The organism is Priestia sp. USM5, assembly GCF_058323215.1.
Map to the genome: position 1 here is coordinate 1,934,527 of NZ_JBSGKN010000001.1, position 115,343 is coordinate 2,049,869.

Below are 115,343 nucleotides of genomic sequence, written 5' to 3' on the forward strand. Positions count from 1 at the left end.
TCGATTGTTAAGATGAAAGAGGTACATTCAAATGAAAAGATTTTACTTACATCATAATGAGCTAGTTTTAGCCGCTTAGCTTTATATAAAGTTTGGTACGAATTGTTTTACGGTGGAGGATTAATAACGTTAAAGGGGAATGTATAATAAGTATTTTGCTAATCGAACACATATCCCTATAAGGCCCTCTTGATTAAAAAAGAGAGAAAAGGTAGGAACTTGAATTTAGTTAAAAAAATAAAAGGTATATTATTAATTGATGATACGGTAAAGAAGGACGAAAATGGTTACTTTATTGGAGGAGAAGACTATTGAAAGATTGGGAGTATAATGAAATATTTGATGCAATTCAGGAAACATATAAAGAATTGTTAGACGAAGGTAGAGGGTATAGATATGCTATAGCAAAACTAACGGATGAATTTGATAATTTAGGCAAGGTAGAAGATTTTATTGTGGATACTGCTATTGGAGAAATTGCAATTACCCATGAGCAAGTCTTCGTTGGGCATATTAGAGGTATAACAGGGAGGTTAGGAAAATTTAACCCAAAGGAAGCGGAAGACGAGCTAACATTAGACGAAATAAAAGATTTATTGGCACGAATGAATAAAGTAATAGTAGGACTACAAAATGTAGAGGTAGATTATAATTCTTCAGCTGGTGGATGATGAACATGAGTAGCATCAAAGATATATTAAAGCAACGAACTCGTCAGTTGTAATGTAGAGGGTGTTAAGGCATATAAAGGTGTCATGCAATTAAAGACAACAAGCACTTTTTGTTAGGGAGTTTATTGTAGGGGGGAGCGTTAAGATGAAGCAAACAAAAATTAGACAACAAGTTGAAGAAATAATAAAGCAAAGAAATCTTTTAGAGCCTTCTGATAAACTAATTGTAGAACTTCAGTCACTCGTAACTTTTTCTGATGTGGCTGGTTTATTTTATTCTGAACAGAATTACGACTACATTAGTAATAGAATAATCGACTATGAGAACAGGAAAAAAGACAACTTTTCTAAAAAAGAGTTGATTAATATGGTCACCAAGATACTGAATGTTTCTGAAAAGGAATATGAAATTGATGATCTGTTATTAATAGTAGAAAATGCCGTGAAGAAAGACATCTCAGAATACATTTACTATTCAAATGAAGATTTCAGGGCTGAACAGATTATAGAAAAAGCACTTTGTGGTGAATAAAACAGTGGTCTATAAGAAACTTAAGAACTGAATAACTAGTGAATAATTATAGAATTAATAGAGAGTACAGCCTAGCAAATTAATGATTTTGAATCAAAATACATGTGTATAAAACCTATTTATGATTTTGAAAGAGCTTAGCATGGCGTGAGAGCTAATGAACACTTGGAGTAGGTGAAATGCTTGTAGCAGCGTTTATGCTAGGAGGGTCTCTTAATAAACAACAAAGGAGAGAGAGAATGAAACTAAATGATGCGGTCTTTGGTGAACTTGAGTTTAATACTTATGATTGGATATAAAAACATGGAGTTTTTTGAGAACGAAGTTAAGGTGGCGTTAATAGTCAGGGGGGAATCTGATGGGGAATTTGAGGAAGAACAATACAGGGCATATAATTTTTTACTATAAAGGTGGCAACAACTCCAACAAAGTATGTTGGAGTCTATATTAGATTATTATAAACAAAAAAGATATGAACTTGGTTACGATGTTGAATTTAACGAAAAGTATCCTTTAATAGAAACAGCTACTAAAATTCTCGAAAAAATAACTTTAGCTGGAATTTTTGTTCCAGATCATGACCTTAACGACTTTCTTGATATCGGGCTTACGTTTGACTGTACGTGGGATGTGGAAAATGGATTAGGGACTTTGTCTTGTGAAAGGTCAAGTAACCGAGATAGGTTATCAAGACGTTGTACTTTAAATTGGGAGGCTCTTTTTACACGACCACCTAGGCATATCATAATAAAAAACAACTATAATGCTAAATTTTGTTACAAGAAACAATACTGTTAAAACAAAATAGAGTCATGGTGATGAAAACGGTAATTTGGTCTACAGCTTTTATGGGTTATTGATTGGGTTAATAAAGGTATGAATAATCGTACAAACATTGAGGTGGATGGAAAGGTAGCGATGATTAAATATAACTATAGATTTAAGTATATAGAAGAATTTAATATGGTTGTAATGGATTTTGATGAAGAAAAATCTTTAGAATTTGCCAGTATGATAAATAATCCTTTAGGGTCTGATATACCTTGGAGGTTAAGTGAGTTAAAAAATGATATTGAAAATTTTATTGATTTATTGAAGGGAAACATATCTCAATATAGACATGGAGGAAATGCTTCCAGCATAATAGCCTATAAAGATTTCACTATCATTGAAGATCCATTTTACGACGAAGAGGAAGATGAGGTTGAACCAGTATGTAAATTAGAAACAGTTGAGTTTGTTAAAATCATATTGGTTTGGGCTTATGAAACATATAAGTATAAAAGCCAAAAAAGAGTCATTTCTCAAGAAGATGCAGAAATAGCTATGAATTGGATTGAGGAAAAAATGGAATCCATCACTTAGCCATAAGAAGTGTGAAGTGTACTAAAGCCTGAAACCACAATGGGTGAATGCTACTCAAACTCAGCAAATCAAGCTATTGTTGAAAAACTGTTAGTGCTGGTTTTAAGGCTCCGGTTTTTCTAAATTACTAGTTTAATAAAATAAATCAGTAATCAAAGGACAAGGTTAAAAACGTTGTCCTTTAAACGTTCAGTTACCTATTAGTAAATGTTATTTTAAACTATCTATATAGTAGAAATAGCAATGAAATGGTGAAGAAGCTAATCAATAAGGAGTGAGTTTTAGTGAAAATGGAAAGAATGCATGAAAGTTTATCCATTGAAGATTTAGAACGATTTGAGCATAGTCATTCTATTACAATTCCAAGAGAGTATAGAGATTTTTTACTGGAATATAACGGTGGTTATCCAAATCCAAGTGTTTATAAGATATCTGAAAAGCTGGGTGAAAGTATAGTAAACATTTTTTATGGAATTGGAACCATGTATGACAATTTAGAGAAAAAGTTTGATTTTTTCGACGAGATTGTAGAAGCGGGGTTTATGCCAATAGCAGATGACCCAAGCGGGAATCAAATATGTATTGGGATCAGCAACCAGTATTTCGGACAAGTCTATCATTGGGCTCACGGTGAGGAAACTGAAGAAATGGAAAATATATATTTTTTGTCAAATAGCTTCAACGATTTTCTTAATTGTTTATATGAGGACTGATCATTTTACATATAAAAAAAGAACGGTTGTAACAGGTTACACGAAAGGAGAAGTAACATGAAAAAAGAAAAAAACATAGAGGTTACAAACGAATATAATGATTCTGTCTTTTTGGCTGATGGAGTCAGTATTGATGAAATAAAAAAGAGAGAAGATACGATCAACGTAAACTTGCCAGATAGTTATCAAATGAATGTAAATGCTTTTGGTCAAGCAACGGAAGAATCAATTGGCAAATTAGAAGAACTTTTGGGGTTTTTACTTCCCGAAGATTATAAAAAATTTTTAGGTGAATATAACGGAGGAACTTCGAAAGTAAGATATAGTAAATTTTTTGTTGAAGAATTAAAGCAAGAAATTCCTTTAGATGTTTTGTATGGGATAGGTGTAACAAGAACGTTTGATTTAATTGAATGCTATGAAGAGTTTGAAGAAGATATGCTGCCGTGTAGTTTGGTAATAGGAGATGATCCTGGTTCGGGACTTATTGTACTTATTACTGATACGGAAAGGCACGGTGTGTATTACTGGGACCACTCTCTTTCTTTCCCCCAATCTCGTGAAGAAGAAAATACATATAAAGTAGCCCATAGTTTTAAGGATTTTTTAAACGAATTAATTCATCCGAGATAACAGGGCGTGAAGAAACAGAACTAACATATGCTGAACGATTAGAAAAAGTCTTAAGTGAAGGTGATGTTATTGGCAATGAAAGATGCTATGAGCAACTATTTTAAGGTAAGAAGAGAATATTTTGAAAAAGGTTTGGATTTCCTATTTAAAACATCCTACAATGAAAATGTTCAATCAATGATTTATCAAGGGGAAGTGGATGAAGACGAAGAAATTTTATGGAACCCTGTTCAAAAAAATAACCATAGCGATATAAAACCACTTGAAGAAAGGTTTCATATTAAATTTCATTCTTCAATTGACTGCTATTTTAATTCCTACTGGTTTGCGGAGTTAGATGGTTTTCTGGATAGCCATTACATCACGTTAGAAGCTGTATTACCAAATGTGGAATTGGATACGTTTGAAAGGAACTTAAAGGGATATAAAAGAAATCGCGATAAGCTTGATAAGGTTCCTATAGGTATAGAAGGCAATGGTTTGGTAGTTGTGATCGATAATCTCAGCGGCAGAGTAGAATTAGAAAATTTTGAACGAGGTTGTTTTAAAAAAATTGCAAACTCCTTAGAAGATTTAATTTCTAGCCTGCGCTTACAAAGATAACAAGAGTATGTACAAAAAAGAATTAAATCATCATCTACAGAAAGGGAAGGAATGGAATGAAGATCGAATTATTAAAAGCAGTGGACCAAGAGTTGGAAATGTACCCTGAAGCTTTTGGCGGTGCTGTTACTAGTGAGGAAGTGACACAAGCTGAAGCTAAGCTAAAAGTGAAACTTCCAGAGGACTTTAAAAAATTTCTTTTGAGGTATGGTTCGGGGGCAATTGGTGAAGCGGTTGTTTTAGGGTTAAGAGAGGCAGAGTTTGTGTCTACACCGTCATTTGTAGATAAATCTATACAGTTCAGAAATATTCTTTGTCAAGGATACGAGCATTTTGTTGTGATTGGAGTAGACAGTGCGGGAAATCCAGTAGGCTTTCAATATCCTAATAAAGAAATCATCATAGTTGATTTTGACTTTGGCGGAAAAAAAGTTCTAGCCGGAAGCTTTGAAGACTATCTAGAAAAATCGATTCGTGAAGAATTAAATATCCATTTCTGATTGGAGTTATGGAATAATCCGTATTTATAAGGAGGAATTAGATGAGAAAAGATTTAGAGTGGGAATATGCTGATTGAGAAGTATCAGAAAATGAGGTTGAAGAAAGTGGAAGGTAATTAGGATTCCACTTACCTAAAGATTATATTGATTGTGTAAAAATAAATGGAGGTGCTAGCGTATTACCAGAAGAATTTAATGTAGGCAACGTAGAGCGTTGTTTTGGTAGTTTATTTAGCTTTGATAAGAAAAGCAGTAAGTACATTGTTCAAAAATATGAACTATATAAACCTATGCTTTCGAAAAAGGTTTTTCCTATTGCGAATGATCCCGCTGGAAATTTATTTTGTTTAGATTGTAAAAATAATATAGACAATCCGATTGTGGTATTTTGGGAACATGAAAATGCTGCTGAAAAAGAAGTGTTAATGCAAGAGAAAGGTTTAACTGAAGAACAAGTGGAAGAACGTGCAAGGAGCAATGTATTTTACATCGCAGATACGTTTACGGATTTTTTAAGTAAATTACATGATTGAAAAGCTTTTTGTAAGTGCACGTTGATTTGCTAAAGTCTCTAAGGGGTATTTTTGTGGAAATGCTTCATCAAAAAAATGCTCGAGCGTATAACAATATGTCACTCGTCAAAATTTGGAGGGTTTTCTTTTAAATATTCAAATATAGTCTATGTAAAAGTCAACATACGTGTTAGGTTTTATAACATAAATTTCTGAATAATCATTTACTTATTCACTTATTTCATGGTATGTTATATGACATAGATATTGTAACTTGCAATATGGGCTGGAAATTAGTCATTGCAATATATACTTATTTTTCTAAAAATGCACCTGGATAAGCTGGTGCTCTATACATATATGAATACACCTACGTATAGCTAGTCAAAAAGAATGAAGGCTTTTCTATTTATAGTGCTGATTGTTCTTTGGGCTGAGTATAGTTATAGTAGGTGAAATTTTCAAGACAGTTATTTTGGTTTTTAAGCTGAATTTTTGGAATAGTTTGTTATTTTATTGATCGATGCTTTGCCACTTAGAAGTAGGTATAAAAGTTTACTAATAAAAGAAAATGCAGACGGAATTTAATAAGTTTTTTGGAATTTGTGGGCGATTTTCTCACTTTTTTATCATTTTTGAATAGTTTATAATCATCAGACAATTATACTGTGATATAGTTATAAGTGAGACAGAAAAAGGTGTGTTCTTAGGTCGCACCTGAATTTTTTTACTACGTAAGCAGGAGCGCCTACATCTTTTTACAAATATAGGGGATGAGGAAGGTTATAATGAGCAACGTACAGAAAAAAACAGACGTTATCTTAATTGGTGCCGGAGTCATGAGCGCAACTTTGGGATCATTACTCAAAGAGTTAGCACCTGAATGGGACATTAAAGTATTTGAAAAACTCGCAGACGCAGGGGAAGAAAGCTCGAACGAATGGAATAATGCAGGGACGGGCCATTCTGCGCTGTGCGAACTAAACTATACATCAGAAAAAGCTGATGGATCTATAGATATAACGAAAGCGATCCGAATTAACGAGCAGTTTCAGCTGTCAAGACAGTTTTGGTCTTATCTGGTAAGCAGCAAGTTGATTCGCAATCCGCAAGATTTTATCATGCCAATTCCGCATATGAGTTTGGTACAAGGGGAAAAAAATGTATCGTTTCTGAAAAAGCGTTTTGAAGCGCTGTCAAACAATCCGTTGTTTCAAGGAATGGAGTATTCCGACAGTCCTGACAAACTAAAAGAATGGATTCCGTTAATCATGAAGGGGCGCACGTCAAATGAACCAATTGCCGCAACTAAAATTGATTCGGGAACAGACGTAAACTTCGGTGCTTTAACACGCATGTTGTTTGACCATCTGAAGAATAAAGGGGTTCACGTTCATTACAAACGAAGTGTAAAAGATATTAAACGTAAAAGTGACGGTATGTGGGAAGTGAAAGTCGCAGATGTAGACAGCGGCAAAGTTGAGTACCACACGGCAAAGTTCATCTTTATCGGAGGTGGAGGCGGAAGCTTGCCTTTACTTCAAAAAACAGGTATTCCTGAATCCAAGCATATTGGAGGATTCCCAGTAAGCGGATTATTTATGGTATGCAATAACCCTGAAGTGATTGCGCAGCATCACGGGAAAGTATATGGAAAAGCCAAAGTCGGAGCTCCGCCAATGTCGGTTCCGCACCTTGATACACGCTATATTGACAACAAAAAGACGCTGTTGTTTGGTCCATTTGCCGGCTTCTCGCCGAAATTCTTAAAAACTGGTTCAAACTTGGATTTAATCAGTTCTGTAAAGCCGAATAATATTTTAACCATGCTAGCAGCAGGCGTCAAAGAAATGGCGTTAACAAAATATTTAATTCAGCAAGTGCTGTTATCAAATGAAAAACGTGTAGAAGAACTGCGTGAGTTTATCCCGAACGCGAAAAGCGAAGACTGGGATATCGTTGTAGCAGGCCAGCGTGTGCAGGTAATCAAAGACACGGAAGCCGGAGGAAAAGGAACGCTTCAGTTTGGTACAGAAGTTGTAAGTGCCGCTGATGGTTCGGTTGCTGCACTTCTTGGCGCTTCGCCTGGTGCATCGACGGCGGTTCACGTTATGCTTGAAGTATTGGAAAAATGCTTCCCAGAAAACATGAACAAGTGGGAGCCAAAGATAAAAGAAATGATTCCTTCCTATGGCATGTCGTTAGTTGATCATCCAGACTTCTTTAACGAAATTCATGCGTCTACTTCACAGACGCTTGGTTTAATTAAAAAAGAGTCCGTTTATAGCTAAAGATTTTACGCTGCAACAAACAGCACATGCGTATGTGAAGAAATCTACAGGCGTGCACAAACACCACCTTTTCTTGAGGTGGTGTTTTAATGGTCTTTATATGTAGAGTTTGATTTAAGAGCGGTATTGATTGCTTCCAGGCTGAACTTTTAAATGCTTCCACGCCGCAATTGCATCATCGCGGCTTTTTCCATTGTTTTTCGGATCCTTAAAAAAATCGCGAATAAAGCGGTTGTATTCAAACTCAGGCGCAATTTCTTTTTGATAAGAAGGCTGCTTTTTTCGTTTTTCTTCTTCATGCCACGCTTTTACCACATCTCGATAGGTTTTCCCTACATTTTCTTTAAAGTAGTTTTGAATATATGTGGAAAAATGAAACGTAGGATGAATGGCGTCTTTAAAAAAAGTCCGTACTTTTTGACTGCAGCGGTGATTTTCCCCAATGAAGGTATCTAATGTTAGCGGCGCTTGTGTTTTAGAGGACGAGCGTCTTTTAGGTCGCGTTGTTATTTGTTGAGTGTCACCGGTCGTTAATAACACTTCAATTCTTTTTGAAAGTTCCATTTTAGATCCAGACGGGCTCATGTTGTTTTCTCGGCAAAATTGCTGCAGCTCGGTTTTGAGCCAGTAAAAATCGGTAAAGTCTTTGATAAGTAAATCTTTTGTAAGTTCAGGTCGCATCGTTTTCACCTCCATATATTTACTATAGAACGTTTGTTCTTGTTGGTCAATTGTTTTTAGAGAAGTACGAAGGAATGTCTTTATATTTCTTCCTATTTTATAAAGAAGAAAAAGCATCTAGGCAAGAGATCTCTTGCAAATTCCAAAATCAAACAATTACAATAATAGAAAGGAGTTGATTGCATGACGCTACATAAAAAAGTCCTTTCTATAATTCTAGGAGGAGCTGTCGGAGACGCTTTAGGCGTTCCAGTTGAGTTTAAAAAACGCGATTCATTTCGGATCACAACTATGACCGGCTACGGTACGTATAACCAGCCTGAAGGAACGTGGTCAGATGATACATCTCTGACGATGTGCTTGATTGATAATCTACTAGAAAAACAAGATGAATATGATTTGATGCAAAAGTTTGCGAACTATTGGTCGGATGGCTACTGGACGCCGTACGGAGAAATGTTTGATATTGGCATCGCAACAAGCGAAGCGATTCGCCGCTATAAAAGCGGGCTTCCTAAAGAAGAGTGGGGAGGAAGCGCTGAATACGACAACGGAAACGGAGCGCTTATGCGTATTGCCCCGCTTGCGTTTACACTATGTGATGAACCTAGCTTTACAAAAAGAAAAGAAGAAATAGAAAGAATTGCTCACGTCACGCACCGCCACTTGCGCTCTACGCTTGGCTGCATTATATACGTGGAGCTGCTTATTTGTCTTCTTGACGGCAACGAGCCTTTTGAAGCATATGAAAAAGCTGTGAATATCTGTGAAAAGCATTTAACAGGTACGGAGTATGAAGCAGAATTCACTGCGTATGAACGAGTGTTAAACCTAAGCTTGCCGCACGCAGCGAGAAATGAAATCGGGTCAACTGGATACATTGTCAGCTCGCTAGAAGCATCTCTTTGGTCTTTTCTGCAAAGTGATGACTACAAAGAAGCTGTACTTACCGCTGTGAATTTAGGAGAAGACACAGACACAATAGGCTTTATTACCGGTACTATGGCAGGAGCATATTATCAGCTGGATGGCCTTCCTGAAGAGTGGATTTGTCAGCTTGCTAAAAAAGAAGAGTTGATAGGATCTTGTAAGAAATTTGCAGATGCGTGTGTATGAAAAAGACAATGAAAAGAAGCTGTATTTCACGAAATAGAACAAATCCTTATCAACGGAAACAAAACGCCCGAATATGCAAAAATACAAGTAAGCAATGATAAAAAAGGGTTCCTTCTTGGAGACTTTACTAGCGAAGAAACAAAAGGCTATACGTTTAAGAGCTTGCAAAGTGTGAAGCTACAGCCGCATACAGGCCCTGACGAACAGCTAGAAAGATCGTACAAAGGAAAAGAAAGTGATCAGATATATGCGCTTTCTCTTGCAGATAATATAAGTATACAAGAAGTAACCATCTTAGGAATCTCACATCAGGAGACAATTTCTACTGGGTTATAATAAGGGTCGATAAGCAGCTTACCTAGATGGGTGAGCTGCTTATCTTTTTTAAGAATCTACCACAATTCAATTTGATTTACAATCCCTTTCTCTCTTAATTTAAAGAATATTCAAACAATATTTTTCCTTTGGTAACGGAAAAATATTGCGTTTAATTGAAAGCGTTTTCAATATATAGTGAAGGTAACAAGAAAACATCTTAGCAAGATACTTATCTCACTTATGGATGTTAATCAATCACTGATCAAGGGGGAATTGGAAATGAATATTTTACTATGCTGCGCAGCAGGGATGTCTACAAGTTTGTTAGTGACTAAAATGGAAAAAAGCGCAAAAGAAAAAGAGACGACGTGCAAAATCTGGGCAGTGCCAGGAGACGCGGTTAGAAATCATATCGATAATGCAGATATTTTACTTTTAGGTCCACAAGTGCGCTACTTGCTTCCTCAAATGAAAAAGTTAGGAGAGGAAAAAGGAATTCCAGTAGAGGTTATTAATCCGGTTCATTACGGAATGTGTAACGGAGAAGAAGTGCTAAAATCTGCTGAGCAGTTAGTTTCGAAATAGGAGGGAATCAATTGAGCAAAATGAATCGTGTACTTGAAACATATATTATGCCGCTTGCTGGCAAAGCTGCTCAGCAGCGTCATCTTCAAGCATTAAGAGACGGTATGGTCCTGACGATGCCGCTTATTATTATCGGTTCACTTTTCTTAATTTTAGCCAATTTACCTTTTCAAGCCTACACAGATTTTTTAACAGAACATCCTAAGCTAAAAGCAAGCATTTTATATCCGTACAGAGGAACGTTTGAAATTATGGCTTTAGTAGCTACGTTCGGGATTGCCTATCGCTTAGCAGAATCGTATAAAGTGGATGCACTTGCTTCAGGTGCAGTGTCTTTAGCTGCTTTCTTTGTCGGTACACCTTTTGTTTCGTATACGATTGGAGAAAACGCAGATGGAACGGCTATGGTCGAAACAGCTTACCAAACGGCTATGTTTACAAGTAAAGGTCTTTTTGTGGGGATGGTTATAGCTATTATTGCAACAGAAGTTTACCGGAAGATTATTCAAAAAAATATTGTGATTAAGCTTCCAGAAACCGTTCCGCCAGCTGTCGCTCGTTCATTTTCAGCTTTAATACCGGGATTTGGCGCTGTAATGGTTATATGGGGGCTGCGTTTGCTTGTAGAAAACGTCGGAGACTTCGGGAATTTACATAATGTCGTGACGGTTTTACTGCAGCAGCCTTTAACTCATATTGGTACAAGCTTAGTCGGTACGATTCTGATTTTTATCTTAATTACTCTTATGTGGAGTACAGGGCTACACGGTGCTACGATTGTTGGTTCTGTCATGACGCCTGTATGGCTTACGCTAACAACGGAAAACGCAACCGCTCTTGCTTCTGGTGAGCCAGTAAAGCATATTGTAACGAATGAATTTAACGATATTGTGTTTGTGGGAGGGTCCGGCACTACGCTTTCTCTTGTGCTGGCGATGGTGCTGTTTGCAAAAAGCCAGCAAATGAAGCAGCTAGGAAGATTAAGCATCGGACCAGGCTTCTTTAATATTAACGAACCTGTTATTTTTGGAATGCCTATCGTATTAAATCCGATTATGATTATTCCGTTTATTTTAGCACCACTTCTATCGGTCATTATTACGTATGTATCGATGGATATCGGCCTCGTTGCAAAGCCAATAGGAATTGTCACGCCGTTTACAATGCCGCCGGTGATTAGCGGCTACTTAATTACAGGAAGCATATCAGGGGCTGTTCTGCAGCTTGTGCTAATGGTGGTATCGTTTGGTGTCTATTTTCCATTCTTTAAAATGTGGGACAAACAAAAGCTTATAGAAGAAATCGGAGCTTCTATAGATCGTGATCGTTCACCGGTAAAAGAAGAACAGCAAAGTATTGTATAACGTATTTTTTAAATCATTCATTATAGCGGAGGGATTCAAATGACAAAAGGAATTAAAATTGTAACCATTGGCGGAGGTTCAAGCTACACGCCGGAGCTTGTCGAAGGATTTATTAAGCGCTATGACGAGCTGCCTGTACGAGAGCTTTGGCTAGTAGATGTAGAAGAAGGAAAAGAAAAGCTAGAGATTGTTGGAAACCTGGCAAAACGAATGGTCGAAAAAGCAGGAGTCCCAATTGATATTCATCTTACCTTGGATCGAAGAAAAGCGTTAAAAGATGCCGACTTTGTCACTACACAATTTCGTGTAGGATTGTTAGACGCCAGAATGAAAGATGAACGAATTCCGTTAAAATACGGCGTGATTGGGCAAGAAACAAATGGACCGGGCGGCTTATTTAAAGGGCTGCGCACAATTCCTGTGATTTTAAGTATTGTGAAAGATATAGAAGAACTATGTCCAAATGCGTGGCTTGTAAACTTTACGAATCCAGCTGGTATGGTGACAGAAGCCATTTTACGCTATAGCAATCATAAAAAAGTAGTGGGCTTATGCAACGTGCCAATCGGTATTCGTATAGGGATTGCTAAAGCGCTAGAAGTAGACGAAAGCCGGGTACAAGTTAGCTTTGCCGGATTAAATCATATGGTCTTTGGATTAGATGTCTTTTTAGACGGAGTGAGCGTAAAAGATCAAGTGATTGACGCTATGGCAGACCCGACGAATGCGATGTCTATGCGAAATATCAAAGGAGTTTCATGGGATCCTGACTTTATTAAAGGCCTAGGAGTTATTCCATGTGGCTATCACCGCTATTATTATAAAACAAACGAAATGCTGCAAGAAGAACAAAATGCAGCTGAGCTCGAAGGCACACGAGCTGAAGTAGTGCGCGCGTTAGAAAAAGACTTATTTGAGCTCTATAAAGATCCTAATCTTGCAATTAAACCGCCTCAGCTTCAAAAGCGAGGAGGCGCGTACTACAGCGATGCAGCCTGCAGCTTAATTTCATCTATCTATAATGATAAAGGCGATATTCAGCCTGTAAATACCATTAACAATGGGGCAATTGCCAGCATTCCAAATGATTCTGCTGTTGAAGTGAGCTGCGTGATTACAAAAGAAGGGCCAAAGCCAATTGTAGTTGGTGATTTACCTGTAGCTGTTCGAGGACTTGTTCAGCAAATCAAATCTTTTGAACGCGTTGCAGCCGAAGCAGCGGTTACGGGAGATTACAATACCGCGCTTGTTGCAATGACAATCAATCCGTTAGTCCCGTCTGATACTATTGCCAAGCAGCTCCTGGACGAAATGTTAGACGCGCATAAATCTCATTTACCGCAGTTTTTTAACTCGGTGAATGTCTAATACGTATAGTGAAAAAACCTTTGACAACGAGTCAGAGGTTTTTTCACTTTTGTAGTATACTTTACATACAAACTAAACGTTAAAGAAAGGTGATCACAGTGCCAAATGCATGGGATGCAGAACAAATCGTATCAGCACCGCTTGCCAAAACGCTAATCGAGACGCAGTTTCCAGAACTTGCGCCCGCTGTAATTTCGCTGCTTGGCTACGGCTTTGACAATACGGTTTATCAAGTAAACGACCGCTTTGTTTTCAGGTTTCCAAGAAGAGAACTCGCAGTAGGACTATTAAAAACAGAAAATCAGCTTTTACCAAGCCTTGCTTCTCAGCTGCCGCTATCCATTGCAGAGCCCATTTTTTTCGGTAAGCCGAATGCAGGCTATCCTTGGCCGTTTACGGGCTATCACTACGTTCAAGGAACTCCACCTGCAAGATTAACAGAAGAAGAGCGCATACAATCTGCTTCTGTACTAGCAAGGTTTCTTCGTACGCTACATCACTATCCTCATTTAAAAGCGCAAGAGCTCGGCGTGCCGTCTGATGAGCTAAATCGGCTTGATATGATGAAGCGAAAGCCTGCGCTAGAGAAGTATATCAAGCAAATGAAGGAGCGTAATCTTTATTCAAAACAAGAGATTCTTGAAGACTATGTAAATGACATACAAGAAATTAAGTATCAAGAAAAACATGTACTAGTTCACGGAGATCTTCATATTAAAAACATGATTGTTGATCAAACCAATATGGTTTCGGGCATCATTGACTGGGGAGATGTTCATATAGGTCACCCAGCAGTCGACCTAGCGATTGCCTATAGCTTTTTGCCTTCTAAAGGAAGAGCGCGTTTTTTTAAAGAATACGGAAAAGTAGACGAGGAAACGCACAGACTGGCAAAATGGAAAGCCGTATTTACAACCGTAGTGCTTGTGGCACACAGCTACGATCAAGGAGATAAACAAACGTTAGAAGCGGCTATAGAAAGCTTAAACCTGATTTTTCAAGAGTAATAAAACTGTAATAGAATTTCTGTTCAATTCCTGTATAGTTAAGAAAGGATAAAAATAAAAACAACAGGTGAAGCAAACGATGAATACAAGCCACTGGAATGAATCAGCAGCACATTTACTAGAAAGGTGGATACAGCTATATAAAGAAAAAACATTTCTTATTGAAGAAACGGAATCTTTAAACATGCTAAAAGAAGAAGTAGACGGTATGGATAAAGAAAAATTTCTCTCTATAGTAGAACGTCATCTGCAGAAAGTGTATGACGAACTAGAAAAAGAACGGACAGAGTACAACATGAACAACAGTGAATATACAATGGTGACGTTTCTTTCGAGCGACTATCCGGAGTACATAAAAAAGCGTCAAAGCAATATGAGACAGATTGAACAGTTAACAAACATACATAGGAATGTGACAGAGTTTTTCGGAAAAGAACTTTTTTCTGAAGCGGATATGGTAGCGTTTAGAAACGACTTTTTTCAACTAACAGAAAGACATGCTAACACGTCATTGCTAAAAGAAATCAAGGAAAGCTGGAATGCTTATTTGCCCGCGTTCGTTGACTTTCAAAAAAAGCATGAACATGTAAAACAAGCGATAGCCACAGTACTCGAAGAAGACAAGAGCTTAAAGCAAGAATGGCATCAGCTAAGCAAAACCAAATTAGTGACCAAACCAAAAGCGACCGCCTTTCGCACAAAGCAGCATAAGCTAAATGAAAGCATTCGAAAAGCCACGACTGCACAAAAACAATTACTCGAACTTCACTGGCCTGATGTTCGCAGTCAGTTTGATGCGCTACAAGAAAAAATGAGTAAGAGTCTTTCTACTGTGCTGGGAGAAACGCAACGCAGTATGGAAGTCATTAGCCAAAACGATGCAAATGAACACGCCAAGTTAAAGAGATCACTTAACGACCTACATGCAGTCCACAAAGTCGACGTTCATCAAACGTGGTTAGCGGCTTTTATTAAAAAATCACGACCATTTTTTAACGAACTGAGTGAAGATATAAAGGATACTCGGTGTCGAGAACTGTGGAATCGAATTTACGATATGTATAAAGGAATAGCAGTAAATGAATTTATGGTTACATATGAAGAATTTTTAGCACTTCAGCCGCTTGAGAGTGTAAAAAGCATGGAAATACCAAAGCCATTAGCTCGGTTAAAGGTAGATATAGAACCTGTTACGCTGCCAGCCTACGCAGACTTTCCCGTGCTCAAAAAGCAGCAAGCATCACGGCGCACTTTTCCTATTTTAATAGGATCCGCTATCGTCCTTGTCTTATTAATGACGATTGTATATATGAATTATGACAATCAAACGGCAGAAACAAGCTCAGATATAAAAGAAACGCCCAGCACGAAGCCGTTAAAAAATGAAGAGGTCAAACCAGATTCTGTAAGCAAAACGGATCTTGAAAACTTTTTTATCTCCTATAAAGCTGCTTACTTTTCAAGTTTAAACAGTGGAGACTTTAGTGGGATGGCACCCTATATCGACTCGAATCAGCCAGTGTATAAACAGCTGAAAAGCTACATCACATCACTCGCCGGCAAAAACGTATCGTTTGCTAACGATCAATTTTTAGTGACAAAAACAGAGTCACATGATGACGGAACCTACAGCATTTATACAAACGAAGTGTACACGTTCACTGATTCATATGACGCGAGCACGCAGTTCAAAAAAGAACGAATTTACCATGTGAAAACTGCTGGTAAAGACAAACTTCAAATTACTAAAATTGATACATTAACAGATGAGCAGAAGTCGGTGGAAGAGTGAACGGTTTCTGAGAGGTTATGAATAACCGCTAGTTCCTTTGGAGCTAGCGGTTGTTGTGGTTGGGAGAGAGAAGAGGTTTGGTTGAATTGCTTGAGCGTAGGATGACCTCTACGCTGCCAGCGTGGAAAATGAAATTTCCTGTAGTTTTCTACTATGTTCAGAAATACCTCTATATCAGGGATTCAAGGGGGTTTTAAAAATTTAAATGAACTATAGTTTCCCTTGATTTTCTATAGTGTATGACCAAAATATGACCAGAGTGTAACCAACATTTTTTGGGTGAATGTAGCTTTTCTTTTGTAGAATGATAGGACTTTGAGATGTGATAGTGTGCCGTAAGTTACCTTTCCACTTAGGTGGAATTACAAGAAAGCAATTAGGAATAATGTAGTCTGATCATGAAGCATAGTGTTTTTATACGTGATATAAACTAGAAATAAATATTTGTGCCTATGACTATTCCCTTTTATTTTGAATTTATATCCTTTTTAATGAATCAACTAGCTTGTAAAAGGGATTATTATCCTATTTAGATAGTGTATTAGCAGTTTTATAATGGATAATAGAGGAAAAACTCAAACCAAAGATATATTAATCATAAAATAAAAGAGGGTATGTAATGGGAAAAGTATATGAAGCCAGTACGCTTTTAGCTTATGCAAAAGACAGGGTGCAGGCGTACAAAGCATTTGATGAACAGCTAGATGCATTAAAAAAAGCCCTTCATGCCGTGGCTACACTGGATCATGAATTTCAAGGGAAAGGTGCCGACAGCATAAAAGGCTTTTATACATCACAAGTAGATATGGTCAAGCATTGGAGAAGCCTTGTATCTTCACATCAATCCTATTTTAATAGTATTGCAGATTATGCAGAACAAGCTAAATTAAAAGGTGATACGGTTGTAGACGTATCGTTTTTAGAGCAAGAGCTGGCTGTTGCTAATGATCGCTCTAAGCAAATGGTCGAACAGCAGCACACTGAACTTGAAGCGATTTTAAGTAGTATTGAAGATATTATACATATTACACCATTTTCCACAGAGCCCTTTGAAGATGAGTTAAGCGCTGCTGAGAAAAAAAGAACAGAAACTATTACCGCAGTAGAAGAACTAGATAATCAACTTTCAAGTGAATATGACATGTTAAATTCTTTTTATGAATCCGTTCAATTTAGCGTAAATGGTTTGGAACAGCTATCTTCTCAAGGTGGCAGCGTTTATCAGCTCACTTTTGATGCCAAAGCTTACAAAAATAGCGAAGTATACAAAATACAGCAGCAAATTGATAAAGTCGCTTCAGGTTATGTAGAAAGAAAAGCTGAACAAAAACAAGAAATTAAAGAAAGAAAAGCAGCCATTGAAGCTGAGAGACAAAGACAAATCCAAGCCAATAAGCCGTGGTATGAAAAAGGCCTGGATATTGCAGGAGAACTTACTGGATACTATGATTTTAAACGAGCCGCAGAAGGATTCGATCCGGTTACGCATAAGAAACTGTCTGCTACCCAGCGAGTCACGGCTGGAGCAATGGCAGCAGCTGGGTTCATCCCGTTCGTAGGCTGGGCAGGACGAGCGGTAAAAGGCGGAAGCGTTGTCTACAAAACGGCAAAAGGCATGAGTGCTGCGCATCATGCAATGGCTCTTTACCAAACACCTAAAGCGTTTAAAGTGCTTGAACAAACAGAAAAAGGATTGTATGGACTTGTCTTAACAAATGGCATGTATGAGTATACAATGGGGAAGGACTTACTAGGAAATAAGCTTACTAAAGAAGAGCAGCAGGCTAGTTTGTTTCAATCCTTTGGGATTGCGGCAGGCGGTTTACTTGCTTCAAAAGCATCCACTCAGCTTGTCGAAAAAGGTGCACAGGCAGTCACGAAAAAGTTCAATGATATGCGCAACGTAGTTCGTACAAGTAAAGTGACCCAATATGGAAAAGACATTCAGCAGGCGATGCGAAAAATGCCAGCAGCTGGTATTGATAAAGCCAAAAAGATGTATGATGCGGTATTAGATGCGAAAGTACCGAGGTTTTTACCGCAGGAAGCACCAGTGGGTGTGAGTGTAGACTTTGCGCAGCAAACTGTACGGGATGTGTTGAAGAGTACGGCTAAAGATACAATGCATTTTATGGGGAAAGACTACTTTGACGGAAAACGTTGGCGTGATGCTAGGGGAAGGTTTATAAAGAAGAAGGATCCAACCCATGTTAGTAAGATGGAAAATAGCCAGCTTGAACCTTTAAAAGAAGATTTAAAAATTGATAAAACAACACATTCGATTTCGGTAGTAGAAAATAATGCTAACAGATATAGCGGTACTGGAGTCAAAATTAATTCTGACTTAATAAAGAAATATATTAAAGATGTTGAAATGAGAACATCGAGAAAACTGTCAAAAAATCAAATAGAGAAGCTTAAAGAGGCGTTAAGAAATAAGGAATATCAAAAACTTTCTCCTATAGAAACGCGGAAGCATCGACGGGCCTTTAATAAAATTAAAGATAAACTTATTGAGGAATGGGAGATAAAAACGGGGCAAAAATGGCCCACTTACAGTGAAGATATTATTTCAGAAAATACAGGTGAACCAGCTAGAAGAAAAGGCGATAAATATGATGCACATCATATAATTGAAAATAGCTTTCGTGGAGAACATGAATGGTGGAATATACACCCTGCAAAATTTCCAAATGAACATCAGTCTGGTATTCATGGTACGGGATCACCGGCTAATGAATTATTTAAAGGAGATAATTAAATTATGAGATACGATTTTGTTAGGAATCAAAATGATAATCAATTTTATCCTGTAAGTAAAAATGATATTGAAGAGGTAGAAGGAACATTAGGATTAAAGTTCCCTTTTGAATTAAAGAAGTTTCTTTTAGAGGTTGGTTATGGCTTCCTTCAAAGATCGGAATATAATATCAATCGTATTATGGGGCCTTTCTCTATTAGAGATGCTAGATTAAAAGTTAATGATTTTGAATTTTATCCTGATATAGAAGTTTACGAAGATCTGGAGGAGGATAAATTAATATTTTTTGAAGCTAATGAAAGTGCGTTGCTACTAATAGAAATAAGTGAAGAACAAAATAATGCTATTTATTATGATGATATAAAAATCGCAGATTCCTTAGAAGAATTTTTTGAAAAAATCATGGAAGATGATAAGTATTATATTGATTTAGAATAATACAATACTTAAATAATAGATAAAATAAAGAGCTTAACAAAAAGACCATTGGCTAAGCCTTAGCCAATGGTCTTTTTAGATAGATATTGTTAAGAATGTTTACCCTGGAAATTTATATAATTAAAATTTTTAAGAAGTAAATGTTATCCGCTCTTATTTATTAGCATTTTTTATCATATTTCTTAATCTAAAAGACTTGTCCTTTTAGTTTTTTTGTGTTGTAAGACAGAATATAGGATGATGTATAAAGTGTGTGAGGATAAAAAGCATGAGGGAAAGCTATATTAATAGACCTTATTGGCTCGACTGTATCCTTAAATGTTAATTAAAATTTAAACATAAGAAGCTAAAGGCTCTTTACAGTACATGTAGAGAGCTTTTCTTTGAGAAAAATAGGAGTGGCAAAGTGGAAAGAGAGAATAATATGGAATGGTGACAAAGAAGTTGCCTGTAAGTTTATATTCAAGGGAATCTGATAAGTTGCTGCTAGTTTGGGAAATTTTATTATAAATTTCAGCTAACAATTTTTCATCCCATTTCTTTTACTGCTAGTTTATAATAAATATAAAGGAAAATATATCCTTAAATAAGATGCACCTTAAGGATCATTGTCCTAAATTAAGGGATGTTTCAATTATAAGATGTAACTTTCATATAAAGCTTATAATTAGGGGGAGCATAATGGATTTTATTGAATTTCTAAAAAATAGACATTTAATAATTCAAAATGTTAGAGAAATAAAAGATAATTCTGCCGGCCAGTACAATAGTCGGCTTACTAATATGATTAAGAAAAAGATTTACAATGGAGAAAGTAGGTTAAATGACAAAATAATAGAGAAAATTAACTTAACATATGCAAATAAAGCTAACGAATATGAACGAACATTGAAGTATTATATTGAATATAAAAAGCATCTGACGCAGAAATAAAATTAATTTAATTAATGGGGGAAATTGAAGAAATATTTAGGATATAACCAATATTAAATTCTTCATAGTATTTGTAGATATTGATTCGTAGGATCATTACATAACTATAATTTTGTTTTTTTTCTTTTAGAAATTCTAGATTATAGCAAGGTGGTTGTATTTATGGCAATTTGGGAAGTTGAGTTGTTTGTTTACGGATCACTCAAAGTTAAAAATAATATTCAATTCCAAACACAAAAAGGTATACAAAAAATGGATCCTTTTTTCAGCGATATAAGAATACGAAATTTTAATGAAGGTTTAATAATAAATATAACAGCCAATGCACCTACAAGTAAACTTGCTAATAATGCTGCATTAGTATTTGTAGGACAAATGTTAGATTGTTTAATAATAGCGATTGGTGAAGGCTTGCCTATATTTTTAAGCTTTGATGGAAAGTCAATAACAAGAACGGCAAGAGAAAGGCATATTAAAAGAATTGTAACAGAAGAAGAGCTAAAGTGGGCTTTTAAAGAATCTCGGACCCTATCAACAAATGAGCCAGTTTTTTTGAAAGCATACAGTTGGTATAGAAAAGGTTTATATACAGAAGATCCTTTCGACAAATTCTTGGCTTTTTATAATACGATAGAACTTATTTCTTCAAAGTATCATCCGAAAAATGAAGCTTCAACAAAAGGGAGTAAAAGTCAAATGTGGGAGTGTTTCAAAGAGATTTGGGGTGAGTATACGGAGTGGCCGGTTTACATTCAAGGTAATAAAAGTTGGATAGATTATAATTATGAAACTAGAAAGGACATTGCACACGGTTTAGCAATTGTTAATGTCGAAGAAATTGATAGAGTAACTTCAATGATTGATACTATCCAAAACGTTGCATTCATCTTTTTAAGGGATTGGAAAAGAATAAAACTAAATTAATAGAATGAAATTGTATGAGCTTACTTTAGATTCCAACTCTTAAGTTGTGTGTAGGGAATTTTACCATCCAAGTATCTAGAGAAATGCTAATAAATTATATAGGTTTTTAATAGTTTATATTAGACCTATTATGAGAGGACTGTGGAAATTGAAAGGATGTTTGCATTTAAATTATAAAGATGAGAGATCTAAAGAGCAATATTATGCTTACACAGAGTTAATCGAAAACAAATCACAGGAAGAACGCAATCGCTTATTTAAAACTTGGCACCCACTTTTAAAACGAAAAGAAATTTCGCTTACCTGCACTTGTAATTTTATTAAGAAAATAGATATGACTATTTCATACTCTGAAGATACAGGTAACTATCATCTACGTACCTTCTCTAATCAAAAGGAGTGGCATGTGGAGGGGTGTAACTACTTTGGTGGAAGTTACACTTCAGGCAATGGTTATTCATCCAACTGGAGAGAAGATGAACATAAAAATATACACATAAATTTAAATCCCAGTCATTACAAGAACAAGAAAATTAGACAAAATGTTAGCTCCTCCAACTCTTGTGATTCCGGTTCAAGTGGTGGAACTCCAGGGGTTACACAAAACAAACTGTCAATCTATGAATTAATTAGAAAGATACTAACTAAATCTTGGGATGATTATATTTTCTTTAATGTTTTTAAGGGAACAGATCCTTATCCTGACTTAAAAATTATCTATAAACAAGTTATTGAAAAAACTACTAAAAAGCTTTTTATTTCTAATAGTTTGACTTTAAATGACATTATGTATAAAAAAGGAAAGCCTGGTTCTATCTATTTTGTGGAGCGAGCGAATCAGTTCAAGTATCACGTATTTTATCTACTGGAATATATAAGGCATGAACAAAAGGTTAATGGGATTTCAATGGTTTATGCACGTAATCCACTGGATAATACAGAGATTGAATTTACAGTAGAGAGTGAAGCAATTAACAAAGCATTCGATTCAATTAGGGTGAACCAAGGTCCATATATAATTGGGGGCTTCATAAAAAGTATTGGAAGTGGAAAACCTCCTCAAATTATTAGTACAGCTATAGTTCCTATTAATTCTAAAGGAGTGGTTATTGAAAGTTCTTATGAGAGATATCTGTATGATCAAATTTGCCGGGAAAGAAGACTGGTACAAAGAATATATGATACTAAATATCATCCAAAATGGAATGGAATTAAACCAGATGGTTTATTTATAGATACGCAACCGCCTACTGTCATAGAGGTGTTTGGCATGAGTGAAAGCCAAGTCGGTTACCATGAAGATAGAAGAATAAAGATAGAGCATTTCTCAAACTTAAAAGCTGCTTATGACTTTTGGTATTGGGATGCTTTTAAAACTAATATTATCCCAGAATTTCCTGTCCACCAAAATAGAAAATAAAAAAGATAGAGAAACAGCATTTTAAATAACAATATTGCTAAGGGATTTACAAAAATGGCTAAAAAATAAAGGTCGTTTCTGTGAATTTCTAGCAGTTGATGCTGAGAATAAAACTTGATAAACAGGGTTTCTTCCGCTTATTTATCATTAGAAGAGAGGAGGGCAAAACCCTTGGCCTTAACGCTGCCAACGCGGCAGCGTTTTTATAAAAAGTCCAAAGGCTTACAATAAAAACAAACAGATTATTGGGTAGGGTAATTACATCAATTCCAGTTTTTCTCGATAAAATGAAACGCAGGCCGTAAATTCGTTTTATTAGCAATCAAAATAAGAGCGGGAACAACCGAAGGGTCCGTTTTAGAGAAATTAGGAATCCGCGGATTCAACCGGAAAAACTGATCGCCTAAAAGCTCAGAGCTGACCATTGACTCGTAGTAGCTTGATCCACCAGAGATAATCTGAAGAAACGGCAGCAATGGCTCATTTGGAGACCGGTCTAAAAGTACTCCCCAATTTGGCGGAAGGTCTTCCATATCTTCGGGACGTATGTTATCGGCACTCACCATTCCCCATCCCTTTGTATCTCTCCTTAATTGAGTTGGTTGCTCCCCTGTTCCGATGGATAATACGGCAATTTGATCTAACGTCTGCTTTGCTTTTCCCACTGCAAACGCGATACTAGCTGTACTGGTGTTAGTTGCTACTGTATAACCATCTACGTAGTTTTGATAAGCTCTTTGCGTCGCGGGAGCACCGCTGCTCCTAAGTATTACGTCACTCGCTTTTTCATTAAGATAAGGAGAACCTGGGAAGTTATGAAATAACACAGGATTCCAACGATTCAGCTCTGGTGAAAATAAGTGAAAGGATGGCACAACAATTCGTTTCTTTAAGTCTCTAAGACGAAGGTCTCGGGGGAAAAACGTTCGTATGGCTTTAATAAAACCAGAATAGGGTAATTGTTGATTAAAAACAGGTCCGCCCGGTCGGGAAACGCTGAACGCTGGTAAGATTTGATCTTTGAAAAACTGAAACGTCTCTTCTGGTGATCTTCCGCTTGCAAGTGCAAGAGCAGTGAATGAACCAATCGAATTTCCTGAAAAAACATTGGTTTCACTAATTAACTTTGGATTTTGATGAGCCAATCTATTCAGAAGCTGTAAACTTAAAGCACCTAAAGTACCGCCTCCATCAAAGGTCATGATACGATATTTTGTCAAAGGTGATTTCTCCTTTCAAATCCCATCAGATGTATCATTCTGTATATGTTTATTTGATGTGTTGCAGAGGTATGAGTATCTCTTTTACCGCTCCTTTAGAAGCCAGGTTATGTAGATGAACATTCTTAGAAATAAATAAAGACTCTAACGAACCAAACCATCGGCTAAATCTTAGCCGATGGTTTTATTTGAGTAGATGTTGTTAATAAGGAACATTTCCTTGCTTAATTACAAAAATAAGAACAAGAAAGAGTATGAAAATGGAGATGAAGCTGAAAATATTATACTCATAACATTTCGTTCCTTCTTTTAATCTTTTCATTCCCTTTATAAGTGCAGGTCAAATCTAAAATAGCCCTTTTAAAGAAATTAAAGGAAATATAATACCCGTTTATACAACATTTTATTGTAAGATAGATTAGTTGCATATGAATCGAATATTAGTAGGTCCACACTAACTTATCTATTTTTAGTGTAAGGAATCAAGAAAGAGTGAGGGAAAGGTCAAAATGTCTAAGACAAGGTATAAGAACCAAAAAGAATCCAATGAAGCAATTGCAAAAGCTTATATAGAGAACAATTATACAAATAGTCAAAATAAGCTGTTGCTAGTATCAAAAGCTAATTACGGGAAAAGAAGTTCAAATGTATGTTACTCGGCAGTAGACGATAAAGGTATGAATTTTTATGAATTTAACAACAACGCTGAACAGAATTTAATGTTAATTGAGCGGTATGAATGGGCTGATTTCTCTAGCGTTACAATTGACCATAGCATTGCAAAATCAGTATTTACATTTGTAGGTCATGGTGAAAATAGAGATATTACAATAGAGGTAAAAGGAAAGGAAGTAGAGCAAGTTATTCGTAACCACTCTTCTATGGAAGTTAACGTAGTAAAAAGACCTGTCTGGACTAAGGTATTAGGATATCGTTCACAGACAACTTGGAAAATGTTTATGGCTTCTACTGTTTACACCTTAATTCTTTTATTCATATTACATCCCTTATTACCAGCAGCTACTCATAATTTTATTATGGGACTAGCTTTACTAATTCTGTTTTTAAGCATCACAGGCTTATTTGTTGGATTAATAAAGCCAAAGTGGGTATTGCCTAAATTTAAAATCAAAACAAGAAAACGTGTATTATTTTCTTATCTATATTTAATTATTAGTTGTTTTTTTATTGCTGTAGCTTTTACAGATGGAGAATCAACTTCTACCCCTGCTTCAACTCAAGTAAGTTCTTCGCAAAACAGCGTCACTGTTTCATCTAAAAAAGATGGTGCTGATAGCAGCAAGCAAAAAGTTGAAAAGAATGATAGTGATAAAACAGCAAAAGAAGAGAAAAGACAAAAAGCTGAGGAGCAAGCAGTAAAAGAAGAAGCAAAACAAAAAGCTGAGGAGCAAGCGGCAAAAGAAGAAGCAAAACGAAAAGCTGAAGAACAAGCAGCAAAAGAAGAAGCAAAACAAAAAGCTGAAGAACAAGCAGCAAAAGAAAAGGCAGAACAAAAAGCTGAGGAGCAAGCGACAAAAGAAGAGGCAGAACGAAAAGCTCAAGAGCAAGCGGCGAAAGAAGAAGCGGAACGAAAAGCTGAGGAGCAAGCTGCAAAACAAGAAGCAGAGCGAAAAGCTCAACAACAAGCAGCTAGTCAACAGTCTACACCTAGCAGCTAGTCAACAGTCTACACCTAGCAGTTCTACTAGCAACAGTGGAAATTATAAGCCATTTGAAAATGATCCGAGTGATGATCAACAGTCTAATATGTCTTGTTCGGGACAAATCAAAGGTAACAAAAACTCGAAAATTTACCACGTACCTGGCGGAGCTTATTATGACAGAACTCAAGATAACATTGTTTGGTTCTGTTCAGAAGCGGATGCACAGGCAGCTGGATATAGAGAATCCCAACGATAAAAAAATATATGCAACCTTTAAAAGCTCTCCTATATGTTTCTTGGAGAGCTTTTTTCTTTATGAGAGGATTAATATAACGTATGTATCAAAGACACAGAACGAGTAAGTTTTAAAAGCAGAGAAGATATGAAAAAAGAATTCTTTGAATAAAACAACTTGGATAAGAAAGCTTAAAGTAGCGTTTTGTAAACGCGTCTGCAAATAAAGTTCCCTTGCTCATCTGATGCTGTCATATAATAGAATTAGCTATTATACTTACATTTATTAATACTTTTTCAAAAACGGTCTTAGCTCTAAAGTTTTAAATAGTTTTATAGATGGGAGTTAAAGCAAGCTTATGAACAGAGAAGAAGTACTACAAAAAATAAAGAACTTAAACATCTGGAAAAAAAGGGATCAAAGAGCTCCGCACAAACCATTGTTGATACTGTATGCCCTAGGTCAGCTGCAGTCTAAACAGCAAATTCACTTGCCGTATAGCGAGGTGAAAATCCCTTTAAAAGAGCTGCTTATGGAATTTGGACCTTCTCGGAGTTCCTATCATCCGGAGCATCCTTTTGTTCGTTTGACAGGAGATGGAATATGGGAGCTAAGTGAAGAAGTTGATAAGCGTAGCTTTACAGATAAATATTTGCTGAGTACAAATATAGTAGGCGGTTTTAGACAGGATGTTTACAACCTTTTTGCAAATGATCCTACGCTGCTTCAAGATGCAGCGCAATTTTTATTAAATGAGCATTTTCCGGATACGATCCATGAAGATATATTAAGAGCCGTAGGCTTGGATTTTGAAACACAGTTAAAGAGAAGAAGAGATCCAAAGTTTAGAGAGAAAATTCTTCAAGCTTACGGATATAGCTGCGCTGTTTGTGGTTTTAACGTTCGTCTTGGTCATAATTTAGTTGGTGTAGAGGCCGCTCATATTAAGTGGCATCAAGCGGGAGGGCCAGATATTGAAAGTAACGGAATCGCGTTATGTTCGATGCATCATAAATTATTTGATCGAGGAGTTTTTACTTTTTCAGATCATAATGAGCTGTTAGTGGCAACTCAAGCGCACGGAACAAATGGCTTTGAAGAGTGGCTTATGAAGTATCATGGACAAAAGCTTAGAGATCCGATTCATCCGGCATACCAGCCGAGTGACGCTTTTCTTGGGTGGCATGTTAGAGAAGTGTTTAGAGGACCCGCTAGATATCAAGTAAATGATATAAATTGATTTTTGCACATGATAGATTGCTATGTTTATACTTAGGAAGTAAATTACACATAGTGGCGTCATTTAAAATACGTTAAAAATAAATTAGCACACTTATCCTGAACCTCTCCAGTAAGTTTTCTATTCTCTTTTTCCTCCCTTTAAACTGTGTGTCTTTTTTGAAGAAAATTCATAGGATATAGCATCTTATCTGTATTAAGAAAGGGGTTATATCGTGGAGGAAACAAAGCTTACTGGACGAATCGTTACACCTGATGATGCGGAATATGAACAGGCTAGAACAAATAATAATTTAGGTGTGCCTAAATTTCCGAGAATAATTGTATTTTGTCAGAATACAAACGATGTAGTAAATGCATTGAAGTGGGTAAAGGAAAATCATGTCCCATTTCGAATAAGAAGCGGTAGGCATAGCTATGAAAATTTTTCATTAGTAAACGGTGGATTAGTGATTGATGTCAGTGAAATGGATAGAATCAAGTTCGACAGTAAAAGCATGACAGCGAAAATAGAGGCAGGAGCTAATCTAGGGAAAGTATATAATGAATTATGGAAAAAAGGAACGACTATCCCTGCAGGTACGGAAAGCAGTGTTGGTCTTGTAGGCCTTGTGCTTGGCGGAGGAATTGGGATGTTATCAAGGCTGTTTGGGCTTACCTGTGATAATTTGCTTGAAGTTGAAATGGCCATAGTAAATGAACAGAGAGAAGTTGAACTCATTAAGGCAAATAAAAATTACAACAGTGATCTCTTTTGGGCTTGTTGTGGAGGCGGGGGCGGAAACTTTGGTATTGTTACGTCTCTTACCTTTAAGGTGCAGCCTATTTCAAAGGTGTCAATCTTTTCAATTACATGGGAATGGGAAGATTTCGAAGCTGCTTTTGATGCATGGCAGCACTGGGCCACAAATACCGATAAGCGCTTAACTTCGGAGATTGAGTTAAAATCCAAGGAAGCAAATCAGATTATCGCTCAAGGTGAATTCGTTGGTTCATCATTCAAGTTGAAGGAACTTCTGCAGCCTTTAATAGATGTTGGGTGTCCTAAAAAAGTAGTAATAAAGGAAGTTTCATATATAGAAGCTGTACAATTTTTTGACGATCCGAGCGGAAACCAACCCGCCCCTCGAAAAAGGTCAGGTTCTTTTCTTAATAAACCTTTTCCAAAAGACGCTATTTTAACAATGAAGCATTTTTTAGAAAATGCTCCGAATGAAAAATCTAGTATTTGGCACCAGTCTCTCGGGGGAGCAGTGGAGGAAGTTGGCTCTAATGAAACGGCCTTCTATTATAGAGATGCTATTATCGCACAGGAGTACCTTGCTACATGGAGCCATCCTTCAGAAGAGCGAGTAAACATTCGATGGATTGAAGACTTAAGGAATGCTTTATCGAGATATACAACTGGAGATTATGTGAACTGGCCGGACCGGCTCATCAGAGATTGGCCAACGGCGTATTATGGAGAGAATTTTAAAAAGCTTCGAGAAGTGAAACGAGCATATGATCCGTGCAATCTATTTCATTTCCCTCAGAGCATTCCGCCGTTTATTAACTGGTTTTAAAAAGCGTCTTTCAAGTCGGAGAGCCAAATAATACCCACCTTAAATGAGGTGGTTTTTTGTGTATATTTCCTTTTCCTGAGAGCGTGAAAAAGGCAGCAAACAGTGGTAAGCAGTTATTTTATCAATAGATGGCTACGTTATACGGAGAAACATACATAAATATCATAAACATTGACATTCCCTTCCAAACCGCATACAATAGCTACTAATAAAAGCACACAAATTCGTTGAAGAGAATCAGTACGCTGCAAGTTTGTTCCACAGAGAGCTGGTGATAGCTGAAAGCCGGTGTTCAAGCCGCAGGGGAATATCCTCTCTGAGAAGTCAAACTGAACTATAAGTAAGTTTGAACGGTAGTCTACCGTTAAAAAGAACGCGTATGATTGTACGTTGCTGAGTGCTATTGATGAACGGATCAATAGAAGCCAGGGTGGTACCGCGGTTAAAACCCGTCCCTAGTCATAGGGACGGGTTTCTTTGTGTGCTTTTAACTTTAAAAGGAGTGGTATCACATGAAAGAAGTGAATGTAAGGGAGTCTTCGCAAGAGCGCGAACAGCGTATCCAGCAGCAGTGGCAAAAAGGAGATGTGTTTCACCAGTCGGTTCAAAACAGGGAAGGGCATCCGTCGTTTGTATTTTATGAAGGGCCTCCAACAGCAAACGGTTTGCCTCACGTGGGGCATGCGCTAGGCCGGACGATTAAAGACGTGGTGGCTCGTTATAAAACGATGACAGGGCATCAAGTGATTCGAAAAGCAGGCTGGGATACGCACGGACTGCCGGTAGAGCTCGGTGTCGAAAAGCAGCTCGGGATATCGGGGAAGCATGACATTGAAAAATACGGCGTAGAAGCTTTTATCAACAAGTGTAAGGAAAGTGTGTTTGTGTATGAAAAACAATGGCGCACGTTCACGGAGCAGCTTGGCTATTGGGTTGATATGGAAGACCCTTACATCACCTTAGAGAATTCATACATTGAAAGCGTATGGAACGTGCTTGGCACGATTCATGACAAAGGACTTCTTTATAAAGGCCACCGCGTATCACCTTACTGCCCGAGCTGTCAAACGTCGCTGAGTTCGCATGAAGTAGCGCAAGGGTATAAAGATGTAAAAGATTTAACGGTAACGGTGAAATTTAAAGTGAAAAACCGCGATAATGAGTATTTTTTAGGGTGGACGACAACGCCTTGGACGCTTCCGTCAAACGTGGCGCTTGCGGTGCATGAAGAGATGAACTACGTTCGCGCTGAGCAAGGCGACAGCGTGTATATAGTGGCAGAAGCACTTGCAGACAAAGTGTTAAAAGGAGAGTATACGGTTTTATCTCATCATAAAGGAAATGAGTTAAAAGGGATGTCATATGAGCCACCGTTTGATTTTGTGAACGTTGAAAAAGGTCATGAAGTCGTAACGGCTGATTATGTAACGGACCAAAGCGGAACGGGTGTTGTTCATTTAGCACCTGCATATGGTGAAGATGATTACAGAGTCGTAAAAGAAAACGGCTTTTCGTTTGTGAACGTAGTGGATGAAAAAGGACAGTACACGTCTGAAGTGCCGCCTTTTCAAGGACGTTTCGTGAAAGACTGCGACGTTGATATCGTTCGTCATTTAGCAAATGAAGGCGTGCTGTATCATAAAGAAAAGCATGAGCACAGCTATCCGTTTTGCTGGCGATGCGACTCGCCGCTTCTTTATTACGCAAATGAAAGCTGGTTTATCCAAACGACGGCGTTGAAGGAACAGTTTTTGAAAAACAATGAAAGCGTGACGTGGTACCCGGATCATATCAAGCACGGCCGCTTTGGCAACTTTTTAGAAAATATGGTGGACTGGAACATCAGCAGAAAGCGCTACTGGGGAACGCCGCTGAACGTATGGGAATGCGGGGAATGTGCGCATCAAGTAGCTCCGAAAAGTATCAAAGAGCTTCAAAATCATGCGTCTCATTCCGTTGATGACAGTATTGAACTTCATAAGCCTTATGTAGATGACGTGCAGCTGACGTGTCCGGTCTGCAGCGGAGAAATGAAGCGAACGCCAGAAGTGATTGACGTTTGGTTTGACAGCGGCTCGATGCCGTTTGCGCAGTATCACTATCCGTTTGAAAACAGCGAGCTGTTTCAAAAGCAGTTTCCAGCAGACATTATCGCAGAAGGAATTGATCAAACGCGCGGCTGGTTTTACAGCTTGATGGCAGTTTCAACGCTGTTTACTGGAAAAGCGCCTTATAAGCGCGTTTTGTCTCTTGGCCACGTGTTAGATGAAAACGGTCAAAAGATGTCTAAAAGTAAAGGAAATGCGCTAGACCCTGTTGATCTTATTCATACATTTGGTGCGGATGCGCTTAGATGGGCGCTTTTAGCAGACAGTGCGCCTTGGAATCCGAAGAAATTTTCAGAGCGCGTCGTGCAAGAAGCGAAGTCAAAAGTGATTGATACACTCGTGAACGTGTACGGCTTTTACGTGTTGTACGCTAAGCTTGACGGCTATGACCCGAAGCAAACGTATGAATTGAAAAAAACAAAATTGGATAAGTGGATTCTTTCACGTTTGCATAGTACGGTTAAGCGAGCAACAGCACATCTTGAAGATTACGGATTTACAAATGCCGCTCGTGAAATCGCAGCATTCATTGAAGAGCTAAGCAACTGGTATGTACGACGTTCTCGCGATCGTTTTTGGTCAGAAGGGATGGACGGCGAAAAAGCAGCGGCTTACGATACGCTTCATGAAGTGTTAGTCACGCTTAGTCAGCTGTTAGCACCGTTTACGCCGTTTGTTGCGGATGATATTCATGAAAATCTGACAGGGAAAAGCGTTCATTTAGCAGACTATCCTGTGTGTGATCAAACCAAAGTGAATGAAAAGCTGGAAAAAGAAATGGCAGCGGTACTGCAAGTAGTTGAGCTAGGCCGAAGCATCCGAAATACGCATTCGTTAAAAGTAAAGCAGCCTCTGCAAAGTCTTTCACTTGTGGTAACGGAAGAAGATGGAGAGTGGGAAGCATACCATGATGTCATCAAAGATGAGCTTAATGTAAAGAACTTTAACGTGGAGCAAGACGACGACAAGCTTGTATCATACGTATTAAAACTTGATTTTAAACAGGCTGGGCCAAAGTTCGGGAAACAAGTGAATGAGGTCAACCAAGCGCTGAAAAACCTTTCAGAAGAGAAAGGGAAAGAGTTTGTTGAACAAGGCAAGCTGAGTGTTACGCTTGCTTCAGGAGAAAACCTAACGCTTGAAACGGCGGACGTACTCGTTGAAAAAGTGCCAAAAGAAGGTTTTGCAGTTGCATCCAACGGCACGTACACTGCGGTGTTGGATACGGCTTTAACCGAAGAACTCGTGCAGGAAGGAGTCGCTCGTGAAGTAATTCGAGCGGTTCAAGATTATCGCAAAAAGCTGGATTTACCCGTGAACTTACGTATTGATTTGGAACTTAGCGGAGACGAAGAAGTGAAGGAAGCCGTTGCGAAGTTTGAAACGCTGCTTCAAGAAAATCTTCTGCTGCACAGTCTCAGTGTGAAAGAAGCCATCAAAAACGGAGAGACGGTAAAAGTCGGAACAAAGCAAGTTACGCTTCGCGTTTTAAATCAGAGCTGATAAAAAGCACTTACCTCATAGCAGGTAAGTGCTTTTTTACCTTTAATCAAACTGTCCGAGAACATTTTTAAGACTCGGCCAAACGATTTCAAAAGGAGCCGCTAGTACATACTCTTTTCCGTTTTCATCTTTAAAGTGTTGAACAAAACGATATTTTCCTACTTTGTAGTTAGGAGTTGCGATATCTAATTTGAGTGATTTCCCTGGCTTCAGCGTGACAGTTTTATCAGGAAACTCCAATCCGTTTAGCACAACTTCGTACCACTTTCCGTCTTTTAAGTGATCCGCCGTATTTTCATAAGGAATCGTTAAGGTATGCGTCGAATTGTTTTGAATAACAAAAAAGCCAAACTGCGTTTTATCGTATTTTTTACTGATAGCAGATAGCGTAATAGTTCCCCCGCCAGTGTTAATGGAAGAAGGAATGTTTTTTTCTTGTTTGGCTCCAAGTTCCATTTTTTGACCGTTATAATCGATATAGCCAAAGATACAAAACAAGATAATAAAAATGCCTAGTATTAGTAAAAGTGTCCGTACTATTTTCAAGAGCTTTGCACCACCTTTTTATCACTCTTCCATTATACGGAAAACTTCTTGTTTGAAATAGTATGAATTTACATTTTCTATATCACTTTTTTGAAAGGAATGATTGAAATGAGACAAATTATAGCCATGGGCGGCGGAGGTTTTTCGATGGAGCCGGATAACTTGCTTCTGGATTAATACATACTTTCACAAGCTCATATAGATGTGCCGAAAATCTGTTTTATCCCTACAGCCAGCGGAGATGCCGATAATTATATAGAAAGGTTTTATGAAGCGTTTGAGAAGTTGGTATGTACACCGTCTCATTTATCGCTGTTTTCACCAAACTTTATGAATTTAAAAGCATATGTGCTGCAGCACGATATTTTGTATGTAGGCGGCGGTAATACAAGGAATATGCTTTCTTTATGGAAAGAATGGGAACTGGATACGATTTTAAAAGAGGCTTATGAAAAAGGAGTGATCTTAGTGGGAATAAGCGCAGGTTCGATTTGCTGGTTTGAAGAAGGCGTCACCGATTCAATGAACAATAAACTGGCTAAAATCGACTGTTTAGGATTTTTAACGGGCAGCAACTGTCCTCACTACGACGGAGAAAGCAATCGAAGACCTTCGTATCATGAGTTAATGGCAAGCGGGGAAATGAAAGAAGGCTACGCTGTAGATGACGGAGTCGCGCTGCATTTTAAAGATGAGAAGCTATCCACGTCAGTTAGCTCAAGGGCAACAGCAAAAGCGTACGCTGTTGATCGAAAAGCGAGTAAAATCATTGAACGTGAACTCCTGATGACGTATTTAGGTGATCACAAGCAATAAATGGCCGCTTTCCATGTTTCTCTGTATAAAATGGAGCTTATTCGTACATACATAAGCAGAGACTCTATATGGGAGGTTACTTCAGTGAGTTATGAACGATACTGGGGACACATACATGAACAAAGCGATAAGCTGCAGGAGTTATTATCGTCGTATTGGCATCAGTATTCAGATTTTGGAAACTGGCAGTTTTGGGTGGTGCTTGCTTCGCTCGTTCTTCCTCTTGTGTTGTTGTATTTTACCGTAGATCGGACGAGGATCTTTGAGGTGTTTTTCTTCGGTTACACAGTGCACATGCTCTGGGCATATATTGATATTGCACTTGGGAGAAGCGGTCATTTAACGCACACGTTTTTTTTAACGCCGCTGCTTCCGAACGCAACGAATATTACCGCTTCTATTTTGCCGGTAGGCTTTCTGCTGCTTTATCAATATTGTACGAATCACCAAAAGAATTTTTATCTGTATACGATTCTGCTGAGCGCTGTTTTTTCATTTGGACTGGCGCCCCTTGAACACCATTTTAAATTTATTGATTCAGGAAAAGGAATGAGCTTGTTCTATATTTTTCTGATTGATATAGGGATAACGTTAGTAGCGTATTGGTTTACAAGGCTGCTTGTAAAAGCAAAAGCCGCAGCCTATCGTAAAGCGGAAAAAGAACGCTGAAAAAATGTTTTAAAATGAGTAGTTAAGGGTATACATACATTTAAGATAAATTGAGGTGAAGAAATTGTATTACTACCGCATTTCAGAAGGGCAAGGCGAAACGTACTCTGAAACAATTGTTATTCATGAAGAACAATTTGATCAAGGTACATTTGAAAAAATGGTGAAAGAAGCGATGGTCGATAAGCCTGGCAAAATCGATCAAGTGGATATTGTGAAATATTTAATTGGACATTATCATTTCCAAGTTGCATATATTGAAGCCGCTTTTCACAGTACATATACAGATTAATAACGTTATGTATTCGTCAAAAAACCCCGTTGCACTGGCAGCGGGGTTTTTTTGTCTCTACCAGTATCGATAGTGATAAGGATTTTGAGGTTGATAATAAGAATTCTGAGGCGGAGGATACGTATAAGTAGGCTTCTGGTGGTGAACAGGGCCTCCTTGTTTTTTCTTTTTATAGTGTTCTTTTTCTCCGCATTCGTCCGTTGGTCCAATTACGATGGTTTGATTTTTTAGCGGAGCCAGCGTTTCCTTTAGCTGCTCCGGATCTAAGCAGTACGTGTGAGCAAGCACTTCAATAGGCGTCTTATTTAAAATATCAGACCCAAAAATGTATTCCGGATATGGAGCGTCAAAAATAGCGAGTAAATGCGTACTGTCTTCAGACGCAATTTCCCAGTGCCACCAGCCTTGAGGGATATTGGCTACTTGACCGGGAGTAATCGGAATATTTGTGACTTCGTTGTTAAACGGATTGATTAATGAAACGACGGCTGAGCCTGAAATGCAGTAGACAAGCTCAGCGGCATTTTGGTGATAGTGCGGTTCGACTACGCGGCTTTTGCTTAAGTAAATATCAAGTAATGATACATTTCCTAATGTGTTGAGCACATCCCGGCCCAATCGGTTAATGTAATTTTGATCGTTTCGCGTATTAAGTCTGTTTTTGTTCACATCAGAAAAGTATTGTACGTTTGGATTATTGTAATCCATATAGGGCGTTGACAAGGGTCTCCAGCTCCTATCCTTGAATTTTTTATGATGCTGTATCGTATGTAGAGAGTTTTATTTCGTGACAGAAGCCTAGGAGGATATGTAGGTAGGGCCTATTTTTGATAACGTGTACAAACATTTGTCCACTGATTTTCATACACTGTAACAGGTTCTTTTTTTACAGAGCCATGATCAATGTCAGACGCATAAGACGGATCATTTTAAGGAAAGTGAGTTGCAGAGCTGTTGCTTGATCAATATGAAAAGATAAATAGTACGTATGAAAAGCTGGATGAACTTCAGCTGCCGTTTGATAAGCCCATTTTAGTAGGAGTCGAGTGGAACGGAGTGCTGTTTGAGTTTTTGGTGAGATTAAAAAAAGAGTCTTCTCATTTGCTTGTGTTTGGTTCAGGAGGAGGAGCAAGTCAAGAAATGCCGGCAGGTCCTCCATATTTTCAGCGCCATTCGTGGATGAATGAATTCCAAGATTCAATTATTTATTATAACGATCCTACGCTTTATTTAGGAAAGGTATCGCTTGCGTGGGGGCAAGGGACAAGCGACCGTTTTTATTTAAAAGACATTGCGGTTTTAATTGAAAAGTTCATGAAAAAAGTACAGGTGAGTCCGTCTAATGTGCTATTTTACGGATCTTCGGGCGGCGGCTTTATGTCAATGTTTTTAGCGGGGTACGTAAAAGGAGCAAAAGCGCTTGTCAATAATCCGCAGACTTGCTTGACCAAGTGGCTGAAAACGCCGGTTCGGCAAGTGTTTAATTTATCTTATCCGAACTTGACAGAAGATGAAGTGATCGCCTCATACGGTGAGCGAATTAACGTAGTGAAGTTTTTTCGCCATATTAACTATGTGCCAAAGGTGTATTACTTGCAAAATGGGGCGTTTGAATACGATATGAACAATCACTTGTTGCCGTTTCTAACGGATTTGCAGGATATGCCAGACGACTGTGAAATTAATAATATAAAAGTGGAGCTCTATTATAACCCGAAGCTGAAGCACGCAGCTGTTAGTAAGCAAGAAACGATTGATTATGTGAATATGGCGAAGAAGATATAAGAAAAAAGGCAAGAGTTTATCCTTTAAGGAGCTCTTGCTTTTTTATGTCGAATTTTCTACCTCAATAGATACAAGTAGGAAGTTATGTTGCTTTTTCTTTTGAATATGATAGTGAAGATGAGGTGTAAGGAGGGGAAGTATGGCCGATCAAGATGAGAGAAAAAGATACTTGATGGAAGTTCAGACCTGGCTTGAACAAGTATGTGATCCTGTATTTGAAGAAGCCTTTACAGAAGTAGATATAACGTCATATATCACGCGCACGCAAGAAGATGTTCTTGAATATTTAAGTGAAGAAGATGTGAACGAATATACGTTAGAAGAAATCAATAATGCGGTACGGCACATTGATAAAATCTTAAAAGAGCGGCTTGGAGACGACGGCAGGGAGAGGGAATCGATAGCTCCGGGGCAGCATGAGCTGCCGCCGCTTGGCTATAGCTATTCAGCTCTTGAACCGTATATTAACCGGGAAATTATGCGTCTTCATCACAGCAAGCATCACCAAAGCTATGTCGATGGATTAAATAAAGCAGAGCTCATGCTGCAGCAAGCCCGTAACACAAACAATTTTGACCTCATAAAACATTGGGAACGGGAAGCTTCTTTTCATGGCTCCGGTCATTACTTACACACAATCTTTTGGGAGATTATGAGTCCAGAAGGAGGAGGACGACCGAGGCGCCAGCTGCTGCAGCAGCTTCAAAAAGACTTTGGCAGCTATGAGAAGTTTATGATGCACTTTTCTCAAGCCGCTAAAAAAGTAGAAGGTGTTGGCTGGGCAATCTTAGTATGGTCGCCGCGTTCGCGAAAGCTTGAAGTTCTGCAAGCTGAGCGCCATCAGCTTCTCACGCAGTGGGATACGATTCCGCTGCTTGTATTAGACGTATGGGAACACGCATATTATTTACAGTATAAAAATGAACGTGATCCCTACGTTGATAATTGGTGGAAAATCGTTTATTGGCCGAATGTAGAAAAAAGGTTTGAGGCAGCCAGAATGCTTCAGTGGCAGCCGTATTAACAAGTATTGCAGGTATTTTAATTTCAAATAAAAAGGCTATGATAAAAGCATTTTAGTTGAAGGGAAATCCGAACGATGAATTGAGATTCTTGATGGAGAATCCAACGCGTTCGGATTTTTTATTGTTATCGCGGTGATATATGTATACGCTTCTAGCAGTTGATTGGAGGGCAAGACGAAGACTCCTGTAGAAATAGTGGAATAGATGAGACCCCGCAGGAGCGCAAGCGAAGAGGAGGCTCATCGGCCACCCGCGGAAAGCGAAGTCTTGCACGGAAATCAACTGCGGTGTAAAAAGTGATTTATATTAAGATCCTTTAACGCATTTATTAATTTTAAATAAACTATGTTCTAAATAACCAATTTAAAATAAAGTCTAAGCCTCTAGAACCAGTGAAATGTTACAAATGAAATAATCCATTATAAATGTGTGTAAATGCACCGTCATATACCTAAATATGTATGTTTTCGAAGAGTATAGGTGATTAATTTACTAGTTTAAAAGGAAGAATATTTATTTTTACTGTAACTAAACTATCAAACTATTGACATGTTACTGAAATATAACTGTAATATTCATGTGTTATTTTTTATGTATTGGTAGATAAAGGGGAAATCAATTACATGAAAAAGACAATGATTACGTTCAGTTTAGTTCTAATGTCACTGTTCGGAGTGGCAAGTGGTGCATCAGCTGCAACAAATACATATACAGTAAAAAGCGGAGATTCGCTATACAAAATTGCAAAGACATATAAAGTATCGGTTAGTCAGCTGAAACAGTGGAATAACTTAAAGTCAGACAGCATTCATCCGAAACAAGTATTAAAAGTATCTCAAGTAAAATCAAGCACGCCTGCTAAAGCAGCGCCTGCGAAGTCTTCAAACGTTGTGAAAGAATTTAAAGTAACAGCAACAGCGTACACAGCGAACTGCAAAGGCTGTAGCGGAAAAACGGCGATTGGAATCGATTTAAAAAAGAATCCAAATCAAAAAGTGATTTCTGTCGATCCAAAAGTGATTAAGCTTGGTTCAAAAGTATACGTAGAAGGTTATGGCACGGCAATCGCAGCTGATACAGGCGGTGCGATTAAAGGAAATAAAATTGATGTTCTTCTTCCTTCTCAAAAAGAAGCGTTAAAATGGGGAAGAAAAACGGTAAAAGTTCAAATCTTAAAATAAGTATTCCTTAAAGAAATGAGAGCCTTCGTTGAAAGGCTCTCATTTTTTTCTTCATTAAAGGGCAAGCTACTTTATATATACTGATGGAAAAGTTTTACGAAAATGATCATATTTGTTGACAAATATTTCGGAAACGGATATATTTATCCGGTATATAATTAAGTTCATTAAATATTCGTGACATAAATTAATAGAATGAACATATAAACTATATTCTTAACCTGTTTGTCATCTGAAGATTTACATACAGATAATTTTAAAAGGGAAAGGTCTTGTTAAAATGAATACACAAACACAACAGTCCGATCAAGCCCGAACTCGGTCTATTTTTGGCGTAATGATAATGGGAGCGCTCGTCGCTTTTTTAAATCAAACGCTAATTAACATTGCGCTTCCGCAAATGATGGATCATTTCCATGTAACGGCGGCTACGGGGAACTGGTTAACAACCATCTTTATGTTAGTAAACGGAATTGTTATTCCAATTACAGCATTTTTAATGAATCGATTTACGACAAGGCAGCTGTATATTACAGCAATGGGTCTGTTTACAGTAGGAACACTCCTTTGCGGTATCGCACCGACATTTTCTGTTATTTTAGTGGGACGCGTCGTGCAAGCTGCAGGAGCGGGAATTTTATTTCCGTTAATTACAAACGTTATTTTCACGTTATTCCCGCCTGACCGACGCGGTTTTGCGATGGGGATTTTTGGAGTAGCCATGAACTTCGCACCGGCAGTAGGGCCGACACTTTCTGGTTTAATCGTTGAGCACTACTCATGGCGTGTTTTATTTTTTATGATGTTTCCAATTGCACTTATCAACGTAATTGCGGCTATTATTTTGGTGAAAAACGTAACGGAAACAAGCCGACCTAAGCTAGACGTGCTTGGCGTTATTTTATCAACAATTGGATTTGGCGGCTTGCTGTATGCGTTCGCTACGGGCGGTACAAAGGGGTGGACCAGCACCGAAGTGTTAGCCATGTTTATTGTAGGCGGTATTTCGATTCTGTTCTTTATTTTCCGTCAGTTAAAAATTGATCAGCCGCTTCTTGAATTCCGTATTTTCCGTTACCGCATGTTCACGCTGACAACAATTATTAACGTAATTGTGACGATGGCAATGTTTTCAGGGATGATTTTAATGCCGATTTATATGCAAAACGTACGCGGCTTTTCACCGTTTCTTTCAGGCTTGCTGCTACTTCCTGGGGGAATTGTAATGGGGATTATGTCTCCGATTACAGGAAGGCTGTTTGATAAGTTCGGCGCAAGATGGCTTGCTGTTATTGGTTTAGCAATTACCGTTGTGACAACATATGAATTAACAAAGCTTGAAACAACCACAACATTTATGTATGTCATGATTGTCTATACTGTTCGTATGTTTGGGATGTCACTGCTTATGATGCCGATCTTTACAGCTGGATTAAATGAGCTTGCGCTTAGCTTAAATAAATACGGTACCGCGATGGTTAATACGCTTCGAATGGTTGCCGGAGCTGTAGGAATGGCGTTCTTTGTATCCATTATGATGAATCAAGGTGAAAAACACGTGAAAAACATCGTAACGAATCAGCAAATTTTGCCGACAGATAAAGGCAGTATGGCTGAAGCTGTGAATCAAGGTACAGCAATGGGTATTAACGATGCGTTTATGATCGCAACGATTTTAAGTGTGATCGCGTTTGTTTTAGCCTTCTTTATTCGCAAAACATCACCAAAAGAAGATACCATTACAAATCGTGTAAAAAAAGCAAGCTAATAAAAAATCCGTGCCTTATATGGTACGGATTTTTTTTATGAGTTAAATTTATCTTTTTTATAGTCAATATAAAGCGATCCGTCCGACTGAACCTCAGCATAAAAGACGTCATCAATTGATTTGACTCCGGCTTTTTCGAGCTGCTTATGCAGCCAGTTATGATCTACGTGCAGGTCCTTCAACGCATCTTCATTCGCTTTTCCGTCGTAAATAACGCCAGTTGAAGTGGGAAATAAAAGCGTTTTTGACCACGCGTTTGGCTTTTTATCTTGTTTTTGCATAACGGAAAGATTTCCATTGATTTCTAATATGGCGTATTCGACATCTTTTATGGAAAATACGTTTTGCTGCCTCAGCATGCCTAAAAGAGATTCAATATCTAGCCGCACTTGTTTTAACGCCTTTTCCATCACTTTTCCTTGCTTAATCACAATTTTAGGCTCACCGGTAATAAGATGCCGTGCTTTTTTCGATTTCATTCCAATATAGCCCATAGCGATTGTTAAAAATGTCCATCCTAGCAGTGAATAAACTCCTTTATCAATCTCTACTCGCTTATCAGTGGAAAGGGAAGAAGCAATATTACCAATCGTAATCGCCGTAATAAATGTAAATACATTTAACTGGCTGATTTCTGTTTTTCCCATGAGCCGCGTTAAAAGAAGCAACACAAAAAATGAACAGGCGATTCGAAACGTCGATTCAGCATAGCCCATACATTTCACCCTTCCTTCATTTCATTGTTTTATGTTGTGAAAAAATAGAAATTTTATGCAGTTAAAAGGATAAATTCCATGCTTGTCTCCCAATCGCTTTTGCTTTTGCGCTACAATAAAGAAGCAACGTGTTTAACTAGACAAAAGAAGGTGAAACCATGAAACCATTTAAAGCCTCAGCCCTACTAGATGTTATCAGTGAATTGTTCTCCGATGAAGCGTCGATTGCCGTTTCAGATCTAGAAACGTACGTGTATTACCGAGCAAGCAAACGAATTAATTTGAAAATCAGCCCTGGAGATCAAATAAAAAAAGGAACGATTACATATAAAGCATTAGAACGAAAGCAAAAAGTATCGGAATTTATTCACCGAGACGTGTTCGGCACACCTTACTACGGCATGGCCGTGCCTTTTTTAGATGAAGGAGATGTTCAAGGATGCGTAACGGCGATTTTTCCTGCGTTAACGAGCGGAAAGTCAGTTGTGACGTTAAAGGTGAACGAAGGATGGATACCGGTTCCTTTCTCAAAAATCATCTACGTAGAAGCGCGTGACCGAAAAACCTATGTGTACGCACAGAAGTATACGGGTACGCATAAATACACGTTAAATGAATTTGATTATGTGCTTCCAAAAGAAGAGTTTGTGCGCTGTCATCGTTCCTTTATCGTCAATGTGACACAAATTCAAGAAATTTACCCTGATACACATTCGACTTTTTTATTAGTGATGAACAATGGAGAAAAAATTCCGGTCAGTCAGTCGTACGCCAGTTATTTTCGAAAGCTGCTTGGGTTTTAACCGTCATTTAGCTTCATTATCATCAAATATGCTGTTTTGTCGCTATTTTTGTCCATTTCATTCCAAAAACTCTTGTGGACGCTTTCTTTACAGTAAAATGGTAAAAAGAGCAAAAACAAGGAGTGAAGAGAATGGAAAACGTACGTAATCGAATTAAGCATGAAGCATTACAGAATCGCGTTGTCTCTGCTGAAGAAGCAGCGTCTTGGATTCAAGATGGAATGACGCTTGGTCTAAGCGGTTTTACACGCGCGGGCGATGTCAAAGCTGTGCCGTTTGCGCTAGCGAAACGAGCGGAAACTGAGGCAATAAAAGTCAGCGTGTATACCGGTGCTTCACTTGGGTCAGATGTGGATAAGCTATTTGCAGAAAAAGGCATGTTAAACAAACGCCTGCCGTTTCAAGCGGATCCGACGATGCGTAAAAAAATTAATGAAGGTGAATTTCAGTTTATTGACCAGCATTTATCGCATACTTCTGAATGGGTGCGTTCAGGCGTGTTAGATTCAATAGATTTCGCTATTTTGGAAGCGGTTTCTATCACAGATGACGGAATGATGATTCCAACAACGTCAATCGGCAATTCAATGGTGTTTGCCGAGCATGCAAAATCAATTATTATTGAAATAAACACAGCGCAGCCAGAGCTGTTAGAAGGTATTCACGATCTGTATGATCCGGGCGCTCAAGGAAAGCGAGATGCAATTCCTTTGAAAAAATCCGATGATCGTATTGGTTCGTTAGGCATACCAATTGATTTAGATAAAGTAAAGGGTATTGTGTTTACAAATCAGCTAGATTCACCGTCTACAATTGTAGCACCTGACGAAGAAACGGTTGTGATGGCTCAAAATTTGATTTCATTTTTACGCCAAGAAATTAAAGAAGGGCGATTAACTGAATCGCTTGCTCCTTTACAATCTGGAATTGGATCCGTGGCAAATGCCGTTTTCCACGGTTTGTTAGATTCTGAGTTTCATGATTTAGAAGTATATTCCGAAGTATTGCAGGACGCCGTGTTTGATTTATTTGACGCAGGAAAAGTTACGTTTGCTTCCTGCTGCTCAATTACGCTTTCAGCAGATAAAATGAAACAAGTTTTCTCGAATTTTGAAGCCTATCGAGGTAAACTTATTCTTCGTCCGCAGGAAATTTCCAACCATCCCGAGATCATTCGTCGTTTAGGGCTGATTTCAATTAATACCGCGCTAGAACTAGATATTTACGGAAACGTCAATTCCACACATGTGATGGGAACAAAAATGATGAACGGAATCGGAGGCTCAGGAGATTTTGCCCGAAATGCGCGCCTTGGTATTTTTGTAACAAAATCCATTGCTAAAAACGGTGATATTTCAAGCATAGTGCCGTTTGTTTCGCACGTTGATCATACGGAACACGATGTGGATGTCATTGTAACAGAGCAAGGATACGCAGACTTACGCGGACTCGCTCCAAGAGAACGAGCAAAACGCATTATTGAAAATTGTGCCCACCCAATGTATCGCGATCAGCTTATGGCGTATTACGAAGAAGCGCTCACGCGAGGCGGCCAAACACCGCACGTTCTTGAAAAAGCCTTTTCTTTTCATGCGTCTTATCAAAAAAATGGAACAATGCGAGAAGTTGTAGCGCAAACAAAGTAAAAGAACGCTTTGTCTCATGAGGAGACAAAGCGTTTTTTGCTGAGTAAGAAACTTGTGTTTGTTATCTCGTTGAATTACGATGAAAGGGAATACATAAAGAAAACGAGGTAACTTATATATGAAAGCATTAGTATTTGAAAGATTTGGAGGACCTGACGTTCTTCACTATCAAGATATACCGAATCCCTCTATTGGACCAACAGATGTACTAGTAAGAACAAAAGCAATTGGACTTAATTTTGCGGATGTTTACCGAAGAAAAGGGAACTATCACTTAACGGGTACACCTCCATATATTTTAGGATATGAAGGAGCAGGTGTGGTAGAAGAAGTAGGAGCAGAAGTAAGTCACGTTAACGTAGGAGACCGCATTGCGTTTGCTGACGTTCCTTTTGCAAATGCAGAGCTTGTTGCCGTGCCACAGGATAAAATAATTGCTGTACCTGACGATATTTCGTTTGATGCAGCTGCTTCTGTGCTTTTGCAAGGGTTAACGGCTCACTATTTAACACAAGACAGCTACAGCATTCAGCCGGGTGATTATGTACTTGTTCACGCAGCTGCTGGAGGTGTAGGGCAGCTTTTAGTTCAAATTTCTAAGCTATTAGGCGGGCAGGTTATTGGCTTAACGTCATCTTCTGAAAAAGCAAAAGCAGCGGCTCAAGCAGGGGCTGACTATGTCTTTTTATACGAAGATAACTGGGTGGAACAAGTGAAAGAAGTAACGAAGCGAGGCGCAGATGTTGCCTACGAATCTGTAGGGGTTACGCTAGAAAAAAGCTTTGAAGCCGTAAAAACAGGAGGAACCGTAGTGTTTTACGGAATGGCAGGAGGCGATCCGGCTCCAGTGGATCCGCGTATGCTAATGGATACCTCTAAAACGCTTACAGGAGGAGATCTGTGGAACGTGCTTGTATCTTATGAAGAACGCAAAGTACGCTCACAGCAGCTGTTTGAGTGGATCAGCAAAGGTCAGCTTGTGCTAACTGATCCTGTGGTATTTGACTTAAAAGACGGGGCGAAAGCACATGAGCTTCTTGAAAGCCGAAAAAGTACAGGTAAAATTTTGTTAAGACCGTAAAAGAAAAGCCCTTTCGTCAAGGGCTTTTTTCCGTTAGTAAAGGAGAAATCAAGGAGCTGTCTAATATATATAGTAGAGAAGTAGAGTAAAAGAGGTGAAGGTCGATGAAACATGCATTAATTACGGCAGGTCATAAAGGTATTGGCAAAAAAGTAACAGAACAGTTTCTGAAAAAGCAGTATTCCGTTACCGTCCATTTTCGCAGTGATAAAAATAAAGTGCGAGAACTGCAAGAAGAATGGCATCAATATAGTGATAACGTACAGTTTGTAGAAGGAGACATAACAAATAAAGAAGATATTGAATATGTCGTTGCGCAGGCTATGGAGCGGTTTGGACGTATTGATGTTTTAATTAATAATGCAGGTCCGTATGTATTTGAAAGAAAGAAATTAATAGAGTACACAGACAGTGAATGGTATGAAATGGTGGAAGGGAATTTAAGCTCTGTTTTTCACTTTGTTAAAGCTGTTGTTCCTATTATGAAAAAGCAGCAGTTTGGAAGGATTATTACATACGGTTTTCAAGATGTAGAGCATACCCCTGGATGGATGGACCGCGCGGCTTTTAGTGCCGCTAAGTCAGGGCTGGCTTCTCTGACCAAATCGCTTGCTCTAGAAGTAGCCGAATACGGGATTACGGCCAATATGGTCTGTCCCGGAGATATTGTAGGAGACATGAAAGAAAGTGATATCATAAAAGCAAGATTACTAGAAGACAAGGAAACGCCTGTGGGCCGATCAGGTACGGGAGAAGACATTGCGCGTATTATTGAGTTTCTTTGTGATGAAAACTCAGATATGATTACAGGCAGCATTATATCTGCTTCGGGTGGAGTAGACGTTGTTCATAAAAGCAAAAAACAAGCCCCTGGCAGATAATGCAGGGGCTTGTACGTTACAGCAGCGATTCTCCGCCGTCAATAAACATTTCACTTCCGGTAATATGTTTGGACGCGTCAGAAGCTAAAAAGGAAATTAAATCTGCTACTTCTTCAGGCTTAGCCGAGCGTTTAGCAAGCGGCTGATTGCCGTTTGGATATTCAATTGGAATCGCGACTTCTTTTAATTTGTCTTCTTGACGGAATGTATTGCTTTCAATATTTGTATCAACTGCTCCTGGACAAATAACGTTAACGCGTATTCCGTATGTAGAAAGTTCAAGAGCTGCCATTTTGCCGAAGGCCATTTGGCCAGCCTTTGAGGAACTGTATGCGCTCATGCCGATGTTTGAAAATGTACGGTTGCCGTTAATCGAGCTAGTAATAATAACGCTTCCTCCCTGAGCTTTTAAATAAGGAATAGAATGCTTCACGGTTAAAAAAGTACTCGTTAAATTTGTATCAATTGTTTTTGTCCAATCTTCTGGTGATAGTTCTTCAATAGAAGAAAACGTACCGTTGATGCCTGCGTTAATAGAAACAATATGTAATTGACTCCATAAGCTGCTAATCGTTTCGATACTTTCTTTTATACTTTCAGAGTCAGATACGTCTGTTTTAACGGCTATACACTCTCCGCCGCTCGCCATGATGGTCTCTTTTACTTCGTGTAATTTTTCTTCCTCTAAGTCTAAAAGAGCAACGCGCGCTCCTTGTTCAGCTAATGTGATGGCTGAAGCGCGTCCAATTCCAGATGCCGCTCCCGTCACAAGCGCAACTTTTCCAGTTAATGCAATCATTTGTAACCCCTCCATATAAAAATGTTGTTTCCTTTCTTTAACCTATAAGAAGGAAATGAAAACCTCTTTTAAACTATTTGTGTTTAAATTTGCTAAAAGATGCCAAAAGGAAAAGAGAAAACAGCGGCGAATTATTAATATGACGCCAGAACACGAAAAAGGCTAAGGTCAAATGAGCTTGCTTGAGTAGCTAAAGATATACTCTGTCTTTTCAGAAGAATGTTTATATAAAATTTTACATCAGAGGGACTTGCAAATCGTTCCTTGAAAGCTTACACTAGTAAAGCACAGAAAAAGGACGGTGTTTTATGAAGAAGAAAGATAATGTAATTCCATTCCCGCAAAGAAGGGAAGCAGCTGCTTATGTTCCTGCTGCTATTAGCTTAGATAAGGATATTGTGGAGTTTTTAGAAATTATGAATTTTGAAGATCGAAATGATTTTTTAAATGAAATGATTGATTCATTTTTTAAATATGTAAAAGGTGAAGAAGACGAAGTAAGATAAAAAGTAACGTAAAGACATCCAAAGAGATGTTTTTTATTTTGTGACCAATTGCTTAAAATGCATGCTTAAGCCTCGTATAGTTATTTATGGTATAGTATACATTAGATACTATCTAGCAGGTGCAAATGCGAGGAGTGATAAGATGAGTGGATTTAAAAAAGACATTCGTGCCGGATTTGAAGAACCACACTCACTAGAACAATTAAAGCATGAAATGGAGCAAAGCCTGTGGAATTTAAGAAAAGATTTGCGAAATGAAAATCGTTCGGAAACGGAAATGGAAATGATTAAAATTTCGCTGCTGTCACTATTTGAGGAGCAGGCCAATAATTTGAGCAAAACGGAGCTCTCTGATTACCTTGCGGACTATCACAAAAGAGTCGAGCAATTATTCGACAGGTATAGCTATAAATAAGACAAGCATCCTTGTGGGGATGCTTGTTTTTATTTGAGCAAAATTCGCTTGTATTCGTTGCGTTTCAGAGGTTTGGATACATATCCGTCAGCTTCTAGCTGATAAATAATGGTGGCAGCTGCATATACGCTAAAGGCATGATCAAGACCAAAGTAGTCTTGCAAGGCGGCGACGCTCACTTCCTCTTGAAAGATTTTACTGCGGTTCGATAAGACAATAGGGTAGACGTTTTTAACGATTTGCTTTGAAATTTCGAGTGTTAACATATTGAATCCCTCCTGTGTGAGTGTACATAACTAAAGGTATTCAGCGCATTGTACATTCATGAAAAAGGGAGCGATTACATTTTTAAAAGATAAAGAAAAGAGGAGTAAATGCCCATAAAATCAGATATTTTATCACTTTGTGGAACTTGTTTGAGAAGCTCAGTATTTTAGTGTATGACAAACATTTTCAAAAGTTCTATGGAATTATTAGGAGCAATTTAACTAAATCCACATATCTTAAAGTATAGCAAATGGAGGTGAAACACATGGGATACTACGGAGGTTACGGATACGGTTGTGGTTATGGCGGCGGTGGCTGCGGCGGCGGTTTCGCTTTAATCATTGTACTTTTCATCTTATTAATCATCATCGGCGCTTCTTGCTTCGGCGGCGGCTGGTGCTAATTATTAAAAAATGAGGACGATGCAACATCCACACTTTATTTCTTTAACTATTTCTTCCACAAAAGGTCTCTTCGGAATGAAGAGACTCTTTTAGTTTACTATTTATAATAACGTGTATAAACTACATGTTAAAAAAATTTATGCGTAGCTCTACATAAAAAAAAGACTCTGACTGAAATCAGAGTCTTTTTACTACTTATGCTTTTTGAACGTTAGCAGCTTGAGGTCCGCGTTGACCTTCTTCAACGTCGAATGTTACAGCTTGACCTTCGTCTAAAGATTTGAATCCTTCGCTTTGGATTGCTGAGAAATGTACGAATACATCGTCGCCGTTTTCGCGCTCGATAAATCCGAAACCTTTTTCTGCGTTAAACCATTTTACTGTACCTTTTTCCATGAATGTTGCCTCCTCGTGTGCTATGCACACATTGTATTACTATCCTTGCTCATGATCAAAATCTTTAAGACGAAAGTATTCACCTATCGATTGTTGCCGAACAAAAATAATTCTTCTTATAGAATAGCAAAAGATAATGATAATTGCAAGGAATGAAGAAAATTTAACGAAGATGTTGCCTTCTTTTAACGAAAGAAAACGAAAATTATACGGCTGAAAATAAGTAAGAAAGAGCGTATCAGGTCACACTATCTCTATATATAAGAAGAAAGGGGTAGTCATATGTTTAAACAAAAAGCTGGAGAAAAACTGATTGAACTGCTAATTGAATGGGGCGTTGATCATATTTACGGCATGCCAGGAGACTCCATTAATTCAATTATTGAACCGCTTCGCAAAGCCCAGGATAAAATTAAATTTATTCAAGTAAGGCATGAAGAAGCGGGAGCTCTCGCAGCAGCTGCATATGCGAAGCTAACGGGTAAAATCGGTGTATGCACGGCTATTGCCGGACCGGGAGCAATTCATTTACTAAATGGCTTATATGATGCCAAATTAGACAAAGCGCCCGTTTTAGCACTTACGGGGCAAGTAGAATCAGATCTCATCGGCAGCGATGCGTTTCAAGAAATTAATTTAGAGAGAATGTTCGATGATGTGGCTGTATATAACCAGCGAGTCATGTCCGCTGAGCAGCTTCCGACTGTTGTTAATCAAGCGATTCGAACAGCGTATGCTAAAAAAGGTGTGGCTGTGTTAACCATTCCCGATGATATTCCTCGTTTCGAAGTCGGATCAGAAGTACGAGAAACATCAAGCATCACTGTCAAGCAAGACATTTTTCCCCATAGAGAAGATCTTGAAAAAGCAAAAGATTTGATTGGTAAAGCGGAAAGTCCGGTTATCCTAGCCGGTCGAGGCACACATGAAATGAGAGAAGAGCTGCTTGCATTTGCAGAAAAAATCGCAGCACCGATTGTTCTTACGCTTCCTGGAAAAGGAGCAATACCGGATGAGCATCCATATTGTCTCGGAGGACTTGGATTAATAGGGACAAAGCCAGCGTATGAAGCAATGCAAGAAGCGGATACGCTCATCATGATTGGGACGTCCTATCCGTTTACAGGCTTTTTGCCAGACCATGCGAAAACGATTCATATTGATATTGATCCTGCACAAATTGGCAAAAGATATCCTGTAGATGCGGGGCTTGCAGGAGAAGCGAAAGCAACGGTTCAGTGGTTTTTAGAAAATGTGGGCCGCTCAGAGCATCGCCAGTTTTTAGAGCAAAGTCAAGAACGTATGAAAAAGTGGTGGAATCAACTTGATAACCAAGAAGCCAAAGAAAGTGTACCTATCAAGCCTCAGCGAGTGATTCGAGCGCTTCAGCACGTAGCGGATGATAACGCGGTCTTGTCTGTAGATGTAGGAAACGTCACAGTATGGATGGCGCGTCATTTTCGGATGACAAATCAGCAGTTTGTGATTTCAAGCTGGTTAGCCACTCTCGGATGCGGGCTGCCGGGCGGAATTGCTGGAAAAATTGCTTATCCCGAGAAGCAGGTGTTTGCGGTGTGTGGAGACGGCGGCTTTGCGATGACAATGGCTGACTTTATTACAGCTGTTAAATACAATCTTCCGCTAGTCGTAGTGCTATTTAATAATCATAAAATCGGCATGATTAAATTTGAACAAGAAGTAATGGGAAATGCTGAATTTGGGACAGATTTAACAAACCCGAATTTTGCTAGGTATGCAGATATCTGCGGAGGTGTTGGCTACCGAGTAGAAAAGGAAGACGAGCTGTTGCCTGCTTTTGAAAGTGCAGTTAGACAGAATAAACCGTGTATTATCGATGTAATCGTTGATGCAAACGAAGCGCCTATGCCAGCAAAAATAACGCTTGGGCAAGCAACAGGGTATGCCAAGCACATGGTGAAAGAATTGTTTCAAGAAGGCAAGCTAGATTTACCGCCTTTATAAAAAAAATAGGCTGTGACGAAAGTAATTTAGTTGAAGAAAGATCCGAACGATGAATCGAGATTCTTGATGGAGAATCAACTTCGTTTGGGTTTTTTTTATTGGCATGGTGAATGTAGTTTTCATGTATTTCGTTGCTTCTAGCAGTTGATTGGAGAGCAAGGCGAAGACTCCTGCGGGAAAAGCGGAATAGGTGAGACCCCGCAGGAGCGTATGCGACGAGGAGGCTCACCGGCCGCCCGCGGAAAGCGAAGTCTTGCACGGAAATCAAATGTGGTGTACCAAGCAACCCATATGAGCTCATGTATCCCATTTGTTCGTCTTCAGATTGGACTGGTGTGGTTATGTCTCAATCTCTTTTTCATGGTGAAATTCATTCAATATGATTAACTATAAAATTATTATGTAAACTAAAATACCTAAAAATGAAAAATAGCTACTATTATAATTTTTGATAAAGTGGATGAGCAAAAAAACACCGAATTGGATGGTCTTTTTTTATAAAACTGCTTTAAGATAAGAGAGATAAAGGATAAACTACTAATTAAGAAAGTTTAAATGTAAGGACTGACGCCGCATGAACTGGAGACCAGATCGCGCTAGCAAAAAAGCGATTTATAAACAAATTGCAGAATATATTGAAAGCTGTATTTCATCGGGAGCTTTTCCACCGGATTCTATGCTGCCATCAGAACGAACGCTTGCCGCTGAGCTCAACGTGAACAGAAGCACGGTAGTAGCTGCTTATGAAGAGCTGCAGGCACTTGGAATCGTAGAACGTAAAAAAGGAAGCGGCACGCGAGTGAGTTCGAGCATCTGGGGAATTTCCCGAAAACGTATTCCAAACTGGGGGAGATATGTAGAAGACGGTTCATTTTTGCCTAATTTACCGCTCGTACAGCGAATCAGAAGCGAGGCTTTGCGAACAGATTTTGTGAACTTAGCCAGCGGAGAGTTAGCTCCTAGCTTATTTCCAAGCGAAGATTTTCAGCAAATATTAGCGGGCATGCCTTTTAATGAACATTTAGGCTATGATCATCCCCACGGCAATGAACGTTTGCGTGATGCTATTGCTGCTCATGTTTATGAGTACCGGAAAATCTCCACTGACTCCAATTCTATTCTAATTACATCAGGTGCACAGCAAGCACTTCATTTGATTGTGCAGTGTTTGTTAAAACCAGGGGATGCAGTAGCGATTGAAGATCCATCCTATAGCTATTCACTGCCACTTTTTCAATCAGCAGGTCTACGAACGTTTTTACTGCCTGTAGATAAAAATGGAGCCAACCCGGACGACTTAGTAGAATTACATAAAAAGCATCGCATTCGAATGGTTTTTTTAAATCCGTACTATCAAAATCCGACCGGTATTGTGTTATCAGAAGCGCGCCGAAAGCGGTTTCTAGAGCTTTCTTCAGAATACGGCATTCCGCTTATTGAAGATGATCCTTATTCACTCACGGCATTTGATGGCAATGTACATCAAACGCTGAAATCGATGGACGAGAACGGAAACGTCCTCTATATCAGCTCGCTTTCTAAAATTGTTGCATCAGGCCTTCGAATCGGCTGGATAGTGGGGCCGGAGCAAGTAATTCAGCGCCTGGCAGACGCTAAGCAGCAAATTGATTTTGGTCATAGCATCTTTCCGCAGTGGATTGCTTATCAATTCTTAGATTCTCCTACGTTTTCTTCTCATATTGAAAAGCTTAGACAAGAGCTCAAAAAGCAAGAGTATGCCCTGTCGTCGAGTCTGAACGAATTGCTTGGATCAAAAGTATCTTTCGATTCGCCTCAAGGCGGGATTCACTTATGGTGCAAAGTGAATCAGCCGGTCGATGACTATCGTCTATTGGAAGAATCGCTTAAAAAAGGAGTGGCCTTTGTCCCAGGAAGCGTGCTGAGTTCTCAAAGCGGAGCTATTCGCTTTACGTTTGGCAGAGGGGAAGAAGAGGTTATTCGAGAAGGAATTAAACGATTTGCGAGCGCCCTAGAGAGTCTGGAATAGCTATAAACATAGGTAAACGTGCTGGATGAAAGTTTTATTTTATTATTTCGTATAGATTGTTATGATCTTGTGCTATACTAAGAGTACCATTAACTTTACTTCTGTATTTGTACCGACTGGCCCTGTTGAAAAACAGGGCTTTTTTATGTTTGTACACAAAAAAACAGATCCCTTAAAGGATCTGTTTCTGATATGTTGTGTTTCTTATGCTTTTTGAACGTTAGCAGCTTGAGGTCCGCGTTGACCTTGTTCTACGTCAAATGTTACAGCTTGACCTTCGTCTAAAGATTTGAAGCCTTCGCTTTGGATTGCTGAGAAGTGTACGAATACATCGTCTCCACCTTCGCGCTCGATGAATCCAAAACCTTTTTCTGCGTTAAACCATTTTACTTTACCTTGTTCCATAATTGTTGCCTCCTCGTGCGGACTCGCACATTGTGGTACTATTCTTGCTCAAATCTAAAGACGAAAAGTGACAATACTCATACATCCCCACCGAACAAAAATAATTCTCTTATATCTTAGCAGAAATTTCCTATGCTTGCAAGCGCTTTATTTAAAAACTATCCGTATTTTTTTGACAAGTTTTTCATAAGACACGTCTAAAAAATGTCACATTTTGAACATTTTAGAAAGGCTATTCTTTGTATTCGCTTTTACTGTAGTTATATAATAATGAAAATATGGTTTTTCTAAAGGTAGAAAACAAGTATAAATGTACATACTGAGCGCTGAAATGGAGTGGTAAAGATGAAAGTGGGTTTAATTGGTTTAGGAAATATGGGATTACCGATGGCGGAAAATATGATAAAAGCGGGTCATGAACTTGTGATTTATAACCGAACTGCTTCAAAGGCGGAAAGTCTTGTGAAAAAAGGAGCAAAGGTTGTAGAGACACCTGCCCAAGCAGCACAAGAAGCGAATCTTGTCTTTACGATTCTTTCCAATGACGAGGCTTTAGAAGAAGTAACGATGTCACAAGACGGTATACTTGCAGGCCTCCAAGAAGGCGGTATTCACGTTTCTGTGAGTACTATTAGCGTAGATTTGTCCGAAAAATTAACAAGCGCACATGCTGCATCAGGACAGCATTTTGTTGCAGCGACCGTTTTAGGGCGCCCCGACGCAGCAGCTGCTGCGGCTCTCAAAGTAATAGTTGCAGGTAATAAAGAACCAAGAGAGCACGTTTGGCCGCTGTTTGAAGCGATTGGTCAAACTATTTTTACTGTAGGAGACGAGCCTTACTTATCAAATGTAGCTAAGCTTGGCAATAATTTTTTACTAGTATCGATGTTAGAAGCTGTTTCTGAAGCAGTAGTCATGGTAGAGCAGTACGGGATGCAAGCGGAGCAGTTTCTTGAAGTGGTTAATAGCTTATTTGCATCTCCTGTGTATAAAAATTACGGCAATTTAATTGCTAAAAGAGACTTTGATCCAGCCGGATTTAAGCTGGAGCTTGGATTAAAAGATGTAAACTTGGCTATTGATGCAGCCAAAAAAGTGTCCGCGCCGCTTCCGTTAGGAGAGCTTGTGAAAGGTCATTATGAACAAGGAATTGAAAATGGCTGGGGTCATTTAGACTGGTCGGCGTTACTAAAAACAGTTGAAGCTCTAAAAAAAGATAACTAAAAAGACGAAAAGGAGTGCAGCCAGTGAAAGCGAAAGGAAAGTGGGTATGGATCGTATCCTTTATTTCAATTATTTCGTGTCTGCTGTTTGCAGCAGGGCTTGGAATGTCTATTTATGATTATGTTAGCGCCTCAAAAGCTACTGTAAAAGAAATGCCAAAGCCGAAGCAAGAAACAAGCAGCAGTAACAAAAGTACCAAAAATTATACGATTGTTGCTTTAGGAGATTCACTGACAAGAGGAACAGGAGACGCAGCGGGGAAAGGATACGTTGGGTATTTAAAAGATAATCTTGAAGAAAAAACGAAGAAAAAAATCCTCTTAAGTAACTTTGGAATAAAAGGTCAAACGTCTTCGCAGCTAGCAAGTCAAGTAAAGCAGCAGCAAATTCAGCGACAGATTAAGTCTGCAGACACCGTGCTGATTACGATTGGCGGAAATGACTTATTTCAAGGTGGACAAACGCTGCAAAACTTAAATAAAAACAATATTCAAAAGCTAGAAAATGACTATTTAAAAAACGTAGACAGCATCTTAAAAAGCATCCGTTCGGCAAATAAAGACGCGACGATTTTTTTAATTGGTTTGTATAATCCGTTTAGTAACCTGCAAGATGCAAAAACGACAACGGCTATTGTACGAGAATGGAATTATAAAAGCAGCGAATTAAGCGCTAATTATAAGCAAACTGTTTTTGTTCCGACCTTTGATTTGTTTCAGTTAAAGGTAGATGACTACTTATATACTGATAAGTTTCATCCGAATGCAAAAGGCTACAAGCTGATCGCAGAACGTGTAGCATCGCTTATTACGTGGTAAGGGAGGGAATGATATGAGTGAAGTAACACTTTCCGTAAAAGGACTGAGAAAAGTAATAGGAAAACGTGAAATCATCAAAAATATTGATTTTGAATTAAAAAGAGGCGAAGTGTTCGGTTTTTTAGGACCCAATGGAGCCGGTAAAACGACAACGATTCGAATGCTTGTCGGCTTGATTCGCCCGACGGCTGGTTCCATTTCTATCTGTGGATACAGCGTATCGAAGCAGTTTACAAAAGCGATGGAGCATATCGGCTGTATTGTTGAAAATCCTGAGCTGTATCCATACTTAAGCGGCTGGGAAAATCTGCAGCATTTTTCACGTATGATTCCTTCTATGACGGAAGAACGCATTCATGAAGTTGTGGCATTAGTTGGCTTGCAAGAGCGCATCCACGACTTAGTTCGCACATATTCGTTAGGCATGAGGCAGCGTTTAGGAATTGCGCAAGCGCTTCTCGGAAAACCAAAAGTGCTCATTTTAGATGAGCCAACGAACGGACTCGACCCATCTGGGATTCGGGACATGCGTAAATTTATTCGCTTTTTAGCTGAAAGTGAAGGTCTAAGCGTCTTAGTATCGAGTCATTTGCTGAGCGAGATTCAGCTGATGTGTGACCGAGTAGCGATTATTGCAAAAGGAGAAGTTATTCACACAGAATCGGTGAAGACCCTGTTAACTCAGCAGGAGCGCTTACTGTGGAAGCTAGATCCGCAGCCAGCGGGAATAGACGTCTTAAAACAAGTGACGGACTTTGTGCAAGTGCAGGGAGAATATGTCACGACGTTTTATGAGGAAGCTGAAGTGGGAGAGTGGAACAAACAGCTCATTCAAGCAGGAGTAACGGTAAAAGAAATGAACCGAAAGCTTCCGACTCTTGAAGATTTATTTATCGAAATGACAGGAGGCGAATCGATTGATTAGTTTGGTTCAAAATGAAATGATCAAGCTCGTTCGAAAAAAGCGCCTGTTAATCGTTACCCTTATTATGGGCGTTTTGATTTCCATGTTCACCTATGCTCAGCTTCGCGAAACGCAGCGCCTTCAAGAAAAGCTAGGAACGACCGATTGGCGCAGTACGCTGCAGCAAGAAATTATCGATACGCAAAACCGGCTGAGCGGAAGCCAAATTTCAGATGATTGGCGCAAGCAGCTTGAAATTCGCGTGGCGCAGCAGCAGTATTACTTAGATAACGATATTAATCCTTCGGAACCAGGAGCCCCAACGTTTGTGCGAGGGTTCATTGAAAACGCCATTCAGCTTTTGCTGCCGCTAATGATTATGATTATTGCAGCGGATTTAGTGTCTTCAGAATACAGCTTGGGCTCCATCAAGGTACTGTTGACGAGGCCTGTGAAACGGTGGAAAATCCTGCTTAGTAAATACATCACGCTCGTCATGTCCGTCTCGTTTTTAATTTTAATGTTTGGCGTTTTGTCGTATCTCATTTCTGGCGTTGTATTTGGATTTAAAGGCTGGACAGCGCCTATTCTTACGGGATTTAGCGTGCAGGGCAATGATTTGAATACAGCGGACGTTCATTTAATTTCGCAGTGGAGATATATTTTAATGGAATTTGGCCTTGCTTGGTTTGTATCCCTGGTGGTTGGAACGCTTGCTTTTATGCTGTCCGTTTTAATTAAAAGTACGGCTGCTGGTATGGGGGTGATGCTTGCTTGTTTGATTGCAGGTACGATTTTAAGCAGTATGGTTTCTTCGTGGAATTCAGCTAAGTACTTGTTTATGGTCAATTTAAATTTAACTTCTTACCTGCAAGGCACAGCTCCTCCGACTGAAGGAATGACACTAGGATTTTCCTTAGGTGTTTTAACCATTTGGGGACTTGCCGGGCTGCTCGTGTCGTTTCTGGTATTTACCAAAAAAGATGTGTATTAATTCCATATAAGTTGACGATAATCAGGAACATACGTTATGATTGTGTTAACAAAAAATGCTGTTTTGCTCAAAGGGGAGTAGCTCTTGCAGTAAAGTCGTCATTTCGAGATTATTATCTCCGGCTTTATTGACAATGCAAATTGTTAGCGAGACCTTTGCCAATGTTGCCATTGGTAAAGGTCTGGATACAAACACCTTTACCACATATGGTAAAGGTGTTTTTTGTTATTTCAAAAGAAGAGAGGAGCTTAAAAATGTCAAAACTATCGAGACTGTTAAAAAGCCCCGCTGTAAAAAAAGGAATAAAAAAAGCTGTACCCATTATTATGAAAGAGTTAAAGAAACGAAAATCGAAAAGAAGATAGTAGAAAAGAAAATAAGAAAGGTTGAGTGCTAAGTGAAAAAGTGGATGCTAGTCATGTCAACTGCTGTTCTCTTTATGGTCGGCGGCTGTTCTTTTCTTGAAGATACAAGCAGTACGTTGAACTACGCAAACGATGCGAAAGATTACGTGAGTGAAGCTCAAAAGTTTGCTGAAGAAATACCGCCTCTAGCGGAAAAAGCTGTTAATGACGATGAGGCAATAAAAAAGCTCGAGCAAAAGCTGCAGGAAATGAAAGGGAAAGCCGAAGAATTTAATCAAACCAAAGCTCCTGACATCGCTTCTGATGTGCACGATCAGCTTGTTCAGCAAAACGAAAAAATCATTAGTGGAATTGAAGCGTATGAAGCCAATATAAAGGATGGCAGCTTCAATCCAGAAGCGCTAAAAAACAGTGAATTGTTTCAATCAATTCAAGATGTATCAAGTATTATGAAACAAATTAAAGAATTAGGTCAGTAAAAAAACAAACCTGGGACAAAAGTGTGCTAATTGAAGAAAATCCGAACGATGAATCACGATTCTTGATGGAGAATCAACTTCGTTCGGATTTTTTTATTTGTAGGGTGAACGTAGGTTTCATGTGTATAGATGCTTTAGATTGGATTGATATAGTAGGTATGCCTTATAATTCAATCTCGTTTCCATGTTATAAATGTAAAATTATATAAATATATCTATTTATTAGAAGGAAAAACCTTCTCTTTCTTTTTTATATCTACGAAATTTTGTTAGAAGCTGTGACAAACTTAATGTCTGCTTTTCATATCCTATGTATAGTACATATATACACACCGCTTGAAATAAATTTTTTTTGAATGAAAAGAGAACGTGGGAACGTTGATGCATTGGGTAATAAGACTCATTTAAAAAGGAGGGTTCATCCAATTAATAAAAACTATAGTCCTTTGTTTTAAAGAGAGAAACTAAAAAAAATTTTTCGGTTTACAAAAAGTTAATAAAACGCATACAAATGGTTTACTAAAAAATCAAAAAATTTACATCCTTTATAAATCTTTTCTGCTATACTATTTTTGAACAGTTGCTAGATTTATAGCGATGATAACTTACTTGAAAGGTGAATGGTAGATGAAAAAGAACAAACGCAGCAAAACGAAGAAAATACTAACTACATCACTGGCACTTTCTTTATTATCAATGCCGCTTCTAACTACACAGGCAGGAGCAGAAGAACGTCACCCTGGACAAAGCTCACAGCAAAGCAAGCATCAAGGCCACAATAAAAAAGATGCGCTTGTGAATATACGCCTGATGGAAACAACTGATGTTCATACGAATCTATTAAACTATGATTATTTCAAAGACGCCCCTTATGAAAAAGTAGGTTTAGCTAAAACCGCTACCTTAATCAAAAATGCTCGAAAAGAAGTAAAAAACAGCTTATTAGTAGATAACGGAGACCTCATTCAAGGAACGCCTCTAGGCACGTATAAAGCCAAGATTAACCCGCTGAAAAAAGGTGAAGTTCATCCTGTATTTAAAGCCATGAATCAGCTGGATTACGATATTGCAACACTTGGAAATCATGAGTTCAACTATGGATTAGACTTCTTAACAGAAGCGTATAACGACGCGAACTTTCCTTACATAAATGCCAATGTTTACGTTGATGATCATGACAACAACCCGAAAAACGACAAAAATAAATTTACGCCGTATAAAATTATGAATAAAAAAGTCGTCGATGAAAATGGAAAGAAACGAACGATTAAAGTTGGTTTCATTGGCTTTGTGCCTCCTCAAATTAACGATTGGGATAAAGCAAACCTTGATGGAAAAGTCATTACAAAAGGCATTGTGGAAACAGCCAACAAGTACATTCCAGAAATGAAGAAAAAAGGCGCGGACGTAGTTGTCGCGATGGCTCACTCCGGGTTTAGCAGCAACAAGCAAAACACGGAAGATGTCATTTACTCATTAAGTGAAGTAAAAGGCATTGATGCTATTACGTTTTCGCATACGCATAAAGTCTTCCCTGCTAAAACGGAAGCTTCGCTAGACGGTTTGTTCCTTGGAGCAGATAAAAAGCCTCTTCCTGGCGTTGATAATGCAAAAGGAACAATCAACGGCGTTCCGGCTGTCCAAGCAGGTTACGGCGGAGGGTCACTTGGCTTAATTGACTTAACGTTAAAAGAAGAAAAAGGAAAATGGAAAGTAGTAAACTCTCAATCGTCCACGCGTGAAACGTATAAAGACGTAAAAGACGCGTCAGGGAAAACGGTTACGCAAAGTACGGTAGAACCGGATAAAGGTGTTGTTAAAGCAGTTCAAAAAGATCACGATGCAACGGTTAAATATGTGAACACACCCATCGGTAAAACGACGGATGATATTCACAGCTATTTTTCTCTTGTGAAAGATGATCCCTCTATTCAAGTTGTAACAAATGCACAAAAAGACTACGTGGAAAAATACGTTTCTCAAAACAAGCCGGAATATAAAGACCTTCCGATTTTATCAGTGGGAGCCCCTTTTAAAGCAGGAAGAAACGGCGTTGATGAATATACGGAAATTAAAAAAGGTGACTTAACGATTCGAAGCGCAGGCGACCTGTATCTATATGACAACACGTTAAAAGCGGTCAAAGTAAAAGGTTCTGTGGTAAAAGACTGGATTGATATGTCTGCCGGTAAGTTTAATCAAATTACACCGAACAAAACAGAAGAGCAGGAATTATTAAACCCAAGCTTCCCTGTTTATAATTTTGACGTCATTGACGGCGTTCAATACCAAATCGACGTGACAAAACCAGCAAAATACGATGTGAATGGAAACGTGATTCACGCAGATTCAAGCCGAGTTGTTAACTTAACGTATAACGGTAAACCAGTTGACCCGAATCAAGAGTTTATCGTTGTGACAAATAACTACCGAGCTGGCGGAGGCGGAAACTTCCCTGGTCTAAAAGGAAGCGAGCTTGTGGTGGATTCAGCGGATGAAAACCGTCAAATTCTAATGGACTACATCACCGAACAAAAAGAAATTACGCCGACAGCTGATGATAACTGGTCCATTGCACCAATTAACGGAACGGCTAACGTGACGTTCACAAGCTCACCGCGCGGAGAAAGCTATTTAACTGAAGGAAGTAACATTACGTATACAAATAAAACGGACGACAAAGGATTCGGCATTTACAAAATTAATTTAAACGGCGAATCAAAAGATAATACAAAGATTCAGCTGTTAGGCATGAACGACCTTCACGGTCAGCTCGATACAGATACAAAAATCAATTCAAATGGCCAATCGCTGTTAGCTGGAAATATGAAATATACAGCAGCAGCTATTCGTAAACAAGAAGCTGAAAATCCGAATACGCTTTTAGTTCATGCAGGAGACATGATTGGCGGAAGTCCGCTAGTTTCAGCGCTGTTTCAAGACGAGCCAACGGTTGAAGTGATGGAATCGCTTGGATTTGATGTAGGGACGCTTGGAAACCATGAGTTTGATGAAGGTATTGCTGAGCTTCACCGTATGATTGAAGGCGGAGACCATCCAAAAGGAACAAAAGGATACGACGGCATGAATTTCCCGGTAGTAGCGTCAAATGCTTATGATACGTCAACTAATAAATTAATTACAGAACCTTATGCAATAAAAGAAGTAGGCGGCAAGAAAATCGGCTTCATCGGCGTTGTAACACAAGAAACGCCAAGCATGATTGTTCGTAAAGGAAATGAAAACTTAAAAATTACGGACGAAGCAGAAGCAATTGATAAATACACGGCAGAGTTGAAAAAGCAAGGTATTAAAGCCATTGTGGTACTTGCTCATAATCCATCTAATCAAAATGGAACGTCTACCGAGTTTGATGCAGCAGATATCGCTAAAAAAGTTGACGATGAAGTTGACGTGATCTTTTCAGCTCACAATCACGTATACAACAACAAAGTAGTAGATAACAAACTAATCGTTCAAGCTTATTCATACGGCTCAGCGTTTTCTGACGTAGACGTTGAAATTGATAACACGGGTGACATCGTGAAAAAAGATGCAAAAATTGTGACCGTATACCAAAAAGACTATACGCCAGATCCTGAAGTTTCAAACATTATGAAAAAGTACGAAGATTTAGCAGCGCCTATTAAAGCACAAGTGGTTGGGAATTCATCTACAGATTTGGCAAAAGGCTATCCTTCTAGCGGAGCAACAGGTGATATCGCGCTTGGAAACTTAATTGCTGACGGTATGAAAGCAGAAATGAACGCTGACTTTGCGTTAATGAATGGCGGAGGCGTTCGTTCACAGCTTGATGCAGGTGACGTGACATACGGTGATTTGTTTGCGATTCAGCCGTTTGGCAACGTCTTAAATAAAGTAAAGCTAAGCGGAGCGGATTTAGAAACGGTGTTAAACAATCAAATTACCTCATCCGGACTAGATTTCCATATTGCAGGCTTTAACTATACGTGGGACAGTAGTACTAATAAAGTCGTCGATATCACGCTTCCAGATGGAAGTAAAATCGACAAAGAAAAAGAATATACGGTAGTAGTCAATAACTATATGTATGGAAATGAAAAATACGGGATTGGCGCACTTTCTTCAGATATGGAAGTGGGACCAGAAGATTTACAAGCAACGGTAAACTATATTAAAACACTTAAGAGCCCGTTTGAATACAAAGCTGAAGGTCGTATTCAAAACGTGGCAGCTGCTAAAACAGCTGAACAGCAAGAACCGACTTTAAAAATAGCTCAATAAGCTAAAAAAGGCTGTCTCATAACTCGGATTTCCGGTTTAGAGACAGCCTTTTTTTAATAGTTTAACTTAAATTTTAAACTCTCAGTCAATGAATTTACGTTATAAAACATAGCTTAATTTTTGAAACAATCACCAAATTGTGGTATTCTCTCCATAAGAAGACTTACGTAAACGTTAAAAATAGTATCAAAGATTTCACTATTTTTTCATTTATCTACGCTATTATGTAAAGTTATATAGAACCTGTAAAAAAATGTGTTCGCTATAGTAAAGGAGTAAATAAACGTGGCTATTAATCTACAAAAAGGGCAGAAAATTGATTTAACAAAGGGAAGAGAAGGGTTATCTTCTATTACGGTTGGATTAGGATGGGATCCTGTAAAAAAACGCAGCTTTTTTGGTTTTGGAGGAAGCGGCCCAGAGATTGACTGCGATGCGTCTGTTCTTATGCTCAATTCGAACGATAAACTTGTAAGTAACTCAGCCGTTGTGTATTTTGGGAATCGTCATAGTAACTGTGGAAGCGTCAAGCATTCAGGCGATAATCTTACCGGAGCAGGTGAAGGGGACGATGAACAAATTTTTGTTAATTTAAAAAATGTTCCTGGAAACGTACATAAACTTGTGTTTGTAGTCAACATCTATCAGTGTGTTGAGCGAAACCAAGATTTCGGTATGATTAAAAATGCTTTTATCCGTGTTGTGGACAGCGCTAAAAACGAAGAGCTTGTACACTTTAATCTATCTGAAGATCATTCAGGAGCAACAGCTTTATTTGCAGGTGAAATTTATCGAGACGGAAAAGAGTGGAAGTTTTCAGCAACTGGAGATGCAACGAGAGATACTGGATTGGCTGAAATTGCAAACAAATATACAAAATAAACAACTAGAAAAGAGGGAAACGAAATGGCTATTAATCTTTCAAAAGGACAAAAAGTAGATTTAACAAAAACGAATCCAGGATTAACAAACGTAGTAGTAGGTCTTGGGTGGGATGTAAATAAGTATGACGGTGGAAACGATTTTGATTTAGATTCATCTGTCTTTTTATTAAACGGAGCGGGAAAATGCGCTTCAGAATCTGATTTTATTTTTTACAACAATACGACGGGTGCAAACGGAGCGGTTGAACATACCGGAGATAACCGTACAGGCGTAGGTGAAGGAGACGATGAGCAGGTTCAAGTAGATTTAAAAAATGTGCCTCAATCTATTGAACGTATTGCGTTCACCATTACGATCCATGAAGGGGAAGCACGCGGTCAAAACTTTGGCCAAGTAAGCAACGCCTACGTTCGTATTTTAAATGCAACAAATGACGAAGAGTTAATTCGTTATGATTTAGGTGAAGACTTCTCGATTGAAACAGCGGTCGTGGTAGGCGAGCTGTATCGACACGGTGGAGAATGGAAGTTCAATGCCATTGGCAGCGGCTATCAAGGCGGCTTGGCGGCACTTGTAAACGACTTTGGTTTAAACGCCTAATCATTAAAGTAAGAAAATGTACGGAGGATGTTTTTATGTCAATTTCTTTATCAAAAGGTCAGCGCATTGACCTAACCAAAACGAACCCAGGCTTAACAAAAGTAATAGTAGGTCTTGGGTGGGATACAAATAAATATGCTGGGTCTCAGGACTTCGATTTAGATGCATGTGCATTTTTAGCCAATAAATCAAGCCAAGTTGTAAATGACGAAGAGTTTGTTTTTTACAACAATTTAAAAAGTCCAAACGGAGCTGTGGAGCATACCGGTGACAACCGTACAGGTGCAGGAGATGGAGACGATGAGCAAATCGCCGTTGATTTTTCTCTTCTTCCTGACCACGTTGAAAAAATCGGAATTAGCGTCACGATTCACGACGCAGATGCTCGCGGACAAAACTTTGGACAAGTATCCAACGCGTTTGTTCGTCTCATTGACGCCGAAACAAATGAAGAAGTTCTTCGTTATGATTTAGGCGAAGATTTTTCAATCGAAACAGCTGTTGTGGTGTGTGAGCTATACAAGCACGGAAACGACTGGGAATTTAATGCCATTGGCAGCGGTTTTTCTGGCGGATTGGCCGATCTTTGCCGCAACTACGGATTATCCGTATAAAAAAGGCATGCGATAAATGAAAAAGAAAGGGTGCTTTAACGAGTACCCTTTCTTTTTAGCATGTATATGTCTGAAAAGAAAGGAGCTGTAAGGTGTGAGTAAATCAATTGATCCTCATATGATTAATCTTAACGAGGAGGATGGAACTTCTCTTTTTTCTAAAGATGTTTCTCTGCGAGGTGACTTTATACAAAATGAGCAGCAAACTTCCTATAAACAAGTGGCAGGAAGATATGTAGGCACCCATCTTGATGCGGACGAGTACGCAGCTTTTCTTTATGAACTTGCACATTCTTCACCATCAATTATTGTCTTGCAAGATAAGCTTGATAAGTCCATTTCTAATGATAGATTAAAAGAAGTACAAACGATCCTTAAAATTAATCAAGAAGAACGCGGCCTTTCTGTCAACCGGCTATTTGCTTTTTTAGAAGGGAAAAAGCTGATCGTGAAGTCAGAAAATCCCGCTATACATAGAAGAGTACGTGAAAAATTTATTGAAACGTTAACGTGTTTTAAAGAACAGCACGCAGAGGGCTTTATGGACGAGCATTTTCAACGCGTATTAATCGATTTAATAAAGTGGCAGTGGAATCATGTAAAACCTTGGATGGTCGATAAAGCATTTCCTGAGCACGCGCCTCGCATCATGTGGTATGGGGATGCAAATAAAAGCGAGCAGTATTTTCTCCATTATTTAATTTTACTAGGTTTTGACGTCCTTACCTTTCATCCAGAAGGAAAGGATCATTTAAAAGAAGTAGATAAGAATCAGCACTTAACAACGGTTTATACGTTTCCTTCTACTAGCTCTCTTGTACCTTTTCCAACGGATAAACCGGTTCGAAAAGGTACGGTAGCATTTCGAGCTTCTCAAGAAATTGAGCAAGTGCTTCATTCAGAGGAGTCCATGCTGTATAAACCTTGGCAATTTCGTTCGTATTTTCCAACTTCAGTTACTCTTAAAACGACGTATGATGAAATCTTTTTATTAATGAGAGAACGGGCGTTTATTCGTCCTAATTTTCAAGTGTCCAAGCCATATGTACACGTGCCGGTCTTGTTTTCAAAAGTACTTGGTATCTCTAAAAACCGAAAAGAGTACTGGAGTAAAGTGCATGAGCTCATGCAAACGGAAGATGAGTTAGCTCTGACGATTGATTCTGTTCCTTTTGCTAAAAAAATAGAAGGAAATAATCACTTTCACTATCAAGGAGCTCTCGGAAGTGATGGCACGCTCAGTCCTGATAGAATGATTGAAAGCAACTGGTGGCGCTATAAAGAGCTGCCTATCGGACTTCAGAAAGGGCTCGCTGCAGCTATTTCTAGGTATTGTGCACATTCAAAGCTCCTTCGCTTGGATCATGAAGATGCGTATCAGCATCAAATGTATTTGTTTAATCAGTCTTTGAAGCTTCCAAACAACGTGCTTCGCATGCTTCAAAAGTTTGATTATACGCAGCATGTACCCCGTCTCATTATTTATCATGGAAATGAACGAGAAGCGTTTACGCGTGAAGATGCAGCTTTACTGCTTCTATTAAATGAATTCGGCGTTGATATTGTTCTCTTTAATCCAACCGGTCAACTGGATATAGAAGCGTTCGTCGAAGAAAAGTATTTCGATATGCACTGGCTAGAAGATATTAGCTTTAATGAAGAATTCAAAGAACCATCGCTCATTCAAAAATGGTTAAAACGAATCTTTTAAAGAAAGAAGGGTTTTTAAATGGCAACAAATGAATTACAGCCTTTAGATGTAAACGAAGCCGAAGAAGTTTTAGAAACAAAGCCTACCGAAGTAAAAGCAAAACTGCGAGAAGAGCCGGAAGTACGTCGCTTGGCAGAACAAATTGATTATAAAAATCAGCTGGCTCTGCTTGAATACGGGAAAGAAACAGCTAATGAAATTTCCTCGTTTTCCGGAAAAGTGCTTAGTACAATTAAATCGTCTAGCATGGAAGAGTCCAGTCAATTATTAAAGCAGCTTGGAAAAATTATGGATAAATTTGATGCAAAGGATTTTGTTGAAGATAAAGGGTTTTTCTCTAAGCTTTTTAAACGCGGTCAAAAAATAGTGGATAAGCTGTTTCAAAAATATGAAACAATGGGCTCTGAAATTGATAAAGTATATGTAGAGATTACAAAATATGAAACGGAAATGAAGCATTCGACCACAACGCTTGAACAGCTTTACGAGCAAAACTATCAGTATTATATGGAGCTTGAAAAATACATTGTAGCGGGCGAAGTGAAAGTAGAAGAGTTGAAACAAGAGCTAAAGGTGCTTGAAGAAAGAGCGTCGAGTGGAAATCAGCTGGCGGCAATGGAGCTTCAAACTTTAAAAAACGCAGTTGAGCTAATGGAGCAGCGATTATATGACTTAGAAATGGCAAAACAAGTATCTTATCAATCTGCTCCTCAAATCCGTATGCTGCAGCGAGGAAATACAAAGCTGATCGGCAAAATCAATTCGGCGTTTATTACAACGATTCCTATTTTTAAAAATGGACTCATTAACGCAATCGCAGCAAAGCGTCAAAATTTAGTAGCGGAGTCTATGAACGAATTAGACAAACGCACAAATGAACTGCTCATTCGAAATGCAGAAAATATTTCACAGCAAAGTGTTAAAATCGCCAAAATGTCCGGTGCCCCTAGCGTAAAAGTAGAAACGATGGAACAAACGTGGAATATTATTATGAAAGGAATGCAGGAAACAAAAGCAATTGAAGAAGAAAATAAACGCCTTCGTGAAGAAGGACTTGTTCGCTTGGAGCAATTTCAAAAAAACTTCAAGGCGCTTGAACATAAGATGTAACGAAAAAGCGGGAATCGTAAAGATTCCCGCTTTTTTTTGCACATACGTTTGTTTGCTAGAAGTCTAAATCATAAGCGATTAGTCAAAAGCGTGAAAGGGTATCAGATATAAAAGAAGTATTATCCAAAATAAGATGGTTATTTCCAGAAGACGTTTGTGTACTTTTATAATTTAAGTTAAAAAAGCAAAAAACTTAATTTTTTTAAGTTTTTTTCTGGTTTTTAACTTTTCTTTGCGCTACAATTAGCTCATATCAAAGTAAAAAAGGAGGGTATTCGGGTGTATCAAGAGCAGCGCATGAGTGCGATTATTGAATACCTTCACACACACCGCACGATTACATTAGACGAAATTTGCGATATGTTCACCGTTTCAAAAGATACGGCGAGACGCGATTTAGTCAAGCTTGAAGAACACGGTGAGGTTATGAGAGTCAAAGGCGGAGCGACGCTATCGTCAAGTCATATCATCGATTACAGTGAGCGAACGCCTACCAAAGCGAAAGAACAAATTGCTAAAGAAGCAGCTGCGTTAATGTCGGAGGGGTATGACGTGCTTTTAGATACGTCTTCTACCATCGCACTGATGGCAAAGTATATGGATGTAAAGCATGTAAACGTTATTACAAATTCCATTGATAATGTGGATTTGCTCGATCAATATACCCCGTGTGATACGTTTTTGCTGCCGGGCAAGTTTAACGGGAAAAACCGTAACGTCACCGGGCCAAGAACGATTTCTACGTTGCAGGAATACAAAGTAGATCAGCTGTTTTTAGGTACGTGCGGCGTTGGTGCAGATGCTATTACGTCTCCAAGTGAAGAAGAAGCGTTTTTAAAAAGACAGATGATTCAATGTGCAAGACAAGTGATTATGCTTGCGGATCATACGAAGTTTGAACGTGAATTTTTACATCGAGTATGTGATATGAGCGACATTGATATCTTAATTACAAATAAAGACCCAGAAGCGGATGTAAAAGAAAAAATAGAACAAAATCAAGTGCGGCTTATCATCACAGATTTTGATAAAGGAGAGGAAAAACGATGAAAAAAATAAAAGTAGGATTAGTAGGATACGGATTTTCAGCAACGGTCTTTCACACGCCGCTTTTAAGCGTGTTAGACGAATTTCATATTTCAAAAGTAATGAGTTCAAATCCTGAAAAGGTGACGAGTGACTTAGAAGACGTTGAAGTAGTGAGTACTTTATCTGAACTTCTAGAAGATGACAGCATTGATTTAGTTATTATTACAACGCCTAGCGGCATGCACTATGAAATGGTGAAAGACGCACTACGCGCAGGTAAGCACGTAATTGTTGAAAAGCCGATGGTGGTATCCGAAAAAGAAGCAAATGAATTAATTCAATTAGCAAAAGAACAAGGTGTTCAACTAAGCGTCTATCATAACCGCAGATGGGACAATGATTATTTGACAGTGAAACAGCTGATTGAAGAAGGGAAATTAGGCGACGTTAAAATGTATGAAGCTCATTTTGATCGCTATCGTCCAGCTGTTCGAGACCGCTGGAGAGAAAATGAAGGACCTGGGTCAGGAGCGCTTTACGATTTAGGATCTCATTTAATTGACCAAGCTTTACATCTTTTTGGAATGCCTGACTTTGTTCAAGCTGATGTGTTTGGGCAGCGAGATCATGCACGCACGGATGATTACTTCCACTTAGTGCTTGGATACGGTTCTCTTCGTGTTATTTTACATTCAAGCGCCATTGTGCCAAGCAACGGGCCTCGCTTTCAAGTTCATGGAACAAAAGCAAGCTATATCAAATACGGAATTGACGGCCAAGAAGATATGCTAAGAGCTGGCAAGAAGCCTGTGGATGATACGTGGGGAGCGGATCGTCCTGAACACTACGGTAAGCTGACAACAGGGGAAGGAGAAACAACAGAAATTGAAACGCTGCACGGTTCTTACGTAATGTATTATCAAAAAATCGCCGACAGCCTGCTTCGAGGAGAAGAGCTTCCGGTTTCAGCAGAAGAAGCTCGTGACGTGGTTAAAGTTATCGAAGCGGCATTTGAAAGCAGCAAAGAAAAACGAGCGGTTTATTTTAACTAAGGAGCGAGAAACAGTGAGTAATCATTCGACAGAGACGCTGCTTGAAAAAGTAGTTCAACAGGAAAAAGAACTAATCTTTCATCAATTTACAAATGACCAGGCGTTACAGATCGGCACGGCCATTATTAATGAAGCGAAAAGCAAAGGTAAGGCAGTAACCGTAAGTATTAAACGAAATGGTCAAACTCTCTTTCAACATGCGATGGAAGGGGCTATTCCCGATCATGAAGAATGGATAAAACGAAAATCAAACACCGTTCTTCGTCACCATCACAGCTCGTATTATATGAAGCTGTACTGCGAGTTAAAAGATCGTTCTTACGCGCAGTTTTACGCAGCGAATCCTCAGGAATTCGAAGCAGTAGGAGGGTCATTTCCAATTTCGGTTAAAAACGTCGGCGTAATTGGAACCATTACCGTATCAGGTATGTCGCAAGAAGAAGATCATGAACTTGTGGCAGATACGATTCGCAGCTTTATTTCGTAAAGAAAGAACTTAGGGTAGGAATAGTTTAAGGAAGATCCGAACGATAAATCGTTCGGATCTTTTTATTGGTTTGGTAAACGAAGGTTTCGCCTACTTAACTATGTCTCAACCTCTATTTTTGCGGAGCCATTATCTGCTGAAGTGCTTAATGGCAGAATCATTTAAAGAAAAATCTTCTTTGGTAAGCGCCGTTTGATTCTGTGTTTCGCATTCTTTAGTAGGATGCTCTTCTTTTTTAGAAACAGTAGAAACTTGTTCGTTATTTTCATACGTGTAGTTTGTTGACATTATGTTTCACCTCTTGTATCTAGTGTTTGAGGTACAGAAAATAAAATAAGAAGAAATATCAGGAATACCTTAAAGAGAAGGGTACTCTTTAAATTATTTGAACTCGTGCAAAAAATTGTCTACACTAAACACTGATACATAAATCAAGTGAGGAGAACGTGGACAGTTTATGAAGTTGATTTCCTGGAACGTAAATGGCATTCGCGCGTGTGTGCGAAAAGGTTTTTTAGATTATTTTCAAGAAGTGGACGCAGATGTATTTTGTATTCAAGAGACGAAGCTGCAGGAAGGCCAAATTGATTTGCAGCTAGAAGGGTATTATCAGTATTGGAATTACGCCGTGAAAAAAGGCTATTCTGGAACGGCTGTTTTTACAAAGCAGAAGCCTTTATCGGTTTCATACGGTGTGGATAAAGAATCGGAAGACGAAGGACGTATCATTACGCTTGAATTTGAACAATGCTATGTAGTAAATGTGTATACGCCAAATTCTAAAAGAGATTTAGCAAGGCTTGAAGAAAGGCTTCAATGGGAAGACGATTTGCTCGTGTACTTAAACAAATTGAATAGCCGTAAAGCGGTGATTTTGTGCGGAGACTTAAACGTAGCACACGCAGAAATTGACTTGCGTAATCCGAAGCCAAACCGAGGGAATTCTGGTTTTACAATAGAAGAGCGAGGAAAAATGACGACGCTTCTTGCTAGCGGATTTCTTGATACATTTCGCTATTTGTATCCGAATCAAGAAGGAGCATACACATGGTGGTCGTATATGAACAAAGTGAGAGAACGAAATATCGGATGGCGCATTGATTATTTTATCGTCTCGGAGAGAATCAAAGATGTTATTCAAGAAGCTACTATTCATCCGCATGTAATGGGAAGCGACCACTGTCCTGTGATGTTGGAATTAAATGTACCTCATCTATGATATCTTTCTATATAATAGAAGAAAAACGGAAAAAAGGTTGGTTCACGCGAACGGTTGCGGTATAGTAAACATATTAAAAAGTACAGAATGTTTCATGAGATAAAGGGGGAGACAGAGGTGAAGCGAGACTCGCTGCAAACCATTGAACACGAAATTGCGCTGCTTGTTCGTCTAACAACGACGCACAGTCCTAAGCTTGGAAGCTTGGACCGTTCTGAGTATTTACTGTTAAGCGAGCTAGATCAGCGCAGTCCGCTCGGGATTAATGCATTAGCTGAAAATTTAAAGCTGAGCTTATCTACAGCTAGCCGGCAAGTATCTGCGCTTGAGACTAAACAGTTTGTTCGTCGCTTTCCGAGTCCAGAAAATGGGCGGATTAGTTTAATTGAAATGACGGATGCAGGGAAAGATATTTTGCAGCATGTACAAAGCAAGCGTAAACAAGCCTATGCTGAAGTGTTAGAAAATTGGTCGGAAGAAGAGGTTTTGGCACTGGAAAAAAGTTTATCACGCTTGAATCTTGATTTTAAAAGATGGCGCAGTAATGGATGTTAAAGCGAATACATATAGATGAACAAAAAGGCTATTGAAAAATAGTCTTTTTAAGTTGAAACAAAGAAGTTGATTTCTTCATTAAAAGATGTATAATATGTAGTGCTGCTATAACTTGCATGATACAACTTGTACAATAAAATATGTAAGGAATTGTTAGTCATATGAAAAGAATTTAATAAAAGGAGGAATAAATATGAGTCAGAATAATCCAGCAGTAGCCTCCGACAAACAAGGTTTAAGCGTACCTAAATACTTAATTATGGCGATTTTAACGCTATTTTCAATTGGCCCTCAGTATTTTTTGAATTTATCTTACACGGTCAATCAAGTATTGATTCAAAATCGATTTGATGCGAGTACACAAAGCTTACTATTGCCATCTATTATTTCTAACTTGGCATTTGGACTTGGGGTACCAATTGGTCCGATGCTTGCGAAAAAATATGGCGTGCGTAAAGCATACTTAACGTTCGTTTTAGTCTTTTTAGCAGGTTCGATTATCAACGTTTTTTCTGAAAATGTGGCGTTTTTATCCCTTGGTCGTCTGATTCAAGGCTTAAGCTCAGGAATGCTGTTTTTAACCATTATTCCAGCTGCGCTGATTTCGTTTCCGAATAAAATCCGAAACTTCTTTTTAGTATTAGCGATCGGCGGACTGTTCGGTTCAACGGCGATTGGAGCCTTTTTAGGTGCTGTATCTCTTAGCATGGATAATTGGCGCTGGGTGTTTGTTTTAGGAATACTTGCTTCTCTTGTCTCTCTGTTTATCGGATATAAGGTATTACCTGCTCATGATCCAACTCAGCAAGAAGACCGTCCAGTGGATAAGAAAAGTATCTTTATTCTTAGCCTTATTATGATTTTATTAGTTTATCCACTGTATGAACTAAGATACGAAGGATTTGCTTCTATCCAAGTGTGGCCGTTCTTACTAGCTGCAGCAGGGTTAGTTGTCATTTTTGTCTTAGTTGATTTAGCGGCTGAAAATCCGTTAGTACCATTAAAATCGCTGCTAGCCGTAAAACCAGTTGCGGGTACAATTATGGCCATTGGCGGTCATATGGCATACATCTTAGCAATTGCAGGTATTAATGGCGTCATGCAAAATGTGCAAAATGCATCGTACACCACGCTTTCTTATTTTTATTTATACTTTTTTGTTGGGGTACTGATTTCAGCATTTGCAACGACATTCTTATATGACAAATTTGGTCCAGGTTATCTTGGAGCAATTGGATCACTTCTTATTGTCATTGTAGGATTTAGCTGGGTGAATGTATCAGCTGATACATCACTAGTAAGTTTATATGTTCACATTATGCTCTTTGGTATGGGTGTTAGTATGGCACTGGTATCCGGTGCATTAGGAGCGGCACTAGCCGGAGATTTACATCAAGCTTCGATGCGTTCCATTTCACTGCACTCCATTCGAAATTTATTAGGAGCGATTGTAGCACCTGTGATTGGGTGGTTTGTTGTTCGACAAAACGCGATTTATTATGAAGATTTCCGAGGTCAAATTAGCTCAGTAGATCCTCAGGTGAAGATGCAGCTATCTGAAATGATCAAACGCTATATGGGTATGGGAATGAGTCAAGCAGACGCAAAAACATCGGCCGTGACGGCTGTTGTAGCAGGCGCTAAAAAAGCGTCGATTTTACATGCGTATCACAACTTATTTTTCATGCTTGGTATTTTAGGCGTAATTATGCTCATTGCTTCACTAAGTAAAGCGTGGAGCGGTGAAAATAGAATTCTTGTTCAAAAAGAAGAGGTTCAAGAAGAAGCTGAGCCGCAAGAAGAAAGAAAAATGCTGCCGGCACCTCAAACAGAAGAAACCTCTGTATAATATACTAACTATAGAAAGAAGGAATTCCGATGAGTAAAAGTCGTTTATTGGTTACTAACATTGTTGGAATCATTGTGATTTTATTACTAGTAGGCTTTGGTGGATATTATTTCTACGAAAAAGCAAATTACGTTAAAACAGATGAAGCGCAGGTAGAAGCACCGCTTTCACAAGTCATCGCTTCAGCTAACGGTCAGTTAAGCGAATGGAATGTAAAAGAAGGAGATAGCGTTTCTCAAGGTGATTCTGTTGGAAGCTTAAAAGAAGGCGAAAAATCAACAGACGTAACGTCTATGATTGACGGAACAATTATTAAAAACAACGCATCTCAAAATCAATTAGTAAAAGCTGGCGATGTGTTAGCACAAACAGCTGATTTATCTAAAATCTATATCAATGCAAACATTAAAGAAACAGACCTAGGTGACTTAGAAGAAGGAGACAGCGTCGACATTACAGTGGACGGAGATTCAGGTAAAGTCTTTAAAGGCCATGTTGAAGCAATCGGTCGCGCAACAAACTCAGTGTCTTCTATGCTTCCTGCTCAAAATACAGGAAACTACACAAAAGTAACGCAAAAAGTACCGGTGAAAATTTCAATTGATGACGCATCAGATAAAGTTCTTCCAGGTATGAACGCAGAAGTGAAAATTTCAATTTAATAACGGAAAAAAAGCTGCTTCCTCTAAGGAAGCGGCTTTTTTTATGCCTAAACAAATAAAATAAAAAATGTGCTAAAAAGGGGATGTATACAAAGGAAATGTGTGGTAAGATACTTCTTGTTTGAAATTGGATATCGGTAAAGAAGGTGATGGGATGACCGCGGTCGAAACAAAAAAAGGGCCAAAAGAAAAGCTGAATTTGTTTTTCTTAACGTGGCCGATCTTTTTAGAAGTGTTTCTTTTTATGTTAATGGGGATTGCTGATACCTTTATGCTAAGCGCGCTGTCGGATGATGCCGTATCAGGAGTCGGAGCAGCCAATCAATACCTTCACATTGCGATTTTGGTGTTAGAGGTCATTGGTAACGGAGCGGCAATTGTTGTGTCTCAGTATTTAGGATCAAAACGGTATATGGAAGCGTCAAAGATTTCTGCTTTGGCCGTTACGTTAAATTTAGGAGTCGGGCTAGTCATTAGCGCGGGTTTTCTTTTGTTTTCAAGACATATGATGGAAGCGATGAACTTACAAGGTGATGTGCTGATGTATGCACAAAGCTATTTATCCATCGTTGGAGGAGCTATTTTTCTTCAAGCGATTATTAACTCTCTTGCAGCGATTATTCGCGTACATGGCTTTACGAAGCAGGCGATGTTTGTTTCACTTGGAATGAACATTTTTCATATTGCAGGAAACTATGCTTTAATCTTCGGGAAGTTCGGCTTTCCGGAAATGGGCGTGCAAGGAGCAGCGATTTCATCTGCGTTCAGCCGATTTGTTGCCCTTATTGTGTTCTTTTGGCTGCTGTATCAAGTGATGGAATATAGAGTGAAATTTCAATACTACATTACGCTTTCAAAAGAATATATCGGTAAAATTTTAAAAATCGGTATTCCCTCGGCTTTTGAACAAGTGATGTATCAAGGCTGTCAAATTGTCTTTTTATACTATGCAACCTACCTAGGAGCAGAATCACTTGCTGCGAGACAGTACGCGATGAATATTTCAATGTTCATTTACTTATTTGCCATTGCAATTGGAATGGGTACAGCGATTATTGTCGGCCGTTTAGTAGGCGGAAACGAAAAAGATGAAGCGTACCATCGCGTATGGAAAAGCGTCAAATGGGCCAGTGCCGTAACGATGATGATGGTTGTTCTTGTGATGATATTCAGAACACAGCTGATCAGCATGTTTACAGACAATCCGCATATCATTGAGCTTGGGGCGACGGTGCTGCTTCTGAGCATTGTGCTTGAAACGGGAAGAACGATGAACATTGTGCTGATTAACTCGCTGCGGGCAGCGGGAGATGCCAAATATCCGGTGTTAATTGGTGCGATGTCGATGGTCATGATGAGCTTGCCGCTCGGTTATTTCTTCGTTTTCCATTTAGACATGGGGCTCGCTGGCATTTGGCTTGCCATCGCAGCCGATGAATGGACGCGCGCAGTTATTATGTTTTTTCGCTGGAAAAGCCGAGCATGGGAAAACTACGGACTTATACAGCACGAACAAACAGCTGAAGAACCAACGCCGGTTCAAGTATAAAACAAAACCTCTGCAGAATGTGCAGAGGTTTTTTGCTGTGTAAAAAAACGAAGTAAAGCTGGTCTTTTTACGCAAAAAGCTTTAATTTGTGGGAAAAAACGGGTATGGGTACAAAGAAATGGTTTTATTCTACTTATTCTTTGTTTTAGATAACGGTATATGGTTGGATAACGTATTTAGACATGAGTCTTTTTTCTCTTATTTTTCATTTTTATCTCAATTCATGAAACTAGAAGCATAAAAAAGAGAGTTTTTTCCTATTTAGCTATAATGAGACAAATTTTATACTTATAATTATTGGATTAAACTCGAAATGTGCGGAACAGGAGGAACGATATGGGGTTAGGAAGCGTATTAGACGGACTGCTGGGTGAAGTATCTGGAAGAGTCTCAGATGTAGAAGGGAAAATTTCTAAGCTAAGAACGGCTAAAAGTAAAATTGAGCATGAACAAGCTGTTTCATTAAAAGAAATTGAACACATCAAAAAGCCTGAGCTGGGAGACAAATGGACGGGTACGTTATCGGATGATTTTGACGAAAAACGTACGGCAGCCTACGACAACATAAAAGGCATTTTAGACGGTGATTACGATGGATACATTCGTGAAATTGAAACAAAGATATGGGCGCTAGAAGCTGAAAAAGGAGCTTTGAGTGGCTTGAACGCCGTTATTGGAGAAGCGGATTCTTTATTAGCTAAAGGTGAAGAAGCCTATGACGCAGTAGAAAACAAGATTAGTGAAATTAGAAGGGGGCTGTTTTCATGACAATTAAGCTTGATCACGCTGACGTTATCAAAAAGCTTGAAGCAGTCAGCACAGCGATTGGAAATTTATCCATTAGCAAAATGCCTGACCTTGGAAAAAACAGCCTTGATACTACAGAGAAATGGGAAGCGCGCGAAGAAGAAATTCAAACGCTTATTTCTACTTATATAAAAGCACTAAACAAAAACGTAAAAGATACAAAATCTAATGTAGACTTACTAAAAGAACAAGACGAATCTATTATCCATTCGTAGCAGCAAAGGGGGATGACTGTGGGAAAGGTATACGATGCAAAAGCGCTGTTTGATGTAGCAAAAGACAGGGAAAAAGCCTACGATGAGTTACTAAGCCAGCTGGGTGAACTGAAAAAAGCGCTGCAGGGCGTAGCGGACTTAGATGGCAGCTTAGAAGGAAAAGGCGCTGACAATATAAAATCTTTTTATAAGCAGCACGCCGATACGGCCGGACAGTGGGAAAACTTAATTAAAATGCAGCAAAGCTATTTTTCAACGCTTCACGTTAAAGCTGAAAAAGCAAAGCTATCAGGAAGCACGATTGTAACTGAATCATTTTTAGAAACAGAGCTAAAAAACGCCAATAGCAATGCTAAAGAAATGGTTGCGCAGCAGCACGACGATCTGCAGAGTATTTTAAACGGTATTGACGATATCGTCTCTATTTCAGCGTTTTCAACGAGTGAGTTTAACGATAAAATAGAAGAAGCAGAGAAAAAACGCACCGATACAATTGAGGCAGTGAACCAGTTAGACGCTGAATGGTCAAAAGAATACAGCGAAATGGACGACTTCTATGCGGTAGTGGATACGCTAGTAAGCGGCTTAGAGCTTGCTACGAGTCAAGGAGGAAGTGTCTATCAGCTTGCCTTTGACGAAAAAGCCTATCACGACAGCGAGCTGTATAAAGTTCAAACAAAGCTAAACGACTATGCCACTTCATACGTTGACTATAACAAGCAGCAAGAAGAAGTATACGAGCTGGAAAAAAAGCAAGAAGAAGAAGCAAACAAACCGTGGTATGAAAAAACGTGGGACGCGGTTTCTACCTTTACAGGAGAGGTCAGCGGATATTATGATTATAAACGAGCAGCAGAAGGCGTGGACCCTGTTACGGGTGAAAAACTTTCCACCTCACAGCGCGTCGCAGCGGGAGCCATGGCAGCAGCCGGCTTCATTCCGGTTGTCGGCTGGGTAGGAAGAGCCGCAAAAGGCGGAAAAGCCATCTACAAAACAGCTAAAGGCCTAAGCGCAGCGGATCACGCCTTAGACGCCTACAAATCTGCCAAATCCTTCAAAGTCCTAGAGCAAACCGAAAAAGGCCTCTACGGTCTTGTGGCCGCAAACGGGCTAGGAGAATATATGACCGGACGCGACATGTTCGGGAATAAAATCAGTGAAGAGCAGCGTAAAGCAAGCCTTCTGCAAGCATTAGGAATTGCTGGAGCTGGAGCGCTTTCTACGAAGGTAGCGGGAAAAATGGGACAAAGCCTTGCGACCAAAGGAACCGAAAAGCTCAACAACATGCGCAACACGCTTCGCACAAGCGCCGTTGCCAACGTCACAAAGCAAGCCTACCAAAGCGTCAAAAACGCACCGGCCTCTTGGACTCAGTCGCTACATAAAACGTATAACAACATCCTAGACAGCAGCATGCCAAGACTCATGCCAGAACTTGTGCCGGCTGGTCCAGCACTTGCCCAGCAGACGGTGAGGGAGACCTTGCAGAATGTGAAGCAGCAGACGATGCAGATGGCGCAAGCTCTCTATAACCCAACTGCCAAGCGATACCAAGATTCAGAAACCGGACGATTTGTGGCTAACCCGAATGTGGAGAGAGTGGAGAAACCGGTTGTTAAAGAAGTTGAGAAGGTTCAAGAAGTTACTAAAGGTACGGGTAATGTAAACTTAAAAAACATTGATGAGTTTATTGATGGTGCCAAAACTTTTGATGATGTTGTCAATGATTTTGCTCGACTATACAGTGGAAAAATTCAAACAAACAAAACTTGGTCATGGAATAAGTCATTTCATGGTGGAGAGTATTTAACTGCCCGCCAACGAAAATTGATAAAGGAAAAAGCAATTGCAGATGGCCTGATTCCCAATGTAAATGTTATTAAAGCAGATGGAATGAGATATGGTTTTGCAGATTTCAAGGGTGCTGGACTCGTGGTAGAGGCTAAAGATTTACCAGAAAGTCTCTGGTTAAAGTCTGACGAGGCACAATTTGAATGGCTAGATAACGTAATTGGTGGAAGACCAGAAGGTATGACATGGCACCATACTGAAGTACCAGGTAAGATGGAACTAGTACCTTTTGGAATACACAATATAACTATTCATAATGGTGGCAGATCTACTGGAATGTGGGCAGATGCTCCGAGATAGGATTTAAAGAAAGGAGAAGAAATATGAAAATAAAACAGGACACTATAGTAAGGCCATTGCCTTCAGAGGAATTAATAAAAAATCACGAAAAATTTTGGAGACTTTCATTACCAGAGTCTTTCTTAGAATTTATAAAAGAAAATAATGGTGTAGAGGTTGAGGAAGCAACATTTGAGTGTAACAACCGTGGTTATGCTTTAGAAAGGTTTTTGTGTATAGTAGATGATATTGAGAATCACCCAAAAGGAATTTATGACATAGATGTTGTATTTTCACAAATAGGTGAAAGGTTAACTGATAACGAAGACTTATTGGGGGCAGAGGTATTGCCAATAGCTAGTGTATTTGCGGGTGACTTTGTATGCTTAGATTTTAGAACAGATAAAAATAATCCATCTGTTTGTATATGGTCTCATGAAGAATCCGGTGAGTTTGAGCCTGTTACATATAATGTGGCAGATAACTTTACTGAATTTTTAAAGACACTTGAATAGAAACAAAGAGAGTACAAGTTGAAAATATATGAAGGTAAATTTGATATTCATAATGGATAAATTTTATAGTATGGAAGAAAGCACCTGATTGCCTTTTGAGCAACAGGTGCTTTTATTAAAGTTTTAGATCTTGGTCAACATAGAAGATGCATTAATGAAATTCATAACTCATGATGGTTTCACCATCAAGGCATTCTGTTTTAATACTTGGTTTGTGAAAATAATATAATAATTAGGCGATAAACAATGGATAAAGTAAAAGGGTGTTCGAACTCTGCTTTGGCTTAATAAATTATGAATTGTATTTTTACTAGATACGGCCGTATAATACTCGCTATTCGTTAAAAAAGCGTTACATAAATTTTAATTTCGTAATGGGAGGCTGAAAAATTAAACGTTGTTGAGTATACAGAATTCTCAACTCAAGGACAGGTAAGTTGAAATATCAAAAAGACGAAATCAAAGTATACTGTAAGGAACAAGGCTTGAACTTGATACATATTGTTAGAGATTGAAGGGATAGAAGAGATGGCTAAAGATATGACGCCTGAACAACTCAAAAACACGTATTTAAATGTAAAGCTTATACACTAGGGAGGAGTAGGAATTGAATATATACAATGATTTTCGGCAAAGTGGAACAGTAGAAGAAGAAACAATCAATAAATATAAAGAGCATCTTCCAAAAGAATTGATTGAAGCGTGGAAAACATATGGATATGGAACCCTTCTGAATGGTTATTTAAAAGTAATTAACCCTGATGATTTTAGGGAGTTGATAACTGACACATATTTAAGAAATGAAGGGACTATTCCAATTTTTGCTACATCCATGGGTGATATTATACTATTTGAGATGGATGAAAATAATGAGTCCTATGTAGTGATGGTTAACTATCGCAAGGCTAAAACGAAAGTGCTAGCTTCAAAATATTCTTTATTTATTAGATTTTTAGAGGAAGAACCATTTAGACAGAGATCATTAGAATGGTCACCTTATATAAAAGCAGTAGACCACTATGAGTTGCCAGCTTATGATGAGTGTTTTGGTTATACTCCATTATTAGGGCTTGGTGGAGCAGAAAAAGTAGAGAATCTAAAAAAAGTCAAATTGAAGGAACATATTCTCATTATTACTGAATTTATGGGACCAGTTCAGTAATGTTCAAAGCTATATTACAAAATGAACTATAAGCACTTGACTGCCTTTTAGGCAACAAGTGTTTTTTTGTGAGCCATTTTTAAATTTCTTAGATACCTGATGTGAATGTCAAAAAATATCAGAAAGTTAAAGAGAAGTGAGGTTGAATTTTGAAAAAATATTTCAAAAAAACAGGTGTTGATGTTAAAAACATTTATACTGAGAGTAATATGCAAACAAAGAAATTTATAGTTGAAAACATTATTGATGGTAAGCATGGCCTTACAGCATTTTATTAGTGTTAAAGAAGTAAAAGTAGTATGAAAGAATTTGAAGATTTATTCAGTGAATTGCAGACTGATATGATATCTAGTATGGAAGGAGGATATAAATGAAACCTAATTATTTTTCAATTTCAATGTACCCCACAGTAGCTTTTAACGAAGAGGAGCTATTAGGTCGTCTTTTGGATGTGTTTGAGTCAAATGAAAAATTTGCTCCTACTCATTGGGGGAACGCTGAAACGGCACGGGTGGAATATAATCGTGAGGAAATTCTAGAAGAAGTAATTTCGGGACGTAAAGTATCTGAAGTTCACCTGTATCGTGATAAATCTGTGCACTATAGAGGACGCTTTGAAGTTAACTTGAACTATGGTTCATTTCTGAAATTTGAATTTCAAAAATCTATTCCTCAAAAATTTTGGTCAGATTTTTTTGTGCTATCTGATCAAATCGCAGAAGTTGCAAAACCTTGTTTTGGAGTAGCTCAAATTTGTTGGCCAGTACCTAATCCTTGGAATACTGAACGTGAACGTTTACAAAAGTGGATGAATATGTCTTCACTACCTATACCGGTCAGGTTTCTTCCTAACGGTCCCTTGGGGGTAGGAGCTAGAACATATTTTAGTGGTCATATTTTAGAAATGTTTGATAAGGAATTCCTACTAAATACTCCCGCTGTCGTATCAGAATTAGAATGGGGCGGGGTTTGTATGGATCTTTTACAAAATCCATTAGAAGCTGATAGGGATACATTGCTAGATCGGTGGTTACATGTAATGAAATACTTAGAACCAGCTCAAGTAATAGCTGTGCCAAGTTTTCATGAAAGTCGAATGGTTGTCACGTATTCGCCCAATGTTGCTTGGAAGAAGTATCTAGAAAATTAAAGGAAAGGAATTTGTAATCATGGATGAGAAAAGTAATGAGCGAATAAGGGTTATGGAAATAGTAAATAGATCTCAATATAATGATGAGGTTATAGATCAGGTAGATATGAGTGATTTAGACCTTAGTTTTTCAGACCTGTCAGAAGTAATGGCAAGGCGTATTATGGCAAAACGTGTTGTGTTGAGAGCCTCTTCCCTAATGAGAGCAGCGTTTCATGACTGCGATTTTGAGTTAGCTGATTTCAGAAGTTGTAATTTAGAGGAAATTAACATGGCAGATTGTAGGTTTGGCGAAGCGGATTTTTCTAAAGCAAATATGAAATATGCAAAGATAAATATAAGTAGTTGCTTTGAAACTCGTTTTGATGAGGCTGATTTTTCACATGGAGAATTAGTTGGAACAATTTTAAATCATGCTACATTTCGCCATGCAAATTTGTCAGGAATTGATGCGGAACAGGCCGACTGTACGGGAACGGATTTCAGCGGTGCCAATCTGACAAATAGTAAATTTGAAAAAGCGCATTTGGAAAATGTAAATTTATCAGCGGTAGATGCTAGAAATGCTAATTTCACAGAAGCAGATTTTACCGGAGCAATCCTTTTAAATGGGGATTTCACAGAAGCGGATTTTACCGGTGCTAAACTCGACAATGTAGTTTGGACAGGAGCAAATGTAGAAGGAGCTAAGTTTGACGAAAATGTGAAAGAACAAGTGTTGAAAATGATATAGAAGTTGATTTTAAATTGTATGTAAAATTGGTACCTACGTTTTAATGTATGATTTGTCACAGCATGTAAAGGGTGTCACACTCTCGCTATAAAACTTGCAAACTTAAAGCACTTAATTGTCTAAGAGAGACGATGAGTGCTTTTTGTATTTCAGTATGAAAGGTGAAATGAACATGATAATTTTATAAGTATGCTAAAGAGAACGGTAAAGCAGTATCTAAAAAGAAATCAATACCCAATTTTGTGAAAAAACAATGGGAAGAAATATGTTGTTGATTCTTATATTCTAGGTGGGGAAATTGTCTCGAGGAAATTCACTCAACTGACTGAAGTACAAGAAAAGACCGCATTAAGTTATTTAAGTGAATTTACTAAAAAATATTATTCTGGTAAATTTAACCTAAACACTTTAAAAGGTGGTCGAGTAGAGGGAGAATTAATTTTGGAAGTTCCTGTTCAAACGAAGCCAGTTCCACAAAAAATCACTAAAGATCATTGGTCGATACGAAAACAAAATGTATTGAATTAATATGACAGGTGAAAAGCCGAAAACTCATGATTTTAAATATACTGACTAGCTTAAATAGACCCAAAAAATGATGAATACTGAAAATCACCTAGGTTTCTACAATAGTCTAACAGAAGAAAATAAATATAGTTTAATAAATGAATTTAAGAGGATAAATAGGAGTGATTCTAAGTGAATAAGTTATCTTTTCTACAACAATACAGAAAAAGTATTGAGTTTGTATCTAATGAAGACTTACTAAGTATTGAGAAAGAGAAAATCCCGGAAGAATGGATGGAAGTATTTATAGAAACTGACAAGATTGAGAGGAAAGATAAAATAATTGCTTTATGGAATCGGGTATGTGAAAAAGAATTAAGTCATACGATCTCATATTTAAAAGAGAATTTAGTAGATGTTGAACTCATTATAGATAATGGACAGTACGCCATTCTATATAGCGTGAAGAGTGAAAATGACGAAATTCTTTATTATGAAGGGGGAATACCAAACAAATCAATTTACGATTTAGACATGCAACAAGCCTGGTCAAGTGTTCCGCAATCTATTGTTAAATTTTACGGAAAGTTACATAATGGCTTTTATTATATGCCAAGTCGAGCAATGGGTCTAGTACCGTTAGAGAGAGTAACTTATTTTAAAGAAGATGAATGGGGGATTCTTGATGATTTAGAGCATCCATTAGAAATCAATCTTGATACCACTTATGGATTTTTTGAGAATGGTATTGGTGGATACGTTGCGGTGGATTTGAACAATTGTACGGATAATAGAGCAACACTGTGGTTCACCAATGACCAGCCTGAATATAGTGTTGATTTCTGGGATATTGTAGATGAATGGATTTTAATAGGGTTACAAGATAATTAAAAAATAATGTGTAAATAGACTAAGTAAGTTTATATAGCATATAGCACTTGATTGTCCATAAAAGGAAGCAGGTGCTTTCTTTTATGGACAATCATAAAAAAGTTCAAAAATGAATTACGTGTATGTTTAAAAAAATGGAAAGATTATTAAATAAACATAAGGAGGATTTTATGAAAAATAAATCCATTCTTAATTTACAAAGTGAAGGAAAAGTTGGGGTTGTTTTAATTGTTGCTGAAAGAGTATTTTCTGTAATAAGTAAAGGTGATGAAAGATATCCAGCAGGTAGAGAAGCGTTAGACAAATGTTGGTTATGGGGTGAATCTCATACTGTAACTGGAGATGAACTCTATGAGCTTATTGATAGTGCAGACTATACAGGCATCTCAGAATTTGCTGAGGAAGAAGAAGACTTGAATATGGCTAGGCTATGGTCACTACTAGTGGATGCCGTCGCTTATACATCTTGGGAAGCTTATAAAAACGAAAAAGTAAAATATGTACCGCAAGCACTGGAAGGTATCGGTGCAGATAGTATCACTGTCTTTTTGAATAGCGCAGTTGAAACCGGTTTTATCACAGTAGAGGAAATTGAAAGAATGGAATTAGTTTTTTATGATTATGAGTGTAAAAGCAATGAAACCTCAATAAAAAGAGAAGATTTTATGAAATTATTTTAACTCAGTGTATGGAACCCATTAAATAAAGAGAACGAATGAGTAAGTGTAGACCACTACAGCAAATAGTGAGAACTAACAGTCAGCAAACCTCAAAAAGCAGTTAAATGCATTATTTTTAACAGTACGTAATTGTTAAAGGAAAGAAAAAGGTGTTTTTTACGTTTTAGGATAGGGATCAATAGATCTGGTCAAATTTTATAAGTGCAAAACTATTAAATAACAATGTATCTTTAGTCTTAACAAGTCATCCCATTTTATTAAGGAGAATGTAAATGAAAATGGAATTAAATATCCAACAAAGAGTTGGAGAATATAGAGTGAAAAGTGATCAGTTATTTGAACAGAAAAATTATCAACAATCTGTTGATGTATTAATCAAAGGGTGGGAAGAGATTCCACTTCCAAAAGGGTTATATAGTGATACTTATGAGGTGGTAAAAGATATCATTGATACCTTTATCATAATGAATGACTATGAAAGTGCCCAATATTGGCTAACTCATCTATACTCATCAGGCTTTAAACGATTTGATGATGGTGAAAAAGAGTTTATTTCAGGCGTTATTTATTATGAAGTGGGATCCCTTTTAATTGCCAAAGAGTTTTTTGATATAGCTAATCGAAAATCAGAAGGAAGGTTATTTGAAGGGAAAGACACGAAATATATAAAATTACTCAAAAGGTAACCATGTATGAAGGAGGATCACCAAATCAAATGAATCGATTTAATAATTTGAGCAAGGATGCTAAAGTCGTATATCTATTGTCGCTATCTAATTTAATTATCAACAAGATTTCTGAATCTAAAGGATTTGAAGTAGCGGTTGAGTCATTAGAAAAAGCTTGGGAATGGCTAAAATTAAAGGATTTTGACGCAGATAGCCTGTATGTATATTTAGAAAACATAGATGAAACAGATATCATGACTTATATGCAACTAGCCGATGATAAAGATAATGAAAAAGTATGGATATGTATTGGAAATGCTCTGGCATATACAATCTGGGAGGCGTATCAATATGAAAAAGAAAAGTATCTTCCCCAGACTATTGAAAGTGTTGATTATCAGACTGTTGAAAGCTTCATAACAAATTTTGAAAAGGTATATGAGAATAATAGTATCTCAGATAAGCTATTACACTTTCTTGAAGAAAACTATCCAAAGAATGCTGATAAAAGGGTAGATTTAATTTCAATAAAGACTTTTATTGATGAGTCTATTGAGAAATAGATAACTAAGAAACTTCTAAAAATGTGTAATTATTTAGCTATACTTTTAAAAGCAGATTTTAACTTCAAAGATAAGCAGATGAGACTTTTAGATGACAGCTGCTTTTGGTTGTTTTTTTGAGATATTTACATTTTGTATACTTGAATGATGCTTTATTAAAGTTCATGAAGGTAGCATCATCAAGGAATATCAAGTTAATATTTGAATTTTATGAGAAGGACGATGATCAGAAGCCAAATGGATATATCGCCTTTTAATATTACACTTCATCACAATGTTAAAGAGGTATACAAATGGAATGTAAGGATGGTCAATCATTTATCCCTTGCCGGACGATACTGTGCTTTCTGAAAAGGAAGGTAAATGGAGAATGAATTTACCAGAAACGTATAAAGAATTTGTGAAAAAAAACAGCACTGTTAGTAGAAATATTATGGGAAGGTGTACAAGTGACTATGGAAATGTATTATTGTGACGAATGGTCAGATATCAAAAAGAAGCCTTGGAACATTCTTGATGAGCATACTGCATACACATACCACCAAAAACATAAACCCTATACGGTCGTACTAAGGGAAGATGAGAAGCACAAGTATATTATAAATATTACAAATGAATGGGTTTCGGTAGGGTTTTATGATGAACTAATTCGTAAATATTTAAATTATTATTTCGAAGTTATGAGTGAAGGTAAGCTTTTTTTAAGAACAGCCATGTATTGGGAATATGATGATAAAACTAATACAGAAGTGAGTAGTTTGATTTTGAATTTCCGAGAAGATGGTTACATAGCAATGGAAAAGCGAGATTTAAAGAATGGTTCAGTAGAGGAGCGCGAAACAAACAATACCCTTAAAAAAAACTGGGATGTGTTTCCTGAGTTTGGCCAATACTTATATTTGTGCAAAGAAGAGCGCCAATTCTTTTGTGAAGCTAGAGTTCATAAGATGCGTCAGCTTAATAGTTGCTACGATATATAAGTATCATAGTGTCTTTTTTTAGTTGTTTGACATGGATTTGAAGAAACATAAAAAAGTTAAAGATAAACAGTTAGAATAACATACCAAATTGAAGATGAAGAACTAGGGATAGCAACAGTTGAAAACCAGTCAGGAAGATAAATTCTATGCAAATGGAAAGCCAGTTACAGGAATTGTATCAAGAAATAGCAGAAACGGTTAATAATATGATTCCAGAAGAATGGGAGAAATTTTATTTTTATGCACAGATTGATGAATCAGGGGGCGAGTTTACTTTTTTTATAAATCAATTAGAGATAATAGCTACACGTATAGTCTAGATATACCAAAACAATTTAACATATCGGAACTAGAATTTAATAATGAAGAAGATAAGCTTTTTGATCTTAGTGAACAGCTCAGGGAAATCTTTAAAGAAAATAACCAGGAACTATGGTATTCTTTTACGCTAATGTTAGAGCAAACAGGGAAGTTCTCTGTATCATTTGATTATACAGATTGGTTGAATACAGATTACGGATTTGTAGCACAGAAAAAGATTTGGAAGTATAAATATTTAGATGAAGCACCGGCGGATGAAAAAACTAAAAGTTTAATAGATCAGTATTTAAAAGAATATCCAAATAATCCTATTTAAATAATTATTAAGGCTATACAAATAAAGGAAGCAGTAAGCACAAAGTGAAGATGCGGGATCTTCGAGTACAAATATTTAAGTAGAGAATTAGCGGATGAAAAAGATAAAGAACAAATGATGAAAATGAAAAGATATGAAGAAAATTTTAACAGCAATAATCAATAATTTATAGCATTTGAGTTTTTTAAAAAGGAGGCAAGAACTTATGGATAAGGACGATATTCATTTTCTTAAACAGTTACTTAATAGGACAGATGAGGATTACATAATAAGTTATTTATTGAATACTAATAACTCTCTCTTGCTTCATTACTCTGCTGCAAATTATAACTGGAATAGTGGGTTTGAAGTGCCAACAGTTATTCTAGAAAATGCAGCTTGTGATTTTGGAACAGGTTTACTGATGTTTCATTATGCAGACGGGTATCGTATGTTAGAAGATCCTGGTGAGGTTTCAAATTCTTCCTTGAAAAATTGGAAAAATTTTTTAGGGGAAGTTTACAATAAACTCATAAACTTAGAGTTTACATCTCAGGCTATTTCTTTCAATCCTGAATTAACAAACATTCAAAAATATAAATTAAAGAAGAGTAATCCAAACATTCCTGAACTCCTTATTAATAAATCTCCAGGAGATGCGGTTGATATTTTTAAAATATAATGAATTAGTAACTAAACTTAGGTTGATTGATGCATTATAAAAAGAGAAAAGAGTTAGGTCTAAGTCTAAAATACATAAAGGAAGCTAAATATCAATATCAAGCAGCTAAATCTGGAAGAATGGTAGGTATAGAATTTGAACGAACTGAAGTCATGAAAAGAGTGGAAAATGAAATGAAGCAATTACATAAAAAAATAGCTGAAACAGTGAATAAAATGATACCAGAAGAATGGGGAAAGTTTTATTTTTATGCTCAAATATCAGAAACTGGAGGAGGTACTTATTTTTTTATAATACACCTCAGAATACACAAAGTTTTACGTATAGCTTGAAAATCCCGTTCGAGTATCATGTGGATCAACAAGAATTTAAAAAATGTAAAAGAAAACTGTTTGAATTGAGCAATCAATTAAGAAGCAGTTTTGAAAATAATCATCAAGAGCTTTGGTATTCATTTACAATGTCTGTAGATAGTAACAGGAAGTTGAACATACACTATGATTATACGAATTGGTTCGATACAAAGTATAGTTTTAGTGACCAAATGATAATTTGAAAACGTAAATATCTAGGTGAAGAAGCAAGTGAAGAAAAAGATAGAGTATTAATTGCAAAGTACGATAGTGAATTTCCGAATGATCCTATTTGAGTAGATGATAATGAAGGAGTTTGCATAGTGGACCGAAACCATAGTAAAAAATTGATAAGAAATGCCATTAAAACTGGCGATATCAACGCAGTGAAAAAACTAATAGGTGATGATATAGAGACTTTGAATACCGTGACTGTATTTGGTACGTGGTTACATGTAGCGGTTAAAAAAGAGAACCTTCAAATCGTCCGATATTTAGTTGAAAAAGGAATTGACGTTAATGCGAAAGGCGGGACATTTGATGCTTCTGCGTTAAATTTAGCAGCTGGGTCCGGTAATTTAGAGATAGTAAAGTATTTAATAGAATCTGGAGCAGAACCAGATGTGAGCTTAGCGAAGAGAAATCCACTGTTTGGAGCAATTTATGGTGGGCATCAAGAAGTAGTTAAATATTTAGTACAAAAAGGAATAGATGTGTCGCTTAGATACACGGGAGAAAATATCAAAAATATGAATGCCTATGAATATGCAAGAGAGTTTGGGCAGACTGGAATTGCTGAATATTTAAAGCAAAGGATGACTGAAAATTGATTGGGTTTAGATTGTCTCTCATGCAGGTGGTACAAATTGCTTAAGAGCAAAAAAATGAGGAGAGAAGTTGTTAAATTAGGAAAAGAATTCGAAAAGAGTCGAATTCTTTTTTTATGTTGGAGTAAAAAGTTAGTATTTGAAATGTAAAGAATGCAATGCAGGAAGTAGAGAGAAAGTATTTAGTACTTTAGTGTTTTAAGATAAGAGTAATGATGAGTTTATAATAGTTATAGAGAAACATTAATGGATAGTACAGTAAGGAACGCGTTATAAACTGGAAAAACAGTTAGGTGGTCGAACATATTGAGTATGGAAACAGAAATAAATCAAATTTATAGGGGAATTTCTGAAACAGTGAATGAAATGATTCCTACCAAATGGACAAAGATTTATTTTTACGCTCAAATATCCGAAACGGGCGGAGGCACTTACTTTTTTTATAATACCCTTGAGAATGAAAAGAACTATAAATATAGTTTAGAAATTCCTTGTGAATACGACGATATTGATAAAGAATTTTATAAAATGAAGGATCGAGCTTTATTTGAGTTAATTAATAGATTAAGAAACGTTTTTAAAGATAATCAGCAAGAACTTTGGTACTCTTTTACACTATCTGTTAATAGCGATGGCAAATTGAAGGTGCATTATGATTATACAAATTGGTTTGACACGGATTACAGCTTTGATGACCAGCCAGTGATTTGGGAATATAAATATTTAGGAACAGAACCAGATGATAGCGAAAGCAAGACTTTAATCAATAAGTATTTAAATGAGTATCCCAATAATCCAATTTAGCATAAATCCAGTATTTGTGGTTAAATTCCCACCTCATGAAGGTACTAAATTAACCCTAAAGAATTGCATCAAGGGAACATTTTACAAGCGTAGAATTAAAAGTTTATAAGCGAGGTGCAACATCATATGAAAGAATTTGAAGACCGATTCAGTGAACTCCAAGCTGATATGATATCAATTTGTATGGAATATATTAACGATAGAGCCGACAAAGTGTATATCTATGCTTCGTGTGAAGGAAACATTATCGCTAGTAAGTTTTTTTATCTTATTAACAATCAATATGTAAAATCTCATCAAGTGAACGACGCCTTAGAGGATGAGGATGAAAGATATGATACATCTCCGAAAAGAGGATTTATGGTATTAAATATTTTAAATGAAGATATTGAAAAAATTGAAGCGCTGTGTAAAGAAAATAACAGAGACATGCCAACGGAGATGAAATTAATTTATGATGTGAAGAGCGGCCACTTTACAGCGGAATACAATTACGAGTTGGTTTATACAAATGATGATGTTAAAACCGCTAGTTATAATGCTAATGAGTGGTTTGAAAAGGTGAAACGTAATAGGCTTTAATATTTTGCTAGGGATTCTTAGGCAATTTAACAAGGCAGCAGGAGGAATGTTAGATGAACGAAGAAAAAGTGAATAAGCTATATCAAGACATGGGCAATATCGTAATAGAGACCATTCCGGAAGCGTGTTCTAAAGTTTATCTTTATGGTGAAGTTGTTGATGGTGCCCAAACAGCGTACTTCTATTATTATCCTAATAACAGTGATGAAATTATATACAGTCATGACATTCCTAAAATTTTTGCTGTAAGTGAAGAAGACTATGTTAAACAATGGAACAAATTATTAGACTGCATCCAAGAATTGTGGAAAGTGTTTACCGGAAGTGAGAACCAAGAGCCATGGACCAGCTTCACTTTAATTTTTAATCACAAAGAAACGTTTACGATTCAATTTAATTATGATGATCTTTCAGCCGCAGATTCCCATGCTAGGAAGACAATATGGAAATATGAATACCTTAGTATCTTGCCAAAAAGTAAGCTAGGACAAAAGCATCTAAAGAGATATCTCGAGGCTGTAAAAGATAGATAAAAAATGAACAGCTTATAGTGTAATTCATTATGTTAAATATACATATTTCAATAGGGAATGAAAGAATACTACAGAGAAGGAGTACATTCAATGGAAATAAAAAAAGATTCAATCATTTATCCATTACCATCGGATAATTTGCTAGCTGAAAAGGAAGCGTTTTGGAGAGTGAAATTACCTCCAGACTATAAACAAATGATAAAAAGAAATAACGGGGCTTCTCCAGAAGCAAAAGCTTTTAAAGTGAAGAGTCATAGCTATGTATTAATAAGGTTTTTATGTATTCTTGAAGCCCCAGAGAACAATGAAGCCGGTACGTTTGATATTGATGTAACATGGACTCAATTAGAGGATCGGCTTACAGATGATGGAGATTTATTGGGAGTAGCTTTATTACCAATCGCGACTTTATTTGCAGGAGATTTTGTGTGTTTAGATTATAGAAATTCAAGAGATAACCCTAGCGTTTGTGTATGGGATCATGAAAATTCTGCTGAGCTTGAGCCGAACACGTACCCTGTTGCAGATACATTCAAAGAATTTTTAGCTATGCTTCATTAATCCGCAGCTAAAGTAGGGCATGAAAATAATTGTGGATTTTTTGAGGCTCTCATAGAAGTAGGCGTGATCAAATAGTAAATGTTGATTCAATTAATTATAAAAAGGGGATACAAATGAAGAAAATCGTAGAATTATTTCATGATATAGATTGTACGTTGTCTCCCATGATAAGTTTTTATAGCGCTTTATCAGATCAAAAATTTTTAAAAGTCTTACACTATTTTTCAGAGGAAACTGGTTATGGAAATGAGTACCACATTTGTACATTTTCAGACGACTTAGAGCCGTGGGAAGAGGGCTATGTTGAAAACGGCATTGAATTTCTAGACGGTACGGGTGACACTGACAAAAGTGTTATTGTCGATTATGAAACGTTTTTAACTTACTTGCACAAAATTTGCCACGTATATATGGAAGATCATGCCCATGATAAAGAAAAAGTGATGGCTCTTTTACATAAAATCAAACAAAATCATAGTAATGAAGACTAGTAGGAGTATATAAAGAAGCAACGAATCGAGTCTTGCTATAGACAATAAGCTCCCCACACTACAGCGCATCACACCAAGCAGAGAGACGATATATTTTGGAGAGGATTCTACAAGGTAGAAAGTAGAGGGAAAACGAAAAATGGAAACAACTCACATAGCAAAAGCTATTAGAGGTGCTATAAAAGGTGGTCACTTAAATAAGGTGAGAGACTTACTTGAGAAAGAGCCAGAAATGTTAACATGGGTCACACCTTTTGGCACATGGCTACATGTAGCGACAGCTCATGGTCATTTAGAAATCGTCCAGTACCTTATTCGTGCTGGAATAGATGTTAATGCACAAGAAGGAACTTTTTCTACCAATGCCTTAGAAAGAGCGGCTGCTATTGCTAAGTATCTTATTAACCATAATATTGAACTTGATATCAGTGAACCAGATAGAAATCCGCTGTTTGCTGCCATATATAATGGTCATTTTGAGATGGTTAAACTGTTAGTTGAGAATCATATTAATATATCGATTACATATTTTGGTGAAAACATGAAAGAAATGGATGCTTACACGTTTGCCCTTGAAAGAGGACAAACAGAAATGGCTGAATATTTAAAGGGAAAGTGGAAATAGATAATTTACTTAGCGAAAGCAGGTGTAATGATGGTAGGCTCAAGAAACCTTATGAATAGTATATGGTTTGGTGAAAAGACCACTTTATCTCAAGCTGAAATAAAAGAACATCTATTGAAAAGCCATACAGAAAGGGACATTTTATTTAATTTAATCGAGTTATATAAAATAGGGGATTTTACTCAAAAGCCGCTATTAATTCAATTGATGAACGGGACTCAAGATGAAGCGGTTTTGAATTTGTGTATAAGGGTCTTTTTCGCTATCGCAACACATGACGACTTAAGAGATTCAAATAATCTGCGATTTTTGAGTAAAAGTACTGAAGAAACGGTTGATACGTTTGCATCAGCAGCGATAACATCACTTTCTCTTGAAGTAGTTCCATATTTATTGGCTTTACTTGAAGACTGGAACGAAATTGACGATACGGCTATTATCATAAAGGATTCGCTTGATTTTTTCCTTGACTATGAAGCGAAAATCGGAGAAGAGGCGACTGGGGAGGAAATAGGAGACTATTATGTTGAGTATTGCAATGAGAATGATCCAGAAAGTTATTACTTTCAACAAAATTTAGCTTTTCCCGGAGACTTAGCAAAAAAATTAGTCCAAAGAGCGATGATTGCAGTACATAACGAAGAACCATTAAAAATGGAGTTGATTCCACCTTTATTATCCATTTTAACTGGGGAAAAGGTGCCTGGAGATTACCGCACAATTATGAATGCAAGCCATTATAAAAAAATGATGGAGTATATTAATAATCTTTCCATTAAAAACTGGGAAAAAGGACAAAAGTATTTTTATGGGTATAAGCTATAGAAAGCAACCTTACGTACTGTCCAAACGCAATATATTTGGCAACAAAATTAGTGAAAAAAGAAAGGGAAGAATAATTGAAAAAATTCGTTAAAAATATAGGGCATAAAGTAGTCGTAGTTCAAGCAGAACACGAATTAAAAATGCAGGTTGAGAGTCTATTTCGTATCTTTGAAACGATAGAAAGAGAAAAATGGACTGATGGCTTTTCGATACAAATAGGGTGGTCGAACTTTATTGTTTCTGTAAAGAATGAAGAGTATTACATTCTTTCACCGGACTATTCAGGGAATCCCTTTGAGGATTATACAGAAGATTTAACGCTTGCTTTATGGGCGCAGTTGGAACAAGTTCACTTTTTGCGCAAGTTAAACATGAAAAATGGTGAAGGTGTCAGCTTTAGAGATAAAGTCGTGGTAGCTAAAAATATACTAGAAGTAGATAGTATTTACTTACAAAGAAGCGGCGGAGCTGAACGAGGAGATTCTGGCTGGTACATAGGGCCGGTAAATGAAGAAGATGATACAGAAGAGCTTGAGGCTTTTTATGTTTATCAATTATTGAAGATTCGTCCATCCCTTATTCAAGTTTTAGCTTTACCATATGAATATATGGTGATTTTTGAAAGAGATCAAGTGAAGGCAGTATTAAATGAAAGAGATGAAGATATTTTGAGTGGAGGAAGAAATGATACAAATTGACCCTGAAAAGCAAGTGAGAATTGAGAAATATAAGACCAAAAGCGATGAATGCTCTGAAAATAATGATTACGAAACATCTATAGATTTATTGGTACAAGCTTGGGGTGAAATTCCACAGCCTAAAGGTTGATATCCTGACACTTGCAATATTGTACGGGATATTATTGATACATTTACAGTGATAAAGAATTACAAAAGCGCTAAGCAGTGGTTAAATCGTTTATATACATCGGATTTTGAAAGAATAGATGACGGAGAGCGTGAATTTTTATCAAGAACTATTTATTATGAGTTGGGCGAATTAAATGTCGCAAAAGAATTTTTTGATATTGCTAATAAAAAGTCAGAAGGAAGATTGTTCGAAGGGCAAGATGTCAAATATATAAAGCTGCTAAAAGGATCATGAAGATGAAACCTTATTATTTCAGTAGGGAGATGCTGTAATGGAAATGAACGATCAACTTCACCAGCAAATTGTCAAGTTATGTGAAGAAGGTAATCAATTCGCTGAACTGAAACAAATGAGTGAAGCGATTGCTTCTTATCAACGAGCACTTGAATTAGTTCCAGAGCCAAAGGAAAAATGGTCAGCGGCTACGTGGATTTACGGAACTTTGGGTGATACATACTTTTTAATAAAAAACTACGAAGATGCTATACGCAGCTTGGAATATGCCTTGAAGTGTCCGGACGGAAATGAAAATCCTTTTCTGTTGTTGCGGTTAGGGGAAAGTTTTTATGAGCTTGGAGAGTTTGAAAAAGCAAAAGCGTATTTGTACAAGGCTTATCAAATTGAAGATTATAAAATCTTTTTTCAGGAAGATGATAAATACTTTAAACTTATTATAGAATTAATTTAAATAGAGAAAAAATATAGTTTAAGTGAAGAGTAAAACCCTCAGTAGAGCATGCTATTGAGGATTTTTGGTTTTAATGCATATGAGTAGGGCGTGTGAACCAATATGCTGAAATAGAGTAAGAGTTTAATAGAGCACTATTTAAAAGAATATCCACATAATCCTATCTAAATCATTAGAAGAATTCTAGAAGGGATTTCAGAAGACTAAAGGAATCTCTCTGATACTATAAACTGGTGAAGAATCCGTATGAACAAAAATATCTTAGGAGGTTTCTATGAATAATAAGGAAAAAGCAGTTAAAGCCTATGATTTCATTAAGAATGGTGATACAGAACAAGCAAAAGAGATTCTGATTACAAATAAAACGCTGCTTGAGCTTATAACTCCTTTTGGAACGTGGCTACACGTGGCTGCTAGAGCTGGTAGTCTTGACATGGTAAAGTTCCTAGTTGAATACGGGATGGATATTAACATAAATGAAGGTGTACCAAAGTCAGCGCCAATTGCACATGCAGCGAGTGTAGGTGAATTTAGCATAGTTCAGTACTTATACGATAGAGGTGCAATGTTAGATGTAAGCGATTCGAGTAGAAATCCTTTATTTTCAGCCATTTATGGTGGTCATCTTGATATTGTAAAATACCTTGTTCAGAGTGGTATTGATATTACTGTAAAGTATACAGGGGATACGATGAAAAATATGGATGCCTATGAATTTGCGATTGAACGAGGACGAATAGAAATTGCTGAATATTTAAAGCAGAAGGTGGACAGCAAATGGAATTAAAGCTTAATAATATTTATCAAAAGGTGGCCGATAATTTAAAGGAAATGATACAAGAAAACTGGCGAGAAATCTATTTGTATGCAGAAGTAGGAGAAGGTTCTCAAACAACGTATTTCTTTTATTATCCAAAAGGAAGCGATGAACCTATATATAGTCATGATATACCTGAACTATTTGAGGTGTCAGAACAGAGCTACTTAGTGTTATTAGATAAACAGTTAGAGTGCTTTCGTGAGTTGTTAGATGTATTTATAGAAAACAAGCAGGAGATATGGACAAGTTTAACTTTGCATTTAGGTCATGATGGGAAATTTGAGATAGACTACGGGTATGAAGATATTCTTACTGTTGACCCGTATGAACAACAGGTGATTTGGGAGTATAAGTACTTAGGGATTATTTCAGAAAATGAATATGATAAAAAGATCATAAAAAAATTTCTTTCCTAATCATAGAAGAGCAAAAGATATATAGACGGAGGAGTTAAGCTCATCATAGTGAGAGAAGTGGAAATGGAGTTTAAGAATGACTAATGCTAACTTCAATAGTTTAACAGAACATGATAAAGTGATATTTTTTCTGGCACTTTCAGAAAAAGTGGTACCGTTACTTTCTCGTACGGAAGATCAAATTTTAGCCCGGAAAGTTATATGTAAATGCTGGGAAGGGTTAAAAGACAAAGAAAATAGTGGAGATACTCTTTATGAATTATTAGATCACGAGGAAAATGGTATCACAATAATTCAAGAGATGTCAGATAATAAAACAGATGTGATAGTCTGGGACTGTATTATTGATGCAGTTGCTTATACTAGTAGAAAAGCATTTGAAAGAGAAGGCGTCGAATATTATCCCGAACCCATTGCTTTAGTTGATGATACATTAGTAGAGCATTTTGTAAATGGTTTTGAAAGATGTATAGAGAATGCGGATAGTTACATAGAAAGACTAACTTCTTTATTAAATGATGATACGAATAGAAAAATCGTGAATGATCTGCGAACAAAAGTGTTAAAAGAACTACGAGTATGACAGTGAAGTTCACTGACCACAACTATTTAAAAATAAAAACGGTAGAAACAGCTAAATTATTGAGGAAGATGTCTATATTAAAAACGACAATAATGGGCAACTACATTAAGGGGGATATGCTTTGGAGAAAAACAGCGTCAACAAAGCAATAAGAAATGCAATTAAACGTGGTGACATTAACTCAGCCAAAGAATTAATAGGTAGTAATAAAGCAATTCTACACACCATGACTCCATTTGGTAGCTGGTTGCATATAGCAGCAAAAAAAGGACAGATGGAAATAGTAGAGTATCTAGTGCATAAAGGAATCGATGTAAATATAAAAGGTGATATATTTGATGCTTTTCCCTTACGAGTGGCAGCAGGTGAGGGGCATGTAGAAATAGTACAGTATTTAATCCAATCTGGAGCAGAATTAGATGTAAGCTCGGCAAAAAGAAATCCATTGTTCGCAGCAATTTACGGTGGTCATAAAGAAGTAGTTGAACATCTAGTTGATCAAGGTATAGATATTTCCGTTCAATATACCGGAGAGAATATCGAGGATATGGATGCGTATCGATATGCTAAGGAATTTGGACAAATAGAAATGGCTGAATATTTAAAACGAAAGCTGAATGAAAAAGTACAAAAGAGAGTGCTTAAAGGTTAATTAAATCGTATATAACAGGTCACAAAGCTAATAAAAGCAAGGAGGTCCATCTCATGCTAGAACCCATATATGCTGAAAACGTAATTGTCGGAGTAGTACATAAAAAGCAGTTTCAATGGTATGTGACCGATCGAGAGCTATGGTATTTGGATTATGTAAAGTTTGCACAAGCTTTTGAAAATGAAGGTGATTCAGCGGTTAATGAATACATCGAACCTGAACGAAAAGGTATCGAAGTTCTTAGCAGTGAAAATGCTGAGCTTTTTTTACAACGTATAGAGTCGTATCAGGCAGACACAACTACTCTTTTAAAGCTGTTTGAAAATAAAATAGAAAGCAAAGATGAAGAAGACGTATTAGACTTTAGCCCTTCGTTTTTAGTGAACTTTGATCAAAAAACGTTCTACTCACTGTTTCCTGAACCGGCTTCATTTGAAGAATATGTTCCAAGCGATTGGAAAGGAACGTATAAAGACTTTACAGGTTTGATTCCAAAAATAGAAAAGTATTGGGTAAATAAGGACGGAGAAAATTTATTTGAGCTGTGAAAGCAAACAGGGCATGGAGGGATAATGTTGTTTCGTGTTCAAACATTCATTAAGCGTCCAGGTATTTTGATTACGGATTTATCATCTCTATATGAAAAGGAATCGCACTATTTTATCGATATATCGAACGAAGAAGAACTCATTCGTTACGGTAATCAGTTTGATTTTACTTGCCTTGAAGGAGCTATTAAGCTTGAATACTACGGTGAGCCGCTTCTTGATGCATCTGCATGGGATGTTATAGATGGGATGTGGCTTTATTTGTTGGATGCAATGGAGAGTTTAAAAGAGACCGGATATGGAGAGATGAATTTTCCAGATCAACCGTTAGTATTAACCTTAAAATCGGCTTCTGAACAGTTTGTACTGTATACCTTGCATACATCTCCTCCCGTAAAAGCAGTGCTTCCAAAACAAGACTTTTTTATGGTGGTGTTAGGAGGAGCGGAGCAGTTTTTTAAAACGATGGAGAGATGTTTTAAAGGGAACTTTCGGTATTTCAGTGAAATCAAACGTATTGAAGCGTTAAAAAGGCAGTAAGGAAGACGAGGTTACTAGTAAAAGATTACAGGAACTATGGCCACATTGTGACGGCAAGTGTAATTACTCGGCGTGCGCTTCCTTTTTCGAGCTGTTGTCCGATAGCACTTGATGTTTGCACCCAATTCACTTCATCAGGATAATTTGTAATCACTCCGTCACTTTTTGTTTTCCACAAAAATGAAGCGGGAAGCCGCTTGGTTCCAGACCACGGTGATATTTTCATTCCGGCAGAATGGACTTGGTGGATAAGAGCAGGCGTTAGGATGTCATAAGACGGGTTAAAGTAAGTGGCAAAAGCGGCGAATTGCCGGATTGAATTTGGGTTTGCGTCTCGCTGTGAAGAAGTTAGTATGCCTATAGGAACATTTGGGAGAAGCTCATGCATTTTTTTCATGGATGAAACGTTAAAAGACTGAATGATAACGTGATTGACCTGTCGCTTGTTGATTTCAAAAGCTACTTTTTTTTCAATTCCGGGGTAAAGTTCCGGCGCTTTTAACTCTATTAATATACCGATTTTTCCTTGAAATTCATCTAATACTTGCGAAAGAGTTGGGACTTTTTCATTCGTAAAAGAATCCCCTTTCCAGCTTCCTGCGTCCAAGCGCTGAAGCTCCGCGTACGTTAACTCTCGAATGTGTCCGCTTCCGTTTGTCGTTCGGTCTACGGTACGGTCATGCATAATAACGAGTACACCGTCTTTGCTTTGCTGCACGTCAAGTTCAATGTAATCCGCATTCATTTCTAACGCTTGGTGAAAAGCAGCCATTGTATTTTCAGGTGCGTAGGCAGAGGCTCCTCGGTGCGCGATATTTGTAAGTTTTTCTTCCGTGCGTGCAAAAGCAGAAGAGGCGATTGAACAGCATAATAAGGCGACTGCGCTTAGACCAGCTAAATATTTTTTCATCACGTTTCTCTCCTATGCGTTAGTATAGAAATAGCGTAACGAAAAAATGTGATGATGATATAGAGAAAGTGTGTAGAAAGCGTTGACATTTCGTAAAGAAAAATAGGGATTTTTTCATGATGATGTTTACAAAAAATGCGTAAACGAATAGGGATTTTAATCAAACGTTAAGGAAACAGCGCTATAATAAAAGGTGTGAAAAAAAGAATAGGAATTTCTTAGAAAATAGTTGTATAATAGGTGAGTCAGTCAATGAAAGGAATGGAACATGGATATTCAGTACATACATACGTTTACGATGCAAACGAAAGAGGAGTGCCGGACGCTTCAGCAAAAGCTAAAAGCACAAATTGATTTAACATCAGGCGTCAAAATGACGCATATACATAACTGTGCTGGTGTTGATGTTGCGTATTGGGAAGAAAACGGCATATCTTACGGAGCTTGCAGCATTGTAGTGGTTGATTATCAGACGAAAAGCATTGTGGAAAAAGTGCACAGTGTAGGAGAAGTAACGGTTCCTTATCTTCCTGGGTTTCTAGCTTTTCGAGAGCTTCCTTTAATTCTTGAAGCGGCTAAAAAACTCCAAATAGAGCCCGATGTGTTTTTATTTGATGGCAACGGATATTTGCACTACGAGCACATGGGAGTAGCTACACATGCTTCGTTTTTTCTCAATAAACCTACCGTTGGAATTGGAAAAAGCTATTTAAAGATCAAAGGACATGATTACGTTATGCCTAAAGATACAGAGGGCGCTTATGAAGATATTGTGATTGATGGCCAGGTTTATGGTAGAGTAGTAAGGACAGCAAAAGGGGTAAAGCCTATTTTTCTGTCGTGCGGAAACTATATCGATTTGGACATGTCATATCAGCTCATGATGCATTTTATTTCAAAAGAAAGCAAGTTACCGATTCCGGTCCGCCTAGCAGATCTGCATACGCATGAGCTGCGGAAAAGGTACCGGCAGTCAACGGGGAAGTAAGCTGTTCATAGTGAGTTCATAGTTTCCTTTTATACTGATGGTTGGAATATAGTAGTAGTGTAAAATTATTAAAGAATGAGTAAGGTGATTAAAGGTGAGTTCATTTATTACGAGTATTTTGGATTTTTTAACGAGCCTTGGCTATTTAGGTATTGCGCTCGGCTTAATGATTGAAATCATTCCAAGTGAAATTGTACTAGCCTACGGGGGGTATATGATTTCTCAAGGCATGATTAGTTTTCCAGGAGCAGTCATTGCCGGAATTATTGGCGGAACGATTGCACAGTGGTTTTTATATTGGATTGGAGCCTACGGAGGACGTCCGTTTCTTCAAAAATACGGCAAGTACTTATTTATTCATGATAAGCATATCGACCTTGCGGAAAACTGGTTTAATAAATACGGCGCGGGCGTGGTTTTCTCCGCTCGTTTTGTCCCGGTTGTTCGACACGCGATTTCGATCCCTGCAGGTATTGCTAAAATGCCGTTTTGGAAGTTTACGTCTTTAACCGTGTTAGCGATGATTCCTTGGTCGATTTTATTTATTTACTTAGGCGGAAAGCTAGGCGAGAACTGGGCGAACATTGAAGACGTAGCAAGCAAATATACGCTTCCGTTTGTAGTTGCGGCATTTGTGATTATTGTTCTTTATTTCGTATTCAAACGCACGCGTACAAAGCGCGTATAAGATCGTTTTTGGACTACAAGCATGGCGAAAAGCCATGCTTTTTTTGCATGCGCAACCAGAAGCTCTTTTATTTGCTCATGACTTCTTCAAGTGCTATTATTTTTCATACGCACTAAAAAAGGAGACGATTTAACGTGGTACAAGAAATTGTATTAAATGATACGCCTATTCAAATTTACAGCTATGAACAAGAAATTGTAAAAGGCAAAACAAAAGTTTCAGTTGATTTTAAGGTAACAAGTGAGGAATATCATGATATTACTACACTTTTATATAAAGGTACTTTTCATGTAAATGTCCCAGAAGAAGATCTGGATTTCCAAGGAACGATTCATCAGTACTCTACGTCTTTTACAAATTTATATGAAAAAGGCCAGGTAGGGGATTTCTCATTAAGTTTAATTGAAGTGAACGAATAAGGAGCAGATGTGTGATGAAAGTAAGTATACTCGACCAATCGCCCGTTTCATCCCATCAGACCCCAGCGGAAGCGTTAGAAGCATCGATGCAGCTGGCCAAAGCGGGTGACAAGCTTGGCTATGAGCGCTACTGGATTGCAGAGCACCATGATTTGTCTGGACTTGCCTGTTCGGCTCCTGAAGTGATGCTTGGCTATATCGGCGCACAAACTAATAGAATTCGAATTGGATCGGGAGCGGTGCTGCTGCCTCACTACAAGCCGTATAAAGTAGCGGAAACGTATAACATGCTCGCAACGCTGTTTCCAGGGCGCGTTGATTTAGGGATTGGGCGCGCGCCGGGTGGATCGGCTGAAGCAACAAATGCGCTGTCGGATAACTTCTTGCAGCAAGTATTTAAAATGCCTGAACTTGTTGAAGAGCTTCTGCAGTTTTTAGACGATAAATTTCCGGCTGAACATGAATACGCCAAGCTTTCAGCTTCGCCGCTTCCGCCTGTCTCTCCAGAACCGTGGCTGCTTGGCACAAGTAAAAAAAGTGCCGAGCTCGCTGCTAGAAACGGAATGGCCTATACGTTTGGACAGTTTATGAGTGAACAAGACGGTTCAGCTATTATTGATCAGTACAAGCAGGCTTTTCAGCCAAGGCGGAGCGGAGATCAGCCCTATGCGATTGTCACTGTATCGGTCATTTGCGCTGAAACAACTGAGCAAGCGCATCGCATCGCAACGAGCTCACTCGTATGGAAAATTCAACAGGATAAAATGGAAGCAAAAGGTGTGCCTTCTATTAAAGAAGCGGCCAGCTATCCGCTTACAGAAGAAGAAGAGAAAAAAATGAAGAAGATGAAAGAAGCTATGATTATCGGAAACCCGGAAGAAGTACACGTCCGTCTTCAAGAAGTTCAAGCACGCTACGGAGCGGATGAACTCATGCTTGTCACCATTACGCACGATCCGGCTGACCGATTAAAATCATATGAGCTTGTCGCAGAGAAATGCAAAAAATAAGAGCCAAATGTCGGCTCTTATTTTTTATGCCCGTAATAGTACTCAAATAAGTGCTGAAATGCTTCTATAGCACGTAAAAAAGAAGCGGCGTCTTGGCGGTCTTCTATTAACCAGCACGTGGCTAATACAGAATGAGCGTATCCCCACAGTAAAATGCGTTTTTTACTTACGTTCAGTTCTTTTACAAATATATTGATTCGATGGTCAATTGCCTCTGCTACGTTTGTCTTAGGCAGATGATTTAAAAGAAAAGGGATAATTTCGTACTCTTTTTCTCCAATCAACCCTTTTGGATCAATTATTTTCCACGCTTCACCAGACTGTAAGATGTTATCATGATGCAAGTCTCCGTGAAGCAAAAAAAGCTGCTGAGAAGTCCGGTTTAATTCAGAGAAAAGGGCTAGCGCGTGTTGAAGCGTTTCGGAAGAAAGAAAATCAATGCCGCTTGGATACATTTGTGTATACTCTCGAAGCTGCTTCTCTCTTTTAACGGCTGTTTCTTCGATAGTGGAGTCTGATTGAGGCATGCGCCACAGAGATTTCATGAGCCGAGCAGCGATTAACGCAGCCTCTTCTTTAGTTGATAAAGAGGAAAGCGGGCATCCGGGAGACAGCTTTTCAAGCAGTAGAATGCCTTTTTCAGCATCGCTGTCCACTATTTTTACCGTGTTCTCACCAGCTATTGCTGTCAGTGCTTCTTGCTCATGAAGCAGCTCTGAAGGCTCTACAAAGAGTTTTACAACTAGTTCGCTTCCATCTGCTTTGCGCGCAGGAGCAACAAAGTGGTAAGAAAGAGGGAAGTGACTGTGAATGGTGATATGCCATCGCTGTTCGCAGTAGCGAATCAGCTGAGGAAAGTCAGTTAGCCACTTTTGGCCTTTATGAGAGTGAAGGTGAGTAATTGTATCACAAAATGTTTGAGGCAACGTATGCATGCGTTTATCTCCTTTGTCGTTTCCAATTTTTTCTGATAAACTCATCATATACAGCCTACATAGAATCTGTAAAGAAGGAGGAGATCCTATATATGAAGACAAAGAAGGTGAGATCCCCTTGGGCTCTCGTTGGGTTTCCGGTTTATATCATTGGATTTTCACTTTTACTTGCTGAAGGCGCACCGGAATGGGTAGAAACAGTGAGTAAAATCATGATTGCTCTTGGAATCATTTTGCTTATTATAGCAGGAATTGATCTTAAAAAACGAAAAAAATCAGCACAAGCCTAAAAAACTGCCGTTTGGCAGTTTTTTTATTTGAAGAAAGGGTAACAAGATAACTAGATAAAAATGTTGAATTATTATTCTTTTTGATGTATAAATATAATATAGAAAGCAACGGTATTGAGAGGAGAATGAACGTGTCTTACGTAATAAAAAAAGAAGTTCCGCCATTTGAGCAGTTTGCTGATCTGCATGAAGCGAGCGGATTACATAAAAGTAAAAAAGGAAATTATACAAAAGAACAGCTGTTTGAAGCCGCAGCCAACAGCTGGTTTAGAGTCGGTATTTATGACAATGAACGATTAATTGCATTTGGCCGTATGATTTCAGACGGAATTTACCAAGCGCTTATTTGCGACGTGATGGTTGATCCCACATATCAAAACAAAGGGCTTGGAAAGCAAATTATTCAAGAGCTGTTGACGAAATGCCAAGAAAGCGGAATTGAATCGATTCAGCTGTTTGCAGCAAAAGGAAAGCATCATTTTTATAAAAAATTAGGGTTTCAAGAAAGAGAAGAAGACGCGCCAGGCATGTCGCTTGTTATGTAAAAAAGCTCAGTGATCAATCATACTCACTGAGCTTTTTGTATTATGCCGTTTTTAAAACCGTACTTTTTTGGACTAAATTCCAAGCAACTTTTACTAAATAAACAACAAGCAAGACGTTTAGCATCGACGTAGCAAACATAGAAAACGGGTATGACGTGCTGTTTTGCATATTACTGTCGCCGTATAAAACAAAAAAAGTGTTCATAAAAATACTGATGCTAAATCCAAGGGATAAGTAAAGCAAGTTTTTGTCTTTTAAATAAATATAAGCCACTAAAGCAAGCGCTGCTGCTGGAAATAAGTAGCGTTCATGCATGCTTGAAGAAAACGTAAATACCCCTGAAATTTGAATAAGCGCTGCAAGAGCGGCGTATTTAAAGCTCCGTCCTTTTATATAAATAAGCCAAGAAAAAATAGTTGTCGCGACGATAAAAATAAGTCCCCACGTATGATAGCTGAAAAACAGCAGCGTTGCAGAGCTGTCTTTATAGTTTGCGCCTATTAAACTATAAAAGTTGTAGGCGTTAACAGAAGCATACGGGTACTCTCCAATGGTGGATGAAAATAAATCAATAATCCACGTTGGACTTTTTCCGACTGAAAAAGGCAATAAAATCACCCCAGCAGTGAAAGCCGCCGTTAAAGCAATGCCGAAGAAATGCTTCACTTGCTTTAGGCGAATGAGCTCGAAAAACAAAATAGGCAGGATAATAATCGCCTGCGGCTTCATTAAGACCGCTGCTGTAAAAATAACGGCCGACGCGTAAATTCGTTTTTCCGTAATCATTACAATGGCTAGGACAATAAGTAAAGTGAAAAATGAATCCACTTGTCCCCAAAACGTTGAATTAACTAAAATGGCCGGATTAAATAAATACCCAATTGCTAACAGGTATGCAAAAGAAGGTGCCAAGTATTTACGAGCTAAACGATAGAGTAAATAAGATGTGACAACATCTGCTAAAATAGGCGGAATTTTAATCAACAGCGAAAAATACTGCTGAAAATCCGGTAAACTGCCAACTTTCCCAACGATAAACAAGATATAAATATAAAACGGCGGATAATCGCTTCCGCTTTTAGCGTAGAAATTTGAAAAATGATTAGCCGCAACCGATGCCCAGTTTTTGAAAAGCGACGCATCCATATGAGAGCCTACCCACGGAATCAGTGCAATCCGAATAAATAAACCAGTGCCAAGTAATGACCATAAAATAACGCGAGAATGCCCTATCGAATGATGCCATTTCTTTTTCTTTACTAATCCGTAAACGAAAGCTGCTGCTATAAAAAAGCCCACCGTATAAAGAGCTAGCGGCGTTTCATAGTCTTTATTAGCTCCTTGACTTCCGGCACCGTTATCCATAGATAGATTATGAAAAGGCGTTACGTGTTCTCCGGAATTGCTGGGTGAAGCAGGACCGTTTCCTGAAGGAAGACGATGATCTCTTGAGTTATTATCAAGAACAGATATACCATTCGTAATCTTTTTTAACTGATGACTTTCTTGAATTGAAAATAAATGTTCTTCTCCTTTATAGTGTGATAGTGAAACGATACTGAAAACAAATGCTAAAAGAAAAGCAGCCATTACGATAAAAGCCGTTCTTTTTTGTAGTATGTTCATATAAAATCCTCCGATGACAATGTATCGAATAAGTAGTAGTGTGTATCCATACTATAAGGGGAGTTAGTGAAAATAAAGTGAAACTTCTTTAATAAAGAGCGGAAGAGAAAGCATAAAAAAACAAGGCCTTAGAAGACCTTGTTTTTTATATTGCTTATAGTACAGCATCAAACTTATTTACTTTCCACTGTGAACCAGATTTATAAAATGTAACGGTGCGTTTTACACTTCCTCCGTCAACTGTTGGAACCGTAAATTGATAAGAGCGAACATCGGCGCGTTGATAAGTTAGTTTTGCTTTTGCTTTGTTCCACTCTAGCATGCTGAATCCGTCACCGACAGGACGAGCAAGCTTTCCATTATATGTGATGTAGCGATAATTTGTTAATCCTTTTTGAATAGCACTGTTTGTAAACGTTTCAGATAAGTAGCTTACTAGTTTGCTTTTTGTATTAAAATCTTGACAAAGATATGAGTACTGAGTGCCTTTATAATTAAATGTTTTTTGAGTACATAAATTACCTTTAGATCCATGAAGTGCATTCCAGAAATGGTTGCTTGCGTTTGCTGCAATTTTTACCGCATTAGTCGTTGATAGATTTTGTGATGCTGCTTGAGCTGTAACTCCTGTGCTTAGTGAAAAGAAAAGAGCAAGTGATGCTAAGATTATTCCAAATTTTTTCATTTCCATTTCCCTCCTACTCATTCATTGAAATATATGTAACATTCATGCTGTTAATATTACAATTGTTACATTTATATTACAATACTTCTTTAAAGAAATAAAGAGTATTTCTTATATATGTTTGAATTATTCCCGTATTTTCTTAAATAAAACGTAGAATTAAAAGAAAACATATAAACAGTATGTCAATTATGTGTCACATATTTCGTCGCTTTACAAGTTCGTATATAATAGGAATAAATCGATCAATATGCTGATTTAGATAAATAGGTCAGGCACAAAAGGAGAACGTAAACTAATGGGTGTTTCAGAAGTGACATCAGGAATTATTATTACCACTGCCGTAATTGCTATTGTGATTATTACAGTTGGTGTTTTGGCTACAATGATTGCGATTGCGAAGAAAGCAAATAAAAAGTAAGTGTGTAGAGGAGAGTTAGTATAATAACTAATTCTCTTTTTTTTGAAAAAAACCTATCGCTATTTTTATAATAAAAATGCATAAATAACGCGTGCATTATTCATAGAAAAAAGCAGGAAATTTACGTTTTGAAGCTAATAGATACATAAGGCAAGCTGCGCACTTTCATTACAAAAACAATGGAAGGGGTTCTAACAGACTTCAAGTGATATCGCCTATTTTATGTCATAATGAATGATATTCATTAACACAGCATCTTAGACGCACTTTATAACCAAATAATGAGGAGAGTGGTTGAGTTGCAACGACAAAAAGTAGCAGTGAATGGAGAAAGGTTAAAAAATACGCTTGAACGATTTGCCGATTATGGACGAACACCTAATAACGGTGTAACCCGCCTAGCGCTGTCAGAAGAAGATCGCCTAGCACGAGATTATTTTTGCTCATGCTGCCGGGATCTTGGAATGGATATTAAAATCGATGACCTTGGATGTATTTACGCCACGCTTGAAGGACTAGAAGATAAGCCGCCTGTTGTGATTGGCTCACACATGGACAGCGTAAAAAAAGGCGGAAGGTTTGATGGAATCCTCGGTGTAGTTGCAGGGTTAGAGTTAGTAAGGACGCTGGTTGAACATAATATTAAGCCGAAGGTGCCGATTATGATTGTTAACTTTACGAATGAAGAAGGAGCGCGTTTTGAGCCTTCTATGATGGCTTCAGGTATTTTATCGGGCAAGTTTCAAAAAGACGTTATGATGAAGAAGACAGATGTTGACGGCGTGACGTTTAAGCAAGCCCTTCAATCATGCAGATATGAAGGCGATAGAAGTAACCGTCTTACTGAAGCATCGGCATTTGTAGAATTACATATTGAGCAAGGGCCTATTTTAGAAAGAGAAGCCAAATCAATTGGTGTAGTCGAGTGCGTGCTCGGAATGGTATGCTATGAAATTGAAGTTACGGGGGAGTCAGATCACGCCGGTACGACGCCGATGGATATGCGGAAAGATGCGCTATTTGCAACTAATAACCTGATTGCTGAAGCTCGTCATGAGCTCGGCAGATTGGATTCAAATTTAGTCTATACAATGGGGCGTATGAACGTACTGCCTAATATTCATACCGTTATTCCAAATAAAGTGATTTTTTCGCTTGAAGCGAGACATACGGATGAAGATGTCATTGCATCCGTGGAAAAAATTATTCAATCACTGCCTGATCAAGCGGAGCTGTTAGAAGGGTGCGAAGTGCGGGTGACCAAGCTTTGGGGACGCGATACCGTGTGGTTTGATAAAACGGTTTGTGATGAAGTGGAAGAGTCGGTTCGTTCGCTAGGGTATTCCTACAAGCGAATGGTCAGCGGAGCTGGACATGACGCACAGTTTTTAGCTAGCTATATTCCGACGGCCATGATTTTTATTCCGAGCGTAAACGGAAAAAGTCATTGTGAAGAAGAGTTCACTCCTTGGGAAGAATGCGAAAAAGGTGTAAACGTACTTTTAGAGACGGTGATTAAGTTAGCTCAGAAGTAACAGGACGAAAGAGTAAACCTGCGGAGGTTTGCTCTTTTTTAGTGCTTAGAAAGACTGCAAACTATCGCATTGAACTTTTGGTTTATTATGGCTACAATAAATGAGAAGCATCCAGATGGATGTGAAAAAAGGATGTGAAAAAAAGTGAGATCTTCTCACTTGCAGAAATGAAAATTACTATTATTATTGCAGATGATAATTCGTTTATTCGAGAAGGAATGAAAATTATATTAAATACATACGAGGAATTCGACGTTGTCGCTACTTTAAAAGATGGTCAAGAAGCCGTTCAATATTGCAAGAATCACTCCGTCGATATTGCATTGTTAGATGTAAGAATGCCTGTTATGGACGGTGTAGAGGCTACAAAGCTTATTTCAGAGTCAACGAAAGCAAAGCCGCTTATTTTAACTACGTTTGATGACGATGAATATATTATTGATGCTGTAAAAAACGGAGCTAAAGGCTACTTGTTAAAAAATACAGAGCCAGAGCGCATTCGAGACGCAATCAAAAGTGTGTTCAACGGACATACGGTGCTGCAAGATGTTGTGCTTGATAAAATTAAATCAAGTTTAAACGCTGCAACTGAGCGCGAGTCCAAAGCGGATATGACACAGTTTACCGAGCGTGAAACGAGCATTATGACGCTGATTGCCAAGGGGCTTTCAAATAAAGAAATTTCTAAAACGCTTTTTATTTCAGAAGGTACCGTAGCAAACTATATTAGTTCGATTTTAAGTAAAACGGGACTTGAGCACCGTACTCAAATTGCTATTTACTATTTAACCGGTAAAGGGAAGTAGGACTATGGAAGTCGGATTAATGATGACCAAGCTCATCCTCATGCTGTTTTTGGCTATTACGTACATTCAGTTTAATTATGTACACTCGATTTCAGCTATTGTGTTAGCACTGCTTCTTTACAGCTGTGTTAATATCGCCGCGTCTATTGTGAAAAAGAGCGCGTTCAAGCGCATGCTTATTGCTTTTTCAATTGTCCTTATTCTATATTGTGCGTATCAACTTCATCCTTTGTTTTTTCTTCTTTTGCCGCTAAACCTTTGTGAGCTTATTGGAGAATCAGTCGTAAAAAAATGGATGGTGCTGCTTGTATTGCTTCCAGTGCTGCTAGTTCCCTCTGATATTAGAGCTCTGTATGTGTTAGTCGCTGCGTTTACTTTTTTTATTTACACAGGAGCAGCTCTCTATCAAAAGCGGACAAACAATTATGAACAAAAGCTTGATGAAATGAGAGTAAGTATGCAAAAGCTGCAAAAGCACGTGAATGAAAATAAAGAGTATGTGAGACAGTCTCAATATGCTTCAAAATTAGAAGAGCGAAATCGACTATCGCAGGAAATTCATGATAAGATTGGTCATTCAATGACAGGAGCACTTATTCAAATGGAGGCAGCAAAGCACGTAATGAAGCAAGACGAGGAAAAAGCGCTGTCTCTTCTTCAAAATGCGATTACAATTTCGAAAGAAGGCATTGAAGAAATTAGGTTAACGTTAAAAAGTATAAAGCCTCCCGCTGAGCAAATAGGAATCAGCCGTCTTAAATTATTTATTGGTGAATTTGAGGCTAAGCATAGTATCGCAATGCCTCTTGTATACAAAGGGAATTTAGATCTTATCACGCCTCTTCAGTGGAAAATTATTCATGAAAATATAACAGAAGCTATTACAAACGCTTTAAAATATGCAGAAGCAACGATGATTGCCATTGAGCTTCACGTACTAAATAAAATGGTGAAAGTAGAAGTCAAAGACAATGGAAAAGGCGCTCACTTGTTTCAAAAAGGACTTGGCATAGCAGGAATGGAAGAGCGCGCTGCTTCCATTAACGGAACGGTGATTGTTGACGGAGCAAACGGATTTTCTGTTACCACACTGCTGCCGATAGGTGAGAAACTTCATACGTAAATAATGAGATTTCTCATGGGGAAAAGGTGAACTTATGCACTGACGTAAGTTTGCCTTTTTTTCATAAAATAAGGATATACCAACACACTAGAGGTGAAATGATGAACGTATTATCCATTCAAAAATTAACAAAGAAATTTGGAGATTTTATTGCGGTAGATAATTTATCTTTACAAGTAGAAGAAGGAGATATATTTGGATTTTTAGGAACAAACGGAGCAGGAAAAAGCACAACGATTCATATGGTAGCTAGTCTTCTTCAAAGCAACAGCGGCGATATTGAAGTACTTGGGAAAAATATAAAGAAACACCGAAATTTCGCAAAGATGAACATCGGAATTGTTCCGCAGGACTTAGCGATTTATGAAGATTTGACAGCCTATGAAAATGTGAAGTTTTTTGCAGGACTCTACGGATTAAGAGGATCACTTCTTAGCGAACGAGTCGAAGAAGCTTTAGCGTTTGTAGGGCTTTTAGATAAACAAAAGGCGTATCCGAAAAGCTTTTCAGGAGGAATGAAAAGAAGGTTAAATATCGCATGCGCAATTGCTCATCGCCCTAAGCTGATCATTATGGATGAACCGACGGTTGGCATTGATCCTCAGTCGCGAAATTATATTTTAACATCTGTAAAAAAGCTAAATGAAATGGGAAGCACAATCATTTATACGAGTCACTATATGGAAGAAGTAGAAGAGGTATGTACAAAAATTGCAATTATTGATCACGGCAAAATTATTGCTGAAGGAACAAAAGAGCAGCTGAAAGCGATTATCACCGATACAAAAGATATTTGGATTGAAGTAAAAGAAGCAGACGATATAGATTGCAGCGGTCTAAAGGAAATTCCAGGCGTAACAGCCGTTACGTATGAAGATGGAATCATTAAAATTAATTCAAGCGCCGAAGTGAATAACTTAAACAAGGTCATTCATTATTTAATGACGCATCATATCGAAATTAAAGCAGTTAAAGAACAAGCCCCTAATTTAGAGACGGTCTTTCTGACGCTCACAGGACGCAGTTTAAGAGATTTATAAAAGAAAGGAGGAATAACGAATGAATATTATTGCAATTGCTTTGAAAGAAATGAAAAGTGATCTGCGAGATAAGCGTGCATTTATTTTTATGATTCTTTTTCCGCTAGCTCTTGTCCTTATTTTAGGAACAGCTTTGTCTCAAGCCTTTAATAACGACATGACGATAGACGACAGTTACGTTCTCTACAAAATGGACACAAGTAATGAACAATCTGCCGCTTTTAAGCAGTTTGCTGCACATGCAGAAAAATCGGGCATTCACTTTAAAGCGTTGAAAAAAGATCAAGATGGAAAAAAAGAAGTAAAAGAGCAGCATTATACAGCTTATGTAGAAGTGAAAGACGGAGGCATTAATCTCTCCGGAAATGAAGAAAACAGCATTGAATTTAACGTGGTGCAAGGTATGTTAAGTACATTTGTTGATAAGTACAACGTGGCTATGGAAGTGGCCAAAGTAAATCCTCAGCAAGTCGAGAACCTGCTGCGTGCGTCTAAGCATGACTATATTCAAGAAACATCCCTTCATTCTCAAAAACAGCCAAATTCAATAGATTACTACGCTATTTCAATGACCACCATGATTGTTTTGTACGGATCTATCTCAGCGAGTTATTTAATTAGAGGAGAGCGTATGCGAAATACAGCAATTCGATTAGTAGCCGCACCGATTAAAACCGCTGAAATTTTTGTCGGGAAAATTTTAGGCACTGTTTTGGTTCACGCCATTTGTGTATTAGTCGTCATTATGTCGACTAAATATTTTTTTGATGCGAATTGGGGAGATCATTTACTCTTAGTACTCGTAATGTTAGTATCTCAGATTCTTTTTGCCATTAGCTTTGGACTAGGAGTTAGCTACCTTACGAAGACGGAAGCGGCGTCAAGAGCAATTATTATGGTTGTGATTCAAGTGTCGTGTATTGTGGGAGGAACCTATTTTCAAAATGGAGCTGGAGAAGGCTTCGTCAATGTATCACCTTTAACCTGGATGAATAATGGACTTATTAAATTGATTTATACAAATGATATCGGCGCTTCTCTTTCAGTTATCGGGTTGAATGTAGGCTTCTCTATTTTATTCTTGGGCACAGCCATTGTGCTTTTGAGAAAAAGAGAGGGGTTATAACATGAAAAATATCATGTGGCTTGTCACAAATATGCTGAGAAATATGCTGCTTAGAAACAAAAGGACGCTTGTACTTGTTATTGGTTTGCCTATTGCAGGTATTTTGATGTCCGTTCTTATTTATGGAAATACAGCAGGGACTTCGGTGAATATCGGAGTTGTCAATCACGACTCAACGGATATCTCAAAAGACACCGTTCAGTTTTTAAAAGGACTGCATAAAACAAATGTTAAAATGCTCACTGACAAAGAAGTGGATCATGAGATTACGTCAAAGAAAGTTGATGCTGTTATTACTTTTGAAAAAGGGTTTTCTGAAAGCGTCAAAGCGAACAAACCAGATCATATTACGATTACTTCGATAAAAGGAGCAGAAGTAACGGGCTTTATTAAGTCTTATTTGTATCAATATATTGATAATGTTTCTGCGCTTAATCAAGCAGCAGGCGGCAATGACGCTGCGTTTAAACAAATGTATGAGAGTTATCAAAAAGCGCCATTCCACGTCTCCACGCATGCACTTGAAGACAAAGGAACCGATCAAAACATTGTCAAGCAGACAATTGGGTATTTAATTATGTTTATGCTTTTTTCTGCCGTAAATCTATCGGCTCTTATCACAAAAGAAAAAGAGCAGCGCACGTATTTTAGACTGCTAGCTTCGCCAGTCAGTGCAAGGCAATACGTGATATCTAATGTTATGACAAATATGATTTTATTAACTTTGCAAGTAATGATTACACTTGTTTGTATTACGACTCTTTTTCATGTAGATATGAACATTCCTGTGTGGCAGCTATTTTTTATTTTAGTTTTGTTTGGGCTAGTAGCCATCGGCTTGTCGCTTGTAATCGTTGCTTTTACAGAAAGCTCAAAAGCGGCAAACGGCCTTCAAACGCTTATTATTACGCCAACTTGTTTACTGTCAGGGTGCTTTTTCCCTCCTGAATTTATGCCGGATGTGATGCAGAAAATAGCCGACTTTCTTCCTCAAACGTGGGTATTAAGCACGTTGAAAAGTGTTCAACAAGGAGCCGCATTAAGCAGCCTATGGTTAAATATCAGCATTTTACTAGCTTTTGCACTCGTTTTTTTCCTGCTATCGATTTATAAATTAAATCGAAATAATACTGTTCAAAAGTTTATTTAAATGGTAAAGTCAGAGAATACCTCTGGCTTTTTTTGTAATTTTTAAAAAGTTTCAAAAAAAGATTGAAAAATATAAGATGAAATTTTAGAATGAAAGAGGAAAGGGGTATACAAAAAGAGAATAAATAGGGGAGAAAAACGAAGTTCATGTTGGCTTTTTGCACAAATAAATGAAATCGCTTACATAAGTCAGCATGAAAAGACGGAAGGAGAGATTGTCAGCGAGATAACAAAGGGGGAAAAACAGTGGGAATTTATGAACTACTTGTACCACGCACGGTTTTATATGGAGAAGGATCATTTTCTAAAATTGGAGAACAAGCTGCACTGCTTGGGACAAAGGCATTGCTTATAAGTGATGACGTTATGGCGAAAGCAGGCAATGTAGAAACTTGTCGTCGTTACTTAGCAGAGGCTGGCATGGACTGTGCCGTGTATACAGGCGTAAATTCAGAGCCGACAGATATTCATCTAGATGAAGCGCTTGCCATATGTAAAGCGGAGCAGTGCGATGTGGTTATTGCCTTAGGGGGAGGCAGCTGTATCGATACTGGAAAAGCGGTTGCCATTATGATGACAAATGAAGGGCATCTACGAACGTATTTTCAAAATCAACAAGATTTTCAAGGTAGTCCTCTTCCTTTGGTTGCCGTGCCTACGACTGCTGGAACGGGCTCAGAAGTGACGAAAGCGACGGTTATTACAGACACGGCGTACGATGTAAAAATGATGCTCGCAAGGCCTCAATTATTGCCTGATACAGCCATTGTTGATCCGTTATTAACTCTATCATGTCCAAAACACGTAACGGCAGCTACAGGAATTGATGCACTCAGTCATGCGGTCGAAGCGTATTTGTCTAAAAAAGCACATCCTTTTACGGATTCACTTGCGCTTCAAGCAATTGAGTTAATTATGAAAAATATTCGTCTTGTGTACAGAAATGGAGAAAATGTTCAAGCAAGAAACGAAATGGCCTATGCTTCTATGCTTGCGGGGATGGCGTTTTCAAATTCATCCGTTGCTCTAGTGCACGGTATGTCACGACCTATTGGCGCGTTATTCCATGTGCCGCACGGTATTTCTAACGCGATGCTCCTGCCTGCGGTTTTGGACTATACAAAAGAGGCTTCAATCGATCGTTTAGGTGAAATAGGACAAGCTCTTTTTCCGAACGTATCATATACAAAAAAAGAAGGAGCAGATGTGTTAATTGAAGCCATCAAGCAGCTTTGTATCGACTTAGAGATTCCTAATCTTCAATCGTGGGGCATTGATCGTCAGCTATTTTATGCGGCGGTTGAAAAAATGGCAGCGGATGCGATTCAAAGCGGAAGTCCTGCTAACCATCCTGTTGTACCGACGGCAGAAGAAATTATCCAGCTGTATTACACCTGCTATGAATATGAGTTTGAGTCTGCACTTTATAAGAAATAAGATAAATTCAAGACAAATTGAATGAGGGATGAAAGGGGAAACGTTATGGATTTGCTGATTATTTTGCTGTCTCTGGGGCTTTTGATGCTGGTTGCTTACCGCGGATTTTCAGTTATTTTGTTTGCTCCACTTTGTGCGCTGCTAGCCGTTATTTTAACGGAACCAAGCTATGCACTCCCATTTTTCTCAAACGTTTTTATGGAGAAAATGGTTGGATTTATTAAAAACTACTTCCCTGTCTTTCTATTAGGAGCAGTCTTCGGGAAGATGGTTGAAATGTCTGGAGTCGCTGAATCGATTGCGAAAACAATTGTTAAAGTCGTGGGGGCTAAACGTGCGATCTTGGCGATTGTTTTAATGGGAGCAATCTTAACCTACAGCGGCGTAAGTTTATTCGTTGTTGCGTTTGCAGTTTATCCGTTTGCGGCTAACTTATTCCGCGAAGCGAATATTCCAAAACGATTAGTACCGGGAACGATTGCATTAGGAGCTATTTCGTTTACCATGGATGCACTTCCGGGTACACCGCAAATTCAAAATGTTATTCCAACGACTTTTTTTAAAACAGACATCTATGCTGCTCCGACACTGGGGATTATCGGATCAGTTATTGTTTTTAGCTTAGGTCTTTGGTATTTAGAAAGCCGAAGTAAAAAAGCAAGAAAAGCTGGAGAAGGCTACTACGGATTTAATAATGAACTAGCAGCTGCTGCAGAGCTAGAAAAAGAGTCTGTACCTTCTACAGAACCTAAATATGAACCTAGCGT

122 protein-coding genes, 5 pseudogenes and 1 other annotated feature (1 of these 128 running past the window's edge) are annotated in these 115,343 nt (G+C 38.0%); of the genes and pseudogenes, 113 read left to right on the forward strand and 14 right to left on the reverse strand.

Annotated features, from left to right (window positions below; genetic code table 11):
* Window positions 1-311: 311 nt before the first annotated feature.
* The 10 genes and pseudogenes from ACWATA_RS10575 (at window position 312) to ACWATA_RS10620 (ending at window position 7,820) form a co-directional block, all read left to right on the forward strand.
* The gene (locus ACWATA_RS10575; RefSeq protein WP_155008020.1) at window positions 312-671 is read left to right on the forward strand and encodes an Imm3 family immunity protein; all 360 of its coding nucleotides are present in this window, start codon (window positions 312-314) and stop codon (window positions 669-671) included.
* A gap of 145 nt (window positions 672-816) precedes the next feature.
* A complete protein-coding gene (locus tag ACWATA_RS10580; protein ID WP_325075343.1) occupies window positions 817-1,203 on the forward strand; it encodes a hypothetical protein in 387 nt (128 codons plus the stop codon).
* Window positions 1,204-1,442: 239 nt separating this feature from the next.
* Window positions 1,443-1,909: pseudogene (locus tag ACWATA_RS10585) on the forward strand (DUF6985 domain-containing protein).
* A gap of 212 nt (window positions 1,910-2,121) precedes the next feature.
* Window positions 2,122-2,568, forward strand: a complete 447-nt coding sequence (locus ACWATA_RS10590; RefSeq protein ID WP_473050217.1) for a hypothetical protein — start codon at window positions 2,122-2,124, stop codon at window positions 2,566-2,568.
* 290 nt (window positions 2,569-2,858) lie between these two features.
* Window positions 2,859-3,281, forward strand: a complete 423-nt coding sequence (locus tag ACWATA_RS10595) for an SMI1/KNR4 family protein (protein WP_473050218.1) — start codon at window positions 2,859-2,861, stop codon at window positions 3,279-3,281.
* 189 nt (window positions 3,282-3,470) lie between these two features.
* Entirely contained in the window at window positions 3,471-3,914 is a 444-nt protein-coding gene (locus tag ACWATA_RS10600) for an SMI1/KNR4 family protein (RefSeq protein ID WP_221818147.1), read from the forward strand.
* Window positions 3,915-4,001: 87 nt separating this feature from the next.
* Window positions 4,002-4,517 (forward strand): SecY-interacting protein Syd, encoded by a 516-nt coding sequence (locus ACWATA_RS10605; RefSeq protein WP_394532619.1) that lies wholly within the window; start codon window positions 4,002-4,004, stop codon window positions 4,515-4,517.
* A gap of 56 nt (window positions 4,518-4,573) precedes the next feature.
* Window positions 4,574-5,017 (forward strand): SMI1/KNR4 family protein, encoded by a 444-nt coding sequence (locus ACWATA_RS10610; RefSeq protein ID WP_033579277.1) that lies wholly within the window; start codon window positions 4,574-4,576, stop codon window positions 5,015-5,017.
* A 41-nt stretch (window positions 5,018-5,058) separates the two neighbouring features.
* Window positions 5,059-5,550 (forward strand): annotated as a pseudogene (locus tag ACWATA_RS10615) (SMI1/KNR4 family protein).
* A 767-nt stretch (window positions 5,551-6,317) separates the two neighbouring features.
* Complete coding sequence (locus ACWATA_RS10620) at window positions 6,318-7,820, forward strand: malate:quinone oxidoreductase (RefSeq protein ID WP_013083523.1); 1,503 nt, start codon at window positions 6,318-6,320, stop codon at window positions 7,818-7,820.
* 114 nt (window positions 7,821-7,934) lie between these two features.
* Here the strand turns inward: ACWATA_RS10620 and ACWATA_RS10625 are convergent, their stop codons facing one another.
* Complete coding sequence (locus tag ACWATA_RS10625; RefSeq protein WP_473049820.1) at window positions 7,935-8,501, reverse strand: DUF6434 domain-containing protein; 567 nt, start codon at window positions 8,499-8,501, stop codon at window positions 7,935-7,937.
* Between the two features lie 183 nt (window positions 8,502-8,684).
* Between ACWATA_RS10625 and ACWATA_RS10630 the strand changes: the two genes are divergently transcribed.
* The 12 genes from ACWATA_RS10630 to ACWATA_RS10685 all read left to right on the forward strand — a co-directional run bounded on the left by ACWATA_RS10630 (window position 8,685) and on the right by ACWATA_RS10685 (window position 22,527).
* Complete coding sequence (locus ACWATA_RS10630) at window positions 8,685-9,617, forward strand: ADP-ribosylglycohydrolase family protein (RefSeq protein WP_473049821.1); 933 nt, start codon at window positions 8,685-8,687, stop codon at window positions 9,615-9,617.
* Window positions 9,618-9,788: 171 nt separating this feature from the next.
* Complete coding sequence (locus ACWATA_RS10635; RefSeq protein WP_155726331.1) at window positions 9,789-9,953, forward strand: hypothetical protein; 165 nt, start codon at window positions 9,789-9,791, stop codon at window positions 9,951-9,953.
* A 261-nt stretch (window positions 9,954-10,214) separates the two neighbouring features.
* Window positions 10,215-10,520: a PTS sugar transporter subunit IIB gene (locus ACWATA_RS10640; protein WP_028413003.1), complete on the forward strand. Its 306-nt coding sequence runs from the start codon at window positions 10,215-10,217 to the stop codon at window positions 10,518-10,520.
* 11 nt (window positions 10,521-10,531) lie between these two features.
* Window positions 10,532-11,884, forward strand: coding sequence for a PTS cellobiose transporter subunit IIC (celB, locus tag ACWATA_RS10645; protein WP_325077930.1), 1,353 nt, complete (start codon window positions 10,532-10,534; stop codon window positions 11,882-11,884).
* Between the two features lie 39 nt (window positions 11,885-11,923).
* Window positions 11,924-13,252, forward strand: coding sequence for a 6-phospho-beta-glucosidase (locus ACWATA_RS10650; RefSeq protein WP_325077929.1), 1,329 nt, complete (start codon window positions 11,924-11,926; stop codon window positions 13,250-13,252).
* Between the two features lie 98 nt (window positions 13,253-13,350).
* Window positions 13,351-14,259 (forward strand): phosphotransferase, encoded by a 909-nt coding sequence (locus tag ACWATA_RS10655; protein WP_182421817.1) that lies wholly within the window; start codon window positions 13,351-13,353, stop codon window positions 14,257-14,259.
* Between the two features lie 79 nt (window positions 14,260-14,338).
* Window positions 14,339-16,051, forward strand: coding sequence for a TcaA NTF2-like domain-containing protein (locus ACWATA_RS10660; protein WP_473049822.1), 1,713 nt, complete (start codon window positions 14,339-14,341; stop codon window positions 16,049-16,051).
* Window positions 16,052-16,670: 619 nt separating this feature from the next.
* A complete protein-coding gene (locus ACWATA_RS10665) occupies window positions 16,671-18,812 on the forward strand; it encodes a T7SS effector LXG polymorphic toxin (RefSeq protein ID WP_473049823.1) in 2,142 nt (713 codons plus the stop codon).
* Window positions 18,813-18,815: 3 nt separating this feature from the next.
* Entirely contained in the window at window positions 18,816-19,250 is a 435-nt protein-coding gene (locus tag ACWATA_RS10670; RefSeq protein ID WP_098331823.1) for an SMI1/KNR4 family protein, read from the forward strand.
* 681 nt (window positions 19,251-19,931) lie between these two features.
* A complete protein-coding gene (locus tag ACWATA_RS10675; protein ID WP_025751586.1) occupies window positions 19,932-20,183 on the forward strand; it encodes a hypothetical protein in 252 nt (83 codons plus the stop codon).
* Window positions 20,184-20,345: 162 nt separating this feature from the next.
* A complete protein-coding gene (gene mauJ / locus ACWATA_RS10680; protein ID WP_025751587.1) occupies window positions 20,346-21,107 on the forward strand; it encodes a methylamine utilization protein MauJ in 762 nt (253 codons plus the stop codon).
* Window positions 21,108-21,255: 148 nt separating this feature from the next.
* On the forward strand, window positions 21,256-22,527 hold the full coding sequence (locus ACWATA_RS10685) for a hypothetical protein (protein ID WP_098331822.1): 1,272 nt from the start codon (window positions 21,256-21,258) through the stop codon (window positions 22,525-22,527).
* A gap of 263 nt (window positions 22,528-22,790) precedes the next feature.
* Here ACWATA_RS10685 and cotR read toward each other — a convergent pair whose 3' ends face one another.
* Window positions 22,791-23,747, reverse strand: a complete 957-nt coding sequence (gene cotR, locus ACWATA_RS10690) for a sporulation hydrolase CotR (RefSeq protein WP_473049824.1) — start codon at window positions 23,745-23,747, stop codon at window positions 22,791-22,793.
* Window positions 23,748-24,256: 509 nt separating this feature from the next.
* Between cotR and ACWATA_RS10695 the strand changes: the two genes are divergently transcribed.
* The 5 genes from ACWATA_RS10695 to ileS all read left to right on the forward strand — a co-directional run bounded on the left by ACWATA_RS10695 (window position 24,257) and on the right by ileS (window position 32,061).
* The gene (locus ACWATA_RS10695; protein WP_473049825.1) at window positions 24,257-25,426 is read left to right on the forward strand and encodes a calcium-binding protein; all 1,170 of its coding nucleotides are present in this window, start codon (window positions 24,257-24,259) and stop codon (window positions 25,424-25,426) included.
* A gap of 88 nt (window positions 25,427-25,514) precedes the next feature.
* Complete coding sequence (locus ACWATA_RS10700; protein WP_454189566.1) at window positions 25,515-25,667, forward strand: sunset domain-containing protein; 153 nt, start codon at window positions 25,515-25,517, stop codon at window positions 25,665-25,667.
* Between the two features lie 337 nt (window positions 25,668-26,004).
* Complete coding sequence (locus ACWATA_RS10705; protein WP_028408214.1) at window positions 26,005-26,886, forward strand: phosphorothioated DNA-binding restriction endonuclease; 882 nt, start codon at window positions 26,005-26,007, stop codon at window positions 26,884-26,886.
* A gap of 214 nt (window positions 26,887-27,100) precedes the next feature.
* Window positions 27,101-28,450, forward strand: coding sequence for an FAD-binding oxidoreductase (locus ACWATA_RS10710; protein WP_473049826.1), 1,350 nt, complete (start codon window positions 27,101-27,103; stop codon window positions 28,448-28,450).
* Between the two features lie 218 nt (window positions 28,451-28,668).
* Window positions 28,669-28,910: a binding site (T-box leader), on the forward strand.
* 52 nt (window positions 28,911-28,962) lie between these two features.
* Window positions 28,963-32,061, forward strand: a complete 3,099-nt coding sequence (ileS, locus tag ACWATA_RS10715) for an isoleucine--tRNA ligase (RefSeq protein WP_473049827.1) — start codon at window positions 28,963-28,965, stop codon at window positions 32,059-32,061.
* A 42-nt stretch (window positions 32,062-32,103) separates the two neighbouring features.
* Here the strand turns inward: ileS and ACWATA_RS10720 are convergent, their stop codons facing one another.
* Entirely contained in the window at window positions 32,104-32,607 is a 504-nt protein-coding gene (locus ACWATA_RS10720) for an immunoglobulin-like domain-containing protein (protein WP_473049828.1), read from the reverse strand.
* 180 nt (window positions 32,608-32,787) lie between these two features.
* Here ACWATA_RS10720 and ACWATA_RS10725 point away from each other — a divergent pair, with 180 nt between their 5' ends.
* The 3 genes from ACWATA_RS10725 (at window position 32,788) to ACWATA_RS10735 (ending at window position 34,384) form a co-directional block, all read left to right on the forward strand.
* Window positions 32,788-33,423 (forward strand): Type 1 glutamine amidotransferase-like domain-containing protein, encoded by a 636-nt coding sequence (locus tag ACWATA_RS10725; protein WP_321201884.1) that lies wholly within the window; start codon window positions 32,788-32,790, stop codon window positions 33,421-33,423.
* An 84-nt stretch (window positions 33,424-33,507) separates the two neighbouring features.
* On the forward strand, window positions 33,508-34,092 hold the full coding sequence (locus ACWATA_RS10730; RefSeq protein ID WP_165635294.1) for a hypothetical protein: 585 nt from the start codon (window positions 33,508-33,510) through the stop codon (window positions 34,090-34,092).
* A gap of 55 nt (window positions 34,093-34,147) precedes the next feature.
* Complete coding sequence (locus ACWATA_RS10735) at window positions 34,148-34,384, forward strand: hypothetical protein (RefSeq protein WP_226313298.1); 237 nt, start codon at window positions 34,148-34,150, stop codon at window positions 34,382-34,384.
* Between the two features lie 57 nt (window positions 34,385-34,441).
* On the opposite strand, the gene ACWATA_RS10740 is transcribed toward ACWATA_RS10735, so the two are convergent.
* Window positions 34,442-35,107, reverse strand: coding sequence for a cupin domain-containing protein (locus tag ACWATA_RS10740; protein WP_165635293.1), 666 nt, complete (start codon window positions 35,105-35,107; stop codon window positions 34,442-34,444).
* Between the two features lie 231 nt (window positions 35,108-35,338).
* Here ACWATA_RS10740 and ACWATA_RS10745 point away from each other — a divergent pair, with 231 nt between their 5' ends.
* The 5 genes from ACWATA_RS10745 (at window position 35,339) to ACWATA_RS10765 (ending at window position 40,143) form a co-directional block, all read left to right on the forward strand.
* Window positions 35,339-36,169, forward strand: a complete 831-nt coding sequence (locus tag ACWATA_RS10745; RefSeq protein ID WP_098999541.1) for a glycosyl transferase family 2 — start codon at window positions 35,339-35,341, stop codon at window positions 36,167-36,169.
* 139 nt (window positions 36,170-36,308) lie between these two features.
* The gene (locus ACWATA_RS10750; protein WP_098627470.1) at window positions 36,309-37,193 is read left to right on the forward strand and encodes a superoxide dismutase; all 885 of its coding nucleotides are present in this window, start codon (window positions 36,309-36,311) and stop codon (window positions 37,191-37,193) included.
* Between the two features lie 159 nt (window positions 37,194-37,352).
* Window positions 37,353-37,487: a hypothetical protein gene (locus ACWATA_RS10755; RefSeq protein WP_473049829.1), complete on the forward strand. Its 135-nt coding sequence runs from the start codon at window positions 37,353-37,355 to the stop codon at window positions 37,485-37,487.
* 330 nt (window positions 37,488-37,817) lie between these two features.
* A complete protein-coding gene (locus ACWATA_RS10760) occupies window positions 37,818-38,375 on the forward strand; it encodes a 3D domain-containing protein (protein WP_014459735.1) in 558 nt (185 codons plus the stop codon).
* A 280-nt stretch (window positions 38,376-38,655) separates the two neighbouring features.
* Window positions 38,656-40,143 carry a DHA2 family efflux MFS transporter permease subunit gene (locus tag ACWATA_RS10765; RefSeq protein ID WP_028413037.1) on the forward strand — a complete coding sequence of 496 codons (1,488 nt, stop codon included), beginning with the start codon at window positions 38,656-38,658 and terminating at the stop codon, window positions 40,141-40,143.
* A 35-nt stretch (window positions 40,144-40,178) separates the two neighbouring features.
* Here ACWATA_RS10765 and ACWATA_RS10770 read toward each other — a convergent pair whose 3' ends face one another.
* A complete protein-coding gene (locus ACWATA_RS10770; protein WP_033579243.1) occupies window positions 40,179-40,859 on the reverse strand; it encodes a DUF421 domain-containing protein in 681 nt (226 codons plus the stop codon).
* 158 nt (window positions 40,860-41,017) lie between these two features.
* Here ACWATA_RS10770 and ACWATA_RS10775 point away from each other — a divergent pair, with 158 nt between their 5' ends.
* The 4 genes from ACWATA_RS10775 (at window position 41,018) to ACWATA_RS10790 (ending at window position 45,270) form a co-directional block, all read left to right on the forward strand.
* Complete coding sequence (locus ACWATA_RS10775; RefSeq protein WP_014459738.1) at window positions 41,018-41,662, forward strand: LytTR family DNA-binding domain-containing protein; 645 nt, start codon at window positions 41,018-41,020, stop codon at window positions 41,660-41,662.
* A 131-nt stretch (window positions 41,663-41,793) separates the two neighbouring features.
* Window positions 41,794-43,308 (forward strand): succinyl-CoA:acetate CoA-transferase ScpC, encoded by a 1,515-nt coding sequence (scpC, locus tag ACWATA_RS10780; RefSeq protein ID WP_473049830.1) that lies wholly within the window; start codon window positions 41,794-41,796, stop codon window positions 43,306-43,308.
* A 118-nt stretch (window positions 43,309-43,426) separates the two neighbouring features.
* Window positions 43,427-44,389, forward strand: a complete 963-nt coding sequence (locus ACWATA_RS10785; protein WP_028413040.1) for a quinone oxidoreductase family protein — start codon at window positions 43,427-43,429, stop codon at window positions 44,387-44,389.
* 104 nt (window positions 44,390-44,493) lie between these two features.
* Window positions 44,494-45,270, forward strand: a complete 777-nt coding sequence (locus tag ACWATA_RS10790) for an SDR family oxidoreductase (protein WP_028413041.1) — start codon at window positions 44,494-44,496, stop codon at window positions 45,268-45,270.
* A 16-nt stretch (window positions 45,271-45,286) separates the two neighbouring features.
* On the opposite strand, the gene ACWATA_RS10795 is transcribed toward ACWATA_RS10790, so the two are convergent.
* Window positions 45,287-46,069 (reverse strand): SDR family oxidoreductase, encoded by a 783-nt coding sequence (locus ACWATA_RS10795; RefSeq protein ID WP_251439960.1) that lies wholly within the window; start codon window positions 46,067-46,069, stop codon window positions 45,287-45,289.
* A 308-nt stretch (window positions 46,070-46,377) separates the two neighbouring features.
* Between ACWATA_RS10795 and ACWATA_RS10800 the strand changes: the two genes are divergently transcribed.
* On the forward strand, window positions 46,378-46,575 hold the full coding sequence (locus ACWATA_RS10800) for a hypothetical protein (RefSeq protein WP_048019147.1): 198 nt from the start codon (window positions 46,378-46,380) through the stop codon (window positions 46,573-46,575).
* Between the two features lie 142 nt (window positions 46,576-46,717).
* Window positions 46,718-46,990, forward strand: a complete 273-nt coding sequence (locus tag ACWATA_RS10805) for a hypothetical protein (RefSeq protein WP_045292176.1) — start codon at window positions 46,718-46,720, stop codon at window positions 46,988-46,990.
* Window positions 46,991-47,019: 29 nt separating this feature from the next.
* On the opposite strand, the gene ACWATA_RS10810 is transcribed toward ACWATA_RS10805, so the two are convergent.
* Complete coding sequence (locus ACWATA_RS10810) at window positions 47,020-47,256, reverse strand: hypothetical protein (RefSeq protein WP_013057410.1); 237 nt, start codon at window positions 47,254-47,256, stop codon at window positions 47,020-47,022.
* A gap of 266 nt (window positions 47,257-47,522) precedes the next feature.
* On the opposite strand from ACWATA_RS10810, the gene yjcZ reads away from it, so the two are divergent.
* Window positions 47,523-47,660 carry a sporulation protein YjcZ gene (gene yjcZ, locus ACWATA_RS10815; protein ID WP_013057409.1) on the forward strand — a complete coding sequence of 46 codons (138 nt, stop codon included), beginning with the start codon at window positions 47,523-47,525 and terminating at the stop codon, window positions 47,658-47,660.
* Window positions 47,661-47,856: 196 nt separating this feature from the next.
* Here the strand turns inward: yjcZ and ACWATA_RS10820 are convergent, their stop codons facing one another.
* Window positions 47,857-48,057, reverse strand: a complete 201-nt coding sequence (locus tag ACWATA_RS10820) for a cold-shock protein (protein WP_013057408.1) — start codon at window positions 48,055-48,057, stop codon at window positions 47,857-47,859.
* Window positions 48,058-48,339: 282 nt separating this feature from the next.
* Between ACWATA_RS10820 and ACWATA_RS10825 the strand changes: the two genes are divergently transcribed.
* From ACWATA_RS10825 to pdxR, 3 genes are all read left to right on the forward strand, one after another.
* Window positions 48,340-50,040, forward strand: coding sequence for a pyruvate oxidase (locus ACWATA_RS10825; RefSeq protein ID WP_473049831.1), 1,701 nt, complete (start codon window positions 48,340-48,342; stop codon window positions 50,038-50,040).
* Window positions 50,041-50,184: 144 nt separating this feature from the next.
* Window positions 50,185-50,427: a hypothetical protein gene (locus ACWATA_RS10830; protein WP_080754433.1), complete on the forward strand. Its 243-nt coding sequence runs from the start codon at window positions 50,185-50,187 to the stop codon at window positions 50,425-50,427.
* A gap of 187 nt (window positions 50,428-50,614) precedes the next feature.
* Entirely contained in the window at window positions 50,615-52,048 is a 1,434-nt protein-coding gene (gene pdxR, locus ACWATA_RS10835; protein WP_033579233.1) for a MocR-like pyridoxine biosynthesis transcription factor PdxR, read from the forward strand.
* A gap of 204 nt (window positions 52,049-52,252) precedes the next feature.
* Here the strand turns inward: pdxR and ACWATA_RS10840 are convergent, their stop codons facing one another.
* Window positions 52,253-52,453: a cold-shock protein gene (locus tag ACWATA_RS10840; RefSeq protein WP_013057405.1), complete on the reverse strand. Its 201-nt coding sequence runs from the start codon at window positions 52,451-52,453 to the stop codon at window positions 52,253-52,255.
* 345 nt (window positions 52,454-52,798) lie between these two features.
* Between ACWATA_RS10840 and ACWATA_RS10845 the strand changes: the two genes are divergently transcribed.
* The 14 genes from ACWATA_RS10845 to ACWATA_RS10910 all read left to right on the forward strand — a co-directional run bounded on the left by ACWATA_RS10845 (window position 52,799) and on the right by ACWATA_RS10910 (window position 68,991).
* Window positions 52,799-53,677 (forward strand): NAD(P)-dependent oxidoreductase, encoded by an 879-nt coding sequence (locus ACWATA_RS10845; protein WP_098627197.1) that lies wholly within the window; start codon window positions 52,799-52,801, stop codon window positions 53,675-53,677.
* A 23-nt stretch (window positions 53,678-53,700) separates the two neighbouring features.
* Window positions 53,701-54,495 (forward strand): GDSL-type esterase/lipase family protein, encoded by a 795-nt coding sequence (locus ACWATA_RS10850; protein WP_033579231.1) that lies wholly within the window; start codon window positions 53,701-53,703, stop codon window positions 54,493-54,495.
* A gap of 13 nt (window positions 54,496-54,508) precedes the next feature.
* Window positions 54,509-55,420, forward strand: a complete 912-nt coding sequence (locus ACWATA_RS10855) for an ABC transporter ATP-binding protein (protein WP_014459750.1) — start codon at window positions 54,509-54,511, stop codon at window positions 55,418-55,420.
* Window positions 55,413-56,393, forward strand: a complete 981-nt coding sequence (locus ACWATA_RS10860) for an ABC transporter permease (RefSeq protein WP_014459751.1) — start codon at window positions 55,413-55,415, stop codon at window positions 56,391-56,393. The genes ACWATA_RS10855 and ACWATA_RS10860 overlap by 8 nt, the downstream gene beginning before the upstream one ends.
* A gap of 397 nt (window positions 56,394-56,790) precedes the next feature.
* A complete protein-coding gene (locus tag ACWATA_RS10865; RefSeq protein ID WP_049164979.1) occupies window positions 56,791-57,237 on the forward strand; it encodes a DUF6376 family protein in 447 nt (148 codons plus the stop codon).
* Between the two features lie 627 nt (window positions 57,238-57,864).
* Window positions 57,865-61,503 carry a multifunctional 2',3'-cyclic-nucleotide 2'-phosphodiesterase/3'-nucleotidase/5'-nucleotidase gene (locus ACWATA_RS10870; protein ID WP_473049832.1) on the forward strand — a complete coding sequence of 1,213 codons (3,639 nt, stop codon included), beginning with the start codon at window positions 57,865-57,867 and terminating at the stop codon, window positions 61,501-61,503.
* Between the two features lie 285 nt (window positions 61,504-61,788).
* Window positions 61,789-62,385, forward strand: coding sequence for a TerD family protein (locus ACWATA_RS10875; protein ID WP_028408239.1), 597 nt, complete (start codon window positions 61,789-61,791; stop codon window positions 62,383-62,385).
* A gap of 24 nt (window positions 62,386-62,409) precedes the next feature.
* Window positions 62,410-62,988, forward strand: coding sequence for a TerD family protein (locus ACWATA_RS10880; protein WP_025751616.1), 579 nt, complete (start codon window positions 62,410-62,412; stop codon window positions 62,986-62,988).
* Between the two features lie 35 nt (window positions 62,989-63,023).
* A complete protein-coding gene (locus tag ACWATA_RS10885) occupies window positions 63,024-63,602 on the forward strand; it encodes a TerD family protein (RefSeq protein ID WP_473049833.1) in 579 nt (192 codons plus the stop codon).
* A gap of 94 nt (window positions 63,603-63,696) precedes the next feature.
* The gene (locus ACWATA_RS10890) at window positions 63,697-65,313 is read left to right on the forward strand and encodes a YceG family protein (protein ID WP_182030097.1); all 1,617 of its coding nucleotides are present in this window, start codon (window positions 63,697-63,699) and stop codon (window positions 65,311-65,313) included.
* A gap of 18 nt (window positions 65,314-65,331) precedes the next feature.
* The gene (locus ACWATA_RS10895) at window positions 65,332-66,423 is read left to right on the forward strand and encodes a toxic anion resistance protein (RefSeq protein ID WP_033579227.1); all 1,092 of its coding nucleotides are present in this window, start codon (window positions 65,332-65,334) and stop codon (window positions 66,421-66,423) included.
* A gap of 279 nt (window positions 66,424-66,702) precedes the next feature.
* Window positions 66,703-67,473 carry a DeoR/GlpR family DNA-binding transcription regulator gene (locus ACWATA_RS10900; RefSeq protein ID WP_098627202.1) on the forward strand — a complete coding sequence of 257 codons (771 nt, stop codon included), beginning with the start codon at window positions 66,703-66,705 and terminating at the stop codon, window positions 67,471-67,473.
* Complete coding sequence (locus ACWATA_RS10905) at window positions 67,470-68,504, forward strand: oxidoreductase (RefSeq protein ID WP_473049834.1); 1,035 nt, start codon at window positions 67,470-67,472, stop codon at window positions 68,502-68,504. The genes ACWATA_RS10900 and ACWATA_RS10905 overlap by 4 nt, the downstream gene beginning before the upstream one ends.
* Window positions 68,505-68,517: 13 nt before the next feature.
* A complete protein-coding gene (locus ACWATA_RS10910) occupies window positions 68,518-68,991 on the forward strand; it encodes a heme-degrading domain-containing protein (RefSeq protein ID WP_154991224.1) in 474 nt (157 codons plus the stop codon).
* A gap of 129 nt (window positions 68,992-69,120) precedes the next feature.
* Here the strand turns inward: ACWATA_RS10910 and ACWATA_RS10915 are convergent, their stop codons facing one another.
* The gene (locus ACWATA_RS10915) at window positions 69,121-69,279 is read right to left on the reverse strand and encodes a hypothetical protein (RefSeq protein ID WP_165635279.1); all 159 of its coding nucleotides are present in this window, start codon (window positions 69,277-69,279) and stop codon (window positions 69,121-69,123) included.
* 169 nt (window positions 69,280-69,448) lie between these two features.
* Here ACWATA_RS10915 and ACWATA_RS10920 point away from each other — a divergent pair, with 169 nt between their 5' ends.
* The 39 genes and pseudogenes from ACWATA_RS10920 to ACWATA_RS11110 all read left to right on the forward strand — a co-directional run bounded on the left by ACWATA_RS10920 (window position 69,449) and on the right by ACWATA_RS11110 (window position 97,842).
* Window positions 69,449-70,210: an exodeoxyribonuclease III gene (locus ACWATA_RS10920; protein WP_028413056.1), complete on the forward strand. Its 762-nt coding sequence runs from the start codon at window positions 69,449-69,451 to the stop codon at window positions 70,208-70,210.
* Between the two features lie 117 nt (window positions 70,211-70,327).
* A complete protein-coding gene (locus ACWATA_RS10925) occupies window positions 70,328-70,765 on the forward strand; it encodes a MarR family winged helix-turn-helix transcriptional regulator (protein WP_014459764.1) in 438 nt (145 codons plus the stop codon).
* Window positions 70,766-70,958: 193 nt separating this feature from the next.
* Window positions 70,959-72,614, forward strand: a complete 1,656-nt coding sequence (locus tag ACWATA_RS10930; protein ID WP_028413057.1) for an MFS transporter — start codon at window positions 70,959-70,961, stop codon at window positions 72,612-72,614.
* 29 nt (window positions 72,615-72,643) lie between these two features.
* Window positions 72,644-73,276 (forward strand): HlyD family secretion protein, encoded by a 633-nt coding sequence (locus ACWATA_RS10935; protein WP_025751627.1) that lies wholly within the window; start codon window positions 72,644-72,646, stop codon window positions 73,274-73,276.
* Between the two features lie 154 nt (window positions 73,277-73,430).
* On the forward strand, window positions 73,431-74,825 hold the full coding sequence (locus ACWATA_RS10940) for an MATE family efflux transporter (protein ID WP_182030102.1): 1,395 nt from the start codon (window positions 73,431-73,433) through the stop codon (window positions 74,823-74,825).
* A gap of 336 nt (window positions 74,826-75,161) precedes the next feature.
* Window positions 75,162-75,593 (forward strand): YwqH-like family protein, encoded by a 432-nt coding sequence (locus ACWATA_RS10945; protein WP_013057382.1) that lies wholly within the window; start codon window positions 75,162-75,164, stop codon window positions 75,591-75,593.
* Window positions 75,590-75,847 carry a YwqI/YxiC family protein gene (locus ACWATA_RS10950; RefSeq protein ID WP_013083474.1) on the forward strand — a complete coding sequence of 86 codons (258 nt, stop codon included), beginning with the start codon at window positions 75,590-75,592 and terminating at the stop codon, window positions 75,845-75,847. The genes ACWATA_RS10945 and ACWATA_RS10950 overlap by 4 nt, the downstream gene beginning before the upstream one ends.
* Before the next feature lie 18 nt (window positions 75,848-75,865).
* A complete protein-coding gene (locus ACWATA_RS10955) occupies window positions 75,866-77,998 on the forward strand; it encodes a T7SS effector LXG polymorphic toxin (RefSeq protein ID WP_473049835.1) in 2,133 nt (710 codons plus the stop codon).
* A 23-nt stretch (window positions 77,999-78,021) separates the two neighbouring features.
* Window positions 78,022-78,492 carry an SMI1/KNR4 family protein gene (locus ACWATA_RS10960; RefSeq protein WP_033579222.1) on the forward strand — a complete coding sequence of 157 codons (471 nt, stop codon included), beginning with the start codon at window positions 78,022-78,024 and terminating at the stop codon, window positions 78,490-78,492.
* Between the two features lie 519 nt (window positions 78,493-79,011).
* Window positions 79,012-79,086, forward strand: a pseudogene (locus tag ACWATA_RS10965) (polymorphic toxin type 15 domain-containing protein); the annotation flags it as partial.
* Between the two features lie 13 nt (window positions 79,087-79,099).
* Complete coding sequence (locus tag ACWATA_RS10970; protein WP_034269054.1) at window positions 79,100-79,654, forward strand: T6SS immunity protein Tdi1 domain-containing protein; 555 nt, start codon at window positions 79,100-79,102, stop codon at window positions 79,652-79,654.
* Between the two features lie 370 nt (window positions 79,655-80,024).
* Window positions 80,025-80,804: a hypothetical protein gene (locus tag ACWATA_RS10975; protein WP_473049836.1), complete on the forward strand. Its 780-nt coding sequence runs from the start codon at window positions 80,025-80,027 to the stop codon at window positions 80,802-80,804.
* 19 nt (window positions 80,805-80,823) lie between these two features.
* Window positions 80,824-81,537 (forward strand): pentapeptide repeat-containing protein, encoded by a 714-nt coding sequence (locus ACWATA_RS10980; RefSeq protein WP_165635276.1) that lies wholly within the window; start codon window positions 80,824-80,826, stop codon window positions 81,535-81,537.
* A 699-nt stretch (window positions 81,538-82,236) separates the two neighbouring features.
* Window positions 82,237-82,935: an SMI1/KNR4 family protein gene (locus ACWATA_RS10985; RefSeq protein ID WP_155010100.1), complete on the forward strand. Its 699-nt coding sequence runs from the start codon at window positions 82,237-82,239 to the stop codon at window positions 82,933-82,935.
* Between the two features lie 170 nt (window positions 82,936-83,105).
* Window positions 83,106-83,615 (forward strand): Imm6 family immunity protein, encoded by a 510-nt coding sequence (locus tag ACWATA_RS10990; RefSeq protein WP_473049837.1) that lies wholly within the window; start codon window positions 83,106-83,108, stop codon window positions 83,613-83,615.
* 272 nt (window positions 83,616-83,887) lie between these two features.
* Entirely contained in the window at window positions 83,888-84,301 is a 414-nt protein-coding gene (locus tag ACWATA_RS10995; RefSeq protein ID WP_098626658.1) for a hypothetical protein, read from the forward strand.
* Between the two features lie 29 nt (window positions 84,302-84,330).
* Window positions 84,331-84,846, forward strand: a complete 516-nt coding sequence (locus ACWATA_RS11000) for an Imm6 family immunity protein (protein ID WP_025751639.1) — start codon at window positions 84,331-84,333, stop codon at window positions 84,844-84,846.
* 455 nt (window positions 84,847-85,301) lie between these two features.
* A complete protein-coding gene (locus ACWATA_RS11005) occupies window positions 85,302-85,826 on the forward strand; it encodes a hypothetical protein (protein WP_255219804.1) in 525 nt (174 codons plus the stop codon).
* Between the two features lie 152 nt (window positions 85,827-85,978).
* Window positions 85,979-86,463, forward strand: a pseudogene (locus tag ACWATA_RS11010) (antitoxin YezG family protein).
* A 205-nt stretch (window positions 86,464-86,668) separates the two neighbouring features.
* Complete coding sequence (locus ACWATA_RS11015) at window positions 86,669-87,124, forward strand: DUF4274 domain-containing protein (RefSeq protein WP_176343943.1); 456 nt, start codon at window positions 86,669-86,671, stop codon at window positions 87,122-87,124.
* A 161-nt stretch (window positions 87,125-87,285) separates the two neighbouring features.
* Window positions 87,286-87,773, forward strand: a pseudogene (locus ACWATA_RS11020) (immunity protein YezG family protein).
* A gap of 27 nt (window positions 87,774-87,800) precedes the next feature.
* Entirely contained in the window at window positions 87,801-88,307 is a 507-nt protein-coding gene (locus tag ACWATA_RS11025; protein WP_473049838.1) for an ankyrin repeat domain-containing protein, read from the forward strand.
* Window positions 88,308-88,616: 309 nt separating this feature from the next.
* Window positions 88,617-89,108 carry an immunity protein YezG family protein gene (locus ACWATA_RS11030; RefSeq protein WP_473050220.1) on the forward strand — a complete coding sequence of 164 codons (492 nt, stop codon included), beginning with the start codon at window positions 88,617-88,619 and terminating at the stop codon, window positions 89,106-89,108.
* Window positions 89,109-89,234: 126 nt separating this feature from the next.
* Entirely contained in the window at window positions 89,235-89,690 is a 456-nt protein-coding gene (locus ACWATA_RS11035; RefSeq protein ID WP_473049839.1) for a DUF600 domain-containing protein, read from the forward strand.
* A gap of 53 nt (window positions 89,691-89,743) precedes the next feature.
* Window positions 89,744-90,223 carry an antitoxin YezG family protein gene (locus ACWATA_RS11040; protein WP_154991233.1) on the forward strand — a complete coding sequence of 160 codons (480 nt, stop codon included), beginning with the start codon at window positions 89,744-89,746 and terminating at the stop codon, window positions 90,221-90,223.
* A gap of 90 nt (window positions 90,224-90,313) precedes the next feature.
* Window positions 90,314-90,784, forward strand: a complete 471-nt coding sequence (locus ACWATA_RS11045; protein WP_033579207.1) for an SMI1/KNR4 family protein — start codon at window positions 90,314-90,316, stop codon at window positions 90,782-90,784.
* A gap of 113 nt (window positions 90,785-90,897) precedes the next feature.
* Complete coding sequence (gene cdiI / locus ACWATA_RS11050) at window positions 90,898-91,275, forward strand: ribonuclease toxin immunity protein CdiI (protein ID WP_047751848.1); 378 nt, start codon at window positions 90,898-90,900, stop codon at window positions 91,273-91,275.
* A 139-nt stretch (window positions 91,276-91,414) separates the two neighbouring features.
* A complete protein-coding gene (locus tag ACWATA_RS11055; protein ID WP_154991234.1) occupies window positions 91,415-91,900 on the forward strand; it encodes an ankyrin repeat domain-containing protein in 486 nt (161 codons plus the stop codon).
* A gap of 30 nt (window positions 91,901-91,930) precedes the next feature.
* Window positions 91,931-92,725 carry an Imm47 family immunity protein gene (gene imm47 / locus ACWATA_RS11060; protein WP_154991235.1) on the forward strand — a complete coding sequence of 265 codons (795 nt, stop codon included), beginning with the start codon at window positions 91,931-91,933 and terminating at the stop codon, window positions 92,723-92,725.
* A gap of 74 nt (window positions 92,726-92,799) precedes the next feature.
* Complete coding sequence (locus ACWATA_RS11065) at window positions 92,800-93,423, forward strand: immunity protein Imm33 domain-containing protein (RefSeq protein WP_047750813.1); 624 nt, start codon at window positions 92,800-92,802, stop codon at window positions 93,421-93,423.
* Window positions 93,410-93,553 carry a hypothetical protein gene (locus ACWATA_RS11070; RefSeq protein ID WP_231503799.1) on the forward strand — a complete coding sequence of 48 codons (144 nt, stop codon included), beginning with the start codon at window positions 93,410-93,412 and terminating at the stop codon, window positions 93,551-93,553. The genes ACWATA_RS11065 and ACWATA_RS11070 overlap by 14 nt, the downstream gene beginning before the upstream one ends.
* Window positions 93,554-93,601: 48 nt before the next feature.
* Complete coding sequence (locus ACWATA_RS11075) at window positions 93,602-93,829, forward strand: hypothetical protein (protein ID WP_261763932.1); 228 nt, start codon at window positions 93,602-93,604, stop codon at window positions 93,827-93,829.
* Window positions 93,830-93,866: 37 nt separating this feature from the next.
* Window positions 93,867-94,283, forward strand: a complete 417-nt coding sequence (locus ACWATA_RS11080; protein ID WP_154991236.1) for a tetratricopeptide repeat protein — start codon at window positions 93,867-93,869, stop codon at window positions 94,281-94,283.
* A gap of 274 nt (window positions 94,284-94,557) precedes the next feature.
* Window positions 94,558-95,070, forward strand: a complete 513-nt coding sequence (locus tag ACWATA_RS11085) for an ankyrin repeat domain-containing protein (RefSeq protein WP_154991237.1) — start codon at window positions 94,558-94,560, stop codon at window positions 95,068-95,070.
* The gene (locus ACWATA_RS11090; RefSeq protein ID WP_430056370.1) at window positions 95,061-95,519 is read left to right on the forward strand and encodes an immunity protein YezG family protein; all 459 of its coding nucleotides are present in this window, start codon (window positions 95,061-95,063) and stop codon (window positions 95,517-95,519) included. Before ACWATA_RS11085 ends, ACWATA_RS11090 begins: the two co-directional genes overlap by 10 nt.
* A gap of 76 nt (window positions 95,520-95,595) precedes the next feature.
* Window positions 95,596-96,102 carry an Imm6 family immunity protein gene (locus tag ACWATA_RS11095; RefSeq protein ID WP_154991239.1) on the forward strand — a complete coding sequence of 169 codons (507 nt, stop codon included), beginning with the start codon at window positions 95,596-95,598 and terminating at the stop codon, window positions 96,100-96,102.
* A gap of 121 nt (window positions 96,103-96,223) precedes the next feature.
* Complete coding sequence (locus ACWATA_RS11100) at window positions 96,224-96,754, forward strand: ankyrin repeat domain-containing protein (RefSeq protein ID WP_154991240.1); 531 nt, start codon at window positions 96,224-96,226, stop codon at window positions 96,752-96,754.
* A 53-nt stretch (window positions 96,755-96,807) separates the two neighbouring features.
* A complete protein-coding gene (locus ACWATA_RS11105) occupies window positions 96,808-97,302 on the forward strand; it encodes a hypothetical protein (RefSeq protein WP_047750819.1) in 495 nt (164 codons plus the stop codon).
* Between the two features lie 27 nt (window positions 97,303-97,329).
* Complete coding sequence (locus ACWATA_RS11110) at window positions 97,330-97,842, forward strand: hypothetical protein (protein WP_033579200.1); 513 nt, start codon at window positions 97,330-97,332, stop codon at window positions 97,840-97,842.
* A gap of 34 nt (window positions 97,843-97,876) precedes the next feature.
* Here ACWATA_RS11110 and ACWATA_RS11115 read toward each other — a convergent pair whose 3' ends face one another.
* Entirely contained in the window at window positions 97,877-98,752 is an 876-nt protein-coding gene (locus tag ACWATA_RS11115; RefSeq protein WP_473049840.1) for a glycerophosphodiester phosphodiesterase, read from the reverse strand.
* Window positions 98,753-99,020: 268 nt separating this feature from the next.
* Between ACWATA_RS11115 and ACWATA_RS11120 the strand changes: the two genes are divergently transcribed.
* From ACWATA_RS11120 to ACWATA_RS11135, 4 genes are all read left to right on the forward strand, one after another.
* Window positions 99,021-99,740 (forward strand): endonuclease V, encoded by a 720-nt coding sequence (locus tag ACWATA_RS11120; protein WP_154991242.1) that lies wholly within the window; start codon window positions 99,021-99,023, stop codon window positions 99,738-99,740.
* 94 nt (window positions 99,741-99,834) lie between these two features.
* The gene (gene uptA / locus ACWATA_RS11125; protein WP_014459791.1) at window positions 99,835-100,428 is read left to right on the forward strand and encodes an undecaprenyl phosphate transporter UptA; all 594 of its coding nucleotides are present in this window, start codon (window positions 99,835-99,837) and stop codon (window positions 100,426-100,428) included.
* A 134-nt stretch (window positions 100,429-100,562) separates the two neighbouring features.
* Window positions 100,563-100,847 (forward strand): DUF3219 family protein, encoded by a 285-nt coding sequence (locus tag ACWATA_RS11130; protein WP_014459792.1) that lies wholly within the window; start codon window positions 100,563-100,565, stop codon window positions 100,845-100,847.
* Between the two features lie 14 nt (window positions 100,848-100,861).
* Window positions 100,862-101,857: an LLM class flavin-dependent oxidoreductase gene (locus ACWATA_RS11135; protein ID WP_154991243.1), complete on the forward strand. Its 996-nt coding sequence runs from the start codon at window positions 100,862-100,864 to the stop codon at window positions 101,855-101,857.
* Window positions 101,858-101,874: 17 nt separating this feature from the next.
* Here the strand turns inward: ACWATA_RS11135 and ACWATA_RS11140 are convergent, their stop codons facing one another.
* Complete coding sequence (locus tag ACWATA_RS11140; protein WP_473049841.1) at window positions 101,875-102,792, reverse strand: aminoglycoside phosphotransferase family protein; 918 nt, start codon at window positions 102,790-102,792, stop codon at window positions 101,875-101,877.
* Between the two features lie 92 nt (window positions 102,793-102,884).
* On the opposite strand from ACWATA_RS11140, the gene ACWATA_RS11145 reads away from it, so the two are divergent.
* On the forward strand, window positions 102,885-103,082 hold the full coding sequence (locus ACWATA_RS11145) for a hypothetical protein (protein WP_047750822.1): 198 nt from the start codon (window positions 102,885-102,887) through the stop codon (window positions 103,080-103,082).
* 125 nt (window positions 103,083-103,207) lie between these two features.
* The gene (locus ACWATA_RS11150; RefSeq protein WP_217916018.1) at window positions 103,208-103,627 is read left to right on the forward strand and encodes a GNAT family N-acetyltransferase; all 420 of its coding nucleotides are present in this window, start codon (window positions 103,208-103,210) and stop codon (window positions 103,625-103,627) included.
* Window positions 103,628-103,667: 40 nt separating this feature from the next.
* Here the strand turns inward: ACWATA_RS11150 and ACWATA_RS11155 are convergent, their stop codons facing one another.
* On the reverse strand, window positions 103,668-105,254 hold the full coding sequence (locus tag ACWATA_RS11155; RefSeq protein ID WP_154991244.1) for an MptA/MptB family glycosyltransferase: 1,587 nt from the start codon (window positions 105,252-105,254) through the stop codon (window positions 103,668-103,670).
* 154 nt (window positions 105,255-105,408) lie between these two features.
* Entirely contained in the window at window positions 105,409-105,945 is a 537-nt protein-coding gene (locus ACWATA_RS11160) for a DL-endopeptidase inhibitor IseA (protein ID WP_014459798.1), read from the reverse strand.
* Window positions 105,946-106,237: 292 nt separating this feature from the next.
* Between ACWATA_RS11160 and ACWATA_RS11165 the strand changes: the two genes are divergently transcribed.
* The 9 genes from ACWATA_RS11165 to ACWATA_RS11205 all read left to right on the forward strand — a co-directional run.
* Window positions 106,238-106,360 (forward strand): hypothetical protein, encoded by a 123-nt coding sequence (locus tag ACWATA_RS11165; protein WP_013057357.1) that lies wholly within the window; start codon window positions 106,238-106,240, stop codon window positions 106,358-106,360.
* Window positions 106,361-106,659: 299 nt separating this feature from the next.
* Window positions 106,660-107,895 (forward strand): Zn-dependent hydrolase, encoded by a 1,236-nt coding sequence (locus ACWATA_RS11170; RefSeq protein WP_473049842.1) that lies wholly within the window; start codon window positions 106,660-106,662, stop codon window positions 107,893-107,895.
* Window positions 107,896-108,062: 167 nt separating this feature from the next.
* On the forward strand, window positions 108,063-108,701 hold the full coding sequence (locus ACWATA_RS11175; RefSeq protein WP_028408271.1) for a response regulator: 639 nt from the start codon (window positions 108,063-108,065) through the stop codon (window positions 108,699-108,701).
* A gap of 4 nt (window positions 108,702-108,705) precedes the next feature.
* A complete protein-coding gene (locus ACWATA_RS11180) occupies window positions 108,706-109,824 on the forward strand; it encodes a sensor histidine kinase (protein WP_034269127.1) in 1,119 nt (372 codons plus the stop codon).
* Window positions 109,825-109,925: 101 nt separating this feature from the next.
* Window positions 109,926-110,864: an ABC transporter ATP-binding protein gene (locus tag ACWATA_RS11185; RefSeq protein ID WP_028413090.1), complete on the forward strand. Its 939-nt coding sequence runs from the start codon at window positions 109,926-109,928 to the stop codon at window positions 110,862-110,864.
* 19 nt (window positions 110,865-110,883) lie between these two features.
* Window positions 110,884-111,990 carry an ABC transporter permease gene (locus ACWATA_RS11190; RefSeq protein WP_034269130.1) on the forward strand — a complete coding sequence of 369 codons (1,107 nt, stop codon included), beginning with the start codon at window positions 110,884-110,886 and terminating at the stop codon, window positions 111,988-111,990.
* A gap of 1 nt (window position 111,991) precedes the next feature.
* Window positions 111,992-113,140, forward strand: a complete 1,149-nt coding sequence (locus ACWATA_RS11195) for an ABC transporter permease (RefSeq protein ID WP_033579192.1) — start codon at window positions 111,992-111,994, stop codon at window positions 113,138-113,140.
* A gap of 245 nt (window positions 113,141-113,385) precedes the next feature.
* Entirely contained in the window at window positions 113,386-114,576 is a 1,191-nt protein-coding gene (locus ACWATA_RS11200; protein ID WP_080754429.1) for an iron-containing alcohol dehydrogenase, read from the forward strand.
* A gap of 45 nt (window positions 114,577-114,621) precedes the next feature.
* Window positions 114,622-115,343 carry the 5' portion of a GntP family permease gene (locus ACWATA_RS11205; protein ID WP_013083445.1) on the forward strand. It continues 712 nt past the right edge of the window, so only the first 722 of its 1,434 coding nucleotides appear in the window; the start codon lies at window positions 114,622-114,624; its stop codon lies beyond the right edge, outside the window.

What these genes read in the sequence shown, in the direction of transcription:
- ACWATA_RS10580 (WP_325075343.1), top strand. Translation starts at nt 817, where the DNA reads ATGAAGCAAACAAAAATTAGACAACAAGTTGAAGAAATAATAAAGCAA.
- ACWATA_RS10590 (WP_473050217.1), top strand. Translation starts at nt 2,122, where the DNA reads ATGATTAAATATAACTATAGATTTAAGTATATAGAAGAATTTAATATG.
- ACWATA_RS10595 (WP_473050218.1), top strand. Translation starts at nt 2,859, where the DNA reads ATGGAAAGAATGCATGAAAGTTTATCCATTGAAGATTTAGAACGATTT.
- ACWATA_RS10600 (WP_221818147.1), top strand. Translation starts at nt 3,471, where the DNA reads ATGAATGTAAATGCTTTTGGTCAAGCAACGGAAGAATCAATTGGCAAA.
- ACWATA_RS10605 (WP_394532619.1), top strand. Translation starts at nt 4,002, where the DNA reads ATGAGCAACTATTTTAAGGTAAGAAGAGAATATTTTGAAAAAGGTTTG.
- ACWATA_RS10610 (WP_033579277.1), top strand. Translation starts at nt 4,574, where the DNA reads ATGAAGATCGAATTATTAAAAGCAGTGGACCAAGAGTTGGAAATGTAC.
- ACWATA_RS10620 (WP_013083523.1), top strand. Translation starts at nt 6,318, where the DNA reads ATGAGCAACGTACAGAAAAAAACAGACGTTATCTTAATTGGTGCCGGA.
- ACWATA_RS10625 (WP_473049820.1), bottom strand. Translation starts at nt 8,501, where the DNA reads ATGCGACCTGAACTTACAAAAGATTTACTTATCAAAGACTTTACCGAT.
- ACWATA_RS10630 (WP_473049821.1), top strand. Translation starts at nt 8,685, where the DNA reads ATGACGCTACATAAAAAAGTCCTTTCTATAATTCTAGGAGGAGCTGTC.
- ACWATA_RS10640 (WP_028413003.1), top strand. Translation starts at nt 10,215, where the DNA reads ATGAATATTTTACTATGCTGCGCAGCAGGGATGTCTACAAGTTTGTTA.
- ACWATA_RS10650 (WP_325077929.1), top strand. Translation starts at nt 11,924, where the DNA reads ATGACAAAAGGAATTAAAATTGTAACCATTGGCGGAGGTTCAAGCTAC.
- ACWATA_RS10660 (WP_473049822.1), top strand. Translation starts at nt 14,339, where the DNA reads ATGAATACAAGCCACTGGAATGAATCAGCAGCACATTTACTAGAAAGG.
- ACWATA_RS10665 (WP_473049823.1), top strand. Translation starts at nt 16,671, where the DNA reads ATGGGAAAAGTATATGAAGCCAGTACGCTTTTAGCTTATGCAAAAGAC.
- ACWATA_RS10670 (WP_098331823.1), top strand. Translation starts at nt 18,816, where the DNA reads ATGAGATACGATTTTGTTAGGAATCAAAATGATAATCAATTTTATCCT.
- ACWATA_RS10675 (WP_025751586.1), top strand. Translation starts at nt 19,932, where the DNA reads ATGGATTTTATTGAATTTCTAAAAAATAGACATTTAATAATTCAAAAT.
- mauJ (WP_025751587.1), top strand. Translation starts at nt 20,346, where the DNA reads ATGGCAATTTGGGAAGTTGAGTTGTTTGTTTACGGATCACTCAAAGTT.
- ACWATA_RS10695 (WP_473049825.1), top strand. Translation starts at nt 24,257, where the DNA reads ATGTCTAAGACAAGGTATAAGAACCAAAAAGAATCCAATGAAGCAATT.
- ACWATA_RS10700 (WP_454189566.1), top strand. Translation starts at nt 25,515, where the DNA reads ATGTCTTGTTCGGGACAAATCAAAGGTAACAAAAACTCGAAAATTTAC.
- ACWATA_RS10705 (WP_028408214.1), top strand. Translation starts at nt 26,005, where the DNA reads ATGAACAGAGAAGAAGTACTACAAAAAATAAAGAACTTAAACATCTGG.
- ileS (WP_473049827.1), top strand. Translation starts at nt 28,963, where the DNA reads ATGAAAGAAGTGAATGTAAGGGAGTCTTCGCAAGAGCGCGAACAGCGT.
- ACWATA_RS10750 (WP_098627470.1), top strand. Translation starts at nt 36,309, where the DNA reads ATGGCCGATCAAGATGAGAGAAAAAGATACTTGATGGAAGTTCAGACC.
- ACWATA_RS10760 (WP_014459735.1), top strand. Translation starts at nt 37,818, where the DNA reads ATGAAAAAGACAATGATTACGTTCAGTTTAGTTCTAATGTCACTGTTC.
- ACWATA_RS10765 (WP_028413037.1), top strand. Translation starts at nt 38,656, where the DNA reads ATGAATACACAAACACAACAGTCCGATCAAGCCCGAACTCGGTCTATT.
- ACWATA_RS10770 (WP_033579243.1), bottom strand. Translation starts at nt 40,859, where the DNA reads ATGGGCTATGCTGAATCGACGTTTCGAATCGCCTGTTCATTTTTTGTG.
- ACWATA_RS10775 (WP_014459738.1), top strand. Translation starts at nt 41,018, where the DNA reads ATGAAACCATTTAAAGCCTCAGCCCTACTAGATGTTATCAGTGAATTG.
- scpC (WP_473049830.1), top strand. Translation starts at nt 41,794, where the DNA reads ATGGAAAACGTACGTAATCGAATTAAGCATGAAGCATTACAGAATCGC.
- ACWATA_RS10785 (WP_028413040.1), top strand. Translation starts at nt 43,427, where the DNA reads ATGAAAGCATTAGTATTTGAAAGATTTGGAGGACCTGACGTTCTTCAC.
- ACWATA_RS10790 (WP_028413041.1), top strand. Translation starts at nt 44,494, where the DNA reads ATGAAACATGCATTAATTACGGCAGGTCATAAAGGTATTGGCAAAAAA.
- ACWATA_RS10795 (WP_251439960.1), bottom strand. Translation starts at nt 46,069, where the DNA reads ATGATTGCATTAACTGGAAAAGTTGCGCTTGTGACGGGAGCGGCATCT.
- ACWATA_RS10800 (WP_048019147.1), top strand. Translation starts at nt 46,378, where the DNA reads ATGAAGAAGAAAGATAATGTAATTCCATTCCCGCAAAGAAGGGAAGCA.
- ACWATA_RS10805 (WP_045292176.1), top strand. Translation starts at nt 46,718, where the DNA reads ATGAGTGGATTTAAAAAAGACATTCGTGCCGGATTTGAAGAACCACAC.
- ACWATA_RS10810 (WP_013057410.1), bottom strand. Translation starts at nt 47,256, where the DNA reads ATGTTAACACTCGAAATTTCAAAGCAAATCGTTAAAAACGTCTACCCT.
- yjcZ (WP_013057409.1), top strand. Translation starts at nt 47,523, where the DNA reads ATGGGATACTACGGAGGTTACGGATACGGTTGTGGTTATGGCGGCGGT.
- ACWATA_RS10820 (WP_013057408.1), bottom strand. Translation starts at nt 48,057, where the DNA reads ATGGAAAAAGGTACAGTAAAATGGTTTAACGCAGAAAAAGGTTTCGGA.
- ACWATA_RS10825 (WP_473049831.1), top strand. Translation starts at nt 48,340, where the DNA reads ATGTTTAAACAAAAAGCTGGAGAAAAACTGATTGAACTGCTAATTGAA.
- pdxR (WP_033579233.1), top strand. Translation starts at nt 50,615, where the DNA reads ATGAACTGGAGACCAGATCGCGCTAGCAAAAAAGCGATTTATAAACAA.
- ACWATA_RS10840 (WP_013057405.1), bottom strand. Translation starts at nt 52,453, where the DNA reads ATGGAACAAGGTAAAGTAAAATGGTTTAACGCAGAAAAAGGTTTTGGA.
- ACWATA_RS10845 (WP_098627197.1), top strand. Translation starts at nt 52,799, where the DNA reads ATGAAAGTGGGTTTAATTGGTTTAGGAAATATGGGATTACCGATGGCG.
- ACWATA_RS10855 (WP_014459750.1), top strand. Translation starts at nt 54,509, where the DNA reads ATGAGTGAAGTAACACTTTCCGTAAAAGGACTGAGAAAAGTAATAGGA.
- ACWATA_RS10870 (WP_473049832.1), top strand. Translation starts at nt 57,865, where the DNA reads ATGAAAAAGAACAAACGCAGCAAAACGAAGAAAATACTAACTACATCA.
- ACWATA_RS10880 (WP_025751616.1), top strand. Translation starts at nt 62,410, where the DNA reads ATGGCTATTAATCTTTCAAAAGGACAAAAAGTAGATTTAACAAAAACG.
- ACWATA_RS10885 (WP_473049833.1), top strand. Translation starts at nt 63,024, where the DNA reads ATGTCAATTTCTTTATCAAAAGGTCAGCGCATTGACCTAACCAAAACG.
- ACWATA_RS10895 (WP_033579227.1), top strand. Translation starts at nt 65,332, where the DNA reads ATGGCAACAAATGAATTACAGCCTTTAGATGTAAACGAAGCCGAAGAA.
- ACWATA_RS10905 (WP_473049834.1), top strand. Translation starts at nt 67,470, where the DNA reads ATGAAAAAAATAAAAGTAGGATTAGTAGGATACGGATTTTCAGCAACG.
- ACWATA_RS10915 (WP_165635279.1), bottom strand. Translation starts at nt 69,279, where the DNA reads ATGTCAACAAACTACACGTATGAAAATAACGAACAAGTTTCTACTGTT.
- ACWATA_RS10920 (WP_028413056.1), top strand. Translation starts at nt 69,449, where the DNA reads ATGAAGTTGATTTCCTGGAACGTAAATGGCATTCGCGCGTGTGTGCGA.
- ACWATA_RS10930 (WP_028413057.1), top strand. Translation starts at nt 70,959, where the DNA reads ATGAGTCAGAATAATCCAGCAGTAGCCTCCGACAAACAAGGTTTAAGC.
- ACWATA_RS10935 (WP_025751627.1), top strand. Translation starts at nt 72,644, where the DNA reads ATGAGTAAAAGTCGTTTATTGGTTACTAACATTGTTGGAATCATTGTG.
- ACWATA_RS10940 (WP_182030102.1), top strand. Translation starts at nt 73,431, where the DNA reads ATGACCGCGGTCGAAACAAAAAAAGGGCCAAAAGAAAAGCTGAATTTG.
- ACWATA_RS10945 (WP_013057382.1), top strand. Translation starts at nt 75,162, where the DNA reads ATGGGGTTAGGAAGCGTATTAGACGGACTGCTGGGTGAAGTATCTGGA.
- ACWATA_RS10950 (WP_013083474.1), top strand. Translation starts at nt 75,590, where the DNA reads ATGACAATTAAGCTTGATCACGCTGACGTTATCAAAAAGCTTGAAGCA.
- ACWATA_RS10960 (WP_033579222.1), top strand. Translation starts at nt 78,022, where the DNA reads ATGAAAATAAAACAGGACACTATAGTAAGGCCATTGCCTTCAGAGGAA.
- ACWATA_RS10975 (WP_473049836.1), top strand. Translation starts at nt 80,025, where the DNA reads ATGAAACCTAATTATTTTTCAATTTCAATGTACCCCACAGTAGCTTTT.
- ACWATA_RS10980 (WP_165635276.1), top strand. Translation starts at nt 80,824, where the DNA reads ATGGATGAGAAAAGTAATGAGCGAATAAGGGTTATGGAAATAGTAAAT.
- ACWATA_RS10990 (WP_473049837.1), top strand. Translation starts at nt 83,106, where the DNA reads ATGAAAAATAAATCCATTCTTAATTTACAAAGTGAAGGAAAAGTTGGG.
- ACWATA_RS10995 (WP_098626658.1), top strand. Translation starts at nt 83,888, where the DNA reads ATGAAAATGGAATTAAATATCCAACAAAGAGTTGGAGAATATAGAGTG.
- ACWATA_RS11000 (WP_025751639.1), top strand. Translation starts at nt 84,331, where the DNA reads ATGAATCGATTTAATAATTTGAGCAAGGATGCTAAAGTCGTATATCTA.
- ACWATA_RS11005 (WP_255219804.1), top strand. Translation starts at nt 85,302, where the DNA reads ATGGAAATGTATTATTGTGACGAATGGTCAGATATCAAAAAGAAGCCT.
- ACWATA_RS11015 (WP_176343943.1), top strand. Translation starts at nt 86,669, where the DNA reads ATGGATAAGGACGATATTCATTTTCTTAAACAGTTACTTAATAGGACA.
- ACWATA_RS11030 (WP_473050220.1), top strand. Translation starts at nt 88,617, where the DNA reads ATGGAAACAGAAATAAATCAAATTTATAGGGGAATTTCTGAAACAGTG.
- ACWATA_RS11035 (WP_473049839.1), top strand. Translation starts at nt 89,235, where the DNA reads ATGAAAGAATTTGAAGACCGATTCAGTGAACTCCAAGCTGATATGATA.
- ACWATA_RS11040 (WP_154991233.1), top strand. Translation starts at nt 89,744, where the DNA reads ATGAACGAAGAAAAAGTGAATAAGCTATATCAAGACATGGGCAATATC.
- ACWATA_RS11045 (WP_033579207.1), top strand. Translation starts at nt 90,314, where the DNA reads ATGGAAATAAAAAAAGATTCAATCATTTATCCATTACCATCGGATAAT.
- cdiI (WP_047751848.1), top strand. Translation starts at nt 90,898, where the DNA reads ATGAAGAAAATCGTAGAATTATTTCATGATATAGATTGTACGTTGTCT.
- ACWATA_RS11055 (WP_154991234.1), top strand. Translation starts at nt 91,415, where the DNA reads ATGGAAACAACTCACATAGCAAAAGCTATTAGAGGTGCTATAAAAGGT.
- imm47 (WP_154991235.1), top strand. Translation starts at nt 91,931, where the DNA reads ATGGTAGGCTCAAGAAACCTTATGAATAGTATATGGTTTGGTGAAAAG.
- ACWATA_RS11070 (WP_231503799.1), top strand. Translation starts at nt 93,410, where the DNA reads ATGATACAAATTGACCCTGAAAAGCAAGTGAGAATTGAGAAATATAAG.
- ACWATA_RS11080 (WP_154991236.1), top strand. Translation starts at nt 93,867, where the DNA reads ATGGAAATGAACGATCAACTTCACCAGCAAATTGTCAAGTTATGTGAA.
- ACWATA_RS11085 (WP_154991237.1), top strand. Translation starts at nt 94,558, where the DNA reads ATGAATAATAAGGAAAAAGCAGTTAAAGCCTATGATTTCATTAAGAAT.
- ACWATA_RS11090 (WP_430056370.1), top strand. Translation starts at nt 95,061, where the DNA reads ATGGAATTAAAGCTTAATAATATTTATCAAAAGGTGGCCGATAATTTA.
- ACWATA_RS11095 (WP_154991239.1), top strand. Translation starts at nt 95,596, where the DNA reads ATGACTAATGCTAACTTCAATAGTTTAACAGAACATGATAAAGTGATA.
- ACWATA_RS11105 (WP_047750819.1), top strand. Translation starts at nt 96,808, where the DNA reads ATGCTAGAACCCATATATGCTGAAAACGTAATTGTCGGAGTAGTACAT.
- ACWATA_RS11115 (WP_473049840.1), bottom strand. Translation starts at nt 98,752, where the DNA reads ATGAAAAAATATTTAGCTGGTCTAAGCGCAGTCGCCTTATTATGCTGT.
- ACWATA_RS11120 (WP_154991242.1), top strand. Translation starts at nt 99,021, where the DNA reads ATGGATATTCAGTACATACATACGTTTACGATGCAAACGAAAGAGGAG.
- ACWATA_RS11135 (WP_154991243.1), top strand. Translation starts at nt 100,862, where the DNA reads ATGAAAGTAAGTATACTCGACCAATCGCCCGTTTCATCCCATCAGACC.
- ACWATA_RS11140 (WP_473049841.1), bottom strand. Translation starts at nt 102,792, where the DNA reads ATGCATACGTTGCCTCAAACATTTTGTGATACAATTACTCACCTTCAC.
- ACWATA_RS11145 (WP_047750822.1), top strand. Translation starts at nt 102,885, where the DNA reads ATGAAGACAAAGAAGGTGAGATCCCCTTGGGCTCTCGTTGGGTTTCCG.
- ACWATA_RS11150 (WP_217916018.1), top strand. Translation starts at nt 103,208, where the DNA reads ATGAACGTGTCTTACGTAATAAAAAAAGAAGTTCCGCCATTTGAGCAG.
- ACWATA_RS11155 (WP_154991244.1), bottom strand. Translation starts at nt 105,254, where the DNA reads ATGAACATACTACAAAAAAGAACGGCTTTTATCGTAATGGCTGCTTTT.
- ACWATA_RS11160 (WP_014459798.1), bottom strand. Translation starts at nt 105,945, where the DNA reads ATGGAAATGAAAAAATTTGGAATAATCTTAGCATCACTTGCTCTTTTC.
- ACWATA_RS11165 (WP_013057357.1), top strand. Translation starts at nt 106,238, where the DNA reads ATGGGTGTTTCAGAAGTGACATCAGGAATTATTATTACCACTGCCGTA.
- ACWATA_RS11175 (WP_028408271.1), top strand. Translation starts at nt 108,063, where the DNA reads ATGAAAATTACTATTATTATTGCAGATGATAATTCGTTTATTCGAGAA.
- ACWATA_RS11180 (WP_034269127.1), top strand. Translation starts at nt 108,706, where the DNA reads ATGGAAGTCGGATTAATGATGACCAAGCTCATCCTCATGCTGTTTTTG.
- ACWATA_RS11185 (WP_028413090.1), top strand. Translation starts at nt 109,926, where the DNA reads ATGAACGTATTATCCATTCAAAAATTAACAAAGAAATTTGGAGATTTT.
- ACWATA_RS11190 (WP_034269130.1), top strand. Translation starts at nt 110,884, where the DNA reads ATGAATATTATTGCAATTGCTTTGAAAGAAATGAAAAGTGATCTGCGA.
- ACWATA_RS11195 (WP_033579192.1), top strand. Translation starts at nt 111,992, where the DNA reads ATGAAAAATATCATGTGGCTTGTCACAAATATGCTGAGAAATATGCTG.